The organism is Cupriavidus sp. DF5525, assembly GCF_040149425.2.
Taxonomy (GTDB): Bacteria; Pseudomonadota; Gammaproteobacteria; order Burkholderiales; family Burkholderiaceae; genus Cupriavidus; species Cupriavidus pickettii_A.
Genome location: NZ_CP168265.1, coordinates 1804229 through 1917428 on the forward strand (window position 1 = coordinate 1804229; position 113200 = coordinate 1917428).

The window sequence follows — 113200 nt, forward strand, 5'->3', positions numbered from 1 at the left end:
GTGCTGCATGGTGCAGCCCACCAGCGCGCCGATGCCCTTTACGCGCGCGTAGCGGATCATCTTCTCGAGCAGTAGCTTTCCCAGTCCTTGTCCCTTGCAGTCCGAGCGCACGGCGATGCCGAACTCCGCCTGGAGATTGTCCGGATCGGCAACCGCCCGGACCTCCCCCAGGATGGAAGTTTGGCCACACGCATCGGTAGTCGTCGCGATGAACGCCATCTCCCGCGCGTAGTCGATCTGCGTGAGTCTTGCCAGCTGGCTGTGTACCGGCTCTCGGAACGTGCAGAAGTAGCGTGCATGGATATCTTCCGGCGTCAGTTGGCGGAAGTAAGCCTGGTAGGCCGCTTCGTCGGCCGGGCGCACGGGCCGAAGCACGACGGTGCGGCCGTCCTGCTCGACGCATTCCTCCAGCGCCTCCGGATAGGGCTGGATGGCCAGCCGCGGGCGCGTACCCGACGCCGGCACCTTGACGGCGATGCGGGCATCGAGCGCGATGACGCCTGCCGCGCTCGCCAGCAGGGGATTGATATCAAGTTCCGAGATCTCGGGAATATCGCAGACCAGGCGTGATACCTGTACCAGTACCTGGAGCAAGCCATCCCCGTCGACGCCCGAGTGTCCGTGCCAGCCTTCCAGCAGGCGCTCGATGCGGGTGCGCGACACCAAATCTTGCGCGAGCAGCGCGTCGAGCGGTGGCAGCGCAACCGCATGGTCGCCGATGCGTTCGGTGTTGACGCCGCCATGGCCGAACAACAAGACGGGGCCGAACACGGGATCGCTGGTGGCGCCGACGATCAGCTCGAAGCCATCGCCGTGCCGGACCATCGGCTGGACGGTAAAGCCTTCCACCCGTGCTTCCGGGGCTTGCTGCCAGATCCGCTCGAGCATGGCGCTGCCGGCGCTGCGCACCGCAGCGGCGTCGGCGAGGTCCAGTGCAACGCCGCCCGCGGCAGACTTGTGCGTGATGTCCGGAGACAGGATCTTGAGCGCTACCGGATAGCCGATCCGTGTGGCCTGGTCGACGGCCTCATCGATGCTTGCCGCGGTCCGGGTTGCGACTACGGGGACGCCATAGGCGGCCAGCGCGGCCTTGGCCTCCGGCTCGGTCAGCAACTCCCTGCCGGCGCGCAGGGCATTGTCGATGATTGTGCGCACCTGGTCCTTGTCAGCCGGCGTGTACGTGCCGTCTGCGGGCGGCGTGCGCATCAGCAATTGCTGGTTCCTGTGGTATTCGCAGGCCTGCAGGAAGCCGCGCACCGCCCGCTCCGGGGTGTCGAAGGTCGGCACGCCGGCATGCTGGCACAAGCGGCGTGCCTGCTGCACGGCATCCGCCCCGAGCCATGCGGTCAGCAGCGGCTTGCCGCCCGACGGCGCGCTGACGATCGCGGCCGCGATCTCGGCGGCCGGCACGATGGCCGTGGGCGCATGGATCATCAACACAGCGTCAACCTCGGGCGCCTCGCAGAGGAGGGCGTAGGCCTGCAGGTAGCGCTCGACGGGCGCGTCGCCGATGATGTCGACCGGATTCGCGCGCGGCCAGGTGGCGGGCAGCGCGGTGTCCAGCCTGGCCAGGGTCTGGTCTGACAGTCGGGCCAGGGTCCCGCCGGCATCCGCCAGCGCATCCGTCGCCATCACGCCGGCGCCGCCGCCATTGGTCAGGATGGCGAGGCGCTCGCCACGCAGCCCGCGCATGCGGGCAAGCATCTCGACGGCGTCGAACAGGCCCTCGGTGCTGTCCACGCGCAGCATGCCGGCACGCCGGATGGCGGCGTCGTAGACGTCATCGGCACCGGCCATGGCGCCGGTATGGGACGCGGCGGCGCGTGCAGCCTGCGCCGAGCGCCCGCCCTTCACGATCAGCACCGGCTTATTGCGGGCGGCGGCGCGCGCCGCGGACATGAACTTGGCGCCGTGGCGGATCGCCTCCACGTAGAGCAGGATGGCATGCGTCTCGGCGTCGCCGGCAAGGTAGTCGAGCACGTCGGCGGCGTCCACATCGGCACTGTTTCCCAGCGAGATGAAATGGGAAAACCCGATCTGCCGCGAGCGCGACCAATCCAGCACGGCGGTGGCCAGCGCGCCGGATTGCGTGGCGAATGCCAGCTTGCCTTGCCGGGCCGTGCCGGGTGCGAAGCTGGCATTGAGGCCGACCCCCGAAGCGATCAGCCCGACACAGTTCGGCCCGAGAATCCTGAGCAGATGGGGCCGCGCCGCGTCCAGCATGGCTTGCCGCAGGGCGCCTCCGGCGCTGTCCTCGGGACCCTCGAAGCCGGAGGTCAGCACGATGGCCGCGCGCGTGCCGGCGGCGCCAAGCTCGGCGATGAGCCCCGGGACGGTGGGCGCGGGCGTGCACAGCACCGCGAGGTCCGGCGGTGCCGGCAACGCGCCGACGCGCGCGTAACAGGGTTGGCCCGCCAGCGTCGCATACTTCGGATTGACCAGGTACAGCTGGCCGGCAAAGGCGCCCGCGGACAGGTTCTCCAGCACGGTCGCACCTACGCTATGCGGCCGCAGCGTCGCGCCGATGAGCGAGACCGAGCGCGGACGGAACAGGGCATCGAGGTTACGAACAGTCATGGCTGGCTCTCATGGCAACCGCCGGCAGCCCCGGCGTCCTGGGCCCTGTCGGGAGGTCAGAGATTCACCTGGATGATGTTCGACACCTCGCTGACCCCCGGCGCCGCCCAGGCGGCTTCGAACGCGGCCTCGCGCTCGGCCCAGCTGCGCAGGCTTCCGCGCAGCGTCACCACGCCGTCCTTAACGTCGACGGTGACATGGGTCGCGTCGTCCGCCGCCTGGCGCTCGATGGCCCTGGCGATCCGCTCCTTCACGTCGTGGGCCGCGATCGCGGGCTGGACCACAATGGCGTTGGCTACGCTGACCACTCCGTAGAGGCCGGCCACCGCGCGCTCCGCGGCCAGGCGCTGGTAGTTCCAGTCGACCGTGCCGGTCAGCGTGACGCAGCCGTCCTCGACCATCACCTGGATGCGATCTGCGGGCAGCACCGAGGTCCACGCCAGGATGTTGCTCGCGGCGCGTGCGATGTCGGCGTCCGTGCGCTGCGCGTCATCGGGCAGGCGCACATCGATTTCGACGGCCAAGCCCTTCACGCCGGGCACGCGCCTGACGGCCTCTTCGGCGGCGTACTTGGTGGCATGGCTGGTGAGATGGCCGGTCAGCGTCACCACGCCGTCGTTGACCTGGACGCCGACCTCCGCGGCATCGACGGCCGGGTCCCAGGCCAGTTCCTCGACCACGTGCTGCTTGAGCTGGATATCGCCTTTCATGTCGGTTGCCTCCTGTTTGCCTTGCGCCCTCGGGCGCGATGGCGGCGCGTGCCGCCTGCTCCGTGCGTGCCGGCGCGGACACGCGGCATCGGCGTCACGGCCGCGTTTCCAGCTGATCGATGACCGCCGAGATGCCCGGCGCCGACCATACGGCACCGATGGCCGCGCGGCGGTCGGCCAGGGAATCCACGTGGCCGCTCAGCGTGGCGGTGCCGTTCTCGACCTTGACGCTGATATGGTGGGCCTCGCGCACGGCATGGCGGCGCAGCGCCTCTTCGATGCGATTCTCCACATCGGGGGGCGCGGTCTTCTCATTCATCCGGATGTTGTTGACGACGCCGATCACGCCACGTAACTGGCTGACCGTGCGTTCGGCCAGGTTCTTCTGGTAGCCCCATTCGACGTTGCCCGACAGCGTGACCCAGCCGCGCTCGACGCGAACCTTGATGACATCCGAGGGCACATGTACGTGCCATTGCAACGCCTCGCGAGCCGCCTCCGCAATGGCTTCGTCGAGGAAGGCGCCGGGCGGATGCACGTCGAGCTTGACGACGACCGCGCGTACGCCTGAGACGCGTTCCGTGGCGCGCTCGGCGGCGAGCTTCTCCGCATAGCTGGACAGGTGCCCGTTCAGCGTGACGATCCCCTCATGGACCTCGACGCCGATGGACGCCGCATCAATCGCCGGGTCCCAGTCGAGTTCCTCGGCGACGTCCTTCTGGATCTGATGATCTGATTTCATGCTTTACCTCTGTACGAGCCCGGCGCCGAAAAGGGCACCGGGTGCGGGGTCAAAAGACGCATTGGTGGTCAAGTGTGTAACCGGGTCGGCGCGCTGCCGGAACGCTCTCGCTCATGCTCCTTGCGCACGAGCGAAAACAGCATGCCCCAGTCGGTTGCGAGGGCGGCGAACAGGTCATCGAGCGCAATCACCCCGATCACTGCCTCGCCATCCAGCACCGCCAGGCGCCTTACGCCGTGCGTCAGCATCAACTGCATTGCGTCGGCGACGACGGCATCCCGTTGGATCCCCACCAGAGCACGGGTCATCACCTCGACCACGTCGGTCTGGCATGGGTCGGCACCGGTGGCCGTCGCACCGATGACGATGTCCCGGTCCGTGACCATGCCGACTGCGCGCGTCCCGGCCGGTGAATTCTCTGTCACGATCAGCGCACCGACGTGGCGGTCCCGCATTTGTACGGCAGCTTCCTGCAGGGTGCAGGACAGCGGGACATGCACGGCTTTCGCTGAGCAGATATCCTGGACTAGCATCCCGGTCTCCTTTTCGGCGCACTCGCCTAACGTACGGTAATGCGTTGCTGGGTCGAGCTTTCCTTCTTGGGCAGCACCAGACGCAGCACGCCCTCCTGGAAGCTGGCATCGATCTTTTCCGTGTCGATGTTGCCGTCCAGCGTAAAGGCGCGCTGCATCGAGCCGCTGTAGCGCTCCTGGCGGATCACGCGGTCGCCTTCCTTCACCTCGGAAGCCTTCTCGAGCTTGGCGGAGATCATCACAGTCCCACGGTCTACGCTGACGTTGATGTCTTCCTTCTTCACGCCCGGCAGGTCGGCGGTAATGGTGAAGCTGCTGTCGGACTCGGCCACGTCGACCTTGAACGGCAGTTCGGTGTCAGGCGCAATCCGCCAGTTGCGCAGCATGCTCTGCAGCAGGTCGCCGAGCGGTTCGATTGAAAACGGGTCGTAACGCTTGATGTTGGTCATCTCGGTCTCCTGGGAGGGCGGCGCGCGGTGCGCACCGGATGCTCTTACTTTGGCAAGCCGGGCCAATTGCGGTTTGCTTTGCATCAAACGGCCGCAGATTGTCCTCGGGTGTGTGCGCCAGATACCGGTGTTGCGTCACATGCGCCTGCGCGGAAAGCCTGGGCGTACGGCATGACCGGTGTCAGGGAACCCTGACAAGCGACGCTGCATTCCTGACACGCAACTCAGCGCAGCCTTCTAGGCGTGGAACCCGTGCCGTCCAATACTTCAATCAAACATAGCGGCGTGCATGCAGATGCGGTCCGCCAGGCGATGTGCGAACGCGGGTCGGAACCAGGAAGGCCGGCGGAACGGAGACAACCATGTTTGACTTGCATACTGAGGTTGATGCTGTTTGTGACGCGACCGACATGTCCGGCGCGCTCGACAGGCGCGAGGATGGGATGCCTGCAGCGAAGGTGCCGGGCGATGGTCGGGCCAGATGCACGACCTGCATGATGCGGAATATCTGCATGGCCGCCGCCAGCCTGGAGGCCGGCGAAATGGCCCGCTTGGACTCCGTCGTGCAAGGCTGGCGTTCGGTCAAGCAGGGCGAACGGCTGTACCGCGCCGGCGATCCGTTCCGCAGCCTCTATGCGGTCCGCGTCGGCTCGTTCAAGACCGTGGTGGCGCCGGAGCGGGGCAAGGAGACCATCTCGGGCTTCTTTATGGCCGGGGACGCCATCGGCATGGAAGGCGTCTGCCAGGAAACCCATAACTGCGATGCGATTGCCCTGGAAGATAGCGTGGTCTGCGTGATCCCCTTCCACCTGCTCGAGGCGCTTTGCCGCGAGATCAAACCGCTGCAACGCCAGTTGCACAAGATGTTCAGTGCCGAGATCGTCAGGGAATCGCGCCAGATGATGCTGTTGGGCAATATGTCCGCCGAGCAGCGCGTGGCGGCATTCCTGTTGAACGTCTCGGCACGCTACCGCGAGCGGGGCTATTCGGCCACGTCCTTTGTGCTGCGCATGACGCGTGAGGACATCGGCAGCTTTCTCGGCGTGACCCTGGAAACCGTGAGCCGGATCTTGTCAAAGTTCCAGCAGGAAGGGCTGCTCACCGTGCAGGGCAAGACCATCGAGTTGCTCAACCTAGACGCCCTCGATGCTCGCTAGCAGCGTCATACGCGGCAAGGCATGACGTGAACGATCCCAGTTTTGATCCCGGAATTCCCTGCCGCCTCGGCGATGTCGTGGCCGCCGCCGCGTCCCGCGAAGTCGGGACGCTGGTGTTCCGGCCGCTCGAGATCGATACGTGGCAGGAGCATGTCATCTACATGCACCCGGATTGCCCCGTCTGCCGCGCCGAGGGCTTTTCTGCGCAGGCGCGCGTACGCGTGCAGATCGGCGACAGGTCATTGATCGCCACGCTGACGCTGCTGGGCGCGCCGCTGTTGAACATGGGCGAAGCGAGCCTGTCGGTGAGCGCGGCACGGACGCTTTCCGCACGCGCCGGCGATGTCGTGCATGTCACGCATGCGCCCGCGCTGGAGTCGGTGCGGGCACTGCGTGCCAAGATCTATGGCTGCCACCTGGACAGCGCCCAGCTGGACGGCATCATTGGCGACATCAGTGCAGGGCGGTACGCCGACGTGCATATTGCCGCATTCCTCACCGCCTGCGCGGACGGTCGCATGAACCTGCGCGAGACCGTCGACCTGACCCGGGCCATGGTCCGGTCCGGCCAGCGCCTGAGCTGGGACCGCGAGGTGGTTGCGGACAAGCATTGCGTCGGCGGGCTGCCGGGCAATCGCACCACACCGATCGTCGTGGCCATTGCGGCAGCGGCCGGGCTGCTGCTGCCCAAGACCTCGTCGCGCGCGATCACTTCGCCCGCCGGCACCGCCGATACGATGGAAGCCCTGACCCGCGTGACGCTGGATGCGACGGAACTGCGGCGCGTGGTGGAACAGGTCGGGGCGGCCCTGGTGTGGGGCGGGGCGCTGAGCCTGAGTCCCGCGGACGACATGCTGATCCGCGTGGAGCGCGCCCTGGATATCGACAGCGATGCGCAGCTGGTGGCCTCAATCCTGTCGAAGAAGATTGCCGCTGGCTCCACCCACGTGCTGATCGACGTGCCGGTGGGGCCGACGGCCAAGATCCGCGAAGACAGCGAGCTGGAGCGTCTGCATATCGCCATGACCAAAGTCGCGGACGCTTTCGGGTTGAAGATCCGGATTCTGCGCACCGACGGCTCGCAGCCAGTGGGCCGGGGCGTCGGGCCCGCGCTCGAGGCGATCGACGTGCTGGCGGTGCTGCAGTGCCAGCGGACGGCGCCCGCCGACCTGCGCGAACGCTCGCTGCTGCTGGCTGGCGAGTTGCTGGAGTTTTGCGGCGCGATGCCGGTCGGGCAGGGACGGCTGCAGGCTGGCAGTCTGCTCGACAGCGGTGCCGCCTGGACCCGTTTCCAGGCGATCTGTGAAGCGCAAGGGGGGCTGCGCACCCCGGGGCAGGCGGTGTTCCGGCGCGACGTGGTCGCAGCCCGCAGTGGCATCGTGGCGTCCGTCGACAACCGGCACGTCGCGCGCGCGGCGAAGCTGGCCGGGGCGCCGCGCCGGCAAGTGGCCGGGCTGGAACTGCATGTCCGCACTGGCGACGAGGTCGTAGCCGGCGCGCCGCTCTGTACGTTGCATGCCCAGGCTTCCGGCGAACTGGAATATGCGTTCAGCTACGCGCTGGCGCATGAACTTTTCCGCATCGAATAGCCCGGTACCTCCGGCCCTCCCGCCCGCGGTCCGCCTCAGTCCACCGGGATCCACCTGGCCAGTAGTCGGCGCGTGGCAAATGCGGCGCCGGCATACCCAAGCAGGATGCTCCCGAGCAGCGGCAAGAAAGCGGTCGGCAGCGGCTGCACGCCCAGGGCCGCGGCCAGCGGCGAGTACGGCAGCCAGGCGCCGACAAGGCAGAGCGCGATCGTGGTGGCCAGCAGGGCATGGCTGGGGCGGCTTTCGACTCGATGAACCAACCCGTCTGGAATAGCGCGGCCTGCGCGGGCGTATTGGCGCCAAGGACCCAGAACAGCGCGGCGAAGGTCAGGTAGTCGAAGATTGAGCTGATCGGACCCATGCAGAGGATGTACTCGCCGATCTTGCCGACTTCCCAGCGCCTGGGCTTGCCCAAGGACTCGTCGTCGACATTGTCGGTGGGTATCGCGGTCTGAGAGAAATCGTAGAGCAGGTTGTTGGTCAGGAGCTGGATCGGCGCCATCGGGAGGAATGGCAGCCAGGCGCTCGCTCCCAGCACGCTGAAGATAATGCCGAAGTTGGAGCTGACGCTCATGCGCAGGTACTTGAGCAGGTTGGCAAAGACCCGCCGGCCCTCCATCACGCCGTCGTGCAGGACCAGCAGGCTCTTTTCCAGCAGGATGACATCTGCCGTCTCCCGGGCAATGTCGGCGGCGCTGTCCACGGAAATGCCCACGTCGGCGGCCCGCAGCGCGGGCCCGTCGTTGATGCCATCGCCCAGCACGCCGACCACCCTGCCGTGCTCGCGCAGGGCGCGCACGATGGATGCCTTGTGCGCCGGCGTGAGCTTGGCAAAGAGCTGGTTGTGCAGCGCGGCCTCGGCGATGCCGTGCGCGTCGAGATTGTCCAGGTCGCTGCCGAGGACCGGGTGGCTGCGCGGGAGCCCGACCATCTGGCAGATCTTGCTCGCGATACGGGGACTGTCCCCGGTCAGGATCTTGACCTCGATGCCGCTCGCGGCAAGCGCCGCCAGCGCCGCCGCGGCGCTCTCCTTGGGCGGATCGAGGAACGCAATGTAGCCGAGCAGGGTCAGCCCCTGCTCGTCGGCTAGGCAGTACGCGTGCGTGTCCGGTGCCGCCGGCAGTTCCCGGAATGCAATGGCGATGACGCGGAAGCCATCGTCGTTCAGACGCTCGCTGATCGCCATCAACGAGCGGTAGTGCGCGGCATCCAGCGGCACGCGCTCGCCGCCCAGCTCGGCTGCGGTGCAGACGGAGAACACTTCCTCGACCGCGCCCTTGCAAATCAACTGCCGGGCGCCAGGCGCCTGCACCACGACGGACATGCGGCGCCGGGTGAAGTCATAGGGAACCTCGTCGATCAGCCGGTAGGCCTGCTCAGTGCGCAGGCGCGCACCAAGATCCTCATGCTGGAGCACGGCCACGTCGAGCAGGTTATGCAGGCCCGACTGGAAATAGCTGTTGAGATAGGCAAATTCCAGCACCCGCTCGCTGTCGTGTCCCGCCAGGTCGACATGATGCTTGAGGATGACGTGGTCCTGCGTCAGCGTGCCGGTCTTGTCCGAGCAGAGTGTGTCCATCGCGCCCAGGTTCTGGATCGCCGCCAGCCGCTTGATGATGACCTTGCGCCGCGACATCGCCAGCGCGCCCCTGGCTAGGTTGACGGTGACCAGCATTGGCAGCATCTCCGGCGCGAGGCCTACGCCGACGGCCATCGCGAACAGCAGCGCACCGAACCAGTCACCCTTGGTCAGCCAGTTGATCAGGAACACCAATGGTGCCATTACCGCGATGATCGCCAGCATCAGCCGGGCGATGCGGCTCAGCCCAACCTCGAAGTCGCTGGGCGGGCCGCGCACGGCGATTGACTCGGCAATGTGGTCGAACACCGCGCGGTCGCCGGTCAGCACGACGACCGCCGTGGCTGTCCCGCTGAACACCGCCGTCCCCATCAGGGCGATGTTGCCGAGCTCGCCGGGCAGGGTCGCGCCCGCGCAGGATGCGGCGAATTTCTCCACGGGCATTGACTCGCCGGTCAAGGCCGCCTGGTTCACGAACAGGTCCTTCGAGGCCAGCAGTCGGACGTCGGCGGGCACCAGGTCTCCTGCCGCCAGGTGGATGATGTCGCCCGGAACGAGCTCGGAGATTGGGCGCTCCTGCGTGCTGGGCGCGCTGTCCTCGTCCGCCCGACGCCGCAGCGCAATGGTGGTGTGGACCATGGTGCGCAGCGCGGCCACCGCACGGTCGCTGCGCGTTTCCTGCCAGGTGGCCAGCGTGACGCTTAGGACGATCATCCCGCCGATCAAGGCGGCGGCACTGTAGTCGTGCACGAATACCGAGAGCGCGGACAGCACGATCAGCATTACGTTGACAGGGCCGCCAAGCCGTCGCGCCAGGCTGGCGAGCCGGTGGGGCCCCTGGCTGGCGGCGATGCGGTTGGGGCCGCAGGTGGCCAACCGGGCAGCAGCCTCGCGTTCGGTCAATCCGGCGTCGGTCGCGGCAAGCCTGTCCAGGATCTCGCCGGCTTCGTGCTCGGCCGCCCAGGATAGGGCCGGCGGCAGGGACGCGGCCTGTGGCGCGTGCGGATCGCCGTGCCGACCCGGTGTTGCCGCGGCTGGGCGGTTATGCGCTGGTGGTTCGTCGTCGTCCACGGGCAGGCGCGGCCCGGCGCCATCATCCGCACCGGAGAGCGCTGCCATGGCTTACGCGGCCTTAGACGCCCGCACCAGCAGCACCGGCACTTTCGATCTGCACACCACGCCCTCGGCCACGCTGCCCATCACCAGGCGCCGTACCCCGCGCCTGCCATGCGTGCCCACCACTACCAGGTCGGCGTGGGTGCGCTGAGCCGCGGCGTCGATGGCCATGGCGATGTCGCCGAGCGCAAGGATCTCGTCAACCAGTTGCGTGTGGCATACCACTTGGCCGGCATGGGTCCTGGCCTCGGCGTTGGCAAGCAGCTTGCGGCCGCCTTCCACCAGGTCGGGGCGCAGGTCGGCAAGGTTGCCGTAGCCCATGTCGTACTTGAGATAGCTGTTGTCAACGACGTGGACGATCTCCAGGGTGGCCTCGCACAGCGAGGCGAGGCGGATGGCCTCGTCAAGTGCGCGATCGGCGCAGGCGCTGCCGTCGATGGTGACGAGGATGGTCTGATACATGGCATTGCCTCCCTGGCTGAGTGCCCGTAGACAGCGGTGAAGCGGCTCCCGGGTACGGGAGCGCAGACATTGCCTCCAGCTTAGGCGGGGGGAGGGTAGGCCGGTTGATGCAGGTCAGGGCGAGGGCATTCGGCAGGCCACGGGGACTTAGGGCTTCGTTGACAGCCATCAACCCGCATGCCCTTGCGACCGCTACTTTGGAAATAACCCATCGCCGAAGCCGGGGTGGCTGGCGGGAGAGGCAAGACATGGGCCTGAAGCAGCCCTTGCTGTCATGGAATGAAGAAGATGCGGGGCATTTGTCCAAAAACGTGCTGGCTGAAGGTCCTCCCCGACCATGCCGGCCCCGTTAATGTTGTTTGTACTGGCGTAACAGGTGAGCAAATATGGACGAAGAGATCAGACAGAAGATCCTGACCTTGTTGAACCAACACAGGATCATGACGCTTGCCACCCTAAGGCCGGATGGCTGGCCTCAGGCTACCACTGTGGGCTATGTGAATGAGGGTCTCACGCTCTACTTCCTCTGTGGTCCGAGCAGCCAAAAGGCGGCGAATCTGGCATTGGACGACCGTGTCTCGCTGACAATCGATCACGATACGCCAGATCTCATGGCGATTACCGGCCTGTCGATGGCGGCGCATGCGCAACTGGTGGTCGATGTGGCCGTAGCGGAGAGGATCCTGCGGATGTTCCCATTGAAGTATCCGGAGCAGGTTGCCTTGCCGGTGCCGATGCCGACCGTGGAGGACGTCCGAATATTCAGGGTAACCGCGATGGTCATTTCCGTGCTCGACTATTCCAAGGGCTTCGGACATACAGATCTTGTCACCTGCTGACCCCTGGGTCTCCTGAGGGAAAGCGAGAGACCTATCGTCCTTGCAAACCAGGATGAGTGTGGAAGAACCAGTTCTGCGGCAGCGCCTGCTCCTCCGGAGCACCCTCAAATAGTCATGCTCATGCGGCTTCGCTCTGACGGCCGCGAAAGGACGGAGGTGTCCCGTGCGAAAGATATGGGCGGTGCTTGTTGTAATGCTCGCCATTAGTCGGTGCCGCTGCGGCCAGCGCCCCGGAGGTGCCAGTTGAACCTGCTCTCGGCCGCGCGAGGCCTGCTTCTGGCGCTTACTGCCTTCGTGTCTATCGGAGCCATTGCTGAGGTTGCCGTTCCGTCATTGACGGCGCGAGTGACTGACCTGACCGGTACGCTCACGCGCGAACAGCAGGCGTCCCTGGACCAGACGCTGCAAGCCTTCGAAGCCAGGAAAGGAACTCAGGTTGCAATTCTCATGGTTCCCACTACTCGACCGGAAACCATCGAACAGTATTCGCTTCGCGTGGTCGAGCAATGGAAGCTGGGACGCAAGCGCGTCGATGACGGCGCGCTCCTCATCATCGCCAAGGATGACCGCGCCCTTCGCATTGAGGTGGGCTACGGCCTCGAAGGCGTCCTGACTGACGCCGCGAGCAAGCGCATCATCAGTGAAGATATCGTGCCCCGATTCAAGCGGGGTGATTTTTATGGCGGTGTGTCTGCGGGCGTCGACCGCATGCTTGGGGTCATCGAAGGGGAGCAGCTGCCACCGCCGAAGGAAACGGCAGGGGATAGGGGTGACCCCGTCCGGCAACTGATGCCAATCCTCCTTGTGCTCACTCTGGTCCTGGGTGGGTTACTGCGCTCCATGCTGGGGCGCTTCCCGGGTGCAGTCGCGACGGGTGGGGCCGTTGGTGTGGTCGCGTGGATGCTTTCTGGCGCTATCTTTGCCGGTATCTTTGCGGGGGCAATCGCGCTCTTGTTCACGCTGACGGGCGGCCCGCACATGGGCTTGCTGGCTATTGGCGGCCGCTCGGGAAGATATGGCGGCCGCTCGGGCCCCGGGGGATTCGGCGGCGGTGGCGGCGGTTTTGGCGGTGGTGGTGCCTCCGGCAAGTGGTGATCGCAAACGTCAATCGTGTGACATCTGATGATGACTCAATTGGCAGGTCAGACGAGCCTTCGCGCAGGAACTTTGCGCGTAACGAGCAAGGGGGCCAGGGGTTCCATGCCGGACGTTGCGCTGAGACAAGGGCTGCGGCCAGACAGCAGCTAGCCTCTAGCTATGCGGCCGACAATTAGTCAGCCACCTTGAGGAGTCGAACATGGCGATATTTATCATGGAAACCCGTGTCTCCGTGGAATCCCTGCGGCAGCCGCGCTCCTTCGAAGCACTGGAACGCGGCGTTGCCGGCTATCTGGAGAAAGCCTGTCCGGACGTGAAATGGCTGGGCAGCTATGCAACCCTTGGGCCCTACGACTATCTCGATATCTTCGAGGCCAACGACATCGAGACTGCCATGCAAGTGTCGGTCCTGGTGCGGGCATATGGTCACGGAGAGGCCTCGGTGCATCCGGCCGTGGACTGGGGACGATTCAAGCACCTGGTGCGGAATCTGCCGGAATTGCCACCCGTGTGAGCAAGGCCATGTTGATCGGTGTGCCGAAAGAGATCAAGGACAACGAGTACCGGGTAGGCCTGACGCCTGCCTGCGTGCGCGAACTTATCAGCCGCGGTCACCAGGTCATGGTCCAGGCCGGGGCCGGGGCCGCGCTTGGCCTTTCCGACGCGCAATACGAAGCGGCTGGCGCGAAGCTGGCTGCCGATGCGAAGGCCGTGTACGACGGGGCCCAGATGATTGTCAAAGTCAAGGAGCCGCAACCACGCGAACTGGGGCTCCTCAAGCCTGGGCAGATCCTCTATGCATACCTGCATCTGGCCGCGGACCGTGAGCTGACTGCCGCGCTGCTGAAATCCGGCGCGGTCTGCATCGCTTATGAGACGGTTACGGGGCCTGACGGTGGTCTGCCGTTGCTGGCCCCCATGAGCGAGGTGGCCGGCCGCATGTCAGTCCAGGTGGCGGCAGCCTACCTCGAGAAGCCGCATGGCGGCATGGGACTGCTGCTCGGCGGCGTCCCGGGCGTCGCGCCGGCACATATCGTGGTGATCGGTGCCGGCGTGGTGGGCGCCAATGCTGCCCAGATCGCGGTTGGCATGGGGGCGCGCGTGACGGTATTGGACAAGAATATCGATCGTCTGCGGCATCTCGGCTCTATGTACGGCAATCAGGTCGTGACGGTCTACTCCAGCGCTGACAGTATCGAGCGCGCGTTGCTCTCGGCCGATGCCGTCATCGGCGCGGTGCTGGTGCCGGGCGCCGAAGCGCCCAAGCTGGTCACGCGTGCGATGCTCGCGCGCATGAAAGCCGGTTCGGTGCTGGTGGATGTGGCGATAGACCAGGGAGGCTGCGCCGAGACATCGCGTCCGACCAGCCATACGGATCCGACCTATGTGGTGGACGGCGTGCTGCACTACTGCGTGACCAACATGCCGGCAGCCGTGGCCAGGACCTCCACCTTTGCCCTGAACAACGCCACGATCGGTTATGCGATGGCTCTTGCCGACAAGGGATGGTCCCGCGCGCTCTCAGACGATCCCTGCCTGCGGGCCGGGCTGAATATCTGTCGCGGGAGTGTGACCTATCCGGCCGTCGCAAGCGCTCATGGCTACGCCCATGTACCCGCCGAGCAGGTGCTGGCCTGAACGGGGCCGACAGTAGTATCCGACAGTACGGCCGATCAATCTGCCGCGTCTGGCTCCTGTAGCCTCGTGCGGATCTCGTTGCGTGCCGCGTCGCGCAGTCGCAATAATGCTTGCCAGTCATCGCCTGATGCGAACACCGCTTCGCCGGCAACGAGTGCCAACGAAGCACGACTCGGCCACCAGCGCCCGTCCCGCAGCAATGAGCGGGTGCCGATCAGGGCGATGGGAATGACCGCCGCCCGCGCGCGGGCGGCGCACCGGAACGCGCCCAATCGAAATGGCATCAATCCGGGCTCTCGCCGGAAGGTGCCCTCGGGGAAGAAGACGAGGGATTCGCCCCGCAGGATTCGCTTCTCCAACGCACTCGTATCTTCGAGCCCACGCGCGGGGTCGAAGCGCTCAACGAAGGCGCAGCCAAGCCTGCCTAGCAGCATCGCCAGCGGCGGGCTCCGCAGCAGTTCCTGCTTCGCCACAAAGGTGAAGTGGGCAGGCAGCACCGCCGTGAGCAGAATCACATCGGTGTAGCTGGCGTGGTTGGCCACAATGACCACCGGTGCCGACCGGCCGAGGTCGGGCAGGCCTTCGATCTTCGGAGACAGCCCAGTCAGCGCGAGGCCGAGCCGGGCGCTGGCCCGCGCGCTGCGCCGACGCAGCGGGCGCCCCGGCAAAAGCACCACCAGCAGACAGGCTGGCAAGGCAAACAGGACGCAAACCGTCCATACCCAGGCACCCCAGAGCCACGCTGAGGCCTGATGCAGGAAGCGCGCGAATTGGACGCTTGCGCCAGAGATGGCAATCCGTAGCAATTGACGCCAGGGCGCGCGCGGCGTGCCATGGATCTCGCCCCGTTCGTACAACTCCCGGCAGGCGGCGCGGCGCAGCTTGCCGCTGGACGTCTTGAGTACCGTGCGCGGCGGCGCCAGCACCACTTCGTCGACAGGCATGCCCATCAGATCGACCGCCAGATGGCTGATCTCGGCGCGTATCCGGCTGCGCGCGTCATCGTCCTCTTCGCGCGTCTCGGCCAGAACGACCAGGCGCTCGGTACCGGAGCGCGCATCGGTGGCGGGGAACACCGCGACACCGCCTTTGCGCACGCCACCCACCCGGCTGATCGCCTCTTCGAGTTCCTGCGGAAACAAGTGCTGGCCAGCGCGAATGATGATGTCCTTGAGGCGCCCTGTCAGATAAAGCTCGCCGGCTGCGATATAGCCCATATCGCCGGTCTTCAGCCATAAGCCATCGAACAGGCCCGCCGTGGCGTCGGGGTTGCGGAAGTAGCCCGTGGTCGCGGACGGGCCCCGGAACTGGACATGCCCCAGCGCGCGTTCGGGCAACTCGTGCCCGGCTGGATCGGCGATGCGGATCTGATGTCCCGGCAATGGCAGGCCGCTAGAGACCAGCCTGAGCGCCTTGCGCCCCGACCGGTCCGGCGCACGGGCGATACCCTGGCGCGCGAGCGCATCCCGATCGATCTGGTCGACGCACGGCCCACGTCCTGCTGGCGGGAACGCGAGTCCGACCGAGCATTCGGCAAGGCCGTATACAGGGGTCACGGCAGCGCGATCGAAGCCATACCTGGCAAAGCGTGCGGTAAAGCTGTCAATGGTTTCCGGGCTGACCGGCTCAGCACCGTTGTATGCCAGGCGCCACGAACTCAGGTCCAGGCCGGCAAGATCCTTTTCATCAATCTTGCTCGCGCAGAGCTCGTAGGCGAAGTTCGGCGCCGCGGACACCGTGCCGCGATGCTGGTGAATGGCCCACAGCCAAGAGGCAGGGCGCGTCAGGAAGTCAGTGGGCGACAGCAGCACCAGGCGGAATCCAACCTGCAGGCTCCCCATGCAGGCGCCGATCAGGCCCATGTCGTGGTACAGCGGCAGCCACGAAACAAAGACATCGGCCGCGGTAACATGCGCGGCACGCTCCATCGCCCGCAAGTTGGCGAGCAGATTGGCATGCGTCAGCACGACCCCTTTTGGGTTGCCCGTGCTGCCGGAGGTGTATTGCAGAAAGGCAATGTCATCCGGCCGCCCGCGCCCTGCGCCGGTCGGGGCATCACCAGCGGCGCTGAGATCGGCAGGCGCCAGGATCTGGCGCAGTGCCGCGCATTGCGCGCGAAGCAGGCGTAGCAGGGGCTTGGCCGGTGGCACAGTCACGAGGATGGCAGCCTCGGCATTGGCAAGGATTCCGGCGCTGCGCCGCATGTGATCCTCGATCTGGGAGAGGCGCGCGGGCGGATAAAGCGGGACAGGGATGCAACCCGCATAAAGCGCGCCGAAGAAGACATCGAAGAAGTCGCGTCCGGTCGGCAGCATCAGTGCCACCCGGTCACCTGCGGCCAGGCCCTGCCGCGCCAGGCCAGTGGCTACGGCAAGCGCGCCCGCCCGCATTGACCCGTAGCTGAGTTCGCCGCTCCCCTGGAGGGTGGCGTATAGCTCATCGCCATGGGACGCCGCATGCCAGTCAATCAGATCCATTAGCGTCGCGGCACTGTCTGGGGGCCGGTTGGCTGCTCCCGTCCTGGCCGCACCTTGCACGACGGGAACCGTGGGCATCGCAGCGGGGATGGCGGCGGCTGCGCCGTGCCCTGCCAGACTGAGCAGGTCACGAGGCGTCTCGGCGGCCATGATCGCTTCTTCATTGACCCTGGCGCCATATTCGTGCTCGATGCGCGTCAGCAGCTCCGCGCGCGCCAGGCTGTCCAGGCCGAAATCGCGCTCGAGCGAATGATCGATCCCCAAAGTGCCGACTTCCTGCGCACTGGGCCGCAGCTCTGCCGCCAGCGCGCGTACGATGCCAAGCAGACGCTGCGCATCGGCAGGCCCGGGTTCGGGGCCATAAGGGGGAGTAGGATCGCGCCTGTCATTCATTGCGTCTTCACCCGCTGCCAACTCAGGGGCGCATTCCGACGGCAGTTGCCTGCCCTTCGGTTGGCGGCCTGAGCAAGACCTTGCCGAGGGCCGACCTGGCCAGCGATGGCCGGAACTCAACGTAGTGGGGAACCTTGTAACCGGTCAACTGCGCGCGGCAATGGGCCAGCACCGCCTCGGCGGAAAGCGCGGGATCGCGCCTGACCACGAGGAGCTTGACTGCCTCGCCGGAGCGTTCGTCCGCGACGCCGATGGCGCAGGCGTCCCGGATGCCGGGATGCTGCATGGCCACATCCTCGATTTCCTTGGGGTAGACCTTGAAGCCGGATACCACGATGACCTCCTTGCTGCGCGCGAGGAAGCGGATACTGCCTCGGGGGTCCATCACACCCATGTCGCCGGTGCGCATCCACCCGCCGACGCCGAGAACGCGTGCCGTTTCCTCCGGCATATTCCAGTAGCCCCGCATGACCTGCGGGCCCTGCACACAAATCTCGCCCGCCTGGCCCGGAGGGAGGTCGAGACCCGTCTCGTCCCGGATGGCTACCCGCGTGGAGGGCAGCGGCATGCCGACAGCCCCGCTGAACGCCACGCCACCCACAGGATTGATACAGACAACCGGTGCGGCTTCGGTCAAGGCATACCCTTCGGTCAACGGGATTCCGGTTGCCTGTTGCCAGTGCAGCGCCACCTCGCGCTGCACAGCCATGCCGCCGGCAACCGCCACCTTGAGGCTGCCGGCGTTTGCCCGGCAGACCTCCGCAAAACCCGGTGCGTCGAGCAATAGCCTGAACAAGGTATTCACCCCGCTGATCGCGCTGAAGCGCGTGGTCCGCAGCGTACGCAGCAGAGTGCGGAGATCGCGCGGGTCGGTGATAAGCACGTTGTTGCCACCCCATCGCACGAACGTCAACAGGTTCGCCGTCAGTGCAAAGATGTGATGCAGTGGCAGCGGCGTTACCACGACTTCCTTGCCTGCCTCCAGGGTCGCGCCAAGCCAGGCGGAAATCTGCTCGACATTGGCCACCAGGTTGCCGTGCGAGAGGATTGCCCCCTTTGGTATCCCGGTCGTGCCGCCCGTGTATTGCAGCAGGGCAATATCCTCCGGCGTAAGCGGAGGTTCGTCTGGCGGCTGACGACGGCCACGTCGCAGCGCGGCATGGAAGCTGACCGAACCCGGCAGCCGCCACGGCGGCACGCGACGCTGGATCCACTTGACGAGAAGGTTGACCAGGCGTGCCCGCAACGGAGGGAGAAGATCGCCCACCTTCGTGGTCACGATGTGACGCACGGCAGTGAAGCCGAGAACCGCCTGCAAGGTGTGGGCAAAGTTCTCCAACACCACGATCGCGGTCGCGCCTGAATCTGCAAGCTGATGCCGCAACTCGGGCGCCGTGTAGAGGGGGTTGACGTTGACCACCACCATGCCGGCACGCAGGATCCCGAAGAGCACCACGGGGTACTGTAGCAGGTTTGGCAGCATGATCGCCACGCGATCACCCCGGCTTAGCCCCAGCCGCTGCAGATACGAGGCAAAGTCGCGCGTCAGGCAATCGAGTTCCGCGTACGTGAGGACAGCTTTCATGCTGGTGAAGGCCGCACGCGTGGCGTATCGCCGGCAACTGTGCGCGAGCATGTCGGCAAGCGAAGCAAAGCGATGGACGTCGACCTCCGCAGGCACGCCTGGGGGATAGTGTTCCACCCAGGTGGGTCTCGGTTCGGGAGACGGGGTTTTGACGTACTCTGGCATGTTGCCCCCAATGCTTTTGGCTTGCCCGCTGGCGACACGGAACACCACTGTTCCGCGAAGGGCTTCCATCCGGTGCCATGTGCCGGGCGTGCAGGACACGGCGTTCTCTCGCCTGCGGGCCGAAGCAGGCTCAACGTGTCGCTGCGGCTTCCAGGTAGGACACGACATCGTCTAGCGTGACGAGCCGGCCGTAGTCGGATTCAGGGATATCCACTTTCAATTTCTCGTGCAGGGCAAGGAGGAAGCGGAGCCAGTCCATGGAATCAAGGTCGACCTCCCTGCGCAGGGGACGATCCGGGCGCAGGGCCTGCGGCTCGATCTCAGGGGCGATCTCGCACAACGTGGACACGACGACGGCGCGGATACTGGCGTTGTTCATCGGTCAAGCTCCTCAGGCAGTTGCAGCAGTTCCCGTAGTTCGGTGAGAAAGAGCGCGCCGCGATGACCGTCGGAGACACGATGGTCGGCCGAGAGGCTGGCTGTCATGGCGGGCATCACTGCCACCGCACCGTTTTCCGCCCATGGCTGCTCAATGATGCGACCGAAACCCACCAGCGCCACCTGGGGAGGGTAGATGACCCCGAACACCTGTTCCGCGCCCTGATCCCCGAGATTGGTAATGGTGACGGTAGGCTCGGACAACTCGGCACGCCTGAGGGAACCAGCGCGACAGCGTTTGACCAGGTCGGCCAGTTCCTGCATCAGTTGTGCAACTGGCTTGCTGTCGACATGCAGCAGCGCGGGCGCCACCAGGCCGCCCTGGCGGAGAGATATCGCGACCCCGACGTGCACGGCCGTTGCGGCGCTGAACGCACCGTTGTGGAAGAATCCATTTAACTCGGGGAAGCGCTTGAGAGCGACTGCGACGGCTTTGATCAGTAAGACCGCCGGGAGGACGCGCTCGGTCATGGATCGGCTGGCGTTTTCCCGGGCGAGCCAGGCGAGCGCAGTCCGCAACGGGATCGTCTCTGCGACGTAGTAATGAGGAATCTCGCGCTTGGCTCGCGCCATCGCCGCGCCAATGGTCTTGCGGATTTCGGCCGATCGGTCGCCTGGCGCGGCGGCGGGCTTGCGCGCCGCTTGCTCGACATCGGCCAGCGTTACCGCGCCACCCGGCCCGGTGCCGGTCATGGCTTCGACGTCGATCCCCTGTTCCCGAGCGAGCTTGCGCGCTGCCGGGGACACCATGCGTCGACCCCGAGTGCCGCTCGCCGGCTCTGGCCCAGGCGCGTGCCATATGGTGCCTGGTGTTTCGCCAGGTTCAAGGAAGGTCGCCATCAGCGTGCCGACGGGAATCTTGTCTCCCCGCGAAACCAGGAGTTCAGCGACGACACCGTCGTGCCACGTCTCCACCTCGATCGCAGCCTTGCTGGTGTCGACCACGGCGATGATCTGTCCCTTCTTCACGGTGTCGCCGGGCTTCACGGCCCATTCGAGCAGCGTACCCTCATCCATGTCTGCGCCCAGCGAGGGCAGGCGGAATTCGATCACGTTGTCCTCGCCGGAACGATGCGCCGGTTGCGGGCACGGGAGGTGAGGGCTGCCGGCTTGCTCATGCGATCAGCTTGCTGGCCGCGGCTGCGATCTTGTCGGCCTGGGGCAGGGCGGCCTCTTCCATATGCCTGGCATAGGGAATCGGTACCTCTTCAGAACAGACCCGGGCGACCGGTGCGTCGAGTTCATAGAAAACCTGCTCGACAATGCGGGCCATCACCTCCGCGGCGAGGCTGACGCTGCGCCAGCCCTCGTCGACGATCACCGCACGACGGCATTTCGCGACGGATGCCATGATGGTCGCATCGTCCAGCGGGCGCAGGACGCGCAAATCGACCACCTCGGCATCGATTCCCTGGGTCGAAAGCGAATCGGCGGCTTGCATCGCCTTGGGCAGGCCGCCACCATACGCGATCAGGGCCACGTCCTTGCCGGGCCGCCTGACCAGTGCCGAGTGGATATCCACGACGGACGCTTCCGGGATCTCGCTTTCCACGTTGTACAGGCCTGCATGCTCGAAGATCAGCACCGGGTCGGGATCGGCCAATGCCGGCGCCAGCATGCGGCGTGCATCCTCGACAGTGGCCGGCGCCAGGACCCTGAGGCCAGGTATGCTGGCATACCAGCCCTCGAAGCTGTGGGAATGCTGGGCCGCGACCTGGCGGCCCGCCCCGGTGGCCATCCGGATCACCAGCGGTACGGAGAACTGCCCACCAGACATATGGCGGTACAGGGCTGCGGTATTGACGATCTGGTCGAGTGCGAGCAGGCTGAAATTGACGGTCATCACTTCGACGATGGGGCGCATGCCGCCCAGGGCCGCGCCGATGCCAGCGCCGGTGAAGCCGAGTTCCGAAAGTGGGGTATCGCGGATGCGTTCCGGGCCGAACTCGGCCAGCAGTCCCTTGGAGACCGCATAACTGCCGCCGTAGCGGCCGACGTCCTCGCCCATCAGGAAGACGCGGGGGTCCTTGGCAAGCGCCTCGCGCAGGGCTTCGCGCACGGCCTCGCGGTAGCTGAGGCGCACGCTCATGGGGTGCCTCCCGCCGGTGAGCACACATCCTTCAGCAGATCCTCGACAGGCTCCAGGGTACCCGCCTCGGCAAAGGCCTCGGCCCTCGCAACCTCCGCACCAACGTCGGCGTCCAGCGAGAGAAATTCGTCTTCCGTCAGCTTGCCTTCCGCCTTCAGCCGCGCGGTGAACGTATGAATGGGACCGCGTGCCTTCCACGCCTCGACTTCGGCCGCCTGGCGGTACAGATCCGGGTCGTACATGGAGTGCGCGCGGAAGCGATAGGTGCGCAGTTCAAGGAACACCGGCCCCGTGCCACCCCTGACGCTGGCCACGGCATTCCGGGCAGCTTCGCAGACGGCGACCACGTCCATTCCGTCAGCCGCGAAAGCCGGCATCTTGTAGGACGCTGCCTTGGCGCAAAGGTCTGTCTGGGACTCATGGCGCTCCAGAGCCGTCCCCATCGCGTAGAGATTGTTTTCGCAGCAGAGCAGAAGCGGCAGCTTCCACAATGCGGCGAGGTTCATCGATTCATGGAACGCACCTTCGGCGACCGCCCCATCGCCAAAGAAGCAGGCGGTGACGCGCTGGCTGCCCTGCATTTGCTCGGCGAGCGCAAGGCCCACTGCCAGCGGCAAGCCTGCGCCCACGATGGCGTTGCCCCCGAAGAGCCGGGTGGCGCGGCTAAACAGGTGCATGGAGCCGCCGCGGCCTCGCGCACAGCCTTCTTGCTTGCCGTACATTTCGGCCATCAGCACGCCCATGTCCATGCCGCGAACCAGCGCATGCCCGTGTTCGCGATAGGTGGCGACCACATTGTCGTCCGGTGCGAGTGCGTGGAGAACACCAACGCATACAGCTTCCTCACCGATGTACAGGTGCAGGAAGCCGCGTATCTTGCCTTCGCCATAGCGCTGCGCGCATGTCTCCTCAAGGCGGCGAATACGCACCATGTCGCGCAGCAACGTAAGCGCGAACTCCTTGTCATAGGGCACCGGCCCGGCAGGTGGCGGGGGGGCGGGATGCTCGATCTCCATCATGATCCGGTCTCAAGCGTGGAGGTGTCCCCCTCCGGCAGGCCAAGTTCGCGGGCCTTCAGCAATCGGCGCATGATCTTGCCACTGCGCGTTCGTGGCAATTCCGCCAGGAAGGCGATGTCCTTGGGGGCCACCGCCGCGCCGAGGCGGCTTCTGCCATGGCCAAGAAGCTCCAGGCGCAGCGCTTCACCAGGTTCAAAGCCTTTGTTGAGCGATACGAATGCCTTCACGACTTCTCCTGCCACCGGATCCGGCTTGCCGATGACGCCGGCCTCGGCGACGGCCGGGTGCTCCATCAGCGCACTCTCGACCTCGAAGGGGCCGAGCAGGTGTCCGGAAGACTTGATGACATCGTCAGTGCGGCCGACGAACCAGTAGTAGCCGTCGGCGTCGCGGCGAGCAAGGTCGCCGGTCAGGTACCATTCGCCGGCGAAACACTTGCGGTAGCGCGCTTCGTCGTTGAGATAGGCGCGGAACATCGACGGCCAGCCGCTTCTGAGCGCAAGCTCTCCCTCGGTTCCGGACGTATCGATCAGCTCGGCGCGTCCGTCTTCCTTGCGCCGCACGATGGCCGCGTCCACGCCGGGAAGCGGCCTGCCCATCGAGCCAGGCTTGATATCAAAGGCTGGCGTGTTGGCGATCATGATGCCGCCTGTTTCCGTCTGCCACCAGTTGTCGTGAATCGGCAGGCCCAGCACGTTCTTGCCCCACCAGACAGCCTCAGGGTTCAGGGGCTCGCCGACACAGGCGATAAACCGCAGGTGCGGGAAAGCATGCGCTCTGGCCGCATCGGTTCCCGCCCTCATTAGCATGCGGATCGCGGTCGGCGCCGTATACCACACCGTAACGCCTTCGTCGTGAAGGATTCCATACCAGCGCTGCGCGTCGAATTCTTCAGAGTCCACAATAGACGTTATGCCATGCAGCAATGGGGCGATGGCACCGTAGGATGTGCCGGTCACCCAGCCCGGATCGGCCGTGCACCAAAAGATGTCGTCCGGATGAAGATCGAGCGCATACCTGCCGGTCGCCCAATGGGTGGCCGCCGCGCCATGGACATGCACCGCCCCCTTTGGCGTGCCGGTCGTGCCGCTGGTGAAATGCAACAGGGCCATGTCTTCGGATGTGGTGGGCGTGATCTCGCACGCGTCCGTCGCGCTGCGCATCATTGCCGGCAGGTCAAGCGTGCCCGGTATCGCGGTTGGGCCGCCGTCTTCGGCGACCAGTAGAACGTGTTTGAGGCTAGGTATGCGGTCGCGCCATGCGGCGACCTTGCGCATGAAGAGTTCGTCGGTGGTGACCAGCACCGAGCCCTTGCCAAGGTTCAGTCGCGTGGCGATCGGCTCGGGCCCGAATGCCGAGAACAGCGGCGAGACCACGCAGCCGTTCTTCAGGCCGCCGAGCAGGGCCGTATAAAGCTCCGGGAGGCGTCCAGCGAGAATGAAGATGCGGTCTCCCTTGCCCACGCCGAGTTCGCGCAGTACGTTGCAGAAGCGATTGGTGAGCCTGGCCAGCTCTGCGTAGGTGACGGCGCGCGCCGCCGGTCCGCCGCGGGAAAGAAAGCGGAATGCGACCTTGTCACCCGCACCACGTCCCACATGGCGGTCCACCGCCTGCCAGGCGATATTCAATCCGCCATCGGGCTGAGTGCCGAGGGTCCTGCGGATGGCGTCCCAGGAAAAGCCACGACGCTCCGTCTCATAGTCGGCAAAATTTGGCGTAACACGCAGGTCCGCTGCCGTCTTGCGGATGATTGTTGACAGATCCATTCTGGCGCTTGGTCTCCTTGGGACCACTATAGGAGCCGGGGCAGGCGACGAAAAGCGGGGCGGCCAGCGCTGCCCGGCCGTCCGTTACCGGTGCGGGCAAGGGCAAGCCCGGCCCGCTTTAGCGAAGAAATCGGGCTAATGGCCAGGCTGCTGTAGGGAACGTTTTTCGGTACTTCCGGCATGTCTCTTCCATCCTTCACCTGTCTGACGCTCATACAGACGAGATCCTTGTCCTCGCTTGCTCGGCAGCAGCAACATGACGCTTGACCGCGATAAAGCTATCGGGACTCACTGACATCGAATCGATGCCGCTTTCGACAAGGAACCCAGCGAACGCCGGGTGGTCGCTAGGCGCCTGGCCGCACAAGCCGACATCGGCCCCGGCCTTATGCGCCTCTGCGATGACGCTGCGGATCATCCATTTGACGGCGTCGTCCTGCTCGTCGAACAACTCTGCGAGTTCTGCCGAATCGCGGTCCACGCCGAGCGTGAGCTGAGTCAGGTCATTGCTGCCGATCGAAAAGCCATCGAAGCGCCTGGCGAACTCGCCCGCCAGGATCACGTTCGACGGGATCTCGCACATGACATATACGTTCAGGCCGGCTTCGCCGCGCACGAGGCCGTTCTCCGCCATGACCTTAAGTACGCGGTCCGCCTCTTTCGCCGAGCGGCAGAACGGAATCATGACGATCACATTGGTGAACCCCATCTCCGTGCGCAGGCGGCAAATCGCCTGGCATTCCAGCGCGAAGCCTTCTTGATAGCGGGGAGAGTAGTATCGCGACGCACCACGGAATCCAAGCATCGGGTTCTCCTCCCGGGGCTCGAATTCCGCGCCGCCGATCAGATGCGCGTACTCGTTGGTCTTGAAGTCGCTCATGCGGACCACTACCGGATGTGGATACTGGAGAGCGGCAATCCGCCCCAGTCCGCGCGCGAGCCGGTCCACGAAGTACTCCGTCTTGCTTTCGTACCCAGCTGTCAAGCCGGCAATCGTCTGCTTCGCCTCATCGTCCTTTAGCGTGTCGTAGCGGACCAGCGCCATTGGATGGATCTTGATGTGGTTACTGATCACGAACTCCATCCGCGCCAGCCCGACGCCATCGGCCGGGATCCGCCACCAGCGAAAGGCTGCTGCGGGGTTGGCCAGGTTCAGCATGACCTTGGTATGGGTTGCCGGGATACTGCCAAAGTCGATTTCCTCGACTTCATAGTCGGCGGTGCCTTCGTAGACAAAGCCCTCGCGGCCTTCCGCGCAGGACACGGTGACCTCTTGCTCGTCGTGCAGCAGATGGGTGGCATTGCCCGTACCGACGATAGCCGGAAGCCCGAGTTCGCGGCTTACGATGGCTGCGTGCGAGGTCCGACCGCCGTGGTCGGTGACGATGGCAGCCGCACGCCGCATGACGGGCACCCAGTCGGGGTCTGTGGATTGGGTCACGAGGATGGCGCCGTCGACGAAGCGCCCCATCTCCCGTGGGCTCTCGATCACGCAAACCACGCCCGCCGCGACGGCATCGCCAATGCTCACGCCCGATATCAACTTGCGGCCGGCCTTCTTGATGCGATAGGTCTTCACCGCGCTCGCCTCGCGTCTCGACTGGACGGTTTCCGGTCTAGCCTGGACGATGAACATTTCTCCGCTTTCGCCGTCCTTCGCCCATTCGATGTCCATAGGCTGGCCATAGTGGTCTTCGATCGTGCGGGCCCAGCGCGACAAGGTGAGAATCTCCTCGTCTCCCAACACGAAGGACGCACGTTCTGCCTTCGATGTCGGGACATACTTGGTCGGAACGCGGCTATCGCTCGTGTAGATCATCTTGCGGCTCTTGTCGCCGAGCTTCTTTCCGATGATCGGCGTGAGCGACGGGTTGGACAGAAGCGGCTTGAACACCTCGTACTCGTCCGGTTCGACGGTGCCCTGCACGACGCTCTCGCCCAGACCCCAGGCGGCGTTGATCAGGGCCACCTTGTCGAAGCCGGTTTCGGTGTCTATTGAGAACATCACACCGGCGCCGCTCAGGTCGGATCGCACCATGCGTTGGACGCCGACCGACAACGCAACCTTCAGATGGTCGAAGCCCTTCGCCTGCCTGTAGCTGATCGCGCGGTCGGTGAAGAGTGAGGCGTAGCAGCGCCGGCAAGCGTCAAGGAGCGCACGATCACCCCGGATATTGAGGAAGGTTTCCTGTTGTCCGGCGAAACTCGCATCCGGCAAATCCTCGGCGGTCGCGCTCGAGCGCACTGCCACGTCCGTATTGACCTGTCCGGTCCGGCGGTTCAGCTCTTCATAAGCCAGGCGGATCGCCTCAGCCGTCTCCCTGGGCCATTCGCCGCGGAGGATGAGCTGACGAATGGCGGCCCCGGCCTCGGAGAGGGTAACCTTGCCGTCAGCAAGTTCGCTGAGCATCCTGGACACGGCTTCCTGTAGGCCATTCGCGTCGATGAAGTGCCAATACGCTTCCGCGGTAACTGCGAACCCCGGTGGAATCTTGATGCCTCCGGGCGCCAGGTTGGCCACCATCTCCCCCAGCGATGCGTTCTTGCCACCGACGCGAGGAACGTCGGCCCGCCTTAGTTCTTCGAACCAGACAACCTGCGCATGTTCGTTGGACATATGCTGCTCCTTCTTGGTGGACTTATGCCGACGCCTAAGCAAGGCCAAGGTTCCGCTTGGAAAGGGTAACGTCTGGGAAGCTGCCAAGGGTGCTGAACAGCGCTAGCGAGAGACTGACTGATTCAGACTAGTGGTGAAATGGCGCCGTGGCTTGATCCAACGCAAGCCCCCACAAGCCAAGCTTCACCGGCGGCAGTTCTGTGCACTGAAGGCGGCACTGGTGCGAAACACGGCGGGATGAGGCGCCGCAATGCGTTGCAGAGTACGCCGGATAGGCGCAGGGCGATTGTCTCGATGTTGACGTGCATCATGCTTGACCGCCAGGTGGCTCCAATAATGAAAAATGGGGACCCCGGCGACAACATTCGCTTTGTTTCCCAACGGTTGCCGGTTTTGTCGCTAACGGAAGTCCACAGGGCTCGCTGATGTTCCAAGAGGCGAGTCGGCGTCGCCCCCGTCCCTTGTGTAGCCGTGAATTGCGGCGTGTCCCAAAGGTTCTGCCGCCCGGTCGCGCAGAAGGCGCAATGGCCACAGGTATGGCCGAGCCACGGCACGCCAACCCGGTCGCCGGGCGCTTTCGAAATCCCTGCACAGGAGAGCATCATGGCCTTCAAAACCGTATTGGTCGAACTCGGGCGCGACGTAGGCTGCGCCGCGCGTGTAGGAGTTGCAGCGGACCTCGCCAAACGCTCCGGCGGTCATGTGGTGGGATTAACCGCGACCGGCGTGCCGTTCGAGCGGATTCCGGACGCCAGCAGCGATGCGGAGCGCTACGTGGATGTGGCCAGGGTCGGCCTGGCGGCACAGGCGGAAGAGACGGGCGTCGCGTTCCGGCGCGTCATGGAGCAGGCAGCGCCGGGGGTGGCACACACCCACCGCGTGGTCGAGGAAGACCCGGGATGGGCGTTGGCGCAGGAAGGCCGCGTATCCGACATCGTCGTGCTGGCACCACCGCCCGACCCGTATTCGGTAGGCAGCCTGGCAGCCGAGACCGCCGAATATGTACTGCTGAATGCCGGGAGGCCCGTGTTGCTGGTGCCGGATGCCTACCAGCAGGTGGAGATGGAACATATCGTGATCGCGTGGGATGGCTGGCGAGAGGCTGCTCGCGCGGTGGCGGACGCGATGCCGCTGTTGCTGTGCGCAGAGCGGGTCACTATCGTGGCGGTATGGAACCGGGACGGCCGGCCCACTCCAAAGTCGGAGCCGGTCGCGGGCCTGCGGCAATACCTCGAGCGGCATGGCATCGCCGCGGGGGTGTACAACGAACCGACGAGCGAGGCGGTTGGTCGGGTACTGCTCGAGGCTACACGCAGCCTGAACGCGGACCTGCTCGTGGCCGGTGGCTACGGACATTCCCGCATGCGCGAGGTGATGCTGGGCGGCACCACGCGGACCCTGATGCACCATGCCGGGATGCCGCTGCTGCTGTCGCATTGAATAGCGGCGAAGCGCTGGGTACCACAAGCTCACCGCGATTGCGCGGCATGAAGACGGGTGGCCTGCGCATGTCGTTGACCGGTCCGAGTTCGCAACCCACCGGCCAGGGGGACTTAGGACTTCGTTGACTGGCATCAACCCGCATGTCCTTGCGACCGCTACTTTGGAAAGAACCATAGCCGAAGCCGAGGTCGCCATGTACCGCCGCATTCTCCTAGCCATCGATGGCAGCCGCTCATCCTTAAATGCCCTGGAGCAGGCCGTGTCCATGGCGCTGGCCACCCACGCCGAGGTCAGCGCCATGTTCGTCGTCGACGACAGCGACCTGTTCTTCGAGATCAGGCCGGGTTACCGGCCCTGGCTGATGGCCGACATCATTGCCTATGGCAAGCAAGTGCTGGCACGCGCCGGCGAGCGCCTGAGTGCCGCCGGCGTGCGCTGGAGCAGCAGGTTGGCCGAGACGCCTGGCACCCCTGCGAAGGTTGCCGAGGCGATCGTCGCGGAAGCGGACCACTGGAGCGCAGACCTGATCGTCATGGGCACACACGGCCATCGCGGCGTGCGGCGCATGGTGCTGGGCTCGGTCTCGGAGCACGTCGTCAGCAAGACAGTTCGCCCCGTACTGCTCGTCCGGCAGCAGTCAGGCAGCGAAACTCCCTGACCGTTCGGTCCCAGTCCGCGGATACCCCAACAATCCTTTCGGAGCGACGCAAATGCAGGTGTCAAGAAGCCTTGGCCTCGGGCTGTCGTCGCTGGCGATTGCCGTTGCGGCGGCTGGTTGCGCCACTCGCGCGACGCCCGCTGGCGCTGGCGTGCAGATCATGGAGCAGCACGGCGTCTCCTACGTATCGGGTGGAGACGATGAGGCGGGCATGCAAAGCATGCTGACCATCGCCGCGCGTTTCAACGTACGGCTGACGATGGTGGATGCCGGGCGCGGCAACCCGCTGGGCGGTGCCACGGTGGTCGTGGCCAGCCAGGAGGGCCGCCCCGTGCTGCACACTACCGCCAGCGGGCCGCTGTTCTACATGCGACTCAAGCCGGGTGCCTATCGGCTCGCGGTGGGCTACCAGGGGCGGGACCAGATGCGTGACATCGTCGTCGCTGGCGAGCCGCTCGAGATGACGTTCCGGCTGCCGGTCAATACGCTTGAGGACGACTGGCTGCTCTGCGGCACGACACCCTGCCCGCGTCGCTGAGCCCGCCGCCTGGACGTGTTGCCGCGGGCACGACGTCGCGCAGCAAGTTCGCGGGGGTTCAGGGACGACCGCGAAAGAGGAGGGGGAGCGACGGAGCCGGAAGAAGCGCTCACGTCTCGTTCGGGGACAACCAGGCGGGACGCTCGGCGTGGGCAGGCCTGGAATCCGCGAACCGCAACGCCTGCACGAAGTCATCGATCTCGGCGGCGGCATCGCCGCTCAGCACGTCACGTTCGAGCAGCACGAGCGCCGGCGCGGGTGTTTTGCCCGTGAGCCTGGCTATCTCCGCCTCTGCCTGGAAGCCCCCGCGCGCTGCCATGATACAGATTGCCGACACGCGCCCGGCCAGCGGCGGCGTGGCGACGCTGGCGGCGAGGAAGCTGCGCATCGGGGCCGCCAGCCTGCCCATCCATACCGGTGCCAGGACCACGACATGCTCGCAGCGATCAAGGGCCGGGCCGCCGTAGCGGTACTCGACCTGGCGGTGAAAGAGGTTATCGATAACGCACCGGAGGTCCCCAAGGATCCCGGCGCGGCTTTTCACGTCGGCGACCTCGGCCAGTGGCCATCCCGACCGAGCGGCAACGGCCTCGGCGACCTGGCGTACGGTGCCGGTGCGGGAGTAAAAAACAATCGCGGCTTGGGTCATCACTGGCTCCGGTCAGATTCGCAGCGGACGTCGCTGTGTCTGCAGCGTAGGCCTTGCGTGGCGGCCGCCATTGATGCGCATCAACTGGGACATACGCGCGCCCGCCGTAGCGATTGGGGGCATCGTGCAGCGGCTTTGACACGTATCAACAGCAGTTGCGCCGCCTGCCCTACGCTGGATTAAACCAGTCCAGACCCGAGCCACCACAGGCTCCAACCGCCGGAGAAACCGCTATGTACCAGCGCATCCTTGTCGCCATGGACGGCGGCGCCGCTTCGGAACTTGCCCTCGAACAGGCCATGATCATCGCGCTCGCCGCCAACGCGGAAGTGGAGGTGGTCCATGTGGTCGATGACCGCAGCCCGTTCCTGGATATCAGAAATCTGGATCCGGTAAGGTTGATAGAGGACCTCACGACGGCGGGCGAAAGCGTCCTCGCCGCCGCCGCCAGCAGGCTTGCCGCAGCGGGCATTCGCCACGTAACGCGGCTGCTGGGCAAGCCGATGGTCGAGGGAGATGTTGCTACCACGATCGCGGCCGACGCCAATGGCTGGGGTGCCGATCTGGTTGTGTTGGGTACGCATGGTCGCCGGGGAGTGCGGCGACTCGTCATGGGCAGCGTCGCGCGGAGCGTGATCACCCTAGCCGTCGCGCCCGTCCTGCTTGTCCGCGCCGAGGAGGCGTAGGCAGGCGAACAGACTTTGGAGGGCGTTACGCCAGAGAGCTATGCATACGATCGACTTTGCCGGCGAGACGCCGGATTATTGCCCGACCGGGCCAAGCCTGCAGTGTGCCGCGAAGGTGGACGGCTCGCCGGCAACCTATGAGATCACTGCCGAGGCGCTTGAGGATCATTTCGGCGCACGCTCGTATCGCAGTGAAGATTTGCTGCCGGCATTCATGAGCAACCGCCAGGACATTGAACGCGTCGCGGGAGCGCTGTTCGAGATGACAGGTGCGCGGCACATCGTGCTGCACAGCGGCCATTTTCGCTTCGCGGTGTGAGACGCACGTTGTGGCCGGCAGCAGCCACCCTGGGGCGGTGCGCCCCCAAGGAGCCACCCATGAAGAATCGCTTGCAGTCATGCACGCCGGCAAGAGGGCCAGGATGGCGCAGGCTTGCCGCCTGCGCGTTGGTGCCGCTATGCGCAGCGTGTACCGCCGTTCCGGACCCGCTACGGCCGCCGAAGCCACGCACGGCCGCGCTGGCGTCAGGCGGCTTGGGGCAACCCGTACCTGGCGTGCCCGGCAATGGCTTCTCATGCTCGGATGGTCGCGCCGCTCAGTCGTAGCGCAGGTCAATGCCGAAGCCCCCGGCCCAGTTCGCAGTCGACAACGCCCGCTGCATAGGCGAAGAGCCACTCTTCGGCCTGTTGCACGCTGCCCGGCACGGCGGGCCAGTCTGGCGTAAAGCGAACGCCGATGCCTCTGTCCGACGCTGTGAAAAGGACACCGCCGCTGGGCTTGCCCGGCGCGATGGCGTCGGGGACGAACAACACGATGTGGAACCCCTTGTACGACCGCTTTGTTTCATGCATGTGAGTCTCCTGCGAAGGTTGCCACCGGGGCGCATTCGGCAAGCGCACCGGCGCTCGCTCTATGGGAACCATAGTGGCGCGAACCAGAGCGGTAGTGGTGGTGCCAGCGGTACCGCCTGTGGCGCGGACAGGAAGGCGGCTTGATGCACGACAAATCCGGGACCGGGGGGCGATATAGATTTAAGAAAAGCCCCGTTCGGGGCTGCATGATGGAGTCAATCCATGGACTACGCAACGATCCTGGTTCATCTCGATGCCAGCCGCCGCGTGTACGACCGGCTGAACCTCGCCACCCAGCTGGCGCTGGAGTTCCAATCCACGCTGGTCGGCCTGCTTGCCGTCGGCAAGCCGGATCCCACCGCCGTACGCTACCTGGTGGACGGTGACCGCTATCTCGCCTCCTACAACGAATGGCAGCATCAGGTCGGCGAGCGGGCCCGCCATGCCCTGATGGGCGCGACGGACGAGGTAGCCGTCATTACGGAATGGCGGGCGCCGGACTGGGCCACGGCGGTGACGGTCCAGGCAGAGGCACATCGGGCGGATCTTGTCATCCTCGGACAGCACGATCCCACTGATGATGCCGCCTACGCCGAGCCCGGCTTTGTTGAATCCATCGTGCTGCAATGCGGGCGGCCGGTGCTGGTGGTCCCGTATGCGGGCCGGTTCCCGAGTGTTGGCAAGAACATCATGGTGGCGTGGAATGGCAGCCGCGAGTCGGCGCGGGCCATCCGCGATGCGCTCCCACTTCTGCAGCGCGCAGGCACCGTGGAAGTGGTTTCGTGGACACCATCTGGCGTTCTGAAGGGGCCATGGGTTTCGCCGCCTCAGTATGCCGTGGACTGGCTGGCTCGGCATGGCGTGGCAGTGCAGCTGTGCACTTTTGCGGCGGGAGACGGCGAGGACGTCGGCCAGCTGTTGCTCTCGCACGCCGCGGACCGAAATGCTGACCTGATCATCATGGGGGCCTACGGGCACAGCCGGGTGCACGAGCTGGTCCTTGGCGGTGTCACCCGAACGCTGCTCGAGTCGATGACAGTGCCGGTACTGATGTCGCACTGATTGCCGCAGCGACTCGGCGATGCGATGAAGGACGGTACAGATGGGGCTATCTACGGAGCGGGATGCTGAGGCAAGTGCGAGAACGGCATCGGTGTAGCGATGCAGGCCGATACCTGGCCTATCGCTATCAATGCTGATAGCGTGTCGCTTAAATGGGATGCGATGAACAATGACAACCGAACACTCCACCAGCTTGCGCAGGGTTTCTGGAATGAGTTCCTTAGGCGTCGACCGGCATTTCCCGTGTCCGACGGCATGTTTCCATTCGAGCCGGCTACCCGTGACCGGTACATCGAAGGCCAAGGTAGAACTTATGCTGTCTGGCGAGCTCGGGCGATAAAGGCCGGCTTTTCTACCGAGGATTTCTTCCGCGCGTGCATTCGCGTACGGGCGGCGATGTATTGATCGCTGCCCGCGATTGGTAGTGTGTGCCGTGCCGTGCCCCCAGGTTCTGTCTTCAGGACATACCCTTCGGCGCAATGGGCGGTGGTCGACCAGAAGCTGTTCGCCGCCACGTCTTTCACCGGCAGTCTGCCTTGTCGCAATGCAAGGCGCAGCGCTGTGAAGAGACCTTAGGGTTCTAGCACATAGGTACCGGGTGCGTCCGCGAGACCCGGGGCCGGCGCCTGTCGCGTGCAGCGCCCTGTCGAGTGGGCCACTAGCCAGTCATGCCACTCCGGCCACCAGGAACCCTCGCGGTACGCAGCTATGCTGAGGAATTGCTCCGGGCTCAGGTAGGGCGCGGCGGGCAATCGCGTATGCACATGGTAGCGCCGGCGCGGGTGGCCCGGTTCCGACACAATGCCTGCGTTGTGGCCGCCCGAAGTCAGCAAGAAGGTCAGTTCGGCCTGGGTCAGCAAGTGCAGCTTGTACACGGAGCGCCAGGGAGAGACGTGGTCGTGTTCGGTGCCTACCACGAAGAGCGGGAGGTCGAGGTCCGACAGGGCGACAGGCTGTCCGCCGACGCACAGCTTGCCGGTGGCCAGCTCGTTGCCAAGGAACAGCTTGTGCAGGCATTCCGAATGCAGGCGGTAAGGCAGTCGCGTAGTGTCGCGGTTCCATGAGACCAGATCGTTGGCGCGCAAACGTTGGCCGAGCAGATACTCGCTCATCACGCGCGACCAGATCAGGTCCTGGGCGTTGAGCATCTGAAAGGCAGCCTTCATCTGCGGCCCGTCCAGATATCCTTGGCTCCACATGAGGGAGTCCAGCGTTGCGAGCGAGCTCTTGTCGATGAACAGCCCCAGTTCGCCCGGATCATGGAAATCGGTTTCAGCCGCAAAGAGCGTCACGCTGGCCAATGATCCGCCGGCGGCGTCGCGGGCCAGCATGGCAGCGCCCGTGGCAAGCAGGGTGCCGCCCAGGCAATACCCGGCGGCGTGGATGTGCGCGCCGTCGCAGCGGTCGTGCACGGTGTCGAGCGCAGCCAGAAGCCCGGCCTCCAGGTAGGTGTCAAGCCCGAACTCGCGGGCCGAGGCGTCCGGGTTCTTCCATGAGATCATGAACACGGTATGGCCGCTCTCGACCAGGTAGCGCACCAGTGAATCCTCGGGCTTCAGGTCGAGGATGTAATAGCGCATGATCCAGGACGGCACGATCAGCACCGGCTCGCGCCAGGCCGTATCGGTGCCAGGGACGGGCGCATACTCGATCAGCTCGATCAGCGCGTTGCGGAACACCACCTTGCCGGGCGTCAGCGCCACGTCGCGCCCGGGTAGAAATTCCAGCGCCGGGCGCCCAGCGGGCAGTCCGGGGACCTTTGACAGCAGCTCACTGGCGTCCTGCAGCCAGTGGCGGGCGCCTTGCAGGAAGTTGGTGCCGAAGGTGCTCGAGGTGGTCCTGGCAATAGTCGGACTCATCCACCAAACATTACCGGGCGCGAGGAGGTCAAGCCATTGCCGGGCGCAGAAGGCGACGATGTGCTGGTGATGGCGCGACAGGCCGTCGATATCCTGCGTCAGCGACTCCCAGAAGGCTTCGTTGCGCATGAACGCATCGCGCCAGCAACGATAAGGCCAGTCCTGCCAGCCGGCATCGGCAAAGCGCTGGTCGCTGACGTTTACGGACGGCGGCTCGGCCGCCGTCGGCAACAGCCGTGGCGAATCCTCGATGCTGTGCTGCAGCCACGCCTGCCACGCCTGCACCACCTTTGCCGGGGAGATGCTGAGCTGCAGCGCCCAGTCGAGCCCGGCCAGGCTTGCCGAGATCACCGACAGGCCGCCGGTGGCGCGGGCCAGGCCGGCGCGGATCTGCTTGTCCAACCAGACTTGCGCCGGCATGGCGGGCTGCGGCGCGCATTCCGGCATGGCCGCCAGGCTGGGCGGCAACGCCCTGTCATCGATCCTCATTGCAGGTGTTGCCCTCCGTTGATCGCAAAGTTGGCGCCAGTGACAAAGGCCCCGTCATCGCCGCACAGGTAAGAGATCATTGCCGCGACCTCGGCTGGCTTGCCGAGCCGGCCGACCGGGATGGTCGGCAACACGTCCCGCTCGAGGATCTCCGCGGGCATGTCCGTCACCATGTGTGTATCCAGGTAGCCCGGCGAAACCGTGTTGACGGTGATGCCTTTGCGCGCGAGTTCCAGCGCCAGCGCCTTGGTGAAGCCATGTACCCCCGCCTTGGCGGCGGCATAGTTGGTCTGGCCAAAAGCGCCTCGCGAGGCATTGACCGAAGAGATATTGACGATCCGGCCCCAAGCGCGCGCCATCATCGGCTCAACCAGCGGGCGCGTCATATGGAAGAGCGAGTCGAGGTCCGTGCGCAGCACGAAGTCCCAGTCAGCCTTGTCCATCTTGCGCAGGGTCCGGTCGCGCGTGACCCCGGCATTGTTGATCAGAATGTCGACGTCGCCGACCTCGCTGCGCACGTGCGACACGCAGCGCTGGCAGGACGCGAAGTCCGTCACGTCGACCGGGAATGCCGCAAACTCGCGGCCGGCGTTGCGTTGCGCGCCGAGCCATTGGGCCACGTGGTCATTGTGTTCGGAGTGCGTCACCACGACGCGTACGCCGTCGGCCAGAAGCCGCACGGCAATGGCTTCGCCGAGGCCGCCCATGCCTCCCGTCACCAGGGCAATGCGTTGCCCGGCCATCTCGTCAGCTCCGTGCCGCGCCGGCCGGGCGCGCCTGGGCCTTCGCGCCTGGGGTAGGGACGGCCATCAGGCGGCCGACGTTGTCGAACATCTCGCGCGCCGATTCCGCAAAGGGCGCGTAGCCGCCTCCCTCCACCATGACCTTGCGCTGGTAGTCCTGCCAGGCTTCAGTCGACTCGCGCAGGTGCTCCATGAAAGCCGAGGCCATTTCAACGTAAAGGGTGCCAAAGTCTCGTGCATGCGCGGCGTTGCGCTCAACCTGCGCGGCCAGAATTTGAGCGGGCAGGCCATGGAAGGCGTTCCAGTCGGGTGCGTCGGTGACGCGCGCGAGCGCCTGCCGGGCGCCCTTGATGTCCTCGTCCAGGGCCGTGAGGCGGAGTCTGAGCAGCATCTGGCGCGATTCTTCCCAGCGCAGCCATATGCGCAGGGCGGACTGCTCGGCGCAGCGCGCGAGTTCGAAGGCGGGATCGGTCTGGTCTGGCATGGTGGGACTCCTATAGTCAAGCGGCTGGCCTGCCCCGGGGCGCGCAGGTCTGGATAAGTCTAGGAGGGCGACCCTGGCGGGAGATTGATGTATCGCAAGGAGTGCGCAATGCGTCGGGGGGCGCGGCATCGCCAAGCCGCGCCTGCGTTGGTCAGAGCACAGGGGTCGCATGGCCGGCGGCCTGCGCATTGTGGCCGGACGCCCAGCGAGACAAGGCCGAGCAGGAGCCGAGACCGAGATGTCCTGTTACACGCCACGAGCAAACGGGCGTTCCTTTGATCCATCCCAAACTGCAGGGCCGGCTCACCGCCTACGGTAATCCCAAGGGGCCGGGCCGACCCCATCCATCTGGAGCACGACGTGACACATCCCATCGTTTTATCCGAAGCCAGCGTGGAATACCTCAAGCTGCCGGCGCCGCAGACCGAAGGCGGAATGCCGCTGCTGACGGCTCTGCAGCAGCGCCGCTCGACCCGGCACTTTGCCCCGCGGAGCCTGGATGACGCGCTGCTGTCGTCCTTGCTGTGGGCCGCTTTCGGGGTCAATCGCCCGGGCACCGGCCTGCGCACCGCGCCCTCGACCCGCAACTGGCAGGAAATTGACTTGTACGTGGCGCTGCGCGACGGCCTGTATGTGCTCGAACCGGCGGACTGGCGCCTTCGGCTGATCATCGGCGAAGACCTGCGTGCGGCCACCGGCCTGCAGGAATATGTTGCCGAGGTGCCATTGAACCTCGTCTACGTCAGCCGGCTCTCCAGGCTCGACGAGACCGACAAGCCGCTGCGCCAGTTCTATACCGCGCTGGACACGGGGTATATCAGCCAGAATGTCTACCTCTTCTGCGCTGCGTCCGGCCTGGCCACGGTGGCGCGCGGCCTGCTGGACCGCCGCGCACTGGCCACCGCCATGCGGCTGGAGCCCGACCAGCGCGTGATCCTGGCCCAGAGCGTGGGCTACCCGGCGTAAGTCGACACGCGCTACCACAGGAGGGCAACCATGCCATTCATGGACAGGGCCGATGCCGCCGCACAACTGGCGCGTGCGCTCGCCGGCCACGCAGGAAAGCGGCCGCTGGTGCTGGCCGTGCCCCGCGGCGCAGTGCCGATGGGTGCCATCATTGCCGACGCGCTCGGCGCCGACCTTGACGTCGTGCTCGTGCGCAAGCTCGGCGCGCCGGGCAACTCGGAGTTCGCCATCGGCGCCGTGGACGAGAGCGGCTGGACCTATCTCACGCCCTATGCTGCGGCGGCAGGCGCCGACAGCGAATACGTCGACCGCGAGCGCGCGGCCCAGCTTGGAGTGCTGCGGCGGCGCCGCGCCGACTACACACCGGGCCGGGAGCCGGTCCGCGCCACCGGTCGCGTGGTCATCGTCGTGGACGACGGCCTGGCGACCGGGGCCTCGATGATCGCCGCGCTGCACGCCATCCGCGAGCAGAAGCCCGCGCGGCTGATCTGCGCGGTGCCGGTGGCGCCGCCGCGGACGCTGGAGCTGTTGCAGCCCTATGCCGACGAGGTGGTGTGCCTGGAGACGCCGGCCGGCTTCCGGGCAGTCGGGCAGTTCTACCGCGACTTTTCGCAGGTCGAGGATGCGGAGGTAGTGGCATGCCTGAAAGGGCGGTAAAACGCGCGCACGCGAGGAGGCATCCATGAAGGGCGACAGGCAGCTGCAGCAAGACGTGACCGAGGCGCTGATCTGGGATCCGGCGGTCCATGGCAACGAAATCGGGGTCCAGGTCCAGGACGGCGTCGTCACGCTGACCGGGCACCTTGGCACCTTTGCCGAGAAGTACTCGGCGGAAGCGGCCGTCAGGCGCATCCCCGGCGTGCGGGCGCTGGCCGTGGAACTGGACGTTCACCTGCCCGACGATGCGCGCCGCACCGATGCGGACATTGCCCGGGCCGCGGCCAACGTGCTGTCCTGGGATGCGATGGTGCCGGCCGACCGTATCCGGATCCTGGTCGAACACGGCGTGGTGACCCTGAGCGGCGATGTCGACTGGTACTACCAGCGCACCGCCGCCGAGCACGCCGTGGCCGGACTGTTCGGCGTGGTCGGGGTCACCAATGCGCTCGCCATCCGGCCTCGTGCCGACAAGCAGGACGTGGCGGCACGGATCCAGGCGGCCATCGCACGCCAGGCCGCCAGCGACGCCGACCAGGTGACCGTGACGGTGAGGGATGGCGCTGTGACGCTGACCGGCACTCTGCCCACGCTGGCGGAGCGCGAGGCGGCATTCGAAGCGGCCTGGTCTGCGCCGGGCGTCAGCGCGGTCGTCAACCAGATCGAAGTCAGGCCCGGCTAGCTCAGGCATGGCGCCCTTGCCGCACTACTGGGGCGTCGCTGCCGGGCTGGCCTGCGCGGTCAGCGCATCGGCAGCGCGCGCCAGGTCCTGCAGGGCAGTGCTGACGGTGACCGGATAGGGTGCCGACGGCTCCAGCGCGCGCAGGGCAGCGGGCAGCGCGGCCAGTTGCCTTGCGGCATAGGCCCGGCTGGTGAGCAGCGACACCTCTGGCGCCACACGCCGGCCACGCGCCATGCAAGGCTGCATCAGCGGCAGCCCGTCACAGGCATCCCCCTCGATCGTCAGCGTATCGCCGAGCATGGTGCCGTCGGCGCCATAGCGGCGGTAGGACTGCTTGCGGCCAGGCCAGGTGGCCTTGCCTTCCGAGCGCTTGCGCCGCGGCAGGCCCGCGTACTCGGTCAGCTTGTATGCACAATCGAGATACGGGGCGTCGGCCGAGGTGTTCATGCACGTGCCGACCCCGAAACCGTCAATGGGCGCGCCCGCTGCGACCAGGTCGCGGACGCGATACTCGTCCAGGTTGCCGCTGGCAAAGATGCCGATCGACTGCAGGCCGGCGCCGTCGAGGATGGCGCGCACCCGGCGCGCATGCGCGCCGAGGTCGCCGCTGTCGATGCGCACCGCCTTGACGGCGATCCCGCTGGCGCGCAGCGTCGCGGCCAGTGCCGTCACCTTGTGCGCAGCGGCCTCGGTATCGTAAGTGTCGATCAGCAGCGTGGCGTTGTCCGGCTGCGAGCGCGCGAACGACGCGAAGGCCTCGGCCTCGTCCAAGTGCGCCTGCACATAGGAATGCGCCATGGTGCCGTACGACGGGATGGCGAAGCGCACACCGGCCAGCAGCGTCGCGGTGCCGGTGAACCCCGCCAGATAGCTGGCCCGGGCCGACAGCAGGCCGGCTTCGGCGCCGTGCGCGCGGCGCAGTCCGAAATCGACCAGCATGCGCCCCGACCCCGCCAGCACCACGCGCGCCGCCTTGCTGGCCACGATGGTCTCGTAGTGCAGCAGGTTCATGACCCGGCTTTCGACCAGCTGGGCCTGCTGGATCGGCGCGGTAATGCGCAGGATGGGCTCGTCCGGGAAGAACACCGTGCCCTCCGGCATGGCCTGGACATCCCCGCTGAAGCGGAAGTGCGTAAGCGATTGCAGGAACGCCGGGCTGAAATGCCCGGTCGACGCCAGTTGGTCGAGGTCGTCCACGCTGAAGCGCAGCCGTTCCAGGTAGGCGAGCACCTGTTCCAGTCCCGCGGCCAGCAGGAAGTTCCTGCCCGGCGGCAGCTTGCGGACGAAGAACTCGAAGCTGGCGATATCGTGCATGCCGCTGTCGAAGTACGCCTGCATCATGGTGAACTCGTACAGGTCGGTCAGCAGCGGGCTTTCGCTATCGATGGTAGTCATGGCGGCTCACGCAGGCAGCGTTGCTCAGTAATCTTCGCCGAACATCGACAACCCCGGGCGCGTGCCGGCATCGCCATGGCCGGCAGGGCTGCGCTGGATCGCGATCATGCAGTCCGTCGTCAGCAGCAGGGAGGCGATCGAGACGGCATTCTGCAGGGCCGTGCGCACCACCTTGACGGGGTCGATCACGCCCAGTTCGATCATGTCGCCATAGCGCTCGGTGCCGGCGTCGTAGCCGAGCGTGCCCGAGCCGGCGCACACCTGGTGCACCACTGCGTCGGCATCCGCGCCAGCGTTGGCGGCGATCTGCCGCATCGGCGCGGCCAGTGCCGCGTGGACGATGTGGCCGCCGGCGGCCTGCTCGGCATTCGGCGCCTGCCAGGCTTCGAGGGCGGCGCGGGCGCGCAGCAGTGCCACGCCGCCGCCGGCGACGATGCCCTCGTCCACCGCGGCGCGGGTGGCGTGCAACGCATCCTGGAAGCGGTTCTTGCGCTCGTGCAGCGCGCTCTCCGTTGCCGCACCCACCTTGATCACGGCCACGCCGCCGGCCAGCCGGGCCAGGCGCCGCTGCAGGGCCTCGCGCTCATAGTCCGAGCGCACCTCGTCCAGGCGCAGGCGCAGGGCGGCAATGCGCTCGGCCACGCGCGGCCGTTCGTCACCGGAGGCGATCAGGGTGGTGGTGTCCTTGTTGACCTCCACGCGGCGGGCTTCGCCAAGCTGTTCCAGGGTGACGTGCTCGAGCGAGATGCCGGCCTGTGGCGAGACCACGGTGGCGCCGGTCAGCGCGGCGAGGTCGCCCAGCTGCTCGGTACGCGAGTCGCCGAAACCCGGCGACTTGACCGCGCAGCTCTTCAGCGCGCCGCGCAGGTTGTTGACCACGAGCGTGGCCAGGGCCTCGCCCTCCACGTCGTTGGCGATGACCAGCAAGGGCCGGCCGGCGCGGCTCACGGCTTCCAGGACCGGAAGCAGTTGCGCGATCGCGGAAATGTTCGCGTCGCACAGCAGCACCAATGGTGACTCCAGCACGACGGCACGGCTCTCGTTGGTCGCGAACAAGGGCGAGAGGTAGCCACGATCGATCAGCGCGCCGTCGGCGATGTCGAGTGCGTCGTCCAGCTTGGAGCCATCCTCCACGCTGATCGCACCATCCTTGCCGACCCGCTCGACAGCCTGCGCCACCAGCGTGCCGACGGTCTGGTCGCCGCTGGCCGAGATCGTGGCGATCTGGCGCATCTCGTCGGTACTGCCGCAGGGCCGGGCACTCTCCAGCAAGGCGCTGGCGATCAGCTTGCCGGCGGCCTCGATGCCGCGCTTGAGTTGCATGGGGTCGTGGCCGGCTTCGACGTATTTCACGCCTTCAGCCACGATCGCGTGGGCCAGCGTGGTCGCGGTCGTGGTGCCGTCGCCGGCGATCTCGCTGGTGCGCACCGCGGCCTCGCAAAGCAGGCGGGCGCCCATGTCGGCGAACGGGTTGGCCAGCGTCACCGACTTCGCCACGACCACGCCGGAATTGGCGACCAGCGGCACCATGTCGGGCCGCTCCACGATCACGTTGCGGCCGCCCGGACCCAGCGTCACCTTGACCGCGTGGGCCAGTTGTTGCACGCCGCTCAGCATCATGCGGCGCGCGCCCTGGTGGAAGATAAGTGTTCTTGCAGGCATTACGATCTCCGCATTGGCAATGAGTGGGTCTGGCACGCTTTACGGTAGTGGCCATCCCGGCCTGCACGTTGATGCAACGCAAGCGCCAGGGTCGCGGCCGCTGACTGTAATGGGCGTGCGCTTCAGTCCGGCCGGTCGCTGTCCAGCGCGGGTACGGGATGCCCTGACTGCAGCGGTTCCAGCGCGGTGGTCTCGTCCAGATGGAAGAGGGCGTCGAACTGGCCGGCGATCGAGGCATCGAAGTAGTGGCTGGCGCGCTCCGTGCGCGGCAGGTAGAGCACGCCGATGGCCCGTTCCAGCATGACCTCGAAGAGCGGGTGGCTGGCCTGCGGCCCAAGCGGCAGGAAGAAGCGGTCAAGCCCGGTGCTGTGGAACAGTGCCTCCCAGCTGTCGTGCAACGCCGGCACCACGGCTTTGTGTTCAGGGTCGCCGTCCCATTCGGAGGCGGCACAGACATGGCCGGTGTAGGTGTAAAGCCGACCAGCAGCGCCTGCGCGCCGGCCTGCTGGCGCACCAGCTGCCCGAGGTTCCACTCGCCGCGCACCTGCGATTCCGTGGCGCGCGCATCGCCGAGGTGTGAGTTGTGGGCCCAGACCACGATGCGCCCGCTGCCGCCGCGGCGCAGCCGGTAGGCGGCCAGCGAAGACAGCGTCTGCGCCATGTGCGCGTCGCGCAGGTTCCAGGTGCTGACACGGCGGCCGAACATCTCGCGATAGTAGGCTTCCGCATTGACGACCACCGTCGCGTTGCGCTCGGCAAAGTAGTGCGAATCCATGGCCGCCAGGCCGTTGCGGGAGATATAGGCGGCCTCGTCGGTGCGCAGCTGCAGCAGCTGGCGGATGGCGCCGTCGCGCGCTGGCGCACGCAGTCCGGTCGCAGCCTGGTAGCCGTAGGCAGCCGGGTCACGCACATGGTCGAGCGCGCCATAGTGCTGCCGGGCAGCCTCGGCCTGCAGCGGGTCGGCGCGCTCCAGATAGCGGAGCACGGCCTCGGCGGAGCGATACAGGCTGTAGAGGTCGAGCCCGTAGACACCGACCCGCCGTTCCGGCGGCAGGCCGGCATTGTGGCCGCGCAGCCATTCGATGAACGCCAGGAACTCCCGGTTGCGCCACATCCAGGACGGGAAGCGCTCGAAATCGCTTAGGGCCTCCTCGGCGCTGTCATCGCCCTCGCCCTGCGCGTAGCGGTTGACACGCCAGGCGTCGGGCCAGTCGCCTTCGATGGCGACGGCATCGAAGGCCTGGCCACGGACCAGCGCCTGCGTGATCTGCGCCCTCATCCGGTAGAACTCGGCCGTGCCGTGCGTGGCTTCGCCAAGCAGGACAAAGTCTTTGCCGCGGGCCATGTCGAGCAGCGGCTCGTAGTCGGAGGCATTGCCCTGCAGGCGCTGTCCGGCCTCTCGGACTGCAAGGAAGGGAGTAAGCGGGGATGCCATGGGGTACTCCTGGGGCGGCTACTGCATAGCGGGTTCGTCGTGCGGCGCCGCTGCGCCATCCGCCTGCATCAGGGCGTCGAGCGCGGCCCGGTCGACCACCTCTTTCTCAAGCAGCAGCTGCGCCAGCCGGTCGAGGCGCGCGCGCTGCCCGAGCAAGGTCTGGCGGGCCCGCTCGGCGGACTGGTTCAGCGTGAGCCGGATCTCTTCGTCGATCGCCTGCGCGGTGCGCTCGCTGTACTCGCGTTCCGGCCGCGACAGGGCGGCCGCGGAGGGCAGCAGGGTGCCGCGTGCGTGCTCGTAGCACGGCAGGCCGAGCGATTCGCTCATGCCGAACTGGGTGATCATCTGCCGCGCCATGTCGGTGGCGCGTTCCAGGTCGTTCTGCGCGCCGGTGGAGACGTCGCCAAAGACGATCTGTTCAGCCGCGCGCCCGCCCAGCAGCACATCCAGCCGGTCCAGCAACTCGCTCCGGCGTAGCAGGTAGCGGTCTTCGGTCGGGGTCTGCTGCGTATAGCCGAGCGCCGCAACGCCGCGCGGAATGATGGAGATGCGCGAGACCCGGTCCGCGTGCCGGCGGCATTCGGCCACCAGCGCATGCCCGGCCTCGTGGTAGGCAATGGTCTGCTTTTCCAGCGGGATCATGATCCGGTTGCGTTTTTCCAGCCCGCCAACGATGCGGTCGAGGGCCAGGTTGAAGTCTGCGTTGTCGACCGCCGGCTTGTTGTTGCGAGCGGCCAGCAGTGCGGCCTCGTTGACCAGGTTGGCGAGGTCGGCGCCGGCAAAGCCCGGCGTGCGCGCGGCCAGTTCTCGGAGATTGACTTCCGGGGCCAGTTTGACATTACGCACGTGCACACCAAGGATCTGCTCGCGCCCTTTGAGGTCGGGGCGGTCCAGCACGATATGGCGATCAAAGCGCCCGGGCCGCAGCAGCGCGGCGTCGAGGATTTCCGGCCGGTTTGTGGCGGCCATGATGATCACGCCCTTGTTGGTGTCGAAGCCGTCCATCTGCACCAGCAGCTGGTTGAGCGTCTGCTCACGTTCGTCCTGGCCGCCGGCCACGTTTAGTGTGCGTGTCTTGCCCAGCGCGTCGAGTTCGTCGATGAAGATAATGCACGGCGCCTTCTGCTCGGCCTGAGCGAACAGGTCGCGCACGCGCGCCGCCCCCACGCCGACGAACATCTCCACGAACTCGGCACCGCTCATGCTGAAGAACGGCACCCCGGCCTCGCCGGCGACCGCCCGCGCCAGCAGGGTCTTGCCGGTGCCCGGGGCGCCCAGCAGCAGCACCCCCTTGGGGATCTTGCCGCCCAGGCGCCGGTACCGCTCGGGGTTCTTGAGGAAGTCCACCACCTCCATCAACTCGACCTTGGCCTCGTCGATGCCGGCCACGTCGGCGAAAGTGACACCGGTCTCCTGCTGCAGGTAAACCTTGGCCTTGCTCTTGCCGATTTCCATCAGCCCGTTGGCGGCGGTGCCGATGCGACGGAACAGCAGGCTCCAGATGGCCAGGAAGGCGGCCGCCGGCACGATCCAGGATAGCAGCGTGCCCAGCCACCTGGCATCGGCCTGCCCGGCATAGCGCACATGGGCCGCGTCCAGGTCGGCCAGCAGGCCGGGATCGCTGACCCGGGCCGTGGTGAAGGCGCGCTCGGGGCGGCCCCCGCGCTGCAGCACGGCCGCCTGGTCGGCCGGCAGGATGGTCTCGACCCCCGCTGTCGCCAGCATGCCGCTGATCGCCGTCTCGCCGACGGTGGCGCTGCGCACCTTGCCGGCCTTGAGCAAGGCCTTGAAGTCGCTGTAGGCCAGGGTGCTGACGGTTTCCGTGGCGACGTAGAATTGGAGCGCCAGCGTCGTCAGGGTCGCCGCGAGCATACCAGAGCGAGAAATTCCGTTTGCGGAGTTCCATGGTCGTAGTCAGAGGGCGGCCGGCAGCCACCTGGGCGCGCGCTCCGCCCAGGCGGCACCGGTGACGGATGGCCTGGCCCGCCGGCGACAGCGGCTTGCGATGGTGGGGAAGCGCCGCGGGTGGAACAGAGAGACGGCCGACTTGCGCAAGAAATGCTTCACTTCAGCTTCGTGGACACCGGTGTCCCATGCCATCGTTTGGATCCTTGCGCAGGTTGCGCTTCATTCCACGATAGCGGCGGGTCGGGGCTGGCCTTTGATCGGTATCAACGGCCACCGTCACAGCCCGCCCGTCGCCGGCATTGCGCGGCCTGCTACGGCGGATCATGTAGGCGGCGTCGCCTGCAGGTGTCTGGCCATTGTTTGATCCAGCCCAAGTCGATAGCCGCGCAGGCGCATAGCTTTAACAGTGTGAACGCGCCCCGTCGAACCACGACCGCGGAATGCACCTGGCGCAGGACATCGGCAACCCCATCCAACATTCCTGCCGGGGAACGCTGACGATCGACTTCGGCATCGCCGAGACCGAACTGAACGTGCACTGGCACAGGACGTGACGGTGGCGAGGCCGTTGGCAAGGACAGGAAGAGGGGGAAAGGGAAGATCTCATGGAGCACATCACCATCGAACAGGTGCGGATCCATATCGGCGACATCGCGCTGCCAGGCGACCTTACCCTGCCGGAAGCGGCATCCGGCCTGGTCCTGTTCGCACATGGCAGCGGCAGTTCGCGCCACAGCGTGCGCAACCGCGGGGTCGCATCGACGCTGAATCGGGTGGGCCTGGGCACGCTGCTGTTTGACCTGCTGGCGCCGGACGAGGACGTCGGGATGTCGAAGCGATTCGACATCGCCATGCTCGGGGAGCGCCTCAAGGCTGCCACGGTCTCGGTCGCGCACCTGACGCGCGAGCGCCACCTGCGGCTCGGCTACTTCGCCGCCAGTATGGGGGCTGCCGCGGCCATCCGTGCCGCCGCTGAGCCGCCGCCGCGCATGCGGATCGACGCGGTGGTGTCGCGCGGCGGCCGCGTCGACCTGGCAGGCCACGAGGCGCTGCGCCAACTGCAGGCCCCGACGTTGATGATCGTGGGCGAAGCGGATCCGGTGGTGCTGAAGCTCAACGCGCGCGCCACCGCATGGATGCAATGCGAGAAGCGGCTGGAGGTGATTCCCGGCGCCACTCACCTGTTCGAGCAGCCAGGCGCGCTGGAACAGGTCGGCGAGCTCGCCGGCAAATGGTTCTGCCAGCATTTTGCAGCGGCTGGCGGGAACTTGTAGTTCGACTGGATTTCCATGGTGCCGTGTGATGCACGGCGATGACTCAGTGAAAAGGAGAATGACATGAACGATATTCGCGCCGAGCTCTTGCTGCACAAGGATGCACTAGCCCGTGATGCCAACACGCTGCTGGCGGATGTACAGGCGTTGTTGCGGGATGTCGCCGACGAAGCCGGCCTGGAGACCACCCAGGCACGCGCGCAGCTGGGCGCACGCCTGCACGCGCTCCAGGAGCGCCTGGCCGAGCAACGCCAGGCGGCGCAGATGCGTGTCTCGCAATGGGTCGACACCACGGATCGTTACGTCCACGCACATCCCTGGGAGAGCATCGGCTCCGTCGCCGCGGTCGCGGCCGTGGCCGGCGCCCTGGTCGCACTGGCCGTCACCCGCCGCTAGCGCGGGCACGGCATGCTTGGATGCGAGCATGCAAGGACGCCTTCATGAACCCGATTGTATTCGCCATGCCCGGCAATGAATGGCAGGCCGCGGCCATCGCAGCCTGCCTGCCCGGCCGGCCGGGCGAGGCCGAGGTCCGGGGCTTTCCCGACGGCGAGTCCTACGTCAGGCTGCTGCAGCCTGTGGCCGGTTGCGAAGCCATGGTGGTGTGCACGCTGGACCGTCCGGATGCCAAGCTGGTGCCGCTGCTGTGGCTCGCCGCCGCTGCCAGGGAAGGCGGCGCCGTGCGGGTTGGACTGGTGGCGCCATACCTGGCGTACATGCGCCAGGACAAGGTCTTCCGGACAGGGGAGATCGTGTCGGCACGCCATTTTGCGGCGCTGCTGGGGGCCAGCTTCGACTGGCTGGTCACGGTGGACCCGCACCTTCACCGGATCGGCAGTCTGAGCGAGATCTTCACCAGGCCGGCGATTGCCGTGCATGCCGCCCCGGCGATTGCGTCATGGATCGGCCAGGCGGTGCGCGCGCCGTTGCTCGTCGGCCCCGACGAGGAGAGCCAGCAATGGGTCGATGACATCGCTAGCCGCTGTGGCGCGGACAGCATTGTCTTGGCCAAGCAGCGCTTCGGCGACCACGAGGTCAGCATCGACGCGAGCGGCCTGCCCAGCCCGCTGGCCATACGCCGGTACTGGTCGACGACATGGTCTCCACCGCGCGCACCATGCTGGCGTCGGCGCGCCTGCTGCTTGAACACGGCTACCCGGCGCCGGTCTGTGTCGGCGTCCACGCGCTGTTCGCAGAGGCAGCCTACGCCGACCTGCAAGCGGTCGCGGCCGACATTGTCACGTGCGACACCGTTGCGCACCCATCTAACCGCATTCCCGTGGCAGAGCGCCTGGCAGTCGGCATCCGGCAGGCGCTGCAGGCGCCACCGGGTCCAGGAGATCCATCATGAGCAAGCTCACAGCGCAGGAAACCATCTCGCTGGCAGAGCAGCTTGACGCGGACGAAGCGCGCATCCATGCCGCCGTTGGTTCCGCCGACACGCCGATGACACCGTTGGCGCAGCGTGAGGCGCGGGACGAGGGCGACCTTGCCGACGAAGAAATCACGCAGCGGCAGGACGACGCGATGCTGGACCATTACCGCATGCAACTGGCCGACATCGCCGCCGCGCGGGCGCGGATGCAGCACGGCCAGTATGGCACCTGTATCGATTGCCAGCAGCCGATCCCGTTCTCGCGTCTGCAGGCATACCCGACCGCGAAGCGCTGTACCGCATGCCAGCGCCGGCACGAGCAACTTTATGCGTGACAGTTGGAGGATACCGGGCAGCAGGCCGCCCCGAGGGCAATTGAGCGCCTGGCGGGCTGCCGCCGTGGAAACGACGGTCGGCCCCCGGCAGCGGCCGGGAGGCTGGCGCTGCCCGGCTAGCACAGGTCGTACTCGCGCATCATCTCGGTGGTGACTGCCTTGACCGTGGCCAGGCATGCCGGCGGGACTGCGGGGAAGGCTTCGATGGCCCAGTTGCAGCCGCCGTTGGCAGCTGCGTCGACACGCTGCGGCAACGGGATGTCGCAGTCGCGGCAGGCGTCGCCGAGGTCGGCGTTTTCCTGCAGGCGCCGCAGAATTTCATTGCGGATCTGTTCCGCACTGCCGAGGTTCTTGATCATGTCGGTGTCTCCTGTTGTCTGGTGGTGGCGATCCGGCCCGGATGTCTAGACCGGCGCGCTGTCGTGCGGGGCCGGGCGCCCGATGGTCTGGGACAGGATCGGTTCCTCGTCCTCGTTCAGCGACATATGCTCGGCCAGTTGGCGCCGATTGAGCCAGCCGCGCACCACCGCGCCTAGCCCGGCCGAGGCGCAGTAAAGATAGGCGTTCTGGACCATGGCGCCGGCCGCAGCGGCAGCGAAGGTCTCGCGCAGCTTGGGCGGGACGTCCTGCATCCGGCCATGGTTGGCGACGTAGACCAGGTCCAGCGGCGCCATGCCGACGAAGTCCTGGTAACCGGTCAGGCTGCGCACGTCTGCCGCGCGCTTCAGCACCAGGCAATGGTGGATCGGGTCGTAGCGGTAGAGGCCGGCGGGCAGCGCCGCGTAGACGTCAATCACCGCCTCGCCGTGCGGCGAAGGGGCTGTGCGGCCGCCGCCCTGGGAGCGGTTGACGCCCGCCGCGGCCCACAGCAGCTCGCTCAGCTGCTGCAGCGGCAGCGGCTGCTCGTCGAACTCACGGGTGCTCATGCGCTGCCACAGCGCCCCCATCAGCGGCAGGCCATTGGTGCGGTCCGGCTGTGGCAGGGCGATGACCCGCTCGCTCGTGCCGGAGGCGGGGCGTGGCAGCAGGTCCTTGATGGGCTGGTAGGGGATGCGCTTCAGTTCGTCCATGGGATGCTCGCATTTGTTGCAAAGAGTGGCGCCAGCCCTCTGCGCATGGCACCGGTATGGACGAATGTAGGCGCTGCCGCCGGCCGTGGCTTGCGCTCCGTCAAGCCGGATCCACGGGGCGAGCCGGGGTGCGATGCAAGCGATCCCGGGACGGCTTCGGATGATGCCGGCCGGGTCCTGGCGTCAGCCGCGGCCGGGCGCAGCGCGGCCCATGAAGCTGCCCGGCGCCGCGACGCAGGCGCGCTCGGCTTCGGTCAGCGGATCCTGGATACGCATCTGCCACGCCAGCACGCCGTCGTCGGCATCCGACAGGTCCCCGCCCGCCCGGGCACGGGCGGCGATGCGGGCGCGCAGCGTCTCAGGGCTGGCTTCGCAGGTGACGATGGCGAAGGGCACGCCAAGGCGGCGGGCCTGGGCCGCAAAGCGTTCGCGCTCGGCGCGGATCAGGAAGGTGGCGTCGGCAATCATCGGGAAGCCGGCGCGGCAACCGAGCCGGCAGACGGCGAGCAGGCGTCGGTAGGTCCGCGCCGTTACGCTGGCGGCATACCAGCCACCCGCGGGCATCACGCCGCGGTGCAGGCACTTGCGTACCGCGTCGGAGCGCACGCGTACCATCGCCCCGGCCTCGCTCATCTGTGCAGCTACCGTGGACTTGCCGCTGCCGGACAGCCCATGCATCAGCACGATCGGCCCGCGACGGCGGCTGAGGCACCGCCATGCCAGCGCCAGCAGCCTGCCTGCCTCGGCCTGCGCCGGCGCCATGGATGCGCCCGCGGCGTGCTGCTGGCAGGCGCGCTCCAGCAGCACGCGCGCGCGCACCAGGGCCCGCATGGCGAGATAGAAGGGCAACACGGCCAGCGCGCCGTAGTCTCCCGATTGCTCCAGGTAGCCGTTGAGCAGCCGGTAGGCCAGCGCCGGTCGGCCATGGTGCAGCAGGTCCATGACCGGGAAGGCCAGGTCGCTGATGGTGTCGGTCCAGCGCAGCGCGGCGTCGAACTCCAGGCAGTCGAATGGCGTCGGCACACCGTTCAGCAGCATGATGTTGCCCAGGTGCAGGTCGCCATGGCACTCACGCACATGGCCGTTGCGCAGGCGTGCTCGGAACGCGCCTGTTAGCCGGGTGGCCTCGCTGCGCGCCCGCTGGGCCAGCCGGCTGGCCAGGTGCGAGGCCTGCGCCAGCCGCCCGATGCCGCCCAGGCACTCCGCAAGGGTCGCGTCGATGCGGGCCGGCGTGCCAAAGCCATCGGCCTGGGCCGCGGGCGGCTGCGCCTGGTGGAAGACCGCAATGCTGCGCGCCAGCGCATCGATATGGCCCCGCTCCAGCCGGTCCGCAGCGATCCTTGCGCTGAGCAGGTCTTGTTGGTCGAAGCGCCGCATCCGGACCGCATGCTCGATCGGCATGCCGCTGCCGCCGACGCGCACCGAGCCGGGCGTGGGGCCTGCCACGATCGGCACCACATCCAGGTACAGAGCGGGTGCGAACCGGCGGTTCAGGCGCAGCTCGGTCTCACAGTCGTCGCGGCGTGCCTGCGCGGTGGAGAAGTCGACAAAGTCGAACCGCACCGGCTTGCGCACCTTGTAGGCAAAGTCCCCGGCCAGGAAGACACGGGAGATATGCGTCTCGATGACCTGTACTGCCGGCGCCGGGTGGGGGTAGGCGTCCGGCTGCTGCAAGGCGGCCGTCAACGCCGCGTCGTCCCATTGACTCTCCATGTCCCTTGCCGCCTGCTCCCTTCCGCTGTTGTGACTGCCACCTCAACTGCAGCCTCGGCACGCAAACTCTGCCTGCCAGCTCGCCCCCGCTGCGCCCTAGACCGTCACGCGTGCGGCCAGATCCTGGCCCAGGATGCCCGCCGCACTATAGAGTACAGCCACGATAGCCAGCAGCGCGCGCCACGGGTGGCTCAGCAGCGCCTCCACTTGCTCGCTGCGGCTCTCGCCAGACAGGCACCACGTGCAGAAGTGCTCGCAGTTGTTGGTAAGAAGGCGGTAATCGTCCTCTCCAAGCCGCGCAGTCGCGCGCCGTACGATCTCCGCCTCGATGTACCTGGCTTGCGTGGCCGGCTCGACGCGGAAGCCGTAGCCGTCGGCAAAGCCGGCGAGGGTAGTCTTTTCGACCGGACCGCAACGCAGGAAGCCTTTGAATCCGACATAGTGCACCACCTCGCCGTTGCCGGCATAGATGCCGTGGTGGACATAGCCCCGGCGGTCCGTCTTCAGATGCGCGCCAAGGGGGATCTCCGTGGTGATTGCCGCAAGGCGCTGTGCAGGTCCGATGTGGTGATCGTCGCTCATCGCTTTCCCCTTGTTGCCCTTGTTGCGCTGGTCGCTCCTGGTTCGGTCGGCCCCCGCTCCTCGCCTGCCGCTGGATCCGTGTGCCTCCGTTTATGCCTGCAGTATCGTTGTCGGTCGCCGATGCCGAAATCATCCAGCGCCGAAAAAGCTGTCGGCATGGTGCCATTCCGCTTGTACGTGCTTTGAGACGGCGCTTGTCCGTCATGCGCACCCGGTCTGTCAGCGGAATCTGACAGGGACGCGGCGGCATAACCCGGTATTTCCCGGCCATTGTTGTGAGAAGGAGCATTCCCCTACATCCGCAACTGGTCTCGCCCAACTTTGGTTCAGCCGGGGTATCGCGCGCCGGGTAGGATTCAGCCAGGTAACATATGCGCGGTGCCGTCGCGCGCTCACTCCATTGGCGCGTCTTCGCGCAGCGCATGGAACAGCTCGTCTTCCTGCGCGCAGTGCAGCCGCAACACGGCGTCGAGCCCGTAGAGCAGCCGCTGGTACTCCCTGATGCGGCTTGCGTCCGGCCCGTCGGGCGGCGAATCGTCGGCCATGTGCTGTAGCAGCCGGATTACGCGGAAGAGCTCGCGGTGCATCGCGCTCATCGCCGCCAGCGGATCATCGCCCCCGACCAGCCGCGCGAGCTTTGGGTAGAGTTGCGCGTCATCGTGCTGTTCGTGGGGCAAAAGCGTCCCGCTGAGGGATGCGCACAAGCGGCGCAGTTCCGTGCCCGCGGCCTCGCCAGGCATGGCTGGCAGCCTGTCCGCGAGGCTGCGGATCTGCTCCATCAGCGGCGCCAGCGCGGCGTGCTCCTGGTCCAGGCGCTCAGCGTCGGCCGTGGACAGGCGCTCTGCCGGCACCGACGGGTCGGCGCGCAGGGCGCGCAGCGCATTTGCGATGACCAGCACATCGATGACCTCCTGCAGCAAGGCGCCGGCCAGTGGCGGCAGGTAGCCGAACGCGGCGACCGCCATCGCGACGAACGACAGGCCCATGCCGGCCATGGCGCTTTGCACGGCCAGCCGGCGCGACCGGCGGGCGATGCGCACCGCATCCACCAGCCGGTCAAGCCGGTCCACCAGCAGCACGACATCCGCGGCTTCCGACGATGCCGCGGCGCCGCGTGCGCCCATGGCCACGCCGACGTCCGCGGCGGCCAGCGCCGGTGCATCGTTCACGCCGTCGCCCACCATCAGCACGGTGCCGTCGTGGCGCGCCGCCTCGATCGCGGCAAGCTTCTGCGAGGGGGTGAGGTTGGCATGGACCTCGGTCACGCCAAGCATCGCGCCGACCGTCTCGGCGACGTCGGGCCGGTCTCCCGTGAGCATGGCCAGCCGCCGTATGCCCGCCTTGCGCAGCAAGCGCAACGCGCGCGGGGTGTCCATGCGAATCAGGTCCACGAACTGCAGTGCCCCGACCAGCACGCCGTCGACCGTGACCAGCGAGACTGAGGCGCCCTCGTAGGCCGCGCGTTGCAGCATGGCCTGGCACCAGGGCGGCCCGGCACCGCCGCCGGTAAAGGCGGGCGATCCCACTGCCACCACGTGCTCGCCGACCCGCCCGGCAACGCCAGCACCGGCAGTCTCGGTCACGCCCGATGGCAGGTCCAGAGCCAGGCCTCGCTCGCGCGCCGCGGTCGTGATGGCCTCGGCGACGACATGGCCGGAGGCCTGCGCCAGCGAAGCGGCGACGCGCAGCACGTCGGGCGCCGGCCATCCGGGCGCGCTCTCGATGGCCGCCAGGCGGGCCCTGCCGCCCGTCAGCGTCCCGGTCTTGTCGAAGAAGAGGATGCTCGCCTGCGACAACCTCTCAAGCGCGCCGCCGCCTTTGATCAGCACGCCGCGGCCGGCGCAACGCGAGAGCCCCGACACGATCGCCACCGGCACGGCCAGGATCAGCGGACAGGGGGTGGCGACCACCAGCACCGCCAGCGCCCGCGCGAGCTCACCGCTGGCAAGCCAGGCAAGCCCGGCGACGAGCAGGGTGACAGGCACCAGCCACAGTGCATAACGGTCGGCCAGCCGCGCCGCGGGCGGGCGCTCCGCGCGGGCGGTGCGCACCAGCCTGGCGATGCCGGCGAAGGTGCTGTCCGCCGCGGTGGTCGCTGCCACCATCTCAAACGGGGTGCCGGCGTTCAGCACACTGCTGCGCACGGTCTCGCCAGGGAGGCGCTGCCGTGGCAGCGACTCGCCAGTCAGGGCAGATTCGTCCAGCGTCGCCTGGCTCAGCAGTGCGCCGTCCACGGGTACGACTTCGCCATGCCGGACCAACAGGCGATCCCCCGGACTGACCACATCGAGGGAAACCGCGCGCCATTCGCCGTCCTCGAAGCGGTTGGCGGACTGCGGGGCACGGCTGAGCAGGGCGGACATCTCCCGCTCGGAGCGGGCCTGCGCATAGTTCTCAATGGCCCTGCCGCTCTCGATCATCAGGGCCAGTACGGCAGCCGCGAGGAATTCGCCAAGCGCCAGCGCCAGCCCGATCGCCAGCAGCGCCAGGACATCGACGCCCGCCTCCTTTCGGCGCAGCGACTGCACGATGGCGACGATCAGCGCGCCGGCGACGACCAGTGCGCCAGCCGCCCAGGCGAGCCTCGCGGCAACCGCTTCGCCGAAGGCAAAGAGCAGCAAGCCGCCCCCCAGGGTGCCGGCCGCGACTGGCAGCAAGCCGAGGTCGAACTTGCGAAATCCGATATGCATGGCGAACTCGCCTCCCCCGCTGGCTCCGTTTGCTGGCTGATTCCTGTAGATGCCTTCAGATGACGGCAGATCCTGCCGCGCCGGCGGGCGGCGTAGATCCAGGCTGCACGCCCAATCGGGCACGGTGCCTGGTAACAAGGATGTTAGCCCAACAGGCACAGGGCCGATAACAGCCTTGGCCGTCGGCAGGCACGGCGGGCCCAGGCGTCGGTGGGATCGCGATTGGTATGGTCCATGCTGCGCGACGGCTACTCCCTCGATGCGATTGACGCGGCGATCGAGGCATAAGCGACGGCCTTCGTGGTGCAGCGCGACCCTTACCTGCTGTACTGAAAAGCGCGCCTTGGCCCCTTCGATAGCCGCTGCAAATGCTGATGTGAATCAAGGCCTGCCTGCGCAACACATATACGTTAGAAGAGCGTGCTAAGGCGCGAGCGCGTCATGTAAGAGGCCGAATAGGGGTTCATACCATGACGTTTTCGACAGTCATGTAATGCGGAGGATGCGATGCAGAATATTGTCCTGGCGACCGACGGATCGGCCTATAGCGATGCGGCTGCGCAATGCGTGGCGGGCCGGAAACTGTTCAGAGAAGAAGTATGCGTGCATGTCGTGCATTGCATGCCCGGCGTGTCCGGCGAGGTCAAGTCTTATATCAACAAGCAAGACATCGAAGCCTGGCATGCCGACGAGAACGCCAGGGTCATGAAATCCGTGATCGATATCCTGCAGGCAGGTGGGGTGCAAACGGTCTGGCACGGCCTGGTCGGCTTTGCCCCCGAGCGCATCGTGGCATATGCCGAGTCGGTCAACGCCGAGGCCATCATCATGGGCACGCACGGACGGGGTGCGTTTCTCGACGCCATCATGGGCTCGGTTGCGAGCCGCGTGATTGCACATGCGCCGTGCCCGGTGGTGCTGGTCAAGCCGAAGGCCACGCCAGCGTAGGCGCGGATGAACGCCGTCATCCCGACAGCTTGTGGCAGCGGCACCGCGAACGGCCGCGAGCCGCTGTTTCGGCTGCGGAACGTCGGCAAGACCTATGACATGGGCGAGATCCAGGTCCGCGCGCTGGCTGGCATCGACCTTGACCTGTTCGGTGGCGAATTCGTGGTGCTACTGGGTGCCTCGGGGAGCGGGAAGTCGACGCTGCTGAACATCCTCGGCGGCCTGGACCGGCCCAGCACCGGGACGGTGGTGTACCGCGATCACGACCTTACCGAGGCAAATGACACGGGCCTGACCCGCTACCGGCGTGAGCACGTTGGCTTTGTCTTCCAGTTCTATAACCTGATCCCCAGTCTCACCGCGCTGGAAAACGTCGCCCTGGTCACGGAGATCGCCCTGCACCCGTTCGAGCCGCTGCGTGCGCTCGGGATGGTGGGCTTGGCGCAGCGCAAGGATCACTTTCCGGCGCAACTCTCCGGCGGGGAACAACAGCGCGTGGCCATCGCGCGCGCTGTGGCCAAGCGCCCGGACATCCTGCTGTGCGACGAGCCAACCGGCGCGCTCGACTACAGCACGGGGAAGCTGGTGCTTGAGGTGCTGGAACGGGTGAACCGCGAGTTGGGCGCTATTACCGTGGTCATCACGCACAATGCAGCGATCTCGGCGATGGCCGACCGCGTTGTGCATATCAGCAGCGGGAGCATCACCGGCATCGAGCGCCATGCCACGCGCGCCAGCCCCTCGGAGCTGTCATGGTAAGCGCCCGAACGAAAATGCTGGGGCGCGACCTGTGGCGGCTGCGCGGGCAGGTGATCGCCGCCGCGCTGGTGGTTGCCTGCGGCATCGCCGTCCTGGTCGGAATGCAAGGCGCCTGGCAGTCACTGGCGATCGCGCAGGAGCGCTACTACGCCAGCCACCGATTTGGTGATGTGTTCGCCAATGTCAAGCGTGCGCCGGGAGGTGTCGCCGACCAGATTCGTGCCCTGCCAGGCGTCAGGGGCGTCGAGACGCGAATCGTGCGGGACGTGACCGGCGATGTGCCAGGCTTCAGCGAGCCTGCCACGCTGCGGCTGGTTTCCTTGCCGGCTACCGGCGTGCCGGTGGCAAACGCGCTCTTCCTGTTGTACGGCAACTATCCGAGCCCTGCCCGGGAGGGCGAGGTCGTGGCCAGCGCCGCATTTGCTGCCGCGAACGGTCTGGAGGTGGGCTCCCGGGTCACAGCCGTCCTTAACGGGCGCGAACGGCAGTTGGAAGTGGTCGGCATCGGAATGTCCCCCGAATATGTCTATGAAGTCGGCCAGGGCATGGTGTTCCCGGATAACCGCCGCTTCGGCGTGCTGTGGATGGGTCGGGATGCGATCGCATCGGCGTTCGGCATGGAGGGCGCGTTCAACGATGTGGCGCTAACGCTCGACGCAGGCGCGGATGCGCGCCAGGTCATCGGCCCGCTCGACCGCGTGCTGGCGCGCTACGGCAGCCTCGGCGCCTACGGCAGGGAGGACCAGCTGTCCCATCGGTTCCTGACCGACGAGCTCGCCGAGATCGGCATCACCGCCACCTACGTGCCGGCGATGTTTCTCGCGGTATCCTCATTTCTCCTGTACGCCCTGCTGAGCCGACTCGTAACCGTCCAGCGCGCCGAGATCGGCTTGCTCAAGGCGTTCGGTTATGCAGGTCGCACTGTCGCCCTCCAGTACCTGCGGTTCGGGCTTGTCACCGTCGGGGTCGGCATCGCAGCCGGGATACCGGCGGGGCTCTATTTGGGGCAACTGCTGGTGGCCCTGTATCGCCAGTACTTCCACTTTCCGCAACTGCAGGCCGAGCTCAGCCCGCGCGCGCTGGTGCTGGCCGTGCTGGCGAGCACAGCGGCGGCGACGGTTGGGGCCGGCGCCTCGGTGTGGCGCGCGACCAGGTTGCCGCCCGCCGAAGCCATGCGACCGGAGCTGCCCGCGGGTTTCCGCGCGGGCCTGCTGGATCGCATCGGCCTGCTGCGCGCGATGCCGATCCCGTTGCGCCTGATCCTCCGTAACCTTGCCCGGCGGCCGGGTAAGGCCGCGCTTTCGATGATGGGGATCTCCCTGGCCGTCGGTTTAATGGTGGTCGGCAGGTTCGGGCTGGACGGGGTGAACCAGATTCTCGCATTGCAGTTCGGCCGGGCACAGCACGACGACGTGACGCTGATCTTCACCGACGCACAACCCGCGGCCGCCGTCTTCGACGTGGTGCAGCTGCCCGGCATCCTGCGAGCTGAAGGCTTTCGGGTTGCCCCGGTCTGGCTACGCCACGGCCACCGCGCGAAGCGGGTGGAACTCACGGGCCTTGACGCCGATTCGGACCTGCGCGAGGTGGTCGGCCATACCATGGGGCGCCGGCAGGTCAGCGCGGATGGACTGGTCATCTCCGCCAGGCTGGCAGCGGCCTTGCACCTGCAAGTCGGCGACCGGGTCGAGGTGGCGTTGCTGGAGGGACGGCGCAACGTCTTCGCCCTGCCGGTGACAGCGACCGTTGACGACCTGCTAGGCCTTGGCGCCTATGTGGAGCGCCAGGCATTGTCGCGGCACCTCGGCGAAAGCCCCGCCATCAGTGGCGTCCATCTCCGCATCGACCCGCGAATGGCGGAGCCGTTGTACAGGAGGCTGAAGCGCCTGCCGGCAATCAGTTCCGTCATCGTGCGCAGTGCGGTGCTGGAAAGCATCGGCAATACGCTGGATCGTACCTTCGTTATTTCAAGCCTGGTCCTGGCAGGGTTTGCCTCGGTCATCGTCGCCGGCGTGGTCTACAACAATATCCGCATTGCGCTTTCCGAGCGCGGCAACGAGCTGGCGAGCCTGCGAGTGCTGGGCTTCTCGCTGGGCGAAGTCGCAACCATCCTGATTGGCGAACAGGCGCTGCTGACGGCCGCGGCATTGCCGTTCGGCATCGCCGTAGGCTATGGCCTTTGCGCACTGCTGGTGCCGGTGTTCGACCGGGATGCCTTCCGGATTCCGCTTGTGCTGGAGCGGACCACGCTCATCTTCGCCATGGTGCCCGCAGCGTGCGCCGCGCTCGTGGCAGGCCTGCTTGTCTTTCGGCGCCTCCAGCACCTTGACTTGGTCGCGGTGCTGAAGACGCGGGAGTAGCACGCCATGCGCCTGTCGGGCGGTACGGCCGCCATAGTCCTCGCCGCCATCGGGCTGATCGCCGGATCCGCCTACCTGATGACGCCTGCGCCGTTGGTGGTTGACACGGTGCAGGCCGTGCGCGGCCCGCTCGAGGTCACAACCAGCGAGGAGGGCGAGACCCGAAGCAAGGAGCGCTTTGTCGTGACGGCGCCGGTCAGCGGCAGACTGATGCGCATCGGACTGCGCGAAGGTGATCTGGTCGAGGCCGGGCAGGTCCTCGCCGAACTGGCGCCATTGCCGCTGAGTGCGCGGGAGCAGGAAGAGGTGCGGGCCAGGGTGGCCGCCGCGCGGGCGATGCATCGGGAGGCGCTGGAACGGGTCCGGCACGCTGCCGAGGACTATGCGCAAGCCCAGCGCGAGCGGCAGCGGATCGACCGCCTAGTGCGCGAGCGCTTCCTGTCGCCGCAAGCGGGCGAGCAGGCCGCCAATCTTGGCATTACCGCGGGCAATGAACTGGCAGCGGCGCAGGCACGGGCCAGCGCAGCGCTGGAGGAGGTCCGGGTGGCCGAGGCCGGCATGCTGGCATTGCGCGAGCTCAAGGGCGGGTCCTCGTCCATGGTCGCGGTGACGGCCCCTGTCGCAGGGGCGGTGCTGGAACTGCCCGAACGCAGTGAACGGATCGTGAGCGCAGGCACGCCGTTGCTGACGCTCGGCGATCCGCACGACCTGGAGATCGTGGCGGAACTGCTGTCCACCGAAGCGGTGAAGGTGCAAGCGGGGATGCCGGTGCATATTGACGGCTGGGGCGGCGAAGCGCAGGTCCGCGGTATCGTGCGGCGGGTCGAGCCGCATGCCTTCACCAAGATCTCGGTCCTCGGCATCGAGGAAAAACGGACCAATGTGATTATTGACGTGATCGAACCGCCTGCACAGCTAGGCGATGGCTTTCGCGTGATCGCCAGGATCCGCCTATGGCGGGCAGAGATTGCGCTCAAGATCCCGGTCAGTTCGATCTTCCGGTGCGACACGGCGTCATGGTGCGTGTTCTCGGTCGTGAACGGCCGCGCGGCACGGCGCGAAGTGCGAATCGGTCACAGGAATGCGGAGGAGGCCGAATTGCTTGACCCGCTGCCCGAGGGCCTCCAGTTGATCCGCTATCCATCGAACAACCTGGCGGACGGCCAGCGCGTGATCGAACGCAGCATTCCGTAGCCTTCAGTTAATGAGCTTCGGATAGCATGTCAGGGGAACCGGACCTTCTTCGCTTACCCAAATCGTGTCCTCGACCCGTACACCGTAGTCTTCGCGATAGATGCCGCAGTTTCCGACGCCGAGTACCATACCCGCCATCACATGATCGATTTTTTGCTCGCCATGGACAACTGCGTGACCGCCCGGGATGGGCGCTTCTTCATGTTCGATCCCGATACCATGGAACACAGGGCGTAGGAACTTATCCCCATAACCTTCGTGTTCGAGCGAGGCGGCCATCGCACCGTCAATGCCCATCAGTTCCGCCCCGGGGACTGCCGCGGCAATTCCACGCTCCTGCGCCATAACGTAGGCTCTCAATGCGTTCGCCGCGTCAGTAGCTATCGGCTCGACAAGAAAAGTCCTGCATAGGTCTGCAGTGTATCCGTCCACAACTGGAGCAACGTGGACCTGAACGACTTCTCCGGGTGCGATGGTTTTCAGGGATGCAGGACCGTGAGCCATCGCCGCTCTCCAGCCGGAGGCGACATACGTTACCGATGCCCATCCCTCGGCGCCAGCCTTTCGCATGGCGAATTCTGCTTCACCGGCGATCTCGATTTCCCGAATCCCCGACCGCAGCGCACGCGAAACCGCATCCATCCCCGAGTCTGCTACTTTGGCGGCAGCCTTTATGCTTGCCATTTCGGCCACGTCCTTCAACATGCGGAGTTGCGAAACAATGGGTGTAGCGGATACGACATGGGCTTTCGGTAGGATGTGGGCAACAAAGACTTCATATAAGGCGGCGTCGAAAAAATTCTTCTCGATGGCTATCGTGGCCTGTGTAAGGTCGAGTTCCTTTAATACATCGCGGAAGCCGTGGAACATCTCGACTTCGCTCTGGAAAGAGCGAAGCTCGGTTGCGACGGAAGTGCGACGAATGCTGGCCAGATCACAAGCCGGCACGGCAACAACACAATGTAGCGTGCGAGTCAGCAGCGCCAGGGCGCAAGGTCGACCGTCGCCAGTGAAATATGCAAGGTTTGCCGGTTTCATCAGCAGCAGCGCGTCGACGTCCTCCTGCTCCATCAAAGCCGCGGCGCGCTGCCAACGGGCCGCATAATCGAATACCGGCTTGTCCATGATGTGATCCTCACTTCGGGCATACCCGCACGCTCGGCGCCGGCGACGCTACGCTGAAAGCTTCGCAGACGCTTACTCCATTCTGCTGCTGCAGCGGAACTGCCGTCGCAAGCGCGCACGGCCGGACGGCAAGGGGCTGGCAGGTCTCCGGTCCGACGGGATTGTTTCGCACGAGGGCCAAACCTTACGGCTAGACCCATCATCCGCCTGGCGCCATCTTTCCACCCATCCCTGGACCCATGCCCGGACCCATGCCTTGGTCGTTGGCCATCGTCTGCATCATTTCCTGCATGAACGCCATGTGACTACCCGCCATATCGTGGCACATCTGCATTTGATTTGATGGGGCGTTCCCCTTGGCGACTCCTTTGCCAGGAGCCATACGACCAGGGCCGCCCATTTTCATCATGTCCTTTTGCATGATGGCCATTGCATCTTGCATGACCTGATGGCGTTCAACCAAGAGGGCCTGGCGCTCTTCCGGCGTTTTGGCCCGCGAAAGCCGCTCTCTGATGGCACGCAGGTGGGCAACCTGGGCGTCCAGCCTTGCATCGCTGGAAACTCCGGGGGCTACGACCGGAGGCATATCTTGTTGTTTTTCAGGATGGTGCTGCTCATGCTCCGTGCCGGTAGCCGGCGACGCCGGGAAAGCTGGTGGCACCCAAGCGAGCACGGTGGCCGCAGTGATAAGGGTAGAGAGGCGATGGTTGGTGGACATGGGAGATCCTCCTATGAAAACATGACAGTTCCTAGTACAAGGTATGCGGCAGTCAGGGACTTGAGTTGATTGGGATCAACGAAGCGATGGGTGTACCGGGTGTTCAGCCCCCATCGATGTGCCGGTCAGCGCGCCGGTGCAATCGGCGCAGACCATTTTGCTGATGCCCTCAGCAGCAATGCTCCGGTGTGCCAGGAAACGGTTGGCCAGGAACAAATCCGGGGGCGGAATACCTAGAGTTTGACTATGAGGGCGGCAAGTCAGGAAGATCCGTGCAAAGCGCCACAAAATTTCGTTCCATCCGTCACCGAAGGATCGTCACGTGTGCGTGAGTCGACAGAGATGGTCGAGCACAAAGGCGTCGGACACCCAGACAGCCATTGTGATGGCGCCGTTGAGGCTGCAGCTTGCACACTATCTCAGGCTTACAGGGAATCCTATGGAACAAGGCCCTGCTTGTCGGCGGCATCAGCGCCCCACAGTTCGGCGGGGGAGAGGTCCTGCGGCCAATTCGCTCCATCGTATCTGGTCCGGTTACCGAACTTCCCGCCGGTAAGGCTGAGCAGATCGTCGAGGAAGCCATCCGCCAATACCTCGAGACGTGCCTTGGGGCGATTGGCGGCACAATTCAGGTGTAGCCCATATTTCGCCCGTCGGCGCCAGCCCTGCGGCGGATTGTTTGTTCCTCTGCTACGCTTCTACCAACGACACTTCGTTCGGCGTTGGCTCCGCCTCGTTTTCCCCTGTGGAGGTGGCGGTTCTTTCAGCGTCCCGTATTTCGCGCGATAGCGTCTACCGGGGCGCTTTCAAGGCAGCAGGCATGGATTTCAAGATCATGGGGAGCGCGGCGAGTCCCACCAGGCCCCCGGGGAAACCGTTGAAGAAGTGACCCACCTCAGCGGCGAACGAGCAGTACCGGAAGCCTGCTATGGCCGACAAGTGCTTCGGCGACACTGCCCAGCAGTATTCGACGTATGCCATGGCGACCGTGGGTTCCGATGACCAGCAACTCTGCGCCGCATTCTTGCGCAGCTTGCTCAACGACGGTGGAGATTTCCCCGATAGCCGCTGGCTCGTCTCTCAGGCGAGTCGCACAAGGAATCCGTTCTGCCTCCACGCGCTCACGCGCGGCTTTCAATAACGCCTCGCCGTCTTCTCTGAGGGCCTTGCGCAGATCGTCCGGGGCGAAAAGGAGAGGATCACATCTCAGATAGGTGTTATCGATGACGTGAACAATGGCGATCTCGCTCCCACATGCCTTGCCAATATGCACGGCCTCGGCGAGCGCCAGGTCCGAATTTGCTGCCATCTACCGCAACCATGATCTTCCTGTACATCACGCGTCCCCCTGCTTCGGGAAGCAGACGTCGCGAGCGCGCGCCGAAGCGCGCGAGCTCACGCCAGATAGTAAAAGGCGGCAATTAGCAGCGCCCCGGAAACGACGCCTCCGAGAGCAATGACCGCGACGGCCATCGGATGCCTTTGCAGCCGGCTTGCCAGCCGTCCGAGCGCGAAACCCAAAATGACGAATGCCAGCACGTCCAGCAGGCCATGGGTGATCCAGTGATGCCCAGTGGCTGCCTTCATCCAGGCGAGTACAGTTTGCTCGTTTGTCTCCTTGAGTATCACCAGTAATGCGCTGAGCACCGAGGTGATGCCTAGCGACAACCCGAAGGATGTAGTCAGCTTGCCCAGCCTGACTTCACCTTGCTGATTTAGACGAACGCCGCTTTGCGTGGTGGCGCCCGACCAGACGGTCCCAGTCATTTCTTGCCCCTCTTAGCTATTCACCCAGCAGGCCGAGCTTAGCCCCCATCGCGACAAACGCGCCAGCACCTTCCATGGCCAGTCCCATTAAGACAATGAGCGCCGCCGAACAAAACACAAGGAAACGAGCCCCCTTGTTGGCCGCTAGATCATTCGAAGCCGCAATGGGCAGGTAGCTTGCAAGCAGTAGTAGTGGCAGGAACACGTGTTCCTTGGTCTCCATGACGAAGCTGTGTGCAAACGGCCATGGGCCAGCCAAGATCAAAGCTTTGTCGACTGCATAATGAAGGACATACCAATAGCCACCAATCAAATAGGCCGACCAGATAAGACAGGCCACGGCGATACTGGCGCTGCGGATGCGCATTGCATTACTGCTGCTGATGTTCAGCGTTTCAGCCATCACCCACACGGCAGCGAGAATAGCCAGCACTCCCACCGCGGGATGCAGCATTAGAATCAGCTCGTTTGCCATGGTGATCCTCCGTTGGTCCAGCCTTGGCGGGCCTGCGACAATCAGTGCGTTACCGCATACATCACACAGCGAGGCGGTCCGCCCGCCGCGAAGGTACTGACTTGCTATCTTGCAAAGTAGCTCAGCTGACACTCGCAAGAATGATCCAGATCAAAGGAGTGTTTGACTCTGGATCGAATACGGAAGCATCACAAGAGAGGCACAGGAACAGCGCTCTCCTGCTTTCCCGATCCCCATATGGGTGGTGGGCCCGATGCGGATCCCGGCGCCCGGTTCGACCAAAATCACCGGTGGTGAGCGTGCGCTTTAACAAAAGTCACGGGAGTGGCGGATGGTGCTTCGGGAATGAGGGCGCATATCGGTAAGGTCGCGAACGGGTCTCGTGCCAAAAGTCATCGGCACGGCGGGAAATGTGCACGACACTTTGCCGGCTGGTACACGGCTGCATGTGGGGGCGACGTACGTGGACATCGCTGCCAATGCTGGCGTGCCTACGCGCGTTGCATGCTTGATTTGGCGCGCTCCGCGACCTCGAACACGAGCATGCCAGCAACCATTGCCGCCACAAAGCCAATGGCCTTCGGATAGCCAGCGCCCAGGGCAACCAGCGCGGGACCAGGGCAGAAGCCGGCCAGACCCCAGCCGACGCCGAAAGCGGCGCTGCCCAGTACCAGCCGAAGCGTTACGGTCGTGCTTGCCGGCAGTTGCACAGGCAGCCCCAGGAAGGAGTGCTTGCGGTGTTTGGCAATGAGGAAGGCGAGCGAGCCAATGGCAATGGCACCGACCATCACCAAAGCGAGGGAGGGGTCCCAGGGTCCTGCAAGGTCAAGAAAGCCCAGCACCTTGGCCGGGTTGGCCATGCCGGAGACCATCAGGCCAATACCGAATAGCAGGCCTGCGAGGAGTGCGGTAATGGCGGTCATATCAGCCTCCAATCAGGTGCCGTTGCACGAAGACGGTCAAGAATCCCGCCACCATGAAGGTCAGGGTGGCGACCAGCGAGCGGATGGAACCGCGCGAGATGCCGCACACGCCATGGCCGCTGGTGCAGCCGCTGGCGTAGCGGGTGCCAAGGCCTACCAGGAAGCCGGCGACCAGGATTTCGCCCCAGCTTGCCTGGATATCCGCAATGGCCGGCTTGCCGAGCAGGCTCGAAATGACAGGAGCGCCAACCAGGCCGGCGAGGAAGGTCAGGCGCCAAGCCATGTCGTTGCGGGGCAGGCTGAGCAGGCCGCCGAAGATGCCGCTGATGCCGACAATGCGGCCGTTGAACAGCACCAGCACGGCGGCCGCCGCGCCGATGATGAGTCCGCCGACCAACGACAGGCCGGGGGTGAAGTTAGCTAGGTCAATCAGCATGTCGCGTCCTCTGATGTATCGGCACAGAACTGTTGATAAAGCACGGCCATGACGGCAAGCGCCTGAGGGCTTGCCACCGAATAGAAGATGTTCTTGCCGTCGCGGCGCGTCGCCACCAGACCGCTTTCACGGAGCACAGCGAGTTGCTGGGACAGCGTCGGCTGCCGGATGCCGAGCTGTTCCTCCAGTTCACCGACAGACAACTCGCCTTGGGACAGGCGGCACATCAGCAGCAGGCGGTCCGGATTGGCAAGCACCTTGAGCAAGGCGCAGGCGTTCGCTGCGGCAGCTTGCATGGTGGCGAGGTCGATGGTGGGGTGGGGCTGGTCCATAGGTCGTCTACACTTTGTTTGTTAATATTATATTGAACAATAGAATGTATGTGAATAGAATGTACTGCATCCAAGGAGGCGAGCATGCACCCAACTATCCAGCCGTTCTTCGACCCTGCGACCTGGACCGTGACGTACGTGGTCTTTCAGGAGGGGCGCTCCGAGTGCGCCATCATCGACTCAGTGCTGGACTACGACCCCAAGGCGGGACGGACATCGACGGCAAACGCTGATAAGGTCGTTGCGTTTGTGCGCGCGCATGAACTGCGAGTCGAGTGGATTCTCGAGACGCACGCGCATGCCGACCACCTGTCTGCCGCGCCGTACCTGAAGCGACACCTGGGTGGCCAGATAGCAATAGGCCAGAACATCTGCAACGTACAGGGGGTCTTCAAGAAGCTCTTCAACCTGGGGCCTGAGTTCCGGCTCGACGGGTCGCAGTTCGACCACCTGTTTGACGACGGAGCGACGTTTGCCATCGGCGGCCTGATCGGCAGGGCGATTCATGTGCCAGGACATACACCCGCCGACATGGCTTACCAGATTGGGGACGCGGTCTTTGTCGGCGATACGCTGTTCATGCCGGACGTCGGCACGGCTCGCTGCGATTTCCCGGGCGGCGACGCGCACGAGTTGTATCGCTCCATCCGCAAGCTGCTGGACCTGCCGAGCAATACACGGCTCTTCATGTGTCACGACTATCCGCCCGAGGGGCGCGAGCCTGCATGGGAAACGACGGTGCGCGCTCAGCGCGAAGGCAACATCCAAGTACATGACGGCGTGAACGAGGAACAGTTCGTGGCCATGCGCCAGGCGCGCGATGCGACGCTGGCGATGCCCACGCTGCTTCTGCCGTCGGTGCAAGTCAATATCCGAGCCGGGGAGTTGCCGCCGCCCGATGCGAATGGCGTTCGCTATCTAAAAATCCCTCTTAACGTCATCTGAGTCAGGTTAGTGACCGACCTTACCGATGAGTGGCGGATGAGAGCTGCGCCTCGATTGGCGTGGACCAGTCCGCGTTGAGGCAGGCTGTTTTCAATTGTTGTCTTGCATCAACTCTCTTCACCTGAGGAGCATTATCTTTTGGATAGGAGAAGGGACGGGCAAACGCATATGTTTGTTTGTCCTGACTTCGAATCAGTAGCCTTGAGACTGACCGTCGACTGGGGTAGAAAGGCCAATAGGAGAGGCACGATGAAGAAGGAACTCATAGGGGCAGCATTATCCGCAATCATGCTTTGCGTAACTCCTGCGCTAGCTCAACAAAGTAAGCCTGCTGCCAAGAGTGCTCCAGCGAAACAGGAGCAACCCAACGTCGCCGAGTTCGACAAGCAGGCGGCGCAGATTCAGGAAAACATGCGGAAGATGCAGGAGCAGATGGACAAGATCCGCCAAACGCAAGACCCGCAAGAGCGCCAGAAGTTGCTTCAGGAACACTGGACGGCCATGCAGAGCACGATGGGCATGATGCACGGTATGTGGGGGCCTGGGATGATGGGCGGGCACATGATGGGCGGGCACATGAGGGGCGGCCCCATGATGGGGTGGGGACAGATGGGCGGCTACTATTCGAAGCTCACTCCTGAGCAGATGAAGCAGCGGCAGTACATGACGGACCAGTACATGGGCATGCAGCAGATGATGATGAACCACATGATGATGCACCAGAACTGGATGCAGCCGCGCCAACCTTGAGGACTGCCGCCGGCGATCACCCTTGCCTTTCTGCAAAGGACTGGCCGCCAGCATCTGGCCACTGCGACAAACGGGGGCATTGTCGCTGCCCCGATTGGGTCAGAGCACTTGGCGCGACCCTGTTTCGGGTTGGCGGCGCCAGTCCGCAGGCCGAAGGCTGGCTCGCCGTGTTTGCAGGCACCCTGGTCATATCCTGCCCCTGGCAATGCTTCGGCACGGCAAGGCAATAGCCCGCGAAATTCGCTCGTGCAGGTGCCAGAGAAGAAAGCTCTCGGCCCCTGGCTTACCATTTTCGCGTTTGTGCTTCTGATGGCCGGCCGGGAGGGCGTCGAGGCGGCTACGATTGCTGCCGGTGCCGGTGCCGGTGCCGGTGCCGGTGCCGGTGCCGGTGCCGGTGCCGGTGCCGGTGCCGGTGCCGGTGCCGGTGCCGGGCATCTCGCGCTCGGTGGCGTACCTGGGCTGGCTTGCGCTGGCATCCTCGCCTAGGCTTGGAGCCGTTATGGAAAGCGGCTGAACCTATCGTTGCTTTTCCAAGTAACGGCGGTGTTCATGGTGCTATTCTCAGTACAACTTGCTATTCATGCCTTGCAAGTTTGTCGATACAGTACTGGCATGACCTGACCACCCTAGGCCCGGGCATCAATGGCAACGCTAGCGTGCTAAGCGGTCCAGACCCAGCAGTGCCGAACACGGCGGCCAGTGCGTTAAGAGGAAATTAGCCTGCTGGGTTGAGACGCGGATGCGTCTCCTCTCCCCAGTGATACAGTACAAGGCCAGACAGTCCCATCGCGATGGCGACGAACCAGAATGCACTCTCGACGCGGCCACCGAGCGCCGCAGCTGCGCCCAGGCAGAGCGCGCCGATGCCATACCCGAGGTCGCGCCAGAAGCGGTAGATGCCAATGGCGGACGCCCGCCAACTGGGGTGTGCGATGTCGGCTACCGCAGCGCTCAGATTGGGGTACAACATCGCCATGCCCAGCCCGGTCACGGCGGCCGAGGTGCTCCACCAAACCGAGCCGCTGCCTAGCGGCAGCAGGGCCACGCCAGCGCCACACACCCACATACCCCCGACATTGAGGCGCTGACGGCCTACCTTGTCCGAGAATTTACCGGTGAATAGCTGGGCGCCGCCCCAGGTAAAGCCGTAGACCCCCACTATCCAGCCAATGCCGGGCAGGCTCACTCCCTGCTGGTGTAGGTAGATGGGAAACAAGGCCCAAACCAGCGCGTCAACGAACTTCTCCACTAGCCCGGCCTGGCAGAGCGCGGCCATTCGGCGGTCGCGCCAACTCATCAGGACGAACATCTCGCTGCTCGATGGTTGCTCGCTTACGCCCGGCGGGTAGCGTGGGTGAAGCACTATCGCGGATGTGTCGGCGGTGTGGCGTTTGACCTCAGCCTGGGCCCAGGGCAGCGTCTCCATCACCACCAGCCAGGCGAGCAATGTCGCCAGCCCAATGACGGCAGCGCCGAACCACAGCAATCCTTCGCGCGGACCCAAGATGGAAGCCGCATAGCCCGTGACCACTCCTGCCACGGCGACACCCACGTAGCCAGAGAATTCGTTCAGCCCGATAACCAGGCCGCGCTGGTCGGCTCGCGTAATGTCGAGCTTGGCCGTCTGGGTCATTGACCAGGTCAGGCCCTGATTCACACCGAGCAAGGTAGTTGCCAGGACAATCCAGTTCCACGATGGCGCGAAGTAGATAAGCAGTGGAATCGGTAGCGCTACAAGCCATCCGATGAGCAGCACTCGTTTGCGGCCGATGTGCTCCGCCAGGCGACCCGCAACGAAGTTCATAGCACCCTTGACGAAGCCGAATGCCACGACGAAGGCCACCAGTAGCATGAACGACCCACGTTGCACCCCGAACTCGGTCTCGGCGAGCGCCGGTACAACGTTGCGCATCATGCCAATGGTCATGCCTACGAGCAGCACCTGCAGCAGTTGCTGCAGAATCTGGCCAAGATTGGCACGTATGCCGAAGTCAATCGAGAGCGGCTTCAATCGCGCGCACCTTCGGGCTCAATGCCACGCAGATTAACCTCTATGATGCGAGCCATGTTCTCCGGTTGCTGCGGGATGTCGGCAACCACCGCATCGACAAAGGCATCCCGCGACATTTCGAGCTTCGGGTTGAACCGTTTCTCGAACCCGATGGTCGATGCAGGCTTGCCAGAAAGGCCTGCGCCGCAGGCGCTGCCAGCTTGATGTCCAGGATAAATCTCAAGCTCGGCAGGGAGATTCAACAGCTTGCGATGCAAGCTATCGTGCAGTTGGGCGGCCATTTCGCGTTCTCTCCCGGCTAGGTCCGGCCGGCCAACGGCTCCCACGAACAGTGTGTCTCCGGTGATGACGAACCAGGGCTCGTCGCCCCGGCGCAGGTCGCGCACCAGCAGGCACACGCTGTCGGGTGTGTGGCCAGGAGTGTGCAGCACGTCGAGCAGCACATTGCCTGCCTCCAGTCGCTGCCCATCGTGCAGCGGCGTGAAGTCGAATGAAACCCGCGCCTTGTTGCTCTCATGCAGGTAGTACGGTGCACCGACCTGGCGCGCCAGCGCGAGCCCGCCAGAGTAATGGTCAGCATGCACATGAGTGTCGATGACATGGGCTATCACCACCCCCGCCTTTCTCGCCTCGGAGATGAACCAGTCCTCGTCGCCGGCCACAATGTCGACGGCAACAGCCTTGCCGACGCCGGCACATCCAAAGAAATAGGAAAGGGTGGCGTTTTCAGTGGGACGTTGGCGGAAGAACATGACTGTTTCCTGTGTCTGGACACTGGCGCCTAGTCGGCCCGCGTGTTCCGTGAGCTCATCAAGGCTGTAGCGGTGGAAACCCGCCATGGATGCGAGTGCGCCAGCCTGCCATGAGGCGTCGTCGGTGCATTCGTCGCCCTATAGAGGTGGTAGGCCAACACGACATGCGCCTTCTTTGCTCTATTCCTCTATGGGCAGCCCGTGAGCGCGCCACTCGGCCACGCCATCAGTCAGGTGGAAGGCGCGATAGCCCTTCTTGCGTAGGAGCTCGACAGCGTCCTTGGCCATCAGGCAGAAGGGGCCTCGGCAGTACGCGACGACGGGCACGTCTTTCGGCAACTCGGCAATCCGCTTCCTGAGCTCGTCGAGCGGCAGGGAACGAGCATGCGGCAAGTGGGCCGTGGCGAACTCCTCAGCTGGGCGCACATCGAGAACCAGCACTTCTCCGGCCCTAGCCTTCTTCCAGATGGCAGCACGGTCGAATCCTTCGAGGTCGTCGCCATGCTCGAGGATTGACGCCAAGGCCACCTGCAATTCCACTAGCCGCTCCTCGGCCGCTGAGCGAAGCGTTACCCAGAGGTCGGCCACGCTGGTGCTGGCCAGACGGTACTGGACGTACTTCCCATCCTTGCGGGTCTCGACGAGACGAGCCTGGCGCAGCTCCTTGAGATGAGCGCTGGCGAGCTTCACGCTGATTTCTGCCTGGGCGGCCAGAACCTCGACGGTTTTCTCACCCTGGCACATAAGTTCGATGAGCTCCAGACGTTTCGGGCTGGCTACGGCTTTCCCGATGCGCGCGACCTGCTCGTACAGGTGGTTCTTTAACTCTCTCATGTCGTCATTCTAGTGAACGTTAGAATGATTGGCAAGTTCTGTGTGGAAGGAGCTTCTCTCTGGAGGGATGTTTGCCAGCGGCAGGAGCCTACCAGACTGTCAGGGGACTGCTACCGCGCTATCGTTCTGATACGCCGACGTAGAGCAACACGACGCGCGTTTCACGCGGGCTGAGGTGTTCGACAATGCGCTTGATGGTCCCATCCTTCCCAGACGCATCCCGTCCCGCAAAAATCGCCAGAATCCGGTCGCTGCAGGAAATGAAGTGCTTCTGTAGTTTGACCAGTTCGATTTGAAGCAGGTGGAATTCTCCTCATAGGTCTCATGGGAGACGGCGCTTGCCTGGGATGGAGCCCCCTTGCTACTTGCCTTCATTTTCATGGCTCACCTTCCGCGAATCGGGCACATTGGGCGTGGCTGGGTGAGGCTTGCCGGGTGTGAGAGGGGTAACCTTCTCGGAGAGCAACAGCTCCAGCGAAGGTCGGTCTACGACCTCCTGTTCGAGCAGTAGCTTTGCCAGCGCGTCCAGCTTGTGCCGGTTTGCAAGCAATGTCTGCTTCACCCGCTGGCTGGCGTCGCCCAGAATCGTCCGCACTTCTGTATCAATGATTTGCGCAGTACTCTCGCTGTATTCTTTGCGTTGCCGGGGCATCAGTCCTGGTCCGGTAAAGAGCGGGTTCGGCATGTCCTCGTAAGCAGCAAGTCCAAGCTGCTCGCTCATGCCGAACTGCGTAATCATCTGGCGAGCCATGTCTGTTGCGCGTTGCAGGTCATTTTGCGCACCGGTCGAAACGTCTCCGTAGACAATCTGTTCGGCAATGCGACCTCCAAGCAATACATCGAGCCGGTCGAGCAGTTCGCTTTGCTTCAGGAGATAGCGGTCCTCTGTCGGGGTCTGCTGCGTGTACCCCAATGCGGCGACACCTCTGGGGATGATGGAGACCTTGGAAACTCGGTCAGCATGCGGCCGCAATTCCGCGACGATGGCATGACCCGCCTCGTGGTACGCGATGGTTTCTTTCTCCTGCTGATTCATCACGCGGCTCTTCTTCTCCAAGCCGCCTACGATGCGGTCCAGCGCCTCGTCAAAGTCTGGCATCTCTACGGCATCCTTGCCCTTGCGAGCAGCCAGCAGTGCGGCCTCGTTGACAAGGTTGGCGAGGTCGGCGCCCGCGAATCCGGGGGTGCGCCCGGCCAGCTTGGTCAGGTCGACGGTTGGGGCAAGAACGACATTTTTGACGTGTACCTTGAGAATCTGCTCGCGCCCTTTCAGGTCAGGACGGTCCAGGGCGATATGGCGGTCGAAGCGACCGGGGCGCAGTAGCGCTGGGTCCAGGATTTCGGGCCGGTTGGTGGCCGCCATAATGATGACGCCTTTGTTGGTGTCGAACCCGTCCATCTCAACCAACAACTGGTTCAGGGTCTGTTCGCGTTCATCGTTGCCGGCTACGGCGTTGAGCGCGCGCGTCTTACCCAGCGCGTCCAGTTCGTCGATGAAAATGATGCAGGGCGCCTTGGTCTCGGCCTGGTCGAACAGGTCGCGCACCCGCGCCGCCCCCACGCCAACAAACATTTCAACGAACTCCGAGCCGCTCATGGTGAAGAACGGCACGCCAGCTTCCCCGGCTACTGCCTTTGCTAACAATGTCTTGCCGGTGCCAGGAGCCCCCAGGAGCAGTACGCCCTTGGGAATCTTGCCACCCAGACGCCGATAGCGCTGCGGGTCTTTCAGGAAGTTGACGATTTCGGCTAATTCCTCCTTTGCCTCATCGATGCCGGCCACGTCGGCAAACGTCACCCCCGTTTCTTTCTGCATGTAGACCTTTGCCTTGCTCCTGCCTATTTCCATCATCCCGCCGGCGGCGCTGCCCACCCGCTTGATGAGGAAGCTCCAGACGGCAAAGAAGAGCATTGCAGGAACAATCCACGACAGCAGCGTGCCAATCCACTTGCTGTCGGCCTGGCCGACGAAGCGCACCTTGGCAGCTTCGAGGTCCTGGACCAGATTGGGGTCGTTGACCCGAAGCGTGGAGAAGGGGTGGTCTCCCTTTCCCTGGCGCAACATCTCTTCGACCTGTTGCTTGGGGAGCAGCGTCTCAATGCCAGTGGTGCTGAGCGTGCCGGTGATGGCTCCTTCTCCAAGCGTGATGTCCTTGAGCTTTCCGGCCTTGAGCAGGACCTTGAAGTCGCTGTACGGTAGCGTCTCGACATGGGATGAGAACAGGACGCTCTGAAGGATGAGCATCGCCGAGACTGCTAGGACCACATACCATAGGGAAAACTGCTGCTGACGCGGTTCCATAGAGACCTTTTAATCTTTCGGGTAAGCCAAGAAAATTCGACTGCCACCGCTATTCGAAGCCGGCCGCCGGTCTGGACAACACGAGCTCCAAAAGAGCTGTGGCGCTAAGCCTTGAAGTCATATCGGTAGTCGCCATTCTTGGTGTCAGGTCTCTCCCCGAAGGCTGTTGTGTAACCATGCAAAGAAAGCCCCGGCAGCAAAGAACCACACGGCAAACACGAAGGCCGGGTAAATGACGGACCACCAAGATATCGGTTCGCCCGTCTGAAGGCGCCGAAAATCGAGGCCGTGAAAGAGCGCGTTCATGAAATTCATGAAGGGCTCAGGAAGAACCATCCAAACGAGCGTGCATAGAACGTAGAAGAGCACGACTGTGGCAGATAGCGTCACACCAGTCTTGAAGGGCTTCATGGCAGCCTCCGTGTGCAAGGAAGATTACGGTTGAATTCAATGAGGACGCGTTCGCGGAACATCTCGGCCTGAGATGTGCGGAATGAATGCTGGTGTCTTTTGGCGATATTCCTCATAGGCCTGCCCGAACTCGGCCAGTGCGTCCTGCTCCTCTGCCTTGGCCAGCCGAACATACATCCAGACCAGGATGGGGAACATAACCAGAGTGACTATCGTCGGCCATTGCAGCAGGAAGCCGAACATAATCAGGACGAAAGCGACATACTGAGGGTGCCTCATGCGCGCATAGAGACCAGTGGTCGCGAGGCGGTGCTGCTGCTGGGCCAGGTACAGAATGCGCCAAGCGGAAGACAGCATGATGAAGCCGCCAAAAATTAGAATGTCGCTGGCGATGTGAAATGGCCCCAGGTGCGGGTTGCCGCTCCAACCGAAAATCATCTCGGGAAGATGACCGGCATCATGCGAGAGGAAGTCGATTCCCGGGAACTTCGCCGAAAGCCACGGCAGCAGGAGATAGATGGTCAGCGGAATGCCGTACATCTCCGTAAAGAGCGCCACTATAAACGCTGAGAACGCGCCAAAAGAGCGCCAGTCGCGCTGGGTCTTCGGCTTGGTGAAGCTGAAGGCGAAGATGATGAAGACAGCGGAGTTGATAATGACCAGCGACCATAGACCGTAGCTGGATTGTGTTTCGGGTTGCATCATCGCTCTCCCTTGGTGTTCGTGTCCTTTGTGGCGTCATCCGGTCCGTGACCGTGACCGTGTCCATGTCCACCGTGCATGAAGATGTGCATTAGGGGGCAGGCGGCCAGCAGGAGGAATGGCAGAATCTGAATGACGTGTGCCCGGTGTTCAGTCCATAGGAAGTAGGCAATCACCAGCAGAAAGCCAATCATGACCAGCTTGGACCTGGCCAAGGTGCGCAGTGCGTCCGCAGGCCGCTCATGACTGTTGTGGTCGTGGTTCATGTTTTCCTCCTATAAAGCGAACGCGGTATCGCCTAGCAGCAGCCGTGGTGCCGATGATGTCGGTGTATGTATCTCGCTGGATCTTGCTGAAAAATTGTTCGTGACGCTTCGGATTCAAAGTAAAACGAGAGACCCTCGAAGTTCGCTGTGATGGCGTGCGCAATATCGACCTTGTTGCCGGTGACAGGGTCGCGGATAGTGGAGCTGTACTCCTGCGTTGTGGAGAGTTTCCCGCTGTCCTGCTTGGTTCGACGGCTATTGAATCGCTGCCAGGCTATCAGGGCGATGAGGGCCGTTCCGCTAAGCAGGAGCCAAGTGAGATTCTGTCATAACCAGTTCATAGGCCCTCTCTTCAACGTTTGTCTTGGAGTTCACGCTCGACTGCGTCTCGTATATCGCGCTCGCACTGTCGCGAAAGGCGAAGACTCAACCACACCACAACGACCGGACATGACAGCAGGAATAGGCCAACCAGTATGGTGAGCGGTGTCAGCCCAAACCGGTAGACGATAGCTGCCGCGAGTAGCATTGCAAGGGCAGCGCAAATCCATGCCACCGCGTGTTTCATCTCGCCTCCGGGCTGGTAATTTTGGAGCCAAGTCGTACACGCTTTAGCAATGCGGAGTTGGCTACCACACTCAATGAGGACAGCGCCATTGCTGCTGCGGCAAAGATGGGGTTCAGGAGTCCAAATGCAGCGACAGGGATGCCGATGGTGTTGTAAATGAACGCCCAGAAGAGGTTCTGTTTGATTTTGCGCATCGTCGCGCGGGACAGCTCAATGGCGGCGACTACGTCACGCACGTCATCACGAATGAGAATGATGCTCCCAGTTTCCTTCGCGACATCCGAGCCTGAGCCGATGGCAATGCCGATGTCCGCTGCGGCAAGCGCCGGTGCGTCATTGACGCCGTCTCCCACCATGGCCACGACCTCCCCTTGCTTCTGCAATGCGTGAATAGTCTCGACCTTGTCTTCCGGCATCACCTCGGCAATGACATGCTCAATGCCAACCTGCCGGCCGATTGCCTCGGCGGTGCGGCGGTTGTCACCGCTCAGTAGCACAACCTTGATGGCGCGCGCCTTCAATGCCGCGACCGCCTCGCTCGCTTCCGGTTTCACTGTGTCAGCCACGGCCACTACGCCGAGCAGTTGTGTGCCGGCGCCGACCAACATGGCCGTCTTGCCATCGGCTTCGAGCTTCCCGAGTACGGCTTCGGCCGCATCGGTTGGGATGCCTTGGCGTGCAAAGAGACGCCGGTTGCCCAGCCAGACTTGCTGACCGTCTACAAGGCCCTGAATGCCCATGCCAGACAACGCGCTGATGCCGGCTGCCTTGGGAATGGTGAGCGCGCGATGCTGTGCGGCCCGAACGATGGCTTCGCCCAAAAGGTGCTCGGACCCGGCTTCCACAGCGGCAGCGAGGGTCAGTAAGTCTGATTCCTCTCGCCCAGAAAAGGGGATGACATCGGTCAAGGTCGGCTCTCCGCGCGTAATCGTCCCGGTCTTGTCAAAGACAACCGCGGTGAGCTTCTCGGCGCGCTCCAGCACTTCACCGCCGCGTATCAGGATGCCGTTGTCCGCTCCCTTGCCGACGCCGACCATCAGCGCCGCAGGCGTGGCGACGCCCAGCGCGCAGGGGCAGGAGATAATCAGAACAGCCACGAATGCGAGCAGTCCGTGTGGAAAATGACCGGCGACGGTCCAGCTCACTAATGCCAACAGCGCAACCGAAACAACCGCAGGTACGAAGTAGCCGGTGACCTGGTCGGCCAGTCGCTGAATCTGCGCGGTGCTGGCCTGGGCGTCCTCGACCATCCTGATAATCTGAGCGAGTGCGGTGTCCGCTCCGATTTTTGTGGCCTGGAAGGTGAAGGCGCCACTGCGGTTAAGCGTGCCGCCAATGACTGCGGCACCGGGTTTCTTTTCCACGGGCATCGACTCGCCGGTCAGCATCGATTCATCGACACTGGATTGGCCATCGATAACCTTGCCGTCAGTGGGAATCTTCTCGCCGGGGCGTACAACGACGGCTTCGCCCACCATGATGCTTTCAGCGGGGATTTCCACCTCCCTCCCATCGCGAAGCACGTGAGCGACGGCGGGGCGTAGGTCGAGCAGGCGTCGAACAGCGGCGGAGGACTTCTTCTTGATGATTTCCTCCATGTATTTCCCCAGCAGCACGAAGGCGATAATGACCGCCGACACCTCAAAGTAGACGTCTCGCTCTTCGACCTTGACGGGCAACCAAGACGGAAAGAACAGCACTACGACGCTGTAGAAGTAGGCGACGGACGTTCCCAGCGCGATGAGGAAGTCCATATTGATATTGCGCGTCCGGATGGCGTTCCACGCGCCCTTGTAGAAGCTCCAGCCGCCAATGAACTGGACCGGCGTGACGAGAAGGAATAGCCACATCCCCCACGTGAACCAAGGCAAGGCGGGAATCGGGGCCCAGGTCAGCAGCGTCGCCCCGGCTGCCAGCGCCAGGAAGGCGCCAGCCCGTAGCACCGCCAGCGCGAGCACGCCGGTGAGAGCAATGGTCACGCGCGTCTTCATGGCTTTCAACTCGCTCTCTGGCGACTCGAATGTCCGAAGGCAGTTCTCGCTGCAGAAGTAGTACTTGCGGTTGCCACGCTCGGCGGACAGGGCCCTAGCTTTGTCCACCATCATTCCGCAGATGGGGTCCTTAGCGAGTTGCTTAGCGGCGCTGGACGCCAGCGCGGGCGTTGCCGCAGAGATAGGAGCGACGCCCGGTGGGCTCGCAATGCTAGAGGGCCCAGCCGAGCTACGCTCATCAACGGGGTGAGGAATATATTTCGCCGGGTTGGCGAGGAAAGCGTGCTCACAGCGTGAGGAGCAGAACCAATACCGCTTCTGGTCGACTTCCGTGCTGGCAGCCGCCTCCCGTGGGGAAATCTCCATGCCACAGACTGGGTCACGCACCAGTTGCTGGGAGGCGGCTGGGCCCGTGGCGGCCGTTGGAACTGCCTGGGCACCGGTGACGCCGTAATTCCCCCCATGAGGGGTAGTGGACTTGGTCGGCATTCCATCCTCTCCTTGGGGCGACTAGGAGGACCTGCAGCGCATAAATTACATTTGAATTCTGGGCGACCAGTCGATTTGCTTCTTGATTTCAATCAAGCGTTCATGGGTGGTCGGGGGTGCAGTGGGTGCCGGTTGGGGGAATGAATGTCGAACGCCACATGACGCATGTGTTTGAAGGCTGCGGAAGCCGCACAGCCAGCCGATGCCGGCGCCGAGGTTGCTGTGCTCCCCATATACCGGGCCTAGCAGGCTGCTGAAGTACCTCGACCCCGAGTCAGCGCATCGACAGGTCGAAACGTTGATCTGAGAACTCAACACGATTCACTCTCCGACATCGCATGCGCCGCGCAGACACCTTCACCGAAAGCTTGTTCACCATGCGGCGGCTGGACGATTTCGTGCCCAAGTCCCATCCACTGCGCCCGATCCGCACCATGGTCAATCAGGCCTTGGCGAAGATGGATCGGCTGTTCGCGGGGATGTATGAGGCCGACATCAAGGGCGGTCGCCCGAGCATCGCGCCGGAGAAGCTGCTGCGAGCGATGTTGCTGCAGGTGCGCTACAGCATTCGGTCCGAGCGCCAACTTATGGAGCAGACGCAGTACAACCTGTTGTTTCGCTGGTTCATCGGGTTGTCGATGGACGACGCAGTCTGGGTGGCCACGGTATTCACCAAGAACCGCGCGCGTCTGATCCAACACGACGCGGTAATCGAATTCTTCAACGAGGTGCTGGCCCTTGCGCAGAAGAAGAACTGGCTGTCGGGCGAGCACTTCAGCGTGGACGGCACGCTGATACAGGCGTGGGCAGGCCACAAGAGCTTTGTCCGCAAGGATGGAAGCGACGGCGACGACGATAGCGGCAACTTCAGGGGGCACCAGCGCAGCAACGAGACGCATCAATCCAGTACCGATCCAGATGCGAAGCTTTATCGCAAAGGCAAGACTGGCAGTGAACTGCGCTACATGGGGCATACGTTGAGTGACAACCGCCACGGCCTGGTGGTCAGCGCCCTGGTGAGCACCGCTGATGGACACGCCGAGCGCGAGGCTGCCAAAGTCATGCTCAACGATGCCCGGCAGGTGACGGACAATCCGGACACCGAAATCACAGTGGGTGCAGACAAGGGCTACGACGCGCAGGAGTTTATTGAGGCCTGCCTGGAGATGAAGGTGACGCCGCATGTGGCGCAAAACACCTCGGGTCGGCGCTCGGCGGTTCCTGATGCCATTGCCCGCAGCGAGGGATATGCCATCTCGCAGCAAAAGCGCAAGCTGATCGAGCAAGGCTTCGGCTGGGTCAAGACGGTTGGGCGCATGCGCCAGGTGATGGCTTTCCGCCTGTGCAGGTAAGCACTGCTTCCTGCCTTGGTCAATGAGCTGGTCCATGGCTCGGTAGCGGTCTTCTAGCAGGCTGCTGAAGTACTCCCCGCACAAACGGTATGCCTTGATTTCACAATCCGGAAGCTACGCGCCCCTGAATCTAGTTTTTCGGCTGTTGGGCGCCCATTTCCGGCCTTCTTTTCCCGCTTACTGCAACTGCGGACGGATTTGTCCCAGCGAACGCATGCGCACGAGGTTGTAGGCGGCCATGCTCAGCACGAACATCTGGTCGACTCGCTTCAGTCCGCGCACCTCGCCAGCTGTTGCGTCGCGAGTTCACGAACTTGCTGCTTCTGGGCGCTCGAGATGCCGCGCTCGGCCACGACATCAATGGCAAACAGTTGGGGCTGGTCGATGGGGCGTCCAATTCCGGAGAGAAGCCGGACGATGACTTCATCCGCGCCATCCAAGCTTGCCTGAATATGAGTGGCTAACCGGTGGGCGAGCACGTTGTAGAGCTTGCCGACATGTGACGCCGGGTTCTTGCCCGCTGCGGCCTCCAGCGACATTGGCCGATAGGGGGTAATCAGGCCATTAACTCGGCTTCCGCGGCCGACCTGGCCGTCATCACCATGCTCAGCGCTCAAGCCAGTGACCGTCAGGTAAATCCCGCTTTCGTCGCACGCATCCCGGCTATCGAGGGTATTGATTGCAATCTCACACTCAGTGCCGATGCGCTCGGCCAGATACGACTCAATTCGCCCCTTGAGGATGAAGTACTCGTCGACGCCGTGGACGCATCGGTCGACAAACGCCAGTGCAATAGTTAGACGGTGATGCTCGCCCAGCCGACTCCCCATTACCTTGTAATCGAGGCCCGCCGCCTCAAACACTCCCCTGTCGGCACGTGAGCGCAGAAGGTCGGCAACTAACAGGACCGCTCTTTCAAGCGATGAGGGTGGCGCATAGCCGACGCCAAAGGATGTGTCATTGGACAGTGGAAGAGACGCTGCATTGGGCACACGCCGGAGGTTCGGGGCTGAAGGGCGGAGGATTGGCTCGATGCGGATGTCATTGCCAATACCGCCCAAGGACGTTGCCAGGTACTCGCGAATGGCCTGCTCGACAATTAGCTCGGCCTTGGCCGACGGAAGTTTGGTAACAGGGCCGGACACTATCAATCGCGTTGAGCGCAGCACTTTGCCACCGCCGAACTTTGGCGCGCTCATGCCGCCGATGAGTAGCGCCTTGTCCAGATTGAAGTGCTGGACTGCTCCATAGGCTTCGAGGTAGGCGCGACACAAGGCGCGGGCCGCAGCTTCGACAGCCCCATCGCATAGGCTATCGGGATGTCCGATGCCCTTGTGCTCGCACATTTCCGTCGGCTCGCCTCGCCACGACGGCCCACTCGAAATAGAAATCGCAATGTTCTCCATGGTACGCATCTCGAACCCCTTTCACGCCGTCGCCCTGTAGCCATTCCCTGTAGCCATTCTTAGAGATGCGGCGTCCTTCATGCCTTGCCCCGGCATAGTCAATGAGTATGGGTGCGTTGTTCTCCAGAAATTCCAAAAGTCGCTGCGTAGCGCGCGCTGCTGTGCCTGCTGTGCAGCCGTAGAAAGGGTTTGGGATCTCTGCCGCCATAGCGCCTATGCGGCTCTTGCTTGAATACGTGATGACTCAATGGCGAATACAACCAGCATACCGCCCAAGATTGAGATATTCTTCAAAATGTGATTAAGCTGATTCAGGAAGTCTGCGGGATCGGCGCGCCAGAAGCCGTGGAAGATGATGGTCGTGGGCACCAGGAACAGTGCAAGAAGCAGCGCGCCTAACCGCGCGTTCCAGCCGGAGATCAAGGTCAGTCCACCACCAATTTCAATCACGATGGTTAGCACCAGAAGCAAATCCGGGCTTGGTAGTTCAGCACTGGCAACCCATGCAGAATAGGCCGCAAAGCTGCCGATCTTCAAGAGTCCGGAAAATAAAAAAAGAGAGCCTAGAAGGGCGCGACCGACAGTGTACGTTCGTGAAACGATCGTTGGCGTGAGGGACATAGTAGTCATGACCATGATAATTCTCCGGAACCAAACAGCGCCAGCAGGCGTTACTTATCAGCCGAATGTGCTAACGGAAACCTGGAGGCCTTCCTCGTTTCCAGGTTGTAGTATCGCGGTCATGACAATCCTCCTGCCTTGGCGGACGAGGCGCGAAAAATATCTTTGCCTGTTCGGAAGCGTAGGTCGTATGCGCACTTTCCCATTGATGCATCGCAAGCTAGATGCCAGATACAACATCCTGCCGACTTACCTTGGGGGTTGTCGTACATCAAGGTCGGCTCACCCTCTCCATTCGAGCCTCAACTCTTTCCTGAGAAAGGAGAGCGCGCCCAAGCGGGGGCGAGCTCCCCGGCACCCGTTGTGAGGCCAATGAGCCATCTAGAATGCAGGATGGCTTCCGACCCTCGAACTGCGACCTCCGTCCTTTAACTCCGAATCACACTTCACGCCTAGCGGCCTCCCCAGGTTTTGCACGCTCTCTTCTACGTCTCTCAAGTCAAAGCCTTCGCCGCATGGTTTGCACCCTCTGCGGCGGGCCAACTGGGTCTACGGGTAGCCTCCCTTCGGCGCCGGGCGTTCTCCGGCAGGCTTATGAGCCGCAGAGCATAACCTTTGCTTTGGTTACAGGCCCTATCGAGCTGGGAATCCGGCCAAGACCACCTGGAAATCCTCGAAGATTACGTAGTTCTCAGGTTCCATCGGTGTTCCATCGACTGCGTGGTTTGCGGCACGCTTGACCTCTTCTGCGGGCAATGGTCGGATGCCGTCGCCGGAGATGTAAACCCCATAGAGCGCTTTCCAAGGAATCGAAATTTCCTTGCCGCTGGAGTTCTTTATTGTTGTGCTGGTCCCGGGAATGAACTGGCGAATCGTTATGCCCGCGCTTGCGTAGCCACAAAGACAATCATCAAGCGACTTCAGAAAATCCGCTTCATGGCCAGGTGTGTATCCGACAGCCCCATTCTCAGCGATGTCGTAGGCCTTCGGATTTTGGCGCGTGGAGACGGTCACAATCTTATTTCCCGGAAGAGATCGAATGGCACTCAACAATCTGGCAGCATCCGGCGAGTTTGGCTGGAAAGGCTCGGTATATGCCTGCAAGGCCTCGACACGAACCATGCTGCTTTGCATTTTGGCGTTGCTCCGCGGTCCAAGCTCTTGAACGAGTGTCCGCCGCCGGCGCTTGCTCTCGCGGCGTCGAACTCTCAGGGCCTCACGCTGGCGCAGATAGTCGGCCAACTCCTTCTCCGCCCATTCGTGTGCTTCCTGGCGCGAGGCGAAACCTTTCCGCTCTCGTTCGATTGTGGTGCCCCTGGAGGTTCTGCGGCGAACTACGCGAGCGCAAAACCGGCCATCGACCATGGTTACTGTAGTGCAATACTTCATCGGTCAGTGCGAGAAACCCCGGCGTTCGGACCGGGGAGGGATAGCGCGCGACGCTAAGCGCCGCCCCAGCTCTCGCTCTCCTTGATAGTTGGCGCTATGAATGAATCCATCGCCGCGCTGGATCCTGCAGTGTTTGCATGAAGTGCATGCACCGTGCGAGCGACAGTTTGGAAGGTAAGCTTCTTCTTAAGTATATAGTTGAAGATGTTCGATGAAAAAAATCCGAGCATCCAGTTCCTTGGCATGTATGGAAATATCTGCGCGATTTAATTCTGGGCCTAACAATGGAGCACTGGTATTAGTCCCGTCTCGCAAGGAGACTTCCGCGAAGTCAAACTCGCTGAATTGAAGCTCGCGGCCTCGCCTTTGACTGTGCCACTGATACTGGCGGCCTTGAAACCGCTGCTGGGCGGAAACCCTCGTCCTGGCTGCCTTGAAGCAGGCACGCAGAAGCGAATAGTCCAAGACTATGGTTGCATCGAATTGGCATCGTCACATCTATGAGGCTGCGATCCCCGCAAAGTGCCGATGCTTCGTTTTTCAGTAGCATCCCAGCCACGGTCTCTCCCGCGTTCTGAGGAGAGCATGGCCGTGCGCAAGCACAAGCTCAGTTTTTCCACAAATCCGGTCTTGAAATGCCCATACTCCATCCCCATCATTCGCATTCGTCAGGGCGGAGTGCTAATAGCGCCTGTTCGATACACCAAATTTCAGACGGCATTGCCCTCGTGGCTGGCCGTTTTGTTCGAATAACACTTGCATATCTAGGAGCATTCATGAACCTTCGCCCTCTGCACGACCGCGTGATCGTCAAGCGTCTGGACAACGAAACCAAGTCCGCGTCCGGCATCGTGATTCCCGACAACGCCGCCGAGAAGCCCGACCAGGGCGAAGTCCTGGCCGTCGGCCCGGGCAAGAAGGATGACAAGGGCCACAATATCGCTCTCGACGTCAAGGTGGGTGACCGCGTTCTGTTCGGCAAGTACGCCGGCCAGGGCGTGAAGGTGGATGGCCAGGAACTGCTGGTCATGCGCGAAGAAGACATCATGGCCGTGGTTGCCAAGTAATCGACGCCCGTCGCACCAACAAATACCCCAGATTCCCGACCGTCCCCCTCTCATATAGAGAAGGCGCGCGACGGTCTTTCCAGATTCGGAGATTCAAGACATGGCAGCAAAAGACGTAATTTTCGGCGACGCCGCACGTGCCAAGATGGTGGAAGGCGTAAACATCCTCGCCAACGCAGTCAAGGTGACCCTGGGCCCGAAGGGCCGTAACGTGGTGCTGGAGCGCAGCTTCGGCGGCCCGACCGTGACCAAGGACGGCGTGTCCGTGGCCAAGGAAATCGAGCTGAAGGACAAGCTGCAGAACATGGGCGCCCAGATGGTCAAGGAAGTGGCTTCCAAGACCAGCGATAACGCCGGTGACGGTACCACCACCGCAACCGTGCTGGCCCAGTCGATCGTGCGCGAAGGCATGAAGTACGTTGCCGCCGGCATGAACCCGATGGACCTGAAGCGCGGCATCGACAAGGCTGTTACCGCTGCCGTGGAAGAGCTGAAGAAGGTCAGCAAGCCCACGACCACCAGCAAGGAAATCGCCCAGGTTGGCGCGATCTCGGCCAACAGCGACACCTCGATCGGTGAGCGCATCGCCGAAGCCATGGACAAGGTCGGCAAGGAAGGCGTGATCACGGTTGAAGACGGCAAGTCGCTGGCCGACGAGCTGGAAGTCGTGGAAGGCATGCAGTTCGACCGCGGCTACCTGTCGCCGTACTTCATCAACAACCCGGAAAAGCAAGTTGTCCAGCTGGACAGCCCGTTCGTGCTGCTGTTCGACAAGAAGGTCTCGAACATCCGCGACCTGCTGCCGGTGCTGGAGCAAGTGGCCAAGGCCGGCCGCCCGCTGCTGATCATCGCTGAAGACGTCGAAGGCGAAGCCCTGGCGACCCTGGTGGTCAACAACATCCGTGGCATCCTGAAGACCGCCGCCGTCAAGGCCCCGGGCTTCGGCGACCGCCGCAAGGCCATGCTGGAAGACATCGCCATCCTGACCGGCGGCACCGTCATCGCTGAAGAAATCGGCCTGACGCTGGAAAAGGCCACCCTGAACGACCTGGGCCAGGCCAAGCGCATCGAGATCGGCAAGGAAAACACCATCATCATCGATGGCGCCGGCGACGCAGGTGCGATCGAAGGCCGCGTGAAGCAGATCCGCGCCCAGATCGAAGAAGCGACCTCGGACTACGACCGTGAAAAGCTGCAAGAGCGCGTGGCCAAGCTGGCCGGCGGTGTTGCCGTGATCAAGGTTGGCGCTGCCACCGAAGTCGAAATGAAGGAAAAGAAGGCCCGCGTGGAAGACGCCCTGCACGCCACCCGCGCTGCGGTGGAAGAAGGCATCGTCCCCGGCGGTGGTGTGGCCCTGCTGCGTGCCCGCGCTGCGATCTCGGCACTGACCGGCGAAAACGCCGACCAGAACGCCGGTATCAAGATCGTGCTGCGCGCCATGGAAGAGCCGCTGCGCCAGATCGTGCTGAACGCCGGTGAAGAAGCTTCGGTGGTCGTTGCCAAGGTTATCGAAGGCAAGGGCAACTACGGCTACAACGCGGCTTCGGGCGAGTACGGCGACCTGGTCGAAATGGGCGTGCTGGACCCGACCAAGGTCACCCGCACCGCACTGCAGAACGCCGCTTCGGTGGCTTCGCTGATGCTGACCACCGACTGCGCCGTTGCCGAATCGCCGAAGGAGGAGTCGGCTCCGGCAATGCCGGGCGGCATGGGCGGCATGGAAGGCATGATGTAATTTGTGCCGACCGACTGCCGGCAGCGTGTCACAACCGCGCCGGCAGGCTGTCACAGCAAAAACCCCCGCGGGTGCGAATCCGCGGGGGTTTTTCTATGGGGGTTTGTGTTCGCGACTGCAGGCACCTGGCCGCGATCATGTGCGCCACCGTAATGGCAGGCTGACTCAGAGGCGACGCGTAAGTTTTCTTCGGCAGTCTTTCCTGGCGGCGTGGGTTCCGCCGTCGCCTAGCGACATTGCGGGACAACGAAAGCGGCCAGATTACATAGCGACGGCCGGCCTGGCGCTCGTTCCTGGTTGCCCCAACACTCCACGATCGCGATGCGCTGGCAGCGTTTGAGAAACGACGCTGTAGGTTCCGGAAGCCGCGGAAGGGCGCGAGTTCGAACAGCCCCCATCACCACTTCGGTATAGCTTCATTATTATGAAAGAACATAGCCGGCAACCTCCACGCTGGCTTGCCATCTTCGCGGGGCGGGTCTCCATCCCTGCCACGCCCGGAACTCAATCTGCCTCAAACGCGAAACTGGTCGGTCAAGCGTGCGCTTCGAGGTTATTTTCCCTCTGCGTCAAAATGCAATTAATCGCCAAGCTAGTTCCCAAACATGAACCCCTTGCTTCCAGCAATGGAGGCCACCATAGTTTCACGTAAGATGATGCCGCGCCTGCATGGCTTCGTGGCGTGCATCCTCCTCGCTGTGAGGATAGCCGTCTCGTCGTCGATAGCGAGGGTGTGCCCGAAGTTGTCGCGCACAATGCGCAGGTCTCCACCTGCTGGTAGGTCATGTGCGAACCAGCGGTGTGGCGCATCCAGTGTGCCGAGGAACTGGCCAGCCCCGCGGCTTGCGCCTCCCATTCCGGCCCGCTGCCCCGCAGACGCTCGGCTGCAAAGCCGTACACCTCTTTGAGGATCAGGTGCAGCGCGCTGCGTGACAGCGCTTTGTCGCCGCTGCCAATCACCGGCAGCACCAGCGAACGTTTCCCCCCACTGCGGGCCAGGCGACAACGCGTGCGCGCGGCGGTAGCGCGCCAGTCGGCAATCAGCTCGTCGGTCGTCGGCACCAGCCGGGTTTTGTTGCCCTTGCCGGTCACCTTCTGCACTACACGCCCGAAAAGAAAGACCCCCTCTGGACCCGCTCGGTCAGTCGCAGCGACATTGACCTAGTGGTGGGGGCCCTGTTCAATGTGCCGGGGCCGATGACAGGCGCGGCCTTCGCGATGATGAACCCGGTGGGCACGCTGCAGAAGTACACGCAGGGCGTGTTGCGCTCGCTCGGGGACGACGAGGCGCTGCGCGGCTTCCTGCGCATGGAGAAATGGCTGTACGACCAGCCTGACTACCCCGGGGAAGGCCGCACGGCAGGGGCTGGAGGATCTGTACCAGGACAACAAGCTGGTGCGCGGCGAGCTCGAGCTTGGCAATCAGCGCGTGGATCTTCACAACGTTCGCGCGCCGGTCCTCAACATCTACGCTACCGACGACATGTGGTTGCCCCGGCGGCCGCGCGCTGGCGGGCGTCGTCGGCACGCGGTACTATACGGAAAATGAGGTGCCTGGCGGCAACGGCATCTTTCGTCGGCGGCAAGGCCCAGACGATCCTCGCACCCACGATCGGCCAATGACTCAGGCAGCGCGATGACTTGTGAGGACGTTTAATCTCGCTAGTCAGGCGGACGGATTTCCTAGGAAACCTGAAACTCGCTTCCCGGTGAGCACGTGGGGAGCACTCGCGTTGAGCGAGCAGAATGCCGGTTCCGACGTGGCCAGCATGTTCTTCGAGGACTGCGAAGTTCCCGAAGTGAACGCGCTGGGGGGCATTGGGAATGGGGAGAAAGTGCTGATGAGCGGGGGACAGGAGGAAGTGCTGCACTATGGTGTGCGGGGTCACTCAATAGTTGAAGCATGACAAACTCTCTTGCGGTTTGGCTACGTAATCTGCTCCAGGCATCGCCGCTGCGTGAACCTTCCTTTCGGCACTTCTATTTCGGGTCGGTCGGCACGGCACTGGGCTATACGATGCAGGCGACCGTTGCGTCGTGGCTTATGGCGACGCTAACTCCTTCAGCGTTCATGGTGGCGCTGGTCCAAACGGCGAGCACGGTACCCACCCTGCTTTTCGGTCTGATCGCGGGTTCCTTGGCAGACATCGTCGAGCGCAGAAAGGTGATCCTGGTCGCGCAGGTGACGATGCTGGCCATCGTCACCATCCTCGGTGCTGCAGCTCTTGCCGGGATCGTCAATCCCGTTGCGCTGCTCGTCCTGACTTTCCTCTTCGGCTGCGGCTTCACCTTCTACCTTCCTGCGCAGCAGGCGAGCATTAACGAGTTCGTGACGCGGGACCAGCTTCCCGCGGCCGTGGCACTGAGCGCCGTCGCATTCAACTCGGCGCGCGCAACCGGCCCGGCGCTCGCCGGCGCCATCGCCGCGTGGCTCAGCCCAGGCAGTGCGTTATTGGCCAGCGCGCTGTTCTTCACGGCAATGATCGCCGCCGTACGCAGATGGAAGCACCGTGAGCATAGCCTGCCGGGTGTACCGGAGCGTCTGCTGACGGGCGTTCTCAGCGGCGTTCGATTCGCGCGGCACTCTTCCGCCATGCGAGCATTGATCATTCGCAACCTGACCTTCTGCATCTTCGCAAGTGCGTTCTGGGCATTGTTGCCGGTGATCGCTCGCGATCTGTTAAGCCTGGGAGCAGAAGGCTTCGGCTTGCTGTCGGCTGGATTCGGCACTGGCGCGATTGTCGGCGCCTGGTCGATTCCAAGGCAGCTCAAGCGATTCAGTCTGAGCAGCATCGTCTTGTATGCGACTGCGGCTTGGGTCGTGGCGATAGGAGTTCTTGCCTTCGCGCATGTCATCGCCGTTGCAATCGCCGGCGCCTTCGTCGCCGGTGTCGCTTGGGTCTGCGTCCTTGCCGGTGTTTCGGCAGGGATTCAGAGTTCGGCACCGCCATGGGTGCGGGCTCGGGCGGTTTCGATGAATCTGGTCGCCAGCCAGGCGAGTCTGGCGATCGGCAGCGCTCTATGGGGATGGCTCGCTTCGGAGGCTGGAATCCGGATGGCCCTTGCTGCATCCGCCGTGGGGTTGCTCGTCTTCTATCTGCTTACCTCCCGATTCCGCGCTGAGATGGGTGCAGAGGCAGATGTGATGCTGCGAAGTCACGCGCCGGATCTGGTCATCGCTGTCGAGCCGCTGCCCACCGACGGTCCGGTATTGATCCAGGTCGAGTACCGGATCGATCGACAGCACCTGAAGGCGTTTCTCCGGGCGATCGAAGCGGTCGGACCGACGCGGCGGCGCAATGGTGCGACCAGCTGGCGGGTCTTTCTCGATCTCGAAGAACAAGACCGCGTCGTCGAACGCTACGTCGTCGCATCATGGGCCGACTACCTGCGTCACAGGGCGCGCATGACCTTGGCCGACATCCAGCTGCAGGACAGCGCAAGGCAATTCCAGCGCGAGGGCGTTCCGATCCGCATCTCCCGATTGATAGGCGTCGACGCGGATGCTGCTTTCCTGGACCCTGTCGATCAAACGGAGTCAATTGTGAGGTGAGGGGGCATTGCCGCTGGACTGCGAGCATGGCCAGGGAGAGTCGACAAAGTCTGCGGCGGTGTGGATCCCTCGCTCTTCGGCGGCGAGAACGCGGGTTTGGGGGCGGTGTCTTCGCACCAAAGGGGACACCCCCTGCAGTTGCGCAGCAGCTTGCCGGCGCGATCCGGCAGGTCGTGTCCCAGCCTGAGTTCAAGACTTCGCTGGCCATACAGGCGGCGTCGCCTAGCCTCGCCGATGCAGACCAGATCCGACGCCCGCAAGCCGCCCAGATAGAGCACGGTCAGCACCGAGCGACAGTGGGCCGCGTGTAGGCGTTCCCGCGCCATCTTGGTCGGCATTGCGCGCTTCGCTCCATCGCAACACCTTGCTATTGACAGCGCCCGTCAGGCGCGGTCTTGCTGGTGTCCTCGCTGCCGGGGCTGCCGGGCCGGCCCAGACCCGGTCAACCCGGGGCAGGGCGCCGGGCTCAGGCGACGTAGTGGACCCAGCCGAGGGTGTCTGGCTCCTTGCCGCGCTGGATGCCGGTCAGCAGCGTGCGGAGGCGGCGGGTGACTTCGCCTTCGCCCCCGTTGCCGATCGTGAATTCACCGCCGGCATGGCGTACGTTGCCGATGGCGGTCACCACGGCGGCGGTGCCGCAGGCGAACGTTTCCTTGACGCGGCCGCTGTTGGCATCAGCCTGCCATGCGTCGAACGCGTACGGGGTTTCCGACACCTTGAGGCCTTCGCGGCGGGCCAGTTCGATGATGGATGCGCGCGTGATGCCGGGCAGGATCGTGCCGGACAGCGGCGGCGTCAGCAGCGAGCCGTCGTCCATGACGAAGAACACGTTCATGCCGCCTAGTACAACATCCCGGAAATAGCTTTAATAATTATGAGGGCTGTAGGTACGGCTCCAGGAGCGTGACGACCAGCTGGGCCATCTCGTCGAGCGAGCCTGCGCCAGGCAACGGCTCCCAACGCCCACTATGGGTGCGAAAGGCGGCGCCATAACGATTGCGGCCGAGCTCGGTCAGTCGAGCCACCACCGTTGGCTCCTCGTCGTCCAGACGTTTGATCAGCAGGTGACGCCCGTAGGCTTGCGTGACGATCTGCTCGTGGCCGAGCAGGCTGCGCAGTTGCCGCTGCAATTCGGCGGCGTAATGTTTGGCGGGTAAGCCTGTCATGTCGATCCTCGATTACGATGCGCCGGTTTGCAGCGGATAGCCCCGGAAACTCCATTTGAACGGGCGTGCCGCCAGATTGTGTGCGCGGACAAACTGCTCGGTGCGCTCGCGCAGGTGCACGATGCTGGTGTGGCTCGCATGGCGTAGTACCCGGCGCGTGTAGCGGGCAAACCAGAGTTCGATCTGATTGACCCAACTCGCGTGCAATGGCGTGAAGTGGAAGTGGAACCGCTCATCGTGCCGCGCGTTGAATGCCTGCCACACGGCCTGGGCGCGATGCGTGTTGAGGTTATCCCACACGACGTGCACCTGTTTGCCCGGGTACGCACTTGCCACGCGCTCCATGAAGGCGACCAGATCGTCCTGGGTGCGCCGGTCGCGGCATTCTGCCAGCACCTGTCCTGTATGGACGTCCAGCGCGGCAATCAACGCCTGGGTGCCGTGACGAATATATTCAAACTCACGCCGACGCAGTCGCCCCGGCGCGGGAGCGCGTCCCGGGTACTTGCGTTCGATGGCCTGAATGCCGGTTTTTTCGTCGATACTGAGCACCACCGCGTTTCGAGGCGCCTTGCGGTACAGCTTGCATATCCCATTGACCTTCTCGCGAAAGGCCGGATCCGGGCTGTGCAGCCACTGCTGGACCCGGTGCGGACGCACGTCGCCGGCCTGCAGAATGCGCTGCACCTGACTGCGGCTGATCTGCCCGACGACGCCGCGCTCCACGGCGCGCGCCACAATCTCGTCCAGCGTGGCCGTGACCCGTCCCTCAGGTTCCTGCGGTTCACATGCCAGCGCGATCAACTGTAGTCGCGCCTCGTGCGTAATGCGTGGCGGACGGCCACTACGCTCGCCCTCGCGAATGCCTTGGGCACCGTGCTTGGCAATGCGCTTACGCCACAGGCAGACCGTTTGTACCGATACATCCAATTCCCGCGCAATGACGGTATTGGAGTGGCCCTCGTGGGCCCACAACGCTATTCGTGCGCGCATGACATCTCGCTGTGCAGCCGTCTTGCGTTCGATCAGCGATAGCAATTCCTGTTGTTCTTTCTTCGCCAGCTTCACTGGCGTTGCATGGCGGCCTCGACTCATCCCGTCATGATATCGGAGGCGATTAATTATTCAAGCTATTTACGGGATGTTGTACTAGTTCCTCGATCCAGCGGTGTTCAGCGGCGTCAAGGAAGACCACCTGGTCGCAGCCTTTCTGCGATGCCTCGGTCTGCGCGATCAGGCTGGCCGCATAGTTGCCGCCGCACTTCGCTGCGCCGGTGCCGCCAGGCGCAGCGCGCGTGTACTGGTCCGACACCCACACCGTGACCGCCGACTTGCCGCCCTTGAAGTACGGGCCGACCGGGCAGGCGATCACGCAGAACACATACTCGGCCGCGGCGCGCACGCCCAGGAAGGTCTCCGTAGCAAACATAAACGGGCGCAGGTACAGGCTGCCGTCGCCGCCGCCCGGGATCCAGTCGCGGTCGATGTCTACGAGCGCTTCGACGGCGCGGAGGAAATCGGCTTCCGGCAGGTCGGCCATCGACATGCGGGCGGCGGAGGCGCGGAAGCGCTTGGCGTTTTCCTGCGGGCGGAACAGCGAAATCTTGCCGTCTGCGTCGCGATAGGCCTTCATGCCTTCGAAGATTTCCTGCGCATAGTGCAGGACGGCGCAGGCCGGGTCGATCTGGAACGGACGGCGCGCTTCCACCTTGGCGTCATGCCAGCCGCGCCCCTCGGTCCAGCGGATTGTGACCATGTGGTCGGTGAACACGCGTCCGAAGGTGGGGTCGACCAGCGCGGCCGCGATCTTGTCGGCCGGCGTGGGGTTGGGGTGACGCTCCACAGTGAACTGCAATTGTTTGTCGGCGCTCATGTTTCTGTGTCTCTTCGTCTTCGGCTAGTGATTCCAGATGTCCGATGCAATACATGCAAGACAGTCCCGGGATAAAAGGAGACAAGTGGCGGTAAGGCCGAACGCTTCCCTCCCATCCGGTGCATGGGCTGAAGTGTAACTCGATGGTGCGGTGCAGTATCGATCGACCGGTTAGGACGGATGGCTGAAGCCAAACCGCCAGGTTTTTAACGCTCCCGGGTCGAAGTGGCGCATTTATACGCGAAGTAGTGACAGTTTTATTTTTGTCTATGGCTTGGCAGCCAAGACACGCCATTGACCGGCGAAGCCCTGCAGCGCTTCATCGCGCGCACGTGGTCGACCTACCAGGCCATGACCAGGACGGTAGGGCTCAAAATGGAATGATGGCCGCGCTGAAACCGGGCGCGCTCATGGCGCGTACCGGTCCACGGCAAAAGTTTTGGGCCGAGGCCCGGCAGTGCCGCGAAACGACCGACGTTCAGTGCATGGACGCGTTCGCTTCGCTGTCGATCTGCTTGCGCAAGGTCGCGAAGCGCTTCTCCACATTGGCGCCGAATAGGGGATCGGCACTGGCCCAATCGATCGCGGCGACCTCCGCCCAGTCGGCTTCGGTCAGGAACCGGGCGGCGCGCGGCATGACCTGTTTTTCCTCGGTGGACAGATGGTTGCGGTAGTACACCAGGTACATGGCGGCTGCCGCTTCCAGTGCCGCTCGCGAAGTGACCACTTCGCTCTGGGCTTCACGCAAGCGATTGAGCAATTCCGCGCCGACCGTGGCGATCACGCGATGTTCCTGCAGTAACCGGCTGATGATGATCCGCGTGCCGGGATCCCGTTCCACGAGTAGCGCGTAGGCAACATCCTCGCGGGGATGGTGCACGCAATCGCCATAGCTGCGCATGTAATGGATGATCGTGGCCATCAGGCCGTAGTCTGGCTGCTCGCCCTGATGGAAAGTGCTGACCTGCTGTTCTAGCAGGTCGAGCAGGGAGGCGAAATGGACATGGTCGGTATGCCAGGCGGCAAGCGGTGACGGGCTGGGGGTGGAAAGCGCGGCGGAAGGTGAAGTCGGCAGCGAGGTGACGAGCGGGGTGGCCATGGCGCCCTCCTGGGAAGCTGGGCAAGCAGACCGTTGAGTCCGATGCGAATTGGGACTCGCGGGGCTCTCATTGACACAGTAGTTGCCCTGCACGATTTGCGTCTGACGCAGATCAAAGCGGCGCCACCTTTCAGGATCATGTGCAGCGGGCCGCGTGCAGCCTTTCCCGGCCTATCTCAGTCCGCATCGCCGTGACGGTGTCTTTGTCCGTCTCAGGCAGGTCGTGGCTCGGATAGCGGGTGATGCGCGCCTGGGTCGGGGCGCGCCGGCGGCGGGCGAGGGCGAGCGGGTTGCCGGCCAGGTAGCCCGCCTCGGTCACCCAGGCGAACAGGGCGTTCAGGATCAGCAACGCCGCGTGCCTCCGCTGCCCGCATGTACCCAAGGTGCTACCGGTGATTTATGAGCGGTGGGGTTCGAACAGCGCGTTCAGGATCACCATGGCCCGGCGCACGCTACCGGGCGGAAGTGGCCCCGGCAAACGGGCGCCAGTCAGGATGGCGGGGAGACGAAGGCCGCTCCCCGCGCCCTCTCAATGATCCGAGAACCAGCCTAATTACTCAAGTGCAGGGTTGTTTGGTATTTATACAGGAGCCCATTATAAAAACCGTCGGCATAGAGGATCAACTCGCCGGAACCATTGCGGAACCAGCGTTGGATACGAAGGCCAGGAGTACCGTTCTTGACCTGCAGCGCACGAGCCAGATGTCCCTTTATATTGAATGCACTGACGGTCTGCTGGATGTCGGACGGACGATCGCCGAATTGTTGCCCAATCTGATCGATAAAGATGACAACGGGGGAGATCCGATTGAGGTGGAGATCTTGAGCGACGCCCGAGTACATGGGATGAATCCATAAATGGCTAAGCATCGCCGGCGCCTCCTTGTTACCGCTTGTCCAGCGTAGGACTTCAAGGTGCCGCCAGTGTTGTCCAACGGCGCAACCAATGGTGCTAGCCAGTGTCGGATCAGCAGCGATATCGGCGCTTGCGGTGATCATCTGCTGACCGCCTTCGGCGAGCTGAACAAGATCACCTAGCGACGTCAGCCTTATGGTCTGCTGGTCTTCGGTTCTGTCTGCGATTACGCGCGTTCCGATCGGCCTCTGCTTTCGAACATATCCTCGGTCCTGCAGCGCGCTTAGTGCAGAGCGAACTGTGAAACGGCTAACTCCGAACATCGCGCATAGGGCCTCCTCTGTGGGCAGGAGAGAATCCACCGGATATCGGCCTCTGCGGATATCGGCGAGGAGCGACTGCGCCAGCAACAGATGTTTGGGCGGGCGGGATCCCAGATTGTCCAGGCTGGAATGTGGCGTGGGACTCATCACTGATGCTCCTCGCCCGGACGAGCGTTCGCTACCAACCTGATCGCCAGGGCGGTCCTTTGGCGGTAGTGCGACCGAGCCGCGCCGCCGAAGCCGTACTCGAGGTCACGCCCGTCCCTGCTTGATACATGTGCTGGTATAGAAGGCCGGGCGCGCGGGTAGGTCATGCTGTGTTGAATATGTTTCACGGTCGTCGCGTTAGCGAATGTTGAGGTAAGCGTCCGGGGAGTCGAAGTGGCCATCCGTCGGGATGGTCACCAGTTTCGTTCGTCGCCGAACGAAAGGCGATGTTAGCGTTAACCACAGTCTTGACGCCACATACGCTTCTTCCTATCATGGTCCGGACAATCAGATGATAACCGAAACCACCTACGAGACACAGCAATGAATCTGGAACTACGTCTGAAAGACCCGGCCTGGGCTTCTTCCGCAATCGAGAGCATTCGGGAATTTGCTGGGGTCATCCAGGGCGACATGGCGAAGGCAGCACGTGAGGGCGTGTTTCCTCGCCACGCGTTCAATGAACTCGGGCGGCGAGGCCTTCTCGGAATGCTTACCCCACGGGAGTACGGGGGGTTGGGTTTCGGTGTGCCTGAGTACTGCCTGGTGGAGGAGGAATTGGGCCGCTACGGCCTGGTAAGTGGGCAGACGCAGGCCCAAGGCGAACGCTGGCTGAACGACTGGGGAACACCGGAGCAGAAGTCGAAGTACCTCCCGGGACTCGCTAACGGGAGCATCCTGTTTTCTGAATCGATATCCGAACCATCCGCCGCCTCATCCTTGAAGAATCTCCAGACCACCGCCAGGCGTGAAGGTGGCGGGTGGGTCATTAGCGGAGAGAAGTGCCACATCAATATGGGTGTCGAGAGTGACCTCACGCTCGTCTACGCGATGGCTCCGGAAGGGCTGACCGCATTTCTGGTAGACACGGATCAGCCTGGTGTTCGGCGCGAACATACCCATCCCATTGGACTTCGCTATTCGCCAACAGCGAACATGTACTTTGATGATGTTCGCGTTGGAGACGGCGCGATCCTTGGCGAGGTAGGCAAAGGCCTTGCAACCTTTGTGTCTACCTTCAATGTGAGCCGGCTAGGGAACGCGTCCACGCTGATTGGTATAGCGCGGCGTGCTCTTGCCGAAGCCTCGAGATATGCGGTTACCCGCCCGGTCGGGTCCGCTGTCGTCGCAGACTTTCAGGGGAACCAATGGACGATTGCGGAATGCTATGCGGAGATCCACGCCGCGGTTTTGGCTCGTGATCACGCAGCCAACCTCGCACAACAAGGTCACGAGCACGCGATGCAAACAAGTGTCGCGAAGCATCTCGCGATCAAGGCCGCCGAGCGAGTTGTGAGCGACGTCTACGCCTTGATCGGTGGATATGGTTTGTATGAGGAGCAAAACTTCGGCCAGTACATGCTCGACGTGAAACTGCTGCGCGTGGCCGGTGGATCGAGTGAAATCCTCAAGAATCACGTCGCAAAATGCATCCTGAAGGATGCTCAACTGATGGGGCTGGCATGAACAATCTGACCGAGCTGATCGAGGTTGCAGCCCTCGATCGTCCCGACGCATCCTTCGGTACCTGTTCACAAAGCGACTCGTTGCATCGATTTGTTGAGCGGGCTCGAACAGTCGCGGCTCAGTTTCGCGATGCCGGCTTCCGGCGAGGAGACCTCGTAGCTTTCGTCGGTCCTAATAGCGCGGGGTACCTTGTTACGTGGATGGCAGCCCAGTTCGTGGGGCTGCAGACGGCATTGATTAACCCGTCATATCCCGATGAATTGCTTGGCGCGATGCTCGACAATCTGGGCGCGCGTGCCATCTTCTGGCTGGGCCGCAGTCCAGGAGGGTTGGTTGACAGGACTGAAGCACAGTTGGATTTGACGGGAGCATGGCAAGGTGAAGTTTCCGTGCAAAGGCCCCTCCTTTCCCGCGTCGGCCTGGTGTCCGATAGCGATGGACGCTGCGCAGATCCCGCCGACGTAGCGGCTTATATCCATACTTCGGGAACGACCGGACTGCCGAAATTCTGCGCGCTTAGTCATGGCTATTTCATTCGGTTGGGCCGCTTTATTGCCGATTCGCATGGGCTCTCACGTTACGACAGGGTCCTCTCGCCATTGCCGATGTTCCACATCAATCCGATGGGGTATGGCGTCGTGGGTTCGCTCACGGCGCGAGCGTCGTTGCTTTCGATGGACCGCTTCCAAGCGCAAGATTTCTGGTCGCTGGTCAAGTCGCACCACATTACCGCGATGATATTGCATCAGCCGCCGGCAAATCTGTTGATGGCCAAAACGACGCGAGCAGAAGCACAAGGTCACCAAATCAGAATAGCCTTCGGGTGCGTGCCGGATTTTCTTGAAAAATTTGATATCCCGATCGGTGTGACGGGGTATGGATCAACGGAAGCTGGCGGCCTTTGCCATACGCGCGTCGTACGTCCGGACGACGCCGAATTTCCGCCGGAAGGTCCGTCTAGCATGGCAGGCCAGCCCCGCTCAGACGTCGAATATCGCATAGCCGACGACGGCGAAATCCGGGTGCGTGGGTTGCATCATCAGACCTTGTTCTCAGGGTATCTACGAGATGGAGAGGTACTGGCGCAGACCGACGCCGAAGGATGGTTCAGGACAGGAGATCGTGGGCGTCAAGACTCGTGTGGAAATCTCATCTTTATTGAGCGAATGAGTGATTCAATTCGCGTTAATGGCGAGTATGTCCCGATCGGATTTGTTGAGGAGCGGTTGAAGCGGGTCTCGTCTCTCGGCGAGTTCGCACTTTGGCGGATGGATTCCCCGGCGCGTGGACACGAGGTCGTGCTCTACACGACTGCGCATCATGTCCTCGAGTCCGAAGTGCATGCGGCGCTATTTGATTTGCCGAAATACATGCACCCCACGCGGCTCATTCGAATTGAGAAGCTTCCGCTGGACACCGGAGTCGGTAAGGTACAGCGGAGATTGCTCAATGACCAACCGCGATTCAGTGAAGTTGAGCTTTGAAAAGCCAAACGTCAATCGAGCAATCTCTTGAGATGTGAAACCAAAGGAAGCTGCCAATGTTACGCGTGGTATTGACAGGAGAGTATGGGAAAGTTTTTCTTGACCCGGTGAAACATGCCGTAGGCCAGGAGAATGCTGTAGACCTCTGGCTGCCATCCGAGGGTGCTGAGCGGATGGTGGAGATCGCAAGGGAAGCTGAAGTGATTGTCGCGTCGGCCGAGTGGGTACTCCACGAGAAACGAACGCTGGTGAAACGAACGCTCCAGAATGCCAAGAAACTCAAGCTGATACTGGTGCCATTTTCCGGAATGGATTGGCTCGATCGGGCATGGTTGCCTGCGGGCTCAGTGGTCTGCAACACGAATGTTGGCATCGACCCAATTGCGGAGTACGTGATGCTCGCGATGCTGCAGTCTGCCATACCCCTGCAGGAGATGGACAGCGAGTTGCGCGCAGCTCGCTGGGGGTGGGGAGGTGCCTCGGTGCTTGGCCGCAAACATCATGAACTTCAGGGGCGCACCATCGGACTGGTGGGGTACGGTCGTATTGGTCACCGCGTAGCGGAGTTAAGCAAGGCTTTCAGAATGCGAGTCATTGCTGTCAGCCGCAACCCGGGGATCGATCACAGTCTCGAGTGGTACAAGGGGACCGATAGTCTCGACGATCTGCTGGCGCAAAGTGACTATGTTCTTTTGTCCGTACCCGGAGGGTCAGAGACACAAGGATTGATCGGTGCGGCACAACTGGCGTGCATGAAAGCAGACGCAGTCCTGATCAATATCGCGCGAGGATCTGTCGTTGACGAGGATGCGCTGTACGAGGCATTGCGTGAGAAGCGAATCCGCGGCGCTGTGATCGACACCTGGTACCGCTATCCGGAGGCGGGCGAGAAGATTTGCCCACCGGCGACGCGGCCATTCGCTGACCTCGACAACGTCGTCATGACTCCACATGCGGCGGGCTGGACGGAGGAACTCGAAGCTCGTCGAATCAGCGCTATTGTTGCCAACGTAAAGCGATTTATGTCTGGCGATGCACTCTTCGACATTTACCTGCACGCATGAGCAGGCCAATCTTACGGTACGAGATTTGAGTATGTCCATCGTGGAACAGGAAAGTCTGCCGCCGCCCGAGTCCTATACGACGCCCACTTTCGTCGTGCCGAGTGGGGCATGGGATTGCCATTCACACGTGACGCCGCGCGGGAACTGGGCGCTCGTCTCTGACGCTAGCTATCTCCCTGCACCGGCTCCACCGGAGAAGCATAGAAAGATGAGGGCAGCGCTAGGCCTTCAACGAGGCGCTGTTATCCAGGCGAGCGTCTTTGGCACGGATAACACTGGCGTGATCGAGGCACTTACCGATGAACCCGGCAACCTACGCGGTGTGGTAGTTGCGGGTCAGTCGATTGATGACGCGGAAATCGAACGCTTGCATGGTATCGGCGTGCGCGGGATGCGCTTTATCACCAATGGTCTCGGTGGCACCGTAGGAACGCAAGCGATGGTCGCGCTTGCGCCTCGCATTGCCGAGTTCGGTTGGCATGCGGAAGTACTTCCTGGTCCAACACAATGGCCCGAATTGCTGCCTGTGTTGGAAGCGTTGCCGTGCAAAATCGTCATTGATCATATGGGTGGTTTGCCCCCAGAGTTCGGAGCAAATCATCCGACAACCCTGGCTATCCGAAAATTACTCGTTGAGCGAGGAGCATGGGTGAAGTTGATCGGCTATCGCTTGTCGGACGACCTTATGGATAGTCGTGTCATTGAACGCGCCCACGTCTTCTATGGTGATGCGCCGGGGCAGATGATCTGGGGAACGGACTGGCCACATGTAGGTATAAAGACGCCGGTGGATGCTGGCCTGCTCCTCAATGCTTTCGCACGCTGGTTCGACAACGATGCGGAAGTGATGCATCGCGTGCTGGCAATGAATCCGGCGTGCTTGTTCGATCAGTATGATTCAAACTGAGGCCTGGGCGATGACTGCTGCTGGCTTTGCTATCCACCCTACGCCGACCCCGGCCCCTGCTGACCTGCTGGACGCTCTCCGGCGAGTGCCCACGCCGCACATCAGCGACAACCTGCAGCGCTTGACTGGAATCGTTGGTCTGCGCCCATTCCATCGGGGTGCTAAGCTGGTTGGGACAGCTTTGACGGTCAAGACCCGCCCCGGCGACAACCTTCTGATCTACAAGGCCCTCATGAGCGCCTCTCCAGGACACGTGCTCGTGGTCGATGGAGGAGGCGAGACGAGCAATGCCCTCGTAGGGGAACTCATCTTGCTCTACGCCCAGCAGCGCGGCTGCACCGGGATCGTGCTCGATGGCGCTGTTCGCGATGTGGCGGCGTTTCGTGATGCCGATTTCCCCTGCTACGCGCGGGAGGCGATTCATCGGGGGCCCTACAAGACTGGCCCTGGCGCAATTAACGTTCCTGTCTGTGTGGGCGGGCAAGTCGTGGCGCCAGGCGACATCGTGGTTGGCGATGAGGACGGCCTCGTCACCTTCGCTCCATCCGAAGTCCCGCGCCTTCTTCAGGCGATCGACCGAACCACTCAGATCGAAGAGGCCATCAGGGCCGAAATCGCCAACGGAATGGTGGAGCAATCATGGGTCGCCAAGGCGCTTGGTCCACACGGGCTTTGATCCAACGCATCACTCAACTCACGCCGGCTTCGTTTCCGGGGGATTTTATGAAAACCTTGCTGGCCCACCGCCTTGACGGCGTCAAGCCTTCGCCAAGCATGGCGGCCAAGACGCGTGTCGATGCGTTGCGCGCTGCAGGTCGGAGCATCGTCGACTTTACCATCGGCGAGCCCGACTTCTTGACACCGAAGCACATCATGGACAGCGGCATTGCCGCCTTGCTATCGGGACAGACGCGTTACACGTCGCCCAGCGGAACGCTCGCTCTGCGGCAGGCAATCGTCAAAAAATTCCGTCGAGAGAACACGCTGGAATTCAAGCCCGAGAACATCGTTGTCGGGAATGGTGCAAAACACATCATCTACAACGCCTTCGCAGCTACCTTGAATGAGGGAGACGAAGTCGTGGTGCCTGCACCGTACTGGGTTTCGTATCCAGACATGGTAGCGCTCCATGGGGGCAAGGCCGTCGTCGTATCCAGTGATGCAAGCCACGGATTCAAGCTGACGCCGGAGGCTCTGGAATCAGCTCTATCTCCTCGAACGAAGTGGCTAGTGCTGAACACACCCAACAACCCGACCGGAGCGGTATACACAGCCAGCGAACTGGTCGCGTTAGGTGCCGTACTGCAGCGGCATTCTCATGTCTGGCTGATGACCGATGAGATCTATGAGCATTTCATCTATGGCGATGTAAAGCATGCTTCTTTGCTCCAGATGGTTCCGGAACTGGCAGAGCGGACGCTGATCATCAATGGCGTTTCCAAAGCCTATGCCATGACGGGCTGGCGTATCGGCTACGGTGCAGGCCCAACGCCGCTGGTGCAAGCAATTGCGATGTTGCTGTCACAGAGCACATCGTGTCCGAATGCCATGGCCCAGGCGGCGGCCGTGGAGGCACTCAATGGGCCGCAGCAATGCGTTGCAGATGCGGTGGCAATCTACGGCCAGCGCAGGGATCTCATTGTGGAGCTCCTGAGAAAGGTCCCTGGTGTCGACTGCGTGTCGCCAGACGGTGCATTCTACGTCTTCCCCAGTGTGGCTGGACTTATGGGGCGGGTGACGCCTGGGGGAGGGGTTCTTTCCTCCGACGTCGACGTTATGCGCTACTTTTTGGAGCACGCAAGCCTGGCAGTGATCGATGGAACTTCCTACGGGATGCCCGAACATCTTCGCATCTCCTTTGCCACTTCCGTCGAATTGATTGAGCAAGGTTGCAACTTCCTTCGGGATGCTGTGAACGACCTCTCCTGAGCATCACCCATCGCGAAACCGTCTGGAGAAGACGCCATGAAGACTTCTGTTCTGACTCTCGTTGCCAGTGCCGCCCTGATGCTGCTGGGCAATCCCGCACGCGCGGACCAACTCGCTGACATCAAATCGAAGGGCGTGTTCGTCTGTGGGACGCTCGGTACCGCCGAGCCCTTCAGCTTCCCCAATACGCAAACCCGCGAGGTTGAGGGCTACGACGTGGACTTCTGCAGGGCGTTGGCAAAGTCCCTCGGTGCGAAGCTTGAGCTGAAGCTCATTTCCGTGGCAGCACGGATCCCCGAACTTCAACAAGGTCGTGTTGACGTGGTCATTGCCAGCCTGGGGTGGACCGCCGAACGCGCTGAGCAGATTGCCTTCAGCGACCAGTATTTTGTGAGCGAGCAGAAGATGGCGGCACGCAAGGACAGCGGATACAAATCCCTCCAGGATGTGTCAGGAAAACGCGTCAGCGCTCTCAAAGGCTCCAGTTCCGAGATGCTTGTGCGCAAGGCAGTTCCCGGGGCAACGACCATCACCTTCCAGGATCCACCGAGCGCCTTTCTCGCGATGCTGCAAGGGAAAGTAGATGCCTTTGCCATTGGGGAACTCTACCTCGAGAAGTATCGCCTGCAATCTGAAAGTACCGTCCCCATCGTGAAGCTCGAGCCATCACTGGCGTCTGAACCGTGGGGAATCGGCATGCGCAAAAGCGAGCCGGGCTTGATCAAGCACGTGAACGCCGTGCTGCAGGCAATGGAGAAATCGGGAGAGGCGCAGCAGATCTTCGACAAGTGGCTGGGTAGCCAGACCATCTACAAGATGAAGCGCAGCTTCAAGATTGAGCCGATCAAAGGCTGATCCACATACTGCAACAGGAAACTGACCGTGGATCACAAGCTCGATTTTTCAGTGTTGCTGCGAGGTGACTATCCGAAATGGATCCTTGACGGCGTCGTCACCATGTTTGAACTCACGCTGGCGGCGTGGTTGCTCGCGATGGCCTTGGGGACCATGCTTGCCGTGGCACGCATGAGCAACATCCGAATAGCAAAGATTGCGGTAGCGATCTATGTTGAGTATCACCAGAACGTGCCCATGCTGGTCCAGGTTTTCCTTTGGTACTTCGGCATCCCCGCGCTCTTGCCGCTGCCGTGGCAGCAGTGGATCAATGCACATAACAGCGCATTCGTGTTGGCTTTCATTGCAGGGGGGCTGTGCATGGCAGCCTATGTCTCCGAAGGGTTGCGCGGGGGGATCCGATCCATTCCAAAGTCTCAGTTGGAGGCCGCTCGCGCCATTGGCCTTTCCTATCTTCAGGCGGCGCGTCTCATCGTTATCCCTCAGGCACTGCGGATTGCACTGCCTACCCTGGTGAGTTACACGGTACTGCTGTTCAAAAACACCAGCGTGGCCATGGCAATTGGGGTTGCGGAGCTGACTTATGCAACCCGTGAAATTGAGAGCCAGTCGTTCAGGACCGTGGAAATTTACCTGCTATCAACTGTGATCTATCTTGGATTTTCCTTGGTGATCCTGAAAGCAGGAACGTATCTTGAAGTTCGCTATCGGATTCGAGCGAGGTAGGATCTGTGGATAACATTCTTCTCATCTTGCGCGACTATGGGACTTTGCTTCTCGTAGGTCAGTACCCCAATGGGCCACTCGGGGGATTGGCGGTCACATTGCTTCTTTCCTTGCTTGGATTGACGCTTGCCTTTCCGATTGGCGTAGTGATCGCACTCGCACGCCTCAGTCCCTTTCGCTGGCTGCGCTGGCCTGCGATTGCGCTGGTCTATGTCGCGCGCGGCGTACCGCTGCTGATGTTCATTTTCTGGGTGTACTTCTTCGTCCCCTTGCTCATTGGTCGCACGGTCACTGGCTTCACGACCATGGTGGTGACACTTGTGATCTACCAAGCGGCCTACCTGTCCGAGATTGTGCGATCCGGTATTGAGGGCTTGCCCAGGGGGCAAACCGAAGCAGCGCGTGCCGTGGGGCTGAGCTACATCCAGACCATGAGCAAGGTAATCCTCCCCCAGGCTCTGTACAACATGATTCCAGCCTTGGTCAGCCAGTTCGTTTCAACTGTCAAGGAAACCTCGCTTGGGTATGTGATCAGCGTGAACGAAGTCACCTTTGCGGCGACGCAGATCAACAGTTCGCTCATGACGCAGCCATTCCAGGTGTACTTCATCCTTGCTGGCATTTACTTCTGTCTCTGCTTCTCACTGACGCAACTGGCGCGCTTCCTTGAGCGCCGAATCACAACTCGACGCGAAGGAAGCCGCCAGTCCGTGGTGGCTGTTGTATCACCCTCTACCACCACTACGGAGACAGCCGCGTGAACATGAATTTCAGCAAAAAGCCTCTCATTACCTTCAAGGACGTCAGCAAGTGGTACGGGGAGTATCGCGCGCTAAGCAGCATCAGCGCTGATGTCCACCAAGGTGAAGTCGTTGTCGTGTGTGGGCCATCAGGTTCAGGGAAATCCACGCTGATTCGAACCGCGAACCGTCTGGAGGAGATCCAAAGTGGAACAATTCATTTCGACGGCAAAGACGTCCATGCGTCAACGGTCGATATCAACAAGTTTCGCAGCCAGGTTGGTTTCGTATTCCAGAGCTTTAACTTGTTTCCGCATCTTTCCGTTGCCCAGAACATCATGCTCGGGCCGGTCAATGTACGTAAGCAACGACGCGCAGAGGCGAGAACCCGTGCTCTCGAATTGCTCGATCGTGTCGGCCTAGTATCGAAGGTCGACGCATTTCCTGGACAACTTTCGGGAGGCCAGCAGCAGCGTGTAGCAATTGCGCGGGCATTGGCGATGGATCCCCCCGTCATGCTGTTTGACGAACCGACCAGTGCCTTGGATCCTGAGATGGTTGGGGAGGTGTTGCAGGTGATGAAGTCACTGGCGCGCGATGGCATGACGATGATGTGTGTCACACACGAAATGAATTTTGCCCGGGAGGTTGCGGACCGGGTGTGGTTCATGGATCAGGGGAGTTTGGTCGAGGTCGGAGTACCGGACGAGTTTTTCTCGAAACCTACTAGCGAGCGAGCGCGCAAGTTCCTTTCTGACCTGCGTACTCACTAGGGTCTGTTTACATTTGTAGGAATCTTGTGATTACCCACATCACGCCGCTGTCGCTGCGCCGTCATGCGCCGACGCTGGGCGAACACACCGCCGAGGTCTTGCAGGAACTGGGCATCGCGCAGGGCGCCAGCCAACGATAACGAATCATGAAGACACAGTCATGAACTTTGAACTGGCCGAAGAACACCGGATGCTCAAGGAACTGTTCGCGCGCTTTGTGCGCGAACAGTTGATCCCGCTGGAACCTGCCGTGCTGGCGCGCGAAGCCGAAGGCGGGCAGAGGACGCTGCTGCCGGAAGAGCATGCGAGGCTCGACGCGATGTCGCGTGAACTGGGCCTGTGGGGCCTGGATGCCCCCACCGGGATGGGCGGCGCCGACCTGCCGACGGTGGCAATGGTGGGCGTCCACGAAGAACTGGGCAAGACCATCACGCCCTACGAACTGCCGCCCGACTCGCCCAACCTGCGCATGCTGATGTTGACCGCCAGCGAGGCCCAGCGTGAGCGCTATCTGGCGCCGTACGCGCGCGGCGAGACCGCCGCATCGACGCGGGCGATGAAGCACGCACGCAGGTATCGATGATCAAGGTGTTCGCCACCGAAATGGCCTGGGACGTGATCGACCATGCCATGCAGACCTTTGGTGCGATGGGCATGACCAAGGAGCTGCCGCTGCAGCAGATGGCCAACGAGACGCGCCTGATGCGCATCTACGAAGGGCCCAGCGAAGTGCACCGCTGGGTGATTGCACGCGACCTGCTCGGCCTGCGCCGTTAAGTCATCTTTGATCCCTTGCACCGGCGGGAACACGCCGGGCTTTCCACTTTCAGGAGACAATCATGCAACAGGCTTTCCGTTCCCGCCGCCGCTTCCTTGGATTGGCCGCGGCCGCGCTGGCGGCCATCGGCGCGGCTACGCCGCTGGCGACGCCCGCCGCCGAATCTGCCGATGCTTTTCCCGCCCGCCCGATACGGTTCATCGTACCCTTCCCTTCCGGCAGCGGCACCGATACCACCGCGCGTATGTTCGCCAAGAAGATCGGCGAGCTGACCGGCCAAGGCGTGGTAGTCGAGAACAAGCCCGGCGGCAACGGCTTTATCGGCGTGCGGACCGCGCTGAACGCGCCGCCTGACGGCTATACGGTTTTTATCGGCAGCAATTCCACGCTGTCGACCAACGCCGCCACCTTTCGCAAGCTGCCGTATGACCCGTTGACGGACTTCGCGCCAATCTCGCTGCTGTCGCGCGGGCCCTGCGTGATCATCGTGCCGGCCAACTCGCCCTACCGCACGCTGTCGGAGCTGCTGGAAGACGCCCGTAAGCGCCCCGGCGCGCTCAACTACGGCTCTGGCTCGATCTCCTACACGATCTACTCGGAGTGGCTCAACGAGCTGGCCCGCACCAAGACCACCGCCGTGCCGTACAAGGGCGCGGGCGATGTCATCAACGGCGTGATGGCGGCCAATGTCGACTTCGCCGTGGTGGACGCCAGCGGCGCCATCGAACTGGTCCGTGGCGGCAAGCTCCGCGCGCTGGCCTTCACCGCGCCGCAGCGCTCGCCGCTGCTGCCGGACGTGCCCTCCATCGCCGAAGCCGGCCTGCCGGACTTCCTGGCCCACAATTGGGTGGCCGCGGCGGTCCCGGCAAAGACCCCGCCGGCGGTGGTGAAGCGGCTGCATGACCTGTTCGCGCAGGCCGGCAATGCCCCCGACGTGCGCGACTACTACACGCGCCTGTCGGCCGAGCTGATCCTGTCGTCGCCGGCCGAGATGCGGCAATACCAGAAAGACGAGATCCAGCGCTGGAAGCGGCTGGCGACGGTGGCAAAGATCCCGCTGCAGTAGCAGTGCCCTGCACGGGTCGCACGAATGACGATCTTCAACACCAGGCGAAGCCGTTACACCGAAGTTTAAATGCAATTAATCGCCAAGTTTTACCTGCAACCGTCAATCGCTGGCTGGTATGAGGTCGCTCCCTCGGTATAGAAGGCATTCAATCCCGTTTCGGATTATAATTTCACCATCATGAAATAACCTGTCAGCGCATGCGCCCTGGCTCGAGCAGGCAGTGGCCCATGCGGTTGAGGTAGGCAAGGACGCGGTGTGGGAACCGCATGCCTAGCCGGAATGCTGACATCGAGAGTGACATTGCAACGCCGGCCGTGGCCGTGTTGTGCTGGCAGCCAAAAGCAGTTCGGCAAACTAGTGGTAGCCCAGAAGGCTGCGCTCGGCCAGCGGCACACGAAGGCAAACAGGCTCTGAGTGCGTAAGCGAAGCCACGGGTTTTGCCACGCTGTAGTGACCGCGGTACGGCTCGCAGATCAAGGACCTAGCCCTGCACATCGTCGTCAATGATCGTGCAAACCCCTTGTTCGTCATCGACGTCCTGAGCCTCAAAAAGGCTGTCGAGCGCGACAAGGTCAAGGTTCAGGTTCTGCAAGCGCAGAAGGCGCAGGCCCTGATCGCGGGGCTCATCAAGTCGGCGGATGATGAGGATCGCGCGAACGAGCGGGAAGGGCTGGTGGCGATCGCGGCGCCTAAGGCGGCCCCTCAGGCGCGAGAGTCGTTTGCCGATGAGTTCGTGAAGCTGGCGAAGCTCAGGAAGGACGGGGCGCTCTCTGAGCAGGAGTTCACGGAACTGAAGGCGGAGTTGATCCGCAGGGCGAAGCCTGCCACTGTGTAGTCCCCGTCTCCGCCGTCCCTGACGCCACCTTCGCGCTGGCGTTTCTCATTTGGGTTTGGGCAAACCCAGCGGCTTCCCTGGCCGCCGACGGAAAAAATGCTCGGGATAGGGTGTTCGCCATGCCGAACGTCAGGCAATCACGCTGACTATCTCCGCGGCGGCCCGGTCTCGGATTTGCTCAATGATGTCAGCGAACTGGGCGTTCACGGGGTGCCCATTGCATCAGGTTTTGTCGAGTCAGCCGTCAACCAAGTGGTCAGCGAGCGGTTCGTCAAACGGCAGCAGATGGACTGGCGGCCTCATTATGCAAACGCGCCGTTAAGGCAGCTCATTTGTTGGGGATCCGCCATCGAAATTCTTGAAGGCGGTTTTCAGAACACCGACCAGATCTGCCACGATCTCCGCATTTTCGAGAATAGGGAACTCCTTTCGGAGCTTGTTCGAGACTGCACCCTGGTTGTCCCTGACCGAGCGGATGATCCGATCGATATCGGCGTCAGGACCGTCGATGATGTCCTTCACCATCCGCCGAGCGGTCGTCCACTCCTGCAGAATCCCGGCCTCCGTCCTCATCTCCTGCCTGATGGTCCTGTCGATGACATCGGCCATATACTCTACCTGCACAGTCAGGTCAGGGTAACGCCATGCCAGCAATGCCGCGTCGTACCCTGCGAACTCAAAGTTCGACTGGACGCCATCCGGATACAGCCGGCGGGTTGGCGCGAACTCACAGAGGTTGCCATACATGGCCATTAATGGCTTGGAGAAGCGTTCGAGGATGTGGTCGTAGCGCGCAATGTTCTGCGGTTTTTCAGTGATGACAGCCGAAATCGGTAGGATGAAGGGCCGCGGGACGGCGCCATCTCTTCGCAGGACGTCGTTGACGATGAAGCGGTGGATGCGGCCATTGCCGTCGGCCAGCGGGTGGATGAACACGAACGCGAACGCGGCGGTGCCGGCGCGAACCACAGATGATTGCCCGGTTGTGCGCTCCAGAAAGACCTCGAGCCCGCGCAGCATCTCTCGCAGCCGATCCCAATGGGGGGCGACATAGTGGACGATATGCTCAAACCGATGCGTTTCGCCGACGAATACGGGCGAGGCGCGCAGCCCAAAGCGGGAAATGGTACTGCGCTCGCTCACGATCTCTCGCTGCAACTCGGCTAGCGTGTCAGGGGACAGTAGCGCGGGGTATTCACCGATTCTGCGTTCCATGACTGCCGCGAATCGACGAATTCGGTCCATCTGATCCTGCTCGTGCTCGATCGCAAACGACGATTTGGATTCCTTGATAGTCAGCCAGACGGCACTGCGCATCAATACGTTGCCCCCGAACTCCGCATTGAGCTCATCGAGCCGGGCCGCGCAGTCGTAATGCTGTGCCGCCCTGACTTCCGGGGTCCGCCGAACCAGCGGGCAGAAATCTCGATTGCCGGGCAGGTTGTCTCGCACGCGCCAACGTGCATTTCGAGTTGGCGCCGTTGTGGCAAAGTAGGTCTCAGGGTCGATCGCGTCGACGTAGTTGCCCCCGGTCACGGCCTCGACGCCGGCGATCTGCCGGCCGGTTAGCCACTCATACAGAAATCCAACCCGTCTGGCATACTGCCCGGTACGCTCACTATTCAGCCATGCTGCCAACTCCGCCTGTGGGAGCACATCAAAGAGTCGCGCCAGGAATTCGAGATGGACGCCCTCTTGTCGGAGTGCGTAAGTCAGGTGGGCCTGCAGCGTGGGCGCCTGGCGAGAACCAGCGGGGTAGGTCTCAAGCGTTCTGCCATCGGTTACCACGGAGCGCCGAGCAGCGCCGATCTCGCTGGTGATCTGAAAATCCTGTACTGGGGTGACGTCATAGTGATCTGAGAGCCACTTATATCCCATCCATTCTGTCGTCAAGGTGTGCTCCAGTTGTTTAATCTGGCTGGCAGACGTTTAAAAATTCCACGAATTCTTGATTATCGTTTAAACGCCACTTCCCTGCTGCCATTTTTACCTTGTCCGTGGGGATTGACGCCTAGCAGTGTCGCACGCCATCTGCTCGACCCGACCGGGGCACTCCCAGGAGCGCACCATGGTCTGGGCGACCCGCATTCGAGCAACGGGATGTCAATGACCAGGCGGCAAGGGGCGTCGATCTCGAGCACGCCTTGCATATGATGGACGGGCTGGGTTTGACGATGCTGGTCTTTTCCAAGGCGCATGCGCCTTGGTTCGAAGAGGCTGTGCGGCCCATGCGTCCAAGACCGGCGAGCTGGCAGGGTGGGATTAGCCTCCTTTGCGAGACTGCCATCCTGGCATAGTGGTCAGCATCGGCATCAAAGTTGGGAGTCACCGATGTGCTAAGCCAGCCGGGTCTGACTTAGCAGAGGTGAGACAAAATGCTGCGTGGGTTACCGCGCCCGAAGAGCAGTCAGCCCCAGCACCAAAACCAGAGGGTTTCTGGATATGATCGCACGCCGGAAGGGGTGACAATCCATTGCTGGATGCAGCTGTCACTTCAATTGCTCCAGAAGCCGGAACAGACAGGCTAGCAGCTGACGTCGCGTGCTTAAAAGCCACGTTCTTTATTACTTCCATGAATATGTGTCAGTTCCGGCTTTATCCCGGCACGCCCCCTAATGGGTTCAGCACGCTGTGGTGGGCTGCTGCTGATCTGCAGGCTCTCGCGATGAAAAGCACCGTAGTTGACCAACGTATGCGCCTTGTTCCTGTGATACCTGGAGACTTTCTCCCGGTTCCGCATCTCTGAACCTGGCGGCGGTCAAAATCGAAAAACCCCTATTGATTGTGCTAGGAACACGCGCACATATGGAACTCAGACACCTGCGCTATTTCATCGCGGCGGCCGAAGAGGAGCACTTCGGCCGGGCGTCCGAACGGTTGCACGTTACCCGCCCCGCCATCTCCCAGATCATCGCCGACCTAGAGGCCGAACTTGGCACCCTCCTGTTCGAGCGGCAGGCCCATCGCGTAACGCTGACTGCGGCGGGAAAGGCACTGTTGCCGCCGCTTCAGGCGATCATGGGCGACCTCAATCAGGCCATTGCGATGGCCAGGCGCGTGGGCGAGGGCAAGTCCGGCGCGCTGAACATCGGCTATGGCTCGCTCACGCTCATGCATCCGCTGTTTCGGACTGCCGTGAAGGCGTTCCATGAGCGCTGCCCCGACATCACGCTCTCGTTGCTCGAGATCCCGAGTTCGGAACAGCAGCGGGCGCTGGCCGAAGGCCGTATCCACGCCGGCTTCATGCATTTCCGTTCTCGTTCGCCGGCGCTGCGCGAGGTCAAGCAGGGGAATGCGCTTGCGCAAGACGCAGCGGTGCTCGAGCGCCTCAAGATCCAGACGGAGGGTCTCGGCCTGGTCGTGCCACATGACCACCGCCTGGCCGGACGTCAGTCCGTTCCATTGGCCGAATTGTCCGAGGAGGCCTGGGTGGTGGTGCCCCAGTCGACCGTCAGCTTCGGCTACGGGCCCCTGTTCGCGCTGTGCCAGAAGGCCGGCTTTGAGCCGCGCATCGTGCAGGAAGTGACCTCCATTACGAGCTTGCTCAATCTGGTATCGGTGGGTGTCGGGATCGGCCTGTGCGTGACCGGGCCGGGGCTGGCGTTTCCTCCGAGCCTGTCCGTTCTGCGGATCGAAGGCATCAACTACCCGATCAACTTCGCGTTGAGCTGGGTCAAAGGGCGCATGGAGCCTGTTCTCGAGCGCTTTGTACAGACGGTGAAGGAACTGTTGTAACGGGATCTCCCTCATTTTTCCCGGGCTGGGATAAGTGGCATGAACCGGCATTGGGGCGATGTGGATCTGTTCCGGTAGTCGTCAAGGGCCCATCGGCGATGGTGGGAACACGCACCAGGAGCCGTCGGCATGCCGGAAGAAGAACAGCGAGATCCCGCCGGAGGCACCGGCCACGTCGACTTGGACACAACCGGTGCAATGGCTGGGCGGGCGTATGCGCGTCACGCGCGCGGGCGCCTTCGTGTCGAGGCCGACCCATTTCTCGAGCAGTCCCCGCAGGGTCGTTGATTCAGTCTTCATTGCCAGCTGCGTTGAGATTAGCGGAGGGCGCGGAGAGTTCCTTGACGACCTCGATGAACTGCTGCAGAACGGGCTCGGTACGCCCCTTCAGCCAACTGAGTTGAAAGTTGGTCCGGTAATTGACGTCGGTAAGCCTGATGACGGTGAGGCCGGAGGGGTAGGTAAAGTCTTTCCCGAGCACAGCCAGGCCGATGCCGACCCCCACGGAGATCAGATTCATCTGCGAAGCAATGGAGTGGACTTCCTGGACGACCTGCGGCTGGAATCCAGCCTCCTGGCACAACGCGAACAGCGGACCGTAGCCGGGGCTGACGCTCGATCTCGGAACCACGACGAATCGCTCCCTGGCGAGCTGGCTCAGCGAGATGGCCCTTTTCTTCGCGAGCGGATGGTCGGTGGGCACCACGACGCCAAGGCCGCCAGTCTGGATCACGTAGCGTTCGAGCGAAGCTTCGCCTTCCGGCTGCGCACTGCCTCTTCGCTGCTTGCGGTGTCCGTCATCGGGGCAGAAATGCATGAAGCCCACCTGGATCTTTCCGTCGAGCACCGCCTTGACCTGGTCTGACGTCGGCATTTCGACCAGCGTAAGCGCGACATTGGGGTGGTATTCGAGAAATCGCTTGATCGCGGCACGGAGCAAAGGGTGATAGAGGCTCAACGAGCCATAGCCGATGCACAGCTCCCCGACCTTGCCTTCGCCGACCTGTTTCGCCAGCGTTATCGCCTGGCTGAGGTCGCACATCATGCTCTGCAGCCTAGGCAGGAGCGCGAGGCCGGCGGCGGTTAGCTTTACCTTGTGAGCCTGGCGTTCGAACAGCTCGACCCCAAGTTCGTCCTCCAGGTCCGCGATGATCTGCGAGACGGCCGGACGGGTGACGAACAGGCGGTCCGAGGCACGGCCGAAATGCTCTTCTTCCGCCGCAGCAATGAAATAGCGCAGATGTCTGAGTTCCATGGAAGGAGATGGTATCGGGTGAAACAGGCGCCTCCCACAGAAGGGAAGCCTGGATCCAGTTTGGCTACCGACGCGGCTGGAGTCGAGTCGTGTTTTCAACCCGTCTGGTAAGCGGAGCTAACCAGCAACTTCGTCTGCAGCGTCAGCGGAACTTACTCGACGAGGGCCTAAAGCCGACTGGACGACCGGCTGCGCCGACATCAAACTCTCATTCATCGCGTCGTCTTCGCAACGGACCCGAACGGTAGACACGAATTCTTGCGAGCCTTCCGTGGACCGGAATACCAATGAGAGACATGAAGAATCGCCGTCATTTCCTGAGAGACCTTTCCGGCTGCATGCTTGCGGCAGCCGCCTTTGCCGCGCAGGCGCAGAACGGAGCGTTTCCCGCCAAGCCGATACGCCTGATCGTCTCTACCTCGGCCGGCGGCATGACCGACATGCTGGCCCGTCTGTATGCGGACAGCCTGTCAAGGACGCTGAAACAACCGGTCGTGGTGGAGAACATGCCGGGTGCCAGTACCATGCTCGCCTCGCGCTACGTCGCAAGGCAGGCGGCCGACGGCTATACGTTGCTCGTCGCGGCCAACACCATCGCGACGCTTCCGCAAGTGGAAAAGAATGCTGGCTATGCCATGAAGGATTTCACCGGCATCGGCGAGCTCGCGCGCTCGCCGTCCCTGCTCGTGGTCGGTGGGTCTTCGAAGATGCGGACGATTCCGGAACTCGTCGCGGCGGCCAGAAAGAATCCCGGTGCGATCACCTATGCGTACACGGGCCGCGGGACGACATCGCACATGACGGCGGAACTGTTCGCGCAGGACGCAGGGGTCAGCTTCAACGGCATCGCGTACAAGGGGATATCGCTCGCCGTGCCTGACGTCCTGGCAGGGCGTGTCGAATTCCTGATGGGCCCTTCGACCGCGACGGAAGAACTGATCAGGAGCGGGAGAATGCGCGCGCTCGCGATTACGTCTGGCTCGCGCTCGTCGGCATTTCCCGAGGTTCCGACCTTCAAGGAGCTCGGATATCCAGACGCCACGTACTACCTGTTCTTCGGCATCTTTGCGCCCGCCGGCATTCCCGATGGCGTGCGCAAGACCGTCGCGGACGGCATCGAATTGGCCAAGAAGGACGCGAAGTTTATTGCGCGGCTACAGCACATGGGCATGGAGGTCTCCAATGTGAGGACGCCGCAGCAGTTCAACGCATTCGTGCAGGACGAGGAAGCGAAATCGGTAAGTCTCCTGAAACGGTGAGCCGGCTCAGGATGCCGCCATGCCAACACCGGTCAGTGATTGCTGTGCGAACCTTCGACGCGTGTGTCATGCCTCGCGGGAAAATCATCCCGGGCAGGTGATGTTGAGCGGCCTTGGCACCGGGATCGCCCGCATCGGGAATCTTCAATTCCCGTTTCCAATCAGGATAGACGTCGAGACCGGAGCATGCGAGTTGTTGATGCGACGTTTTACCAGGACGCTGCGTAGCGGACAGGCTCGTGTGGTGCCGCCTCTGGAAGAACTTTCGCTGACCTTGCTGCATCGCGCCACGCTGACGCTGGCAATCGTTCCCCAATCTGAGACCTGTGCCCTGCCATCCGGTCGATGCCGCGGCAACGAGTCGTTGCACTTAG

102 protein-coding genes and 12 pseudogenes (2 of these 114 cut by a window edge) are annotated in these 113200 nt (G+C 63.4%); 51 read left to right on the plus strand and 63 right to left on the minus strand.

Annotated features, from left to right (window positions below; all coding sequences use genetic code 11):
• The 5 genes from ABNX08_RS08525 to ABNX08_RS08545 all read right to left on the minus strand — a co-directional run.
• Positions 1–2577: the 5' portion of a bifunctional acetate--CoA ligase family protein/GNAT family N-acetyltransferase gene (locus ABNX08_RS08525; RefSeq protein WP_022534766.1), read on the minus strand. It extends 126 nt beyond the left edge of the window; the window shows 2577 of its 2703 coding nt (coding positions 1–2577); it begins with the start codon at positions 2575–2577; its stop codon lies off the left edge, out of view.
• A gap of 56 nt (positions 2578–2633) precedes the next feature.
• Positions 2634–3287 (minus strand): BON domain-containing protein, encoded by a 654-nt coding sequence (locus tag ABNX08_RS08530; protein WP_022534767.1) that lies wholly within the window; start codon positions 3285–3287, stop codon positions 2634–2636.
• Positions 3288–3381: 94 nt separating this feature from the next.
• A complete protein-coding gene (locus ABNX08_RS08535) occupies positions 3382–4029 on the minus strand; it encodes a BON domain-containing protein (RefSeq protein WP_022534768.1) in 648 nt (215 codons plus the stop codon).
• Between the two features lie 68 nt (positions 4030–4097).
• A complete protein-coding gene (locus ABNX08_RS08540) occupies positions 4098–4562 on the minus strand; it encodes a cyclic nucleotide-binding/CBS domain-containing protein (protein ID WP_022534769.1) in 465 nt (154 codons plus the stop codon).
• A gap of 26 nt (positions 4563–4588) precedes the next feature.
• Positions 4589–5011: an Hsp20/alpha crystallin family protein gene (locus tag ABNX08_RS08545; protein WP_022534770.1), complete on the minus strand. Its 423-nt coding sequence runs from the start codon at positions 5009–5011 to the stop codon at positions 4589–4591.
• 362 nt (positions 5012–5373) lie between these two features.
• Here ABNX08_RS08545 and ABNX08_RS08550 point away from each other — a divergent pair, with 362 nt between their 5' ends.
• Positions 5374–6168, plus strand: coding sequence for a helix-turn-helix domain-containing protein (locus tag ABNX08_RS08550; protein ID WP_022534771.1), 795 nt, complete (start codon positions 5374–5376; stop codon positions 6166–6168).
• 161 nt (positions 6169–6329) lie between these two features.
• Positions 6330–7757 carry a thymidine phosphorylase family protein gene (locus tag ABNX08_RS08555; RefSeq protein ID WP_349605091.1) on the plus strand — a complete coding sequence of 476 codons (1428 nt, stop codon included), beginning with the start codon at positions 6330–6332 and terminating at the stop codon, positions 7755–7757.
• On the opposite strand, the gene mgtA is transcribed toward ABNX08_RS08555, so the two are convergent.
• Positions 7717–10455 carry a magnesium-translocating P-type ATPase gene (gene mgtA, locus ABNX08_RS08560; protein WP_022534773.1) on the minus strand — a complete coding sequence of 913 codons (2739 nt, stop codon included), beginning with the start codon at positions 10453–10455 and terminating at the stop codon, positions 7717–7719. The genes ABNX08_RS08555 and mgtA overlap by 41 nt on opposite strands.
• 3 nt (positions 10456–10458) lie before the next feature.
• Positions 10459–10914: a universal stress protein gene (locus ABNX08_RS08565; protein ID WP_022534774.1), complete on the minus strand. Its 456-nt coding sequence runs from the start codon at positions 10912–10914 to the stop codon at positions 10459–10461.
• Between the two features lie 386 nt (positions 10915–11300).
• On the opposite strand from ABNX08_RS08565, the gene ABNX08_RS08570 reads away from it, so the two are divergent.
• The 4 genes from ABNX08_RS08570 (at position 11301) to ald (ending at position 14489) form a co-directional block, all read left to right on the plus strand.
• On the plus strand, positions 11301–11753 hold the full coding sequence (locus ABNX08_RS08570; RefSeq protein WP_022534775.1) for a pyridoxamine 5'-phosphate oxidase family protein: 453 nt from the start codon (positions 11301–11303) through the stop codon (positions 11751–11753).
• A gap of 243 nt (positions 11754–11996) precedes the next feature.
• Positions 11997–12848 (plus strand): YgcG family protein, encoded by an 852-nt coding sequence (locus tag ABNX08_RS08575; protein WP_022534776.1) that lies wholly within the window; start codon positions 11997–11999, stop codon positions 12846–12848.
• 202 nt (positions 12849–13050) lie between these two features.
• Entirely contained in the window at positions 13051–13365 is a 315-nt protein-coding gene (locus ABNX08_RS08580; RefSeq protein ID WP_022534777.1) for a GYD domain-containing protein, read from the plus strand.
• Between the two features lie 8 nt (positions 13366–13373).
• Entirely contained in the window at positions 13374–14489 is a 1116-nt protein-coding gene (gene ald / locus ABNX08_RS08585) for an alanine dehydrogenase (RefSeq protein ID WP_041681368.1), read from the plus strand.
• 35 nt (positions 14490–14524) lie between these two features.
• On the opposite strand, the gene ABNX08_RS08590 is transcribed toward ald, so the two are convergent.
• The 9 genes and pseudogenes from ABNX08_RS08590 to ABNX08_RS08630 form a co-directional block, all read right to left on the minus strand.
• Positions 14525–17359 (minus strand): AMP-binding protein, encoded by a 2835-nt coding sequence (locus ABNX08_RS08590; RefSeq protein ID WP_349605065.1) that lies wholly within the window; start codon positions 17357–17359, stop codon positions 14525–14527.
• Positions 17360–17381: 22 nt separating this feature from the next.
• Entirely contained in the window at positions 17382–19061 is a 1680-nt protein-coding gene (locus ABNX08_RS08595; protein ID WP_349605063.1) for an AMP-binding protein, read from the minus strand.
• A 178-nt stretch (positions 19062–19239) separates the two neighbouring features.
• Entirely contained in the window at positions 19240–19488 is a 249-nt protein-coding gene (locus tag ABNX08_RS08600) for an acyl carrier protein (RefSeq protein ID WP_022534781.1), read from the minus strand.
• Positions 19485–20600 carry a dihydrolipoamide acetyltransferase family protein gene (locus ABNX08_RS08605; RefSeq protein WP_349605061.1) on the minus strand — a complete coding sequence of 372 codons (1116 nt, stop codon included), beginning with the start codon at positions 20598–20600 and terminating at the stop codon, positions 19485–19487. The genes ABNX08_RS08600 and ABNX08_RS08605 overlap by 4 nt, the downstream gene beginning before the upstream one ends.
• Before the next feature lie 61 nt (positions 20601–20661).
• Positions 20662–21636: an alpha-ketoacid dehydrogenase subunit beta gene (locus tag ABNX08_RS08610; RefSeq protein WP_022534785.1), complete on the minus strand. Its 975-nt coding sequence runs from the start codon at positions 21634–21636 to the stop codon at positions 20662–20664.
• Positions 21633–22655: a pyruvate dehydrogenase (acetyl-transferring) E1 component subunit alpha gene (gene pdhA / locus ABNX08_RS08615; RefSeq protein ID WP_022534786.1), complete on the minus strand. Its 1023-nt coding sequence runs from the start codon at positions 22653–22655 to the stop codon at positions 21633–21635. The genes ABNX08_RS08610 and pdhA overlap by 4 nt, the downstream gene beginning before the upstream one ends.
• Positions 22652–24421, minus strand: coding sequence for an acetate--CoA ligase (gene acsA, locus ABNX08_RS08620; protein ID WP_022534787.1), 1770 nt, complete (start codon positions 24419–24421; stop codon positions 22652–22654). Before acsA ends, pdhA begins: the two co-directional genes overlap by 4 nt.
• A 211-nt stretch (positions 24422–24632) precedes the next feature.
• Positions 24633–27038, minus strand: coding sequence for a phosphoenolpyruvate synthase (gene ppsA, locus ABNX08_RS08625; RefSeq protein ID WP_022534788.1), 2406 nt, complete (start codon positions 27036–27038; stop codon positions 24633–24635).
• A 444-nt stretch (positions 27039–27482) separates the two neighbouring features.
• A pseudogene (locus ABNX08_RS08630) lies at positions 27483–27607 on the minus strand (alcohol dehydrogenase); the annotation flags it as partial.
• 34 nt (positions 27608–27641) lie between these two features.
• Between ABNX08_RS08630 and ABNX08_RS08635 the strand changes: the two are divergent.
• From ABNX08_RS08635 to ABNX08_RS08645, 3 genes are all read left to right on the plus strand, one after another.
• Positions 27642–28478, plus strand: a complete 837-nt coding sequence (locus ABNX08_RS08635) for a universal stress protein (protein WP_022534789.1) — start codon at positions 27642–27644, stop codon at positions 28476–28478.
• Positions 28479–28674: 196 nt separating this feature from the next.
• Positions 28675–29139 carry a universal stress protein gene (locus ABNX08_RS08640; RefSeq protein ID WP_022534790.1) on the plus strand — a complete coding sequence of 155 codons (465 nt, stop codon included), beginning with the start codon at positions 28675–28677 and terminating at the stop codon, positions 29137–29139.
• Between the two features lie 52 nt (positions 29140–29191).
• Positions 29192–29677, plus strand: a complete 486-nt coding sequence (locus ABNX08_RS08645) for a carboxypeptidase-like regulatory domain-containing protein (RefSeq protein WP_022534791.1) — start codon at positions 29192–29194, stop codon at positions 29675–29677.
• A gap of 109 nt (positions 29678–29786) precedes the next feature.
• On the opposite strand, the gene ABNX08_RS08650 is transcribed toward ABNX08_RS08645, so the two are convergent.
• Entirely contained in the window at positions 29787–30326 is a 540-nt protein-coding gene (locus tag ABNX08_RS08650; RefSeq protein WP_022534792.1) for a flavodoxin family protein, read from the minus strand.
• Between the two features lie 233 nt (positions 30327–30559).
• Here ABNX08_RS08650 and ABNX08_RS08655 point away from each other — a divergent pair, with 233 nt between their 5' ends.
• Together ABNX08_RS08655 and ABNX08_RS08660 are read left to right on the plus strand one after the other, a co-directional pair.
• Positions 30560–31012: a universal stress protein gene (locus ABNX08_RS08655; protein ID WP_022534793.1), complete on the plus strand. Its 453-nt coding sequence runs from the start codon at positions 30560–30562 to the stop codon at positions 31010–31012.
• Positions 31013–31052: 40 nt separating this feature from the next.
• The gene (locus ABNX08_RS08660; protein ID WP_022534794.1) at positions 31053–31331 is read left to right on the plus strand and encodes a DUF1488 domain-containing protein; all 279 of its coding nucleotides are present in this window, start codon (positions 31053–31055) and stop codon (positions 31329–31331) included.
• A 293-nt stretch (positions 31332–31624) separates the two neighbouring features.
• Here ABNX08_RS08660 and ABNX08_RS08665 read toward each other — a convergent pair whose 3' ends face one another.
• A complete protein-coding gene (locus tag ABNX08_RS08665) occupies positions 31625–31864 on the minus strand; it encodes a hypothetical protein (protein WP_349605057.1) in 240 nt (79 codons plus the stop codon).
• 222 nt (positions 31865–32086) lie between these two features.
• Here ABNX08_RS08665 and ABNX08_RS08670 point away from each other — a divergent pair, with 222 nt between their 5' ends.
• Both ABNX08_RS08670 and ABNX08_RS08675 read left to right on the plus strand, forming a co-directional pair.
• A complete protein-coding gene (locus ABNX08_RS08670) occupies positions 32087–32926 on the plus strand; it encodes a universal stress protein (protein ID WP_022534796.1) in 840 nt (279 codons plus the stop codon).
• A gap of 99 nt (positions 32927–33025) precedes the next feature.
• Positions 33026–33331, plus strand: a complete 306-nt coding sequence (locus tag ABNX08_RS08675; protein ID WP_022534797.1) for a hypothetical protein — start codon at positions 33026–33028, stop codon at positions 33329–33331.
• A gap of 167 nt (positions 33332–33498) precedes the next feature.
• Here the strand turns inward: ABNX08_RS08675 and ABNX08_RS08680 are convergent, their stop codons facing one another.
• The 3 genes from ABNX08_RS08680 to ABNX08_RS08690 are packed head-to-tail and all read right to left on the minus strand — an operon-like array spanning position 33499 to position 36501.
• Complete coding sequence (locus tag ABNX08_RS08680) at positions 33499–35274, minus strand: alpha/beta hydrolase (protein ID WP_022534798.1); 1776 nt, start codon at positions 35272–35274, stop codon at positions 33499–33501.
• Positions 35271–36017: an acetoacetyl-CoA reductase gene (gene phbB / locus ABNX08_RS08685; protein ID WP_022534799.1), complete on the minus strand. Its 747-nt coding sequence runs from the start codon at positions 36015–36017 to the stop codon at positions 35271–35273. Before phbB ends, ABNX08_RS08680 begins: the two co-directional genes overlap by 4 nt.
• 4 nt (positions 36018–36021) lie before the next feature.
• Positions 36022–36501, minus strand: a complete 480-nt coding sequence (locus ABNX08_RS08690) for a hypothetical protein (RefSeq protein ID WP_022534800.1) — start codon at positions 36499–36501, stop codon at positions 36022–36024.
• A gap of 360 nt (positions 36502–36861) precedes the next feature.
• Here ABNX08_RS08690 and ABNX08_RS08695 point away from each other — a divergent pair, with 360 nt between their 5' ends.
• From ABNX08_RS08695 to ABNX08_RS08705, 3 genes are read left to right on the plus strand one after another with little or no spacing between them, the layout of a single operon-like run.
• Entirely contained in the window at positions 36862–37467 is a 606-nt protein-coding gene (locus tag ABNX08_RS08695; protein WP_022534801.1) for a nitroreductase family protein, read from the plus strand.
• 30 nt (positions 37468–37497) lie between these two features.
• A complete protein-coding gene (locus ABNX08_RS08700; protein WP_022534802.1) occupies positions 37498–38124 on the plus strand; it encodes a phosphoribosyltransferase in 627 nt (208 codons plus the stop codon).
• A 25-nt stretch (positions 38125–38149) separates the two neighbouring features.
• Positions 38150–38806 (plus strand): BON domain-containing protein, encoded by a 657-nt coding sequence (locus tag ABNX08_RS08705; RefSeq protein WP_022534803.1) that lies wholly within the window; start codon positions 38150–38152, stop codon positions 38804–38806.
• A gap of 24 nt (positions 38807–38830) precedes the next feature.
• Here ABNX08_RS08705 and ABNX08_RS08710 read toward each other — a convergent pair whose 3' ends face one another.
• From ABNX08_RS08710 to ftsH (ABNX08_RS08725), 4 genes and pseudogenes are all read right to left on the minus strand, one after another.
• Positions 38831–40201 carry a nicotinate phosphoribosyltransferase gene (locus tag ABNX08_RS08710; RefSeq protein WP_022534804.1) on the minus strand — a complete coding sequence of 457 codons (1371 nt, stop codon included), beginning with the start codon at positions 40199–40201 and terminating at the stop codon, positions 38831–38833.
• 24 nt (positions 40202–40225) lie between these two features.
• A complete protein-coding gene (gene groL / locus ABNX08_RS08715; RefSeq protein WP_022534805.1) occupies positions 40226–41863 on the minus strand; it encodes a chaperonin GroEL in 1638 nt (545 codons plus the stop codon).
• 122 nt (positions 41864–41985) lie between these two features.
• A pseudogene (locus ABNX08_RS08720) lies at positions 41986–43298 on the minus strand (erythromycin esterase family protein).
• 18 nt (positions 43299–43316) lie between these two features.
• Positions 43317–45204, minus strand: a pseudogene (gene ftsH / locus ABNX08_RS08725) (ATP-dependent zinc metalloprotease FtsH).
• 607 nt (positions 45205–45811) lie between these two features.
• Here ftsH (ABNX08_RS08725) and ABNX08_RS08730 point away from each other — a divergent pair.
• The 5 genes and pseudogenes from ABNX08_RS08730 (at position 45812) to ABNX08_RS08750 (ending at position 48190) form a co-directional block, all read left to right on the plus strand.
• Entirely contained in the window at positions 45812–46480 is a 669-nt protein-coding gene (locus tag ABNX08_RS08730; RefSeq protein ID WP_022534808.1) for a dienelactone hydrolase family protein, read from the plus strand.
• 63 nt (positions 46481–46543) lie between these two features.
• Complete coding sequence (locus ABNX08_RS08735; protein WP_022534809.1) at positions 46544–46876, plus strand: YqjD family protein; 333 nt, start codon at positions 46544–46546, stop codon at positions 46874–46876.
• 65 nt (positions 46877–46941) lie between these two features.
• Positions 46942–47205: pseudogene (locus ABNX08_RS08740) on the plus strand (ribose-phosphate pyrophosphokinase-like domain-containing protein); the annotation flags it as partial.
• A 371-nt stretch (positions 47206–47576) separates the two neighbouring features.
• Positions 47577–47831 carry a hypothetical protein gene (locus ABNX08_RS08745; RefSeq protein WP_349605053.1) on the plus strand — a complete coding sequence of 85 codons (255 nt, stop codon included), beginning with the start codon at positions 47577–47579 and terminating at the stop codon, positions 47829–47831.
• Positions 47828–48190 (plus strand): TraR/DksA C4-type zinc finger protein, encoded by a 363-nt coding sequence (locus ABNX08_RS08750; protein ID WP_022534810.1) that lies wholly within the window; start codon positions 47828–47830, stop codon positions 48188–48190. The genes ABNX08_RS08745 and ABNX08_RS08750 overlap by 4 nt, the downstream gene beginning before the upstream one ends.
• Positions 48191–48306: 116 nt before the next feature.
• Here ABNX08_RS08750 and ABNX08_RS08755 read toward each other — a convergent pair whose 3' ends face one another.
• The 5 genes from ABNX08_RS08755 to ABNX08_RS08775 form a co-directional block, all read right to left on the minus strand.
• The gene (locus ABNX08_RS08755) at positions 48307–48549 is read right to left on the minus strand and encodes a hypothetical protein (RefSeq protein ID WP_022534811.1); all 243 of its coding nucleotides are present in this window, start codon (positions 48547–48549) and stop codon (positions 48307–48309) included.
• A 45-nt stretch (positions 48550–48594) separates the two neighbouring features.
• Positions 48595–49260, minus strand: coding sequence for a SagB/ThcOx family dehydrogenase (locus ABNX08_RS08760; RefSeq protein ID WP_349605049.1), 666 nt, complete (start codon positions 49258–49260; stop codon positions 48595–48597).
• A gap of 183 nt (positions 49261–49443) precedes the next feature.
• A complete protein-coding gene (locus ABNX08_RS08765) occupies positions 49444–50973 on the minus strand; it encodes a bifunctional aminoglycoside phosphotransferase/ATP-binding protein (RefSeq protein WP_022534812.1) in 1530 nt (509 codons plus the stop codon).
• Positions 50974–51069: 96 nt separating this feature from the next.
• Positions 51070–51555 carry a lecithin retinol acyltransferase family protein gene (locus tag ABNX08_RS08770; RefSeq protein WP_022534813.1) on the minus strand — a complete coding sequence of 162 codons (486 nt, stop codon included), beginning with the start codon at positions 51553–51555 and terminating at the stop codon, positions 51070–51072.
• 392 nt (positions 51556–51947) lie between these two features.
• Positions 51948–54245 (minus strand): heavy metal translocating P-type ATPase, encoded by a 2298-nt coding sequence (locus ABNX08_RS08775; protein WP_022534814.1) that lies wholly within the window; start codon positions 54243–54245, stop codon positions 51948–51950.
• A 507-nt stretch (positions 54246–54752) separates the two neighbouring features.
• On the opposite strand from ABNX08_RS08775, the gene ABNX08_RS08780 reads away from it, so the two are divergent.
• From ABNX08_RS08780 to ABNX08_RS08795, 4 genes are read left to right on the plus strand one after another with little or no spacing between them, the layout of a single operon-like run.
• Complete coding sequence (locus tag ABNX08_RS08780; protein WP_022534815.1) at positions 54753–55193, plus strand: universal stress protein; 441 nt, start codon at positions 54753–54755, stop codon at positions 55191–55193.
• A 6-nt stretch (positions 55194–55199) separates the two neighbouring features.
• A complete protein-coding gene (locus tag ABNX08_RS08785) occupies positions 55200–55952 on the plus strand; it encodes an ABC transporter ATP-binding protein (protein ID WP_022534816.1) in 753 nt (250 codons plus the stop codon).
• 14 nt (positions 55953–55966) lie between these two features.
• Positions 55967–58312 carry an ABC transporter permease gene (locus ABNX08_RS08790; RefSeq protein WP_051369714.1) on the plus strand — a complete coding sequence of 782 codons (2346 nt, stop codon included), beginning with the start codon at positions 55967–55969 and terminating at the stop codon, positions 58310–58312.
• Between the two features lie 6 nt (positions 58313–58318).
• On the plus strand, positions 58319–59506 hold the full coding sequence (locus ABNX08_RS08795; RefSeq protein ID WP_022534818.1) for an efflux RND transporter periplasmic adaptor subunit: 1188 nt from the start codon (positions 58319–58321) through the stop codon (positions 59504–59506).
• 3 nt (positions 59507–59509) lie between these two features.
• Here ABNX08_RS08795 and ABNX08_RS08800 read toward each other — a convergent pair whose 3' ends face one another.
• Together ABNX08_RS08800 and ABNX08_RS08805 are read right to left on the minus strand one after the other, a co-directional pair.
• Entirely contained in the window at positions 59510–60631 is a 1122-nt protein-coding gene (locus ABNX08_RS08800; protein WP_022534819.1) for a Xaa-Pro peptidase family protein, read from the minus strand.
• 199 nt (positions 60632–60830) lie between these two features.
• The gene (locus ABNX08_RS08805) at positions 60831–61349 is read right to left on the minus strand and encodes a hypothetical protein (RefSeq protein ID WP_022534820.1); all 519 of its coding nucleotides are present in this window, start codon (positions 61347–61349) and stop codon (positions 60831–60833) included.
• A gap of 342 nt (positions 61350–61691) precedes the next feature.
• Between ABNX08_RS08805 and ABNX08_RS08810 the strand changes: the two are divergent.
• Positions 61692–61987 (plus strand): annotated as a pseudogene (locus tag ABNX08_RS08810) (methionine adenosyltransferase).
• Between the two features lie 113 nt (positions 61988–62100).
• Entirely contained in the window at positions 62101–62238 is a 138-nt protein-coding gene (locus ABNX08_RS08815) for a hypothetical protein (protein ID WP_374063672.1), read from the plus strand.
• 6 nt (positions 62239–62244) lie between these two features.
• Here ABNX08_RS08815 and ABNX08_RS08820 read toward each other — a convergent pair whose 3' ends face one another.
• The 6 genes from ABNX08_RS08820 to ABNX08_RS08845 form a co-directional block, all read right to left on the minus strand.
• Positions 62245–62658, minus strand: a complete 414-nt coding sequence (locus tag ABNX08_RS08820; RefSeq protein WP_022534822.1) for a universal stress protein — start codon at positions 62656–62658, stop codon at positions 62245–62247.
• A gap of 86 nt (positions 62659–62744) precedes the next feature.
• Positions 62745–63116 carry a hypothetical protein gene (locus ABNX08_RS08825; RefSeq protein WP_022534823.1) on the minus strand — a complete coding sequence of 124 codons (372 nt, stop codon included), beginning with the start codon at positions 63114–63116 and terminating at the stop codon, positions 62745–62747.
• Between the two features lie 16 nt (positions 63117–63132).
• Positions 63133–63591: a hypothetical protein gene (locus ABNX08_RS08830; RefSeq protein WP_022534824.1), complete on the minus strand. Its 459-nt coding sequence runs from the start codon at positions 63589–63591 to the stop codon at positions 63133–63135.
• Positions 63592–64082: 491 nt separating this feature from the next.
• On the minus strand, positions 64083–64514 hold the full coding sequence (locus ABNX08_RS08835) for a DUF6691 family protein (RefSeq protein ID WP_022534825.1): 432 nt from the start codon (positions 64512–64514) through the stop codon (positions 64083–64085).
• A 1-nt stretch (position 64515) separates the two neighbouring features.
• Positions 64516–64950, minus strand: a complete 435-nt coding sequence (locus tag ABNX08_RS08840) for a YeeE/YedE family protein (protein WP_022534826.1) — start codon at positions 64948–64950, stop codon at positions 64516–64518.
• A complete protein-coding gene (locus ABNX08_RS08845; RefSeq protein WP_022534827.1) occupies positions 64944–65282 on the minus strand; it encodes a metalloregulator ArsR/SmtB family transcription factor in 339 nt (112 codons plus the stop codon). The genes ABNX08_RS08840 and ABNX08_RS08845 overlap by 7 nt, the downstream gene beginning before the upstream one ends.
• Positions 65283–65366: 84 nt before the next feature.
• On the opposite strand from ABNX08_RS08845, the gene ABNX08_RS08850 reads away from it, so the two are divergent.
• The 3 genes from ABNX08_RS08850 (at position 65367) to ABNX08_RS08860 (ending at position 67491) form a co-directional block, all read left to right on the plus strand.
• Entirely contained in the window at positions 65367–66227 is an 861-nt protein-coding gene (locus ABNX08_RS08850) for an MBL fold metallo-hydrolase (protein ID WP_022534828.1), read from the plus strand.
• 249 nt (positions 66228–66476) lie between these two features.
• On the plus strand, positions 66477–66977 hold the full coding sequence (locus tag ABNX08_RS08855; RefSeq protein WP_022534829.1) for a hypothetical protein: 501 nt from the start codon (positions 66477–66479) through the stop codon (positions 66975–66977).
• Positions 66978–67320: 343 nt separating this feature from the next.
• The gene (locus ABNX08_RS08860) at positions 67321–67491 is read left to right on the plus strand and encodes a hypothetical protein (protein ID WP_349605045.1); all 171 of its coding nucleotides are present in this window, start codon (positions 67321–67323) and stop codon (positions 67489–67491) included.
• A gap of 201 nt (positions 67492–67692) precedes the next feature.
• Here the strand turns inward: ABNX08_RS08860 and ABNX08_RS08865 are convergent, their stop codons facing one another.
• The 9 genes and pseudogenes from ABNX08_RS08865 to ABNX08_RS08905 all read right to left on the minus strand — a co-directional run bounded on the left by ABNX08_RS08865 (position 67693) and on the right by ABNX08_RS08905 (position 77303).
• A complete protein-coding gene (locus tag ABNX08_RS08865) occupies positions 67693–68988 on the minus strand; it encodes an MFS transporter (protein ID WP_022534831.1) in 1296 nt (431 codons plus the stop codon).
• Positions 68985–69740, minus strand: coding sequence for an MBL fold metallo-hydrolase (locus tag ABNX08_RS08870; RefSeq protein ID WP_022534832.1), 756 nt, complete (start codon positions 69738–69740; stop codon positions 68985–68987). Before ABNX08_RS08870 ends, ABNX08_RS08865 begins: the two co-directional genes overlap by 4 nt.
• A gap of 180 nt (positions 69741–69920) precedes the next feature.
• Positions 69921–70574, minus strand: coding sequence for a metalloregulator ArsR/SmtB family transcription factor (locus ABNX08_RS08875; protein ID WP_022534833.1), 654 nt, complete (start codon positions 70572–70574; stop codon positions 69921–69923).
• Positions 70575–70716: 142 nt separating this feature from the next.
• A pseudogene (locus ABNX08_RS08880) lies at positions 70717–70949 on the minus strand (polyphosphate kinase 2); the annotation flags it as partial.
• Complete coding sequence (gene ftsH, locus ABNX08_RS08885) at positions 70936–72876, minus strand: ATP-dependent zinc metalloprotease FtsH (protein ID WP_022534834.1); 1941 nt, start codon at positions 72874–72876, stop codon at positions 70936–70938. The gene ftsH (ABNX08_RS08885) and the pseudogene ABNX08_RS08880, both read right to left, overlap by 14 nt.
• A gap of 144 nt (positions 72877–73020) precedes the next feature.
• Positions 73021–73287, minus strand: coding sequence for a DUF5676 family membrane protein (locus ABNX08_RS08890; RefSeq protein WP_022534835.1), 267 nt, complete (start codon positions 73285–73287; stop codon positions 73021–73023).
• A 36-nt stretch (positions 73288–73323) separates the two neighbouring features.
• The gene (locus ABNX08_RS08895) at positions 73324–73989 is read right to left on the minus strand and encodes an isoprenylcysteine carboxylmethyltransferase family protein (RefSeq protein ID WP_349605043.1); all 666 of its coding nucleotides are present in this window, start codon (positions 73987–73989) and stop codon (positions 73324–73326) included.
• On the minus strand, positions 73989–74255 hold the full coding sequence (locus ABNX08_RS08900) for a DUF2933 domain-containing protein (protein WP_022534836.1): 267 nt from the start codon (positions 74253–74255) through the stop codon (positions 73989–73991). Before ABNX08_RS08900 ends, ABNX08_RS08895 begins: the two co-directional genes overlap by 1 nt.
• Positions 74256–74819: 564 nt before the next feature.
• Positions 74820–77303, minus strand: a complete 2484-nt coding sequence (locus ABNX08_RS08905) for a heavy metal translocating P-type ATPase (protein WP_022534838.1) — start codon at positions 77301–77303, stop codon at positions 74820–74822.
• Positions 77304–77641: 338 nt separating this feature from the next.
• On the opposite strand from ABNX08_RS08905, the pseudogene ABNX08_RS08910 reads away from it, so the two are divergent.
• Positions 77642–78634 (plus strand): annotated as a pseudogene (locus ABNX08_RS08910) (IS5 family transposase); the annotation flags it as partial.
• Positions 78635–78924: 290 nt separating this feature from the next.
• On the opposite strand, the gene ABNX08_RS08915 reads toward ABNX08_RS08910, so the two are convergent.
• The 5 genes and pseudogenes from ABNX08_RS08915 to ABNX08_RS08935 all read right to left on the minus strand — a co-directional run.
• A complete protein-coding gene (locus ABNX08_RS08915; protein ID WP_022534840.1) occupies positions 78925–80070 on the minus strand; it encodes a methionine adenosyltransferase in 1146 nt (381 codons plus the stop codon).
• Positions 80071–80122: 52 nt separating this feature from the next.
• Positions 80123–80272: pseudogene (locus ABNX08_RS08920) on the minus strand (ISKra4 family transposase); the annotation flags it as partial.
• 2 nt (positions 80273–80274) lie between these two features.
• Positions 80275–80697 (minus strand): DoxX family protein, encoded by a 423-nt coding sequence (locus ABNX08_RS08925; RefSeq protein WP_022534841.1) that lies wholly within the window; start codon positions 80695–80697, stop codon positions 80275–80277.
• A gap of 618 nt (positions 80698–81315) precedes the next feature.
• Positions 81316–81924 carry a hypothetical protein gene (locus tag ABNX08_RS08930; protein WP_022534842.1) on the minus strand — a complete coding sequence of 203 codons (609 nt, stop codon included), beginning with the start codon at positions 81922–81924 and terminating at the stop codon, positions 81316–81318.
• A gap of 15 nt (positions 81925–81939) precedes the next feature.
• Positions 81940–82071 (minus strand): annotated as a pseudogene (locus ABNX08_RS08935) (DUF3622 domain-containing protein); the annotation flags it as partial.
• 776 nt (positions 82072–82847) lie between these two features.
• On the opposite strand from ABNX08_RS08935, the gene groES reads away from it, so the two are divergent.
• Complete coding sequence (gene groES, locus ABNX08_RS08940) at positions 82848–83138, plus strand: co-chaperone GroES (protein WP_022534843.1); 291 nt, start codon at positions 82848–82850, stop codon at positions 83136–83138.
• Positions 83139–83238: 100 nt separating this feature from the next.
• Positions 83239–84873, plus strand: a complete 1635-nt coding sequence (gene groL / locus ABNX08_RS08945; protein WP_022534844.1) for a chaperonin GroEL — start codon at positions 83239–83241, stop codon at positions 84871–84873.
• Between the two features lie 534 nt (positions 84874–85407).
• Here the strand turns inward: groL (ABNX08_RS08945) and ABNX08_RS08950 are convergent.
• Complete coding sequence (locus ABNX08_RS08950; RefSeq protein ID WP_349606053.1) at positions 85408–85974, minus strand: hypothetical protein; 567 nt, start codon at positions 85972–85974, stop codon at positions 85408–85410.
• A 632-nt stretch (positions 85975–86606) separates the two neighbouring features.
• On the opposite strand from ABNX08_RS08950, the gene ABNX08_RS08955 reads away from it, so the two are divergent.
• Both ABNX08_RS08955 and ABNX08_RS08960 read left to right on the plus strand, forming a co-directional pair.
• Positions 86607–86780: a hypothetical protein gene (locus tag ABNX08_RS08955; protein WP_349606056.1), complete on the plus strand. Its 174-nt coding sequence runs from the start codon at positions 86607–86609 to the stop codon at positions 86778–86780.
• Positions 86777–88426 carry an MFS transporter gene (locus ABNX08_RS08960; protein WP_022534848.1) on the plus strand — a complete coding sequence of 550 codons (1650 nt, stop codon included), beginning with the start codon at positions 86777–86779 and terminating at the stop codon, positions 88424–88426. Before ABNX08_RS08955 ends, ABNX08_RS08960 begins: the two co-directional genes overlap by 4 nt.
• A 466-nt stretch (positions 88427–88892) precedes the next feature.
• On the opposite strand, the pseudogene ABNX08_RS08965 reads toward ABNX08_RS08960, so the two are convergent.
• The 7 genes and pseudogenes from ABNX08_RS08965 to ABNX08_RS08995 all read right to left on the minus strand — a co-directional run.
• Positions 88893–89270: pseudogene (locus ABNX08_RS08965) on the minus strand (aminotransferase class IV); the annotation flags it as partial.
• Positions 89271–89298: 28 nt separating this feature from the next.
• Positions 89299–89592: a hypothetical protein gene (locus ABNX08_RS08970; RefSeq protein ID WP_022534850.1), complete on the minus strand. Its 294-nt coding sequence runs from the start codon at positions 89590–89592 to the stop codon at positions 89299–89301.
• A gap of 12 nt (positions 89593–89604) precedes the next feature.
• Positions 89605–90687: an IS630 family transposase gene (locus tag ABNX08_RS08975; RefSeq protein WP_022538139.1), complete on the minus strand. Its 1083-nt coding sequence runs from the start codon at positions 90685–90687 to the stop codon at positions 89605–89607.
• A 55-nt stretch (positions 90688–90742) separates the two neighbouring features.
• Positions 90743–91465 (minus strand): annotated as a pseudogene (locus tag ABNX08_RS08980) (branched-chain amino acid aminotransferase); the annotation flags it as partial.
• A 478-nt stretch (positions 91466–91943) separates the two neighbouring features.
• Positions 91944–92564, minus strand: a complete 621-nt coding sequence (locus ABNX08_RS08985) for a hemerythrin domain-containing protein (protein ID WP_022534854.1) — start codon at positions 92562–92564, stop codon at positions 91944–91946.
• A 136-nt stretch (positions 92565–92700) separates the two neighbouring features.
• Complete coding sequence (locus tag ABNX08_RS08990; protein ID WP_022534855.1) at positions 92701–92913, minus strand: hypothetical protein; 213 nt, start codon at positions 92911–92913, stop codon at positions 92701–92703.
• Positions 92914–93113: 200 nt separating this feature from the next.
• Positions 93114–93890 (minus strand): GntR family transcriptional regulator, encoded by a 777-nt coding sequence (locus tag ABNX08_RS08995; protein WP_022534856.1) that lies wholly within the window; start codon positions 93888–93890, stop codon positions 93114–93116.
• 384 nt (positions 93891–94274) lie between these two features.
• Here ABNX08_RS08995 and ABNX08_RS09000 point away from each other — a divergent pair, with 384 nt between their 5' ends.
• The 13 genes and pseudogenes from ABNX08_RS09000 to ABNX08_RS09060 all read left to right on the plus strand — a co-directional run bounded on the left by ABNX08_RS09000 (position 94275) and on the right by ABNX08_RS09060 (position 106577).
• The gene (locus tag ABNX08_RS09000) at positions 94275–95417 is read left to right on the plus strand and encodes an acyl-CoA dehydrogenase family protein (protein ID WP_022534857.1); all 1143 of its coding nucleotides are present in this window, start codon (positions 94275–94277) and stop codon (positions 95415–95417) included.
• On the plus strand, positions 95414–96901 hold the full coding sequence (locus ABNX08_RS09005) for a class I adenylate-forming enzyme family protein (RefSeq protein ID WP_022534858.1): 1488 nt from the start codon (positions 95414–95416) through the stop codon (positions 96899–96901). The genes ABNX08_RS09000 and ABNX08_RS09005 overlap by 4 nt, the downstream gene beginning before the upstream one ends.
• Before the next feature lie 56 nt (positions 96902–96957).
• Positions 96958–97965, plus strand: a complete 1008-nt coding sequence (locus tag ABNX08_RS09010; RefSeq protein ID WP_022534859.1) for a 2-hydroxyacid dehydrogenase — start codon at positions 96958–96960, stop codon at positions 97963–97965.
• 31 nt (positions 97966–97996) lie between these two features.
• Positions 97997–98872: an amidohydrolase family protein gene (locus tag ABNX08_RS09015; RefSeq protein WP_022534860.1), complete on the plus strand. Its 876-nt coding sequence runs from the start codon at positions 97997–97999 to the stop codon at positions 98870–98872.
• A gap of 10 nt (positions 98873–98882) precedes the next feature.
• Positions 98883–99548, plus strand: coding sequence for an RraA family protein (locus tag ABNX08_RS09020; RefSeq protein ID WP_041681383.1), 666 nt, complete (start codon positions 98883–98885; stop codon positions 99546–99548).
• A 47-nt stretch (positions 99549–99595) separates the two neighbouring features.
• Positions 99596–100801, plus strand: a complete 1206-nt coding sequence (locus ABNX08_RS09025; RefSeq protein WP_041681384.1) for an aminotransferase class I/II-fold pyridoxal phosphate-dependent enzyme — start codon at positions 99596–99598, stop codon at positions 100799–100801.
• Positions 100802–100837: 36 nt separating this feature from the next.
• A complete protein-coding gene (locus ABNX08_RS09030; RefSeq protein ID WP_022534863.1) occupies positions 100838–101656 on the plus strand; it encodes an ABC transporter substrate-binding protein in 819 nt (272 codons plus the stop codon).
• A 27-nt stretch (positions 101657–101683) separates the two neighbouring features.
• Positions 101684–102382 carry an amino acid ABC transporter permease gene (locus ABNX08_RS09035; RefSeq protein ID WP_022534864.1) on the plus strand — a complete coding sequence of 233 codons (699 nt, stop codon included), beginning with the start codon at positions 101684–101686 and terminating at the stop codon, positions 102380–102382.
• 5 nt (positions 102383–102387) lie between these two features.
• Positions 102388–103143, plus strand: coding sequence for an amino acid ABC transporter permease (locus ABNX08_RS09040; protein ID WP_022534865.1), 756 nt, complete (start codon positions 102388–102390; stop codon positions 103141–103143).
• A gap of 2 nt (positions 103144–103145) precedes the next feature.
• Positions 103146–103895 carry an amino acid ABC transporter ATP-binding protein gene (locus ABNX08_RS09045; RefSeq protein ID WP_041681025.1) on the plus strand — a complete coding sequence of 250 codons (750 nt, stop codon included), beginning with the start codon at positions 103146–103148 and terminating at the stop codon, positions 103893–103895.
• A gap of 160 nt (positions 103896–104055) precedes the next feature.
• Positions 104056–104672: pseudogene (locus tag ABNX08_RS09050) on the plus strand (acyl-CoA dehydrogenase family protein).
• Positions 104673–104734: 62 nt separating this feature from the next.
• Positions 104735–105739 (plus strand): tripartite tricarboxylate transporter substrate binding protein, encoded by a 1005-nt coding sequence (locus ABNX08_RS09055; RefSeq protein WP_022534870.1) that lies wholly within the window; start codon positions 104735–104737, stop codon positions 105737–105739.
• A 523-nt stretch (positions 105740–106262) separates the two neighbouring features.
• Complete coding sequence (locus tag ABNX08_RS09060) at positions 106263–106577, plus strand: hypothetical protein (RefSeq protein ID WP_022534871.1); 315 nt, start codon at positions 106263–106265, stop codon at positions 106575–106577.
• Between the two features lie 318 nt (positions 106578–106895).
• Here the strand turns inward: ABNX08_RS09060 and ABNX08_RS09065 are convergent, their stop codons facing one another.
• Positions 106896–108470 carry a Fic family protein gene (locus ABNX08_RS09065; protein WP_041681026.1) on the minus strand — a complete coding sequence of 525 codons (1575 nt, stop codon included), beginning with the start codon at positions 108468–108470 and terminating at the stop codon, positions 106896–106898.
• A 912-nt stretch (positions 108471–109382) separates the two neighbouring features.
• Between ABNX08_RS09065 and ABNX08_RS09070 the strand changes: the two genes are divergently transcribed.
• Positions 109383–110312, plus strand: a complete 930-nt coding sequence (locus ABNX08_RS09070; protein WP_022534874.1) for a LysR substrate-binding domain-containing protein — start codon at positions 109383–109385, stop codon at positions 110310–110312.
• Between the two features lie 81 nt (positions 110313–110393).
• On the opposite strand, the gene ABNX08_RS09075 is transcribed toward ABNX08_RS09070, so the two are convergent.
• Together ABNX08_RS09075 and ABNX08_RS09080 are read right to left on the minus strand one after the other, a co-directional pair.
• Positions 110394–110612, minus strand: coding sequence for a hypothetical protein (locus tag ABNX08_RS09075; protein WP_349606048.1), 219 nt, complete (start codon positions 110610–110612; stop codon positions 110394–110396).
• Entirely contained in the window at positions 110602–111567 is a 966-nt protein-coding gene (locus ABNX08_RS09080) for a LysR substrate-binding domain-containing protein (RefSeq protein ID WP_022534875.1), read from the minus strand. Before ABNX08_RS09080 ends, ABNX08_RS09075 begins: the two co-directional genes overlap by 11 nt.
• Positions 111568–111863: 296 nt before the next feature.
• Here ABNX08_RS09080 and ABNX08_RS09085 point away from each other — a divergent pair, with 296 nt between their 5' ends.
• Complete coding sequence (locus tag ABNX08_RS09085; protein WP_022534876.1) at positions 111864–112826, plus strand: tripartite tricarboxylate transporter substrate binding protein; 963 nt, start codon at positions 111864–111866, stop codon at positions 112824–112826.
• Positions 112827–112845: 19 nt separating this feature from the next.
• Positions 112846–113200, plus strand: the beginning of a protein-coding gene (locus ABNX08_RS09090; protein ID WP_022534877.1) for a hypothetical protein. 422 nt of this gene lie beyond the right edge of the window; only the first 355 of its 777 coding nucleotides appear in the window; it begins with the start codon at positions 112846–112848; the stop codon falls past the right edge of the window.

Coding starts and splice junctions, on each gene's coding strand:
- ABNX08_RS08530 (WP_022534767.1), bottom strand. CDS start 3,287: ATGAAAGGCGATATCCAGCTCAAGCAGCACGTGGTCGAGGAACTGGCC.
- ABNX08_RS08535 (WP_022534768.1), bottom strand. CDS start 4,029: ATGAAATCAGATCATCAGATCCAGAAGGACGTCGCCGAGGAACTCGAC.
- ABNX08_RS08540 (WP_022534769.1), bottom strand. CDS start 4,562: ATGCTAGTCCAGGATATCTGCTCAGCGAAAGCCGTGCATGTCCCGCTG.
- ABNX08_RS08545 (WP_022534770.1), bottom strand. CDS start 5,011: ATGACCAACATCAAGCGTTACGACCCGTTTTCAATCGAACCGCTCGGC.
- ABNX08_RS08550 (WP_022534771.1), top strand. CDS start 5,374: ATGTTTGACTTGCATACTGAGGTTGATGCTGTTTGTGACGCGACCGAC.
- ABNX08_RS08555 (WP_349605091.1), top strand. CDS start 6,330: ATGCACCCGGATTGCCCCGTCTGCCGCGCCGAGGGCTTTTCTGCGCAG.
- mgtA (WP_022534773.1), bottom strand. CDS start 10,455: ATGGCAGCGCTCTCCGGTGCGGATGATGGCGCCGGGCCGCGCCTGCCC.
- ABNX08_RS08565 (WP_022534774.1), bottom strand. CDS start 10,914: ATGTATCAGACCATCCTCGTCACCATCGACGGCAGCGCCTGCGCCGAT.
- ABNX08_RS08570 (WP_022534775.1), top strand. CDS start 11,301: ATGGACGAAGAGATCAGACAGAAGATCCTGACCTTGTTGAACCAACAC.
- ABNX08_RS08580 (WP_022534777.1), top strand. CDS start 13,051: ATGGCGATATTTATCATGGAAACCCGTGTCTCCGTGGAATCCCTGCGG.
- ald (WP_041681368.1), top strand. CDS start 13,374: ATGTTGATCGGTGTGCCGAAAGAGATCAAGGACAACGAGTACCGGGTA.
- ABNX08_RS08590 (WP_349605065.1), bottom strand. CDS start 17,359: ATGAATGACAGGCGCGATCCTACTCCCCCTTATGGCCCCGAACCCGGG.
- ABNX08_RS08600 (WP_022534781.1), bottom strand. CDS start 19,488: ATGAACAACGCCAGTATCCGCGCCGTCGTCGTGTCCACGTTGTGCGAG.
- ABNX08_RS08610 (WP_022534785.1), bottom strand. CDS start 21,636: ATGAGCGTGCGCCTCAGCTACCGCGAGGCCGTGCGCGAAGCCCTGCGC.
- pdhA (WP_022534786.1), bottom strand. CDS start 22,655: ATGATGGAGATCGAGCATCCCGCCCCCCCGCCACCTGCCGGGCCGGTG.
- acsA (WP_022534787.1), bottom strand. CDS start 24,421: ATGGATCTGTCAACAATCATCCGCAAGACGGCAGCGGACCTGCGTGTT.
- ppsA (WP_022534788.1), bottom strand. CDS start 27,038: ATGTCCAACGAACATGCGCAGGTTGTCTGGTTCGAAGAACTAAGGCGG.
- ABNX08_RS08635 (WP_022534789.1), top strand. CDS start 27,642: ATGGCCTTCAAAACCGTATTGGTCGAACTCGGGCGCGACGTAGGCTGC.
- ABNX08_RS08640 (WP_022534790.1), top strand. CDS start 28,675: ATGTACCGCCGCATTCTCCTAGCCATCGATGGCAGCCGCTCATCCTTA.
- ABNX08_RS08645 (WP_022534791.1), top strand. CDS start 29,192: ATGCAGGTGTCAAGAAGCCTTGGCCTCGGGCTGTCGTCGCTGGCGATT.
- ABNX08_RS08650 (WP_022534792.1), bottom strand. CDS start 30,326: ATGACCCAAGCCGCGATTGTTTTTTACTCCCGCACCGGCACCGTACGC.
- ABNX08_RS08655 (WP_022534793.1), top strand. CDS start 30,560: ATGTACCAGCGCATCCTTGTCGCCATGGACGGCGGCGCCGCTTCGGAA.
- ABNX08_RS08660 (WP_022534794.1), top strand. CDS start 31,053: ATGCATACGATCGACTTTGCCGGCGAGACGCCGGATTATTGCCCGACC.
- ABNX08_RS08665 (WP_349605057.1), bottom strand. CDS start 31,864: ATGCATGAAACAAAGCGGTCGTACAAGGGGTTCCACATCGTGTTGTTC.
- ABNX08_RS08670 (WP_022534796.1), top strand. CDS start 32,087: ATGGACTACGCAACGATCCTGGTTCATCTCGATGCCAGCCGCCGCGTG.
- ABNX08_RS08675 (WP_022534797.1), top strand. CDS start 33,026: ATGCAGGCCGATACCTGGCCTATCGCTATCAATGCTGATAGCGTGTCG.
- ABNX08_RS08680 (WP_022534798.1), bottom strand. CDS start 35,274: ATGAGGATCGATGACAGGGCGTTGCCGCCCAGCCTGGCGGCCATGCCG.
- phbB (WP_022534799.1), bottom strand. CDS start 36,017: ATGGCCGGGCAACGCATTGCCCTGGTGACGGGAGGCATGGGCGGCCTC.
- ABNX08_RS08690 (WP_022534800.1), bottom strand. CDS start 36,501: ATGCCAGACCAGACCGATCCCGCCTTCGAACTCGCGCGCTGCGCCGAG.
- ABNX08_RS08700 (WP_022534802.1), top strand. CDS start 37,498: ATGCCATTCATGGACAGGGCCGATGCCGCCGCACAACTGGCGCGTGCG.
- ABNX08_RS08705 (WP_022534803.1), top strand. CDS start 38,150: ATGAAGGGCGACAGGCAGCTGCAGCAAGACGTGACCGAGGCGCTGATC.
- ABNX08_RS08710 (WP_022534804.1), bottom strand. CDS start 40,201: ATGACTACCATCGATAGCGAAAGCCCGCTGCTGACCGACCTGTACGAG.
- groL (WP_022534805.1), bottom strand. CDS start 41,863: ATGCCTGCAAGAACACTTATCTTCCACCAGGGCGCGCGCCGCATGATG.
- ABNX08_RS08730 (WP_022534808.1), top strand. CDS start 45,812: ATGGAGCACATCACCATCGAACAGGTGCGGATCCATATCGGCGACATC.
- ABNX08_RS08735 (WP_022534809.1), top strand. CDS start 46,544: ATGAACGATATTCGCGCCGAGCTCTTGCTGCACAAGGATGCACTAGCC.
- ABNX08_RS08745 (WP_349605053.1), top strand. CDS start 47,577: ATGGTCTCCACCGCGCGCACCATGCTGGCGTCGGCGCGCCTGCTGCTT.
- ABNX08_RS08750 (WP_022534810.1), top strand. CDS start 47,828: ATGAGCAAGCTCACAGCGCAGGAAACCATCTCGCTGGCAGAGCAGCTT.
- ABNX08_RS08755 (WP_022534811.1), bottom strand. CDS start 48,549: ATGATCAAGAACCTCGGCAGTGCGGAACAGATCCGCAATGAAATTCTG.
- ABNX08_RS08760 (WP_349605049.1), bottom strand. CDS start 49,260: ATGGACGAACTGAAGCGCATCCCCTACCAGCCCATCAAGGACCTGCTG.
- ABNX08_RS08765 (WP_022534812.1), bottom strand. CDS start 50,973: ATGGAGAGTCAATGGGACGACGCGGCGTTGACGGCCGCCTTGCAGCAG.
- ABNX08_RS08770 (WP_022534813.1), bottom strand. CDS start 51,555: ATGAGCGACGATCACCACATCGGACCTGCACAGCGCCTTGCGGCAATC.
- ABNX08_RS08775 (WP_022534814.1), bottom strand. CDS start 54,245: ATGCATATCGGATTTCGCAAGTTCGACCTCGGCTTGCTGCCAGTCGCG.
- ABNX08_RS08780 (WP_022534815.1), top strand. CDS start 54,753: ATGCAGAATATTGTCCTGGCGACCGACGGATCGGCCTATAGCGATGCG.
- ABNX08_RS08785 (WP_022534816.1), top strand. CDS start 55,200: ATGAACGCCGTCATCCCGACAGCTTGTGGCAGCGGCACCGCGAACGGC.
- ABNX08_RS08790 (WP_051369714.1), top strand. CDS start 55,967: ATGCTGGGGCGCGACCTGTGGCGGCTGCGCGGGCAGGTGATCGCCGCC.
- ABNX08_RS08795 (WP_022534818.1), top strand. CDS start 58,319: ATGCGCCTGTCGGGCGGTACGGCCGCCATAGTCCTCGCCGCCATCGGG.
- ABNX08_RS08800 (WP_022534819.1), bottom strand. CDS start 60,631: ATGGACAAGCCGGTATTCGATTATGCGGCCCGTTGGCAGCGCGCCGCG.
- ABNX08_RS08805 (WP_022534820.1), bottom strand. CDS start 61,349: ATGTCCACCAACCATCGCCTCTCTACCCTTATCACTGCGGCCACCGTG.
- ABNX08_RS08820 (WP_022534822.1), bottom strand. CDS start 62,658: ATGGCAGCAAATTCGGACCTGGCGCTCGCCGAGGCCGTGCATATTGGC.
- ABNX08_RS08825 (WP_022534823.1), bottom strand. CDS start 63,116: ATGACTGGGACCGTCTGGTCGGGCGCCACCACGCAAAGCGGCGTTCGT.
- ABNX08_RS08830 (WP_022534824.1), bottom strand. CDS start 63,591: ATGGCAAACGAGCTGATTCTAATGCTGCATCCCGCGGTGGGAGTGCTG.
- ABNX08_RS08835 (WP_022534825.1), bottom strand. CDS start 64,514: ATGACCGCCATTACCGCACTCCTCGCAGGCCTGCTATTCGGTATTGGC.
- ABNX08_RS08840 (WP_022534826.1), bottom strand. CDS start 64,950: ATGCTGATTGACCTAGCTAACTTCACCCCCGGCCTGTCGTTGGTCGGC.
- ABNX08_RS08845 (WP_022534827.1), bottom strand. CDS start 65,282: ATGGACCAGCCCCACCCCACCATCGACCTCGCCACCATGCAAGCTGCC.
- ABNX08_RS08850 (WP_022534828.1), top strand. CDS start 65,367: ATGCACCCAACTATCCAGCCGTTCTTCGACCCTGCGACCTGGACCGTG.
- ABNX08_RS08855 (WP_022534829.1), top strand. CDS start 66,477: ATGAAGAAGGAACTCATAGGGGCAGCATTATCCGCAATCATGCTTTGC.
- ABNX08_RS08870 (WP_022534832.1), bottom strand. CDS start 69,740: ATGTTCTTCCGCCAACGTCCCACTGAAAACGCCACCCTTTCCTATTTC.
- ABNX08_RS08875 (WP_022534833.1), bottom strand. CDS start 70,574: ATGAGAGAGTTAAAGAACCACCTGTACGAGCAGGTCGCGCGCATCGGG.
- ftsH (WP_022534834.1), bottom strand. CDS start 72,876: ATGGAACCGCGTCAGCAGCAGTTTTCCCTATGGTATGTGGTCCTAGCA.
- ABNX08_RS08890 (WP_022534835.1), bottom strand. CDS start 73,287: ATGAAGCCCTTCAAGACTGGTGTGACGCTATCTGCCACAGTCGTGCTC.
- ABNX08_RS08895 (WP_349605043.1), bottom strand. CDS start 73,989: ATGCAACCCGAAACACAATCCAGCTACGGTCTATGGTCGCTGGTCATT.
- ABNX08_RS08900 (WP_022534836.1), bottom strand. CDS start 74,255: ATGAACCACGACCACAACAGTCATGAGCGGCCTGCGGACGCACTGCGC.
- ABNX08_RS08905 (WP_022534838.1), bottom strand. CDS start 77,303: ATGCCGACCAAGTCCACTACCCCTCATGGGGGGAATTACGGCGTCACC.
- ABNX08_RS08915 (WP_022534840.1), bottom strand. CDS start 80,070: ATGCGTACCATGGAGAACATTGCGATTTCTATTTCGAGTGGGCCGTCG.
- ABNX08_RS08925 (WP_022534841.1), bottom strand. CDS start 80,697: ATGGTCATGACTACTATGTCCCTCACGCCAACGATCGTTTCACGAACG.
- groES (WP_022534843.1), top strand. CDS start 82,848: ATGAACCTTCGCCCTCTGCACGACCGCGTGATCGTCAAGCGTCTGGAC.
- groL (WP_022534844.1), top strand. CDS start 83,239: ATGGCAGCAAAAGACGTAATTTTCGGCGACGCCGCACGTGCCAAGATG.
- ABNX08_RS08960 (WP_022534848.1), top strand. CDS start 86,777: ATGACAAACTCTCTTGCGGTTTGGCTACGTAATCTGCTCCAGGCATCG.
- ABNX08_RS08970 (WP_022534850.1), bottom strand. CDS start 89,592: ATGACAGGCTTACCCGCCAAACATTACGCCGCCGAATTGCAGCGGCAA.
- ABNX08_RS08975 (WP_022538139.1), bottom strand. CDS start 90,687: ATGAGTCGAGGCCGCCATGCAACGCCAGTGAAGCTGGCGAAGAAAGAA.
- ABNX08_RS08985 (WP_022534854.1), bottom strand. CDS start 92,564: ATGGCCACCCCGCTCGTCACCTCGCTGCCGACTTCACCTTCCGCCGCG.
- ABNX08_RS08995 (WP_022534856.1), bottom strand. CDS start 93,890: ATGAGTCCCACGCCACATTCCAGCCTGGACAATCTGGGATCCCGCCCG.
- ABNX08_RS09000 (WP_022534857.1), top strand. CDS start 94,275: ATGAATCTGGAACTACGTCTGAAAGACCCGGCCTGGGCTTCTTCCGCA.
- ABNX08_RS09005 (WP_022534858.1), top strand. CDS start 95,414: ATGAACAATCTGACCGAGCTGATCGAGGTTGCAGCCCTCGATCGTCCC.
- ABNX08_RS09010 (WP_022534859.1), top strand. CDS start 96,958: ATGTTACGCGTGGTATTGACAGGAGAGTATGGGAAAGTTTTTCTTGAC.
- ABNX08_RS09015 (WP_022534860.1), top strand. CDS start 97,997: ATGTCCATCGTGGAACAGGAAAGTCTGCCGCCGCCCGAGTCCTATACG.
- ABNX08_RS09020 (WP_041681383.1), top strand. CDS start 98,883: ATGACTGCTGCTGGCTTTGCTATCCACCCTACGCCGACCCCGGCCCCT.
- ABNX08_RS09025 (WP_041681384.1), top strand. CDS start 99,596: ATGAAAACCTTGCTGGCCCACCGCCTTGACGGCGTCAAGCCTTCGCCA.
- ABNX08_RS09030 (WP_022534863.1), top strand. CDS start 100,838: ATGAAGACTTCTGTTCTGACTCTCGTTGCCAGTGCCGCCCTGATGCTG.
- ABNX08_RS09045 (WP_041681025.1), top strand. CDS start 103,146: ATGAATTTCAGCAAAAAGCCTCTCATTACCTTCAAGGACGTCAGCAAG.
- ABNX08_RS09055 (WP_022534870.1), top strand. CDS start 104,735: ATGCAACAGGCTTTCCGTTCCCGCCGCCGCTTCCTTGGATTGGCCGCG.
- ABNX08_RS09070 (WP_022534874.1), top strand. CDS start 109,383: ATGGAACTCAGACACCTGCGCTATTTCATCGCGGCGGCCGAAGAGGAG.
- ABNX08_RS09075 (WP_349606048.1), bottom strand. CDS start 110,612: ATGAAGACTGAATCAACGACCCTGCGGGGACTGCTCGAGAAATGGGTC.
- ABNX08_RS09080 (WP_022534875.1), bottom strand. CDS start 111,567: ATGGAACTCAGACATCTGCGCTATTTCATTGCTGCGGCGGAAGAAGAG.
- ABNX08_RS09085 (WP_022534876.1), top strand. CDS start 111,864: ATGAAGAATCGCCGTCATTTCCTGAGAGACCTTTCCGGCTGCATGCTT.